The following is an 81,595-nucleotide window of genomic DNA, read 5'->3' on the forward strand; positions in this document are numbered from 1 at the left end:
GTCGAGTACGCAGATTTGATGTTTCTTATCACTGAGGTCGACGCCGACAATCGTTGCTTGCTTTGTTTTTTTTTCATAAGCCATGAGCTTACCAGCAACCATGGCGCGGCCTCACCTCTCTTCTCATTCTATCTTTTTTATGTGGGAAAATTGGTGGATAGGAGTGGTGGACTTGGCTGGGAGAAGTTGTTAGTGGTATGAGCATGATGAGATTGTTGGGGGTACTGTGGTGTGTATTTATTTATCTTTGTCCTATGAGCCATGCTGAGAAAAACTATGAAGTGAGTGTCCTGCTGGATGCGGAGGTTGAGAAATGTTGGGGAGCAATAGTGGGGAGGGAGCATGCCTGGATGGAACACATGCGGGTAGAGCTTGAGGCTGGAGGAGATTTTGTTGTGAGCAGCAAGTTACCTTACCTTTCTGGGCGTCATCGTGTGGTTTCGTTCAAGGAGAATGAGAGGCTGAAGCTGCAGTGGTATGTGGAGGGGTGGCCGAGTGAGGTTGAGGTCGTTTTAGAACCTGAAAAGGGAAAGACTCGTCTGACTTTGCAGATGGCAGTGGATGCTGAGGGGGCGCCCGAATCGGTGGAGGCCTTGAAGTACCCTGATCATTATTTTTATTTTATTGGCCAGAGTTGGCGGCATAGTTTGCAGGACCTCAAGTCGCAGTTATTAGGTGGAACGAAGGGCGTGCGTGTACTACGTGCTAACAATGATCATTTGGTACGTTTAGAAGTAGAGATTAAAGCTCCAGCGAAGAAGGTTTTTGAGGCATTGACGCAAGAGGCCTTGGTCAAGAAGTGGAATGCTGGATTGTGTATGAAAGAGGGTAAGATTGAGGGAAAGGTGGGGGGAGTTTACAGTTACGGTTGGTATCCCTTGGGGACTCCTGAGGGAGAGATAGAAGATGGGCCGATGAAGGTTTTGGAACTAGAGAAAGACAAGCTGTTAGTGATTGACTGGTATGGGGGCACTGAGAAATCGCGCGTGAGCTGGGAAATTGAGCCAATGGGGGATGGGCGTGTGAAAGTGAAGTTCAAGCATGCGACTTTACTAGGGCATTCGCATGGAAATGTTTGGAGTTACCGGAGTGGGTGGGCAGATAGTTTGTATGCACTCAAGTGGTATCTAGAGCGTGATGAGTGCATGGGGGATTGGTTAAAAGAGAAGCAATAAAATAATGAGCTTTGTAGATTTGTCTGTGTCTGGGGAACGCAGAGAGGAGATAAGAGTATTTTTGGAAGAGGTTGAGCGCGAGCATGGTGTTCAGGTATTGTACGCCTGTGAGTCGGGAAGTCGTGCGTGGGGATTTGCATCTCCCGACAGTGATTACGACATTCGCTTCATCTACCAAGAGAAGGAGGCTTCCGACTTTGGTGGTGAGGGGGATACGATTGAGTTACCGATTGAGAATGATCTGGATGCTGGCGGGTGGAATGTGGATAAGGCATTAGGTTTGTTACAGAAGAGTAATGGGGCTCTGATAGAGTGGTTGCACTCGCCGATTGTGTATTCAGAGGTGGATGGATTTCTTGATGAATGGCGAGGCTTAGCTCACAAGGTGTTAGCCGAGTGGAATTTGGTCTCTCACTATCGTGGGCACGCGCGCCAGATTTTAGAGAAAAAATTGAAGGAGGCATCGGTGACAGCTAAGAGTTATCTGTATGCATTACGCACGACGCTTTGTGCGGAATGGGTGATTCGCTACCGGACTCATCCGCCTGTGCCATTTGAAGAATTACTTTGTTTATTGAGTGGAGAAGTTCGAGTGGCGGTTGACGACTTACTGAGTCGTAAATCTGGCCTAGGGGAAAAGGATTTGATTGATCCCATACCGGTGATTGATCGTTTTTTGAGGAAGCACATTCTATCAGAGCGACCAGACGATCTGAGTAGGATGAAGGAGGGTGGCTATCCCGAGGTGTCGTCTATTCGACGTAGGTGGACGGGGCGGGCGGCTAGGATATCGGATGTGGCGAGCCTCAATCTGAGGAGGGTCAAGCGTGATGATTTATTGTTGTTCCGTAGCATTGCGGGGTCACAGGCCTATGGGACATCTCACAGTGGGTCCGACGTGGACTACCGCGGAGTTTTTGCTCTGCCACAGCAATTGTTAGGGGGCTTAGAGTCATTGGACCAAGTGCAGGATGAACGCGGTGACGATGTGTGTTATGAATTAGGTAAGGTGTTAGCGATGCTGCAGAAGAATAATCCGAACATGATGGAATTGATGTACATGCCAGAGGACTGCGTGGTACACCGCTATGCTGTATGGGATATTTTGAAGCCTGAGGATTTTCTATCAAAGAAGTGTGAGTTGAGTTTTGCAAATTATGCATTGGGGCAAGTGAAGAAGGCACGAGGTTTGAATAAGAAAATTGTGAACCCTGAGCCGGAAGAGAGGATGGGCTTGATTGATTTTTGTTATGTCTTGGAAGGTCAGGGGGCAAAGCCGTTGAGAGAATGGGCAGACGAGAGAGGGATTGATTTGGAGAGTGCTGGATTAGTGAAGGCGAGCCACGCCCCGAACACCTATGGTGTTTATGCTGGTCAAGCGTATCGCGGTGTGTTCTCGAGTAAGGCCGCTGATGAATTGATTTGCAGTTCAGTGGGGAAGGAGGCAAGGCCTGAGGCCTGGATGGTTGCCAATATGGATGCGTACAAGAAGCATTGTAAGGCGCACAAGGAATACTGGAGCTGGGTTAAGCACCGCAATGTGGATCGATATCAAACGAGTCAGGTGGCTGGTTATGATGCCAAGAACATGATGCACACACTACGTTTGTTAGATGTGGCTGAGGAGATTGCCCGGGAGGGATTGATTCGGGTCAGGCGGCCGAATGTGGAATTTTTGATGCGCGTGCGCTCAGGGGAGATGGACTACAACGATTTGTTAGATATAGCAGAACAAAAGATGGCATCGGTCCGCGAGGCGTATGCTCAGTGTAGTTTGCCTGAGGAGCCTGATTTTGCGAAGACCAATGAGACGCTGATGGAGATGCGGGCGTTCATTGGTTGAGGGGTGATGGAGGCAAAAAAAGACCTCAGCCTGAGTGGGCTGAGGTGTGGTGGGGGTTAGGAATGGAGGACATCAGCGGCATCGATTCGGACTTCGCCTAGGTAGATTTCGTCAAATTCGCTCGTTCCGTAGGGGGTTTTGGTGACGGTATATTCAGCTGATCGGACATGCTCGGCGAGTTGTTGGGTGATGGACTCGGTACGCGTATTGGGTACGACGAAGCGTGCATTGGCGAAGGCGATTTCGCTGATGAAGAGTTTTGTGAGGATTCCGTCAGCGATGACTTCACGCAGGAGGTCATAGAAGCGTGCTTCTGTGGCATCAGGTTTCCCAATTTTTGTATAGATCGCTTCGAGTGAGAGGTCGAGAGCGGGGAGGGAACGCAAGCCAGTGGTTTCTATGAGGTGGAAGGCGCCACGTTTACCAGCTTGGCCATTAGCCTCGACATTGGGCACAATGGTGAGGTGCTGTGACTGTTCTATGAATTGAGCAAATTGGTGTTTATGGGCATCTGGGTAGGTTGAGAAGAAGAGTTCAGTCATAGTGGTTTTCATGGGTTTCAATGGGGCTATCTGTGGCTGTAAATCAGCCACCGTGCATACTAACAGCAGGTGTTATAAAAATCAAGGTAAGATGGAATGCGCGTGGCTGGGGGGACAAAAAAGCCTGACGCGCATGTGCGGTCAGGCTGAAATTGATTGGATTACCCGTTAGGGAGCAGCTTTATTCAGCTTCTTCTAGGGACTCGATGATCGGTGTTCCGTAGAGGGTGAAGCCGGTGCATTCGTGGATCTTCGCTTTGAAGACTTTTCCGACGAGGCGGTCAGGGTTCCCTTCTAGGATGACGATCTTGTTTTGTGGGGTACGTGAGTTGAGGGTATTGGGGTTGTTCTTCGATGGGCCAGTACAGAGGACTTCTTGGACAGTGCCCACAAGAGCGTTGTTCTTGCGTTGTGCGATTTCGTTAACCACAGCGAGGAGGCGTTGGTTGCGGTCCTCTTTGACCTTTTCGGATAATTGGTCGAGCATGTCAGCTGCTGGAGTATTGCGGCGCTGAGAGTAGCGGAAAACAAAGCAGTTATCGAATTCGAGTTCTTTGACACATTTGACGGTCTCTTCGAAATCTTCTTCTGTTTCCCCTGGGAAGCCGACGATGATGTCAGTGGTGATGGCCATATCTGGGCGGGCGGCCTTCATTTTCTTACAGATTTCGATGAATTTCTCGTTCTTGTATGGGCGGCGCATCAATTTGAGGATACGGTCGCTCCCACTTTGCATTGGGAAGTGGATGTGTGAGCAAAGTTTGGGTAGGTAGGTGAATGCCTCAACGAGGTCGTCACGGTAACCGATAGGGTGGGGGGAGGTGAAGCGGATGCGTTCGAGGCCCTCGATGGCGTGCACAGCCTCGAGTAATTGGACGAATGGGGATTTACCATCCACTTTGGGGAATTCGGTGCGGCCGTAGAGGTTGACAATCTGGCCGAGGAGGGTGACTTCTTTGACTCCGCGTGCAACGAGTGATTCGCATTCCTCAACGATGTCTTGGATAGGGCGTCCACGTTCGCGGCCACGTGTGTCAGGAACGATGCAGTAGGAGCATTTCATGTTGCAGCCCTGCATGATGGAAACGAAAGCCGTGGGGTCCGTCGTTTCCTTGACGTGGTCCTTAATGGTGTTTTGAGAATCTTTCTCTTCGTCAATGTCACAGATGTGGTCCCCCTTATAGGTGAGCTTGAGGTCGTCCATGCGGCGCTCCAAGCGGTTCTGGAGGATACCATCGACGTATTCGAAAACTTTATGGTATTTCTGGGTGCCGACTACGACGTCGAGGTGTGGCACGTTTTGGAAGAGCTCTTGGCCGCGCGACTGGGCCATGCAGCCCATGAAGCCGTAGACGACATGGGGGCGCTTTTTGCGGTGCTGGACCATGCTGCCCATTTTGCCGAGAGCCTTTTGTTCTGCTTGGTCGCGGACCGAGCAGGTATTCACAAGGATCGCATCAGCTTTGAACTCGTCTTTGGTGACCGTGTAACCACCTTCAGTAAACATCCGAGCAACCTGCTCAGAATCACGCTCGTTCATTTGTCATCCGTAGGTTTTGATGAATACGTTGGGCATGGTCTTGTTATCCTTTTAGAGTGAATGAGATAGGGCGCAGGCGAGTTGCAGGCGCGGATCGGGTCGCTTGATATAGCGTGGATTTTGCAGATTGCAAGCCGATTGCAGGCTTGTCATGGCTAACATCTTTTCATAGCCTCCAAGCACCTTATGAAGGCAGCTATGCCCCGGTAGTTCAATGGATAGAACGAGGCTCTCCTAAAGCTTAGATCTGGGTTCGACTCCCGGTCGGGGTATTTGCTTGAAAGCTTATGTTTTGTGGCATGGGGGGATAGAAGTCGGAAAATGGGATTTCGTGCTGGTTTTGCCGGTTGCGGTTATTTGGGTTCACCAAGCTGGGCGAAATCTAGGTCATTTGATTGGTCGAGGTGTGGCTTGGGGATACGGGACTAGCACATTGAATGTGTCTATATATGGCGACCGTCTCCGTTTCTTAGATTCTAATGGAGAAGATTGGGGGTGGAATTCAAACAAAGATATAGCGTGTTGGGTAAGAAAGGATGATGAGGACCTAAAAAAACTGAGCATTAGGCGAACTTAAAGCATACCAGCCACGAACTAGGTCAATACGCTTTGATCATTTTTCATGAATGAACTAATTGAAAGGATTGCGAGACTCAACTTGGGTTAGAGGTTGGGTGCAGCGTCTTGTTCGGTGACATCAAAGATCCTTATATGGATACTGTGTATTATGGAGCAAAAGTGTGGTCAAAGCATGTTGGTTGGGAACTTGGTGACGACTTTCTGTAGGCTGAGGGGGTACCTTCGTTAGTTGTTTAGGGCTGTGTTTGTGTGGCAAGTGATAGGGTCATTACAATGGGCAGGTGGTCGGAAGCGACTCTCTCCTCTAACACCTGTACTTCATGAACCATCCAAGATTTTTTGGGTCTGAGTAGCAAGTAATCGATTTGTTTAGATTTATGTTTGGCACCAATGGTAGGTAAGGTTTTACCGAGGTTTTCATAGTACCAACCTTTTTGGGCGAGCTTTGCAAGGGGGGGGCTGGACGGGGTCGCATTTAGGTCGCCGGCTAGGATGCTTGGAAGTGAGTGCTCCTGCATGAAGGCTCTTTCGATGACATTGACGGTGGCTAATCTCGCTTCTTGGGAGCCTATGGATTTGAGCCAATCGAAATGCGTGTTGATAAAGCGGACGGTGGTACCTTCGTCATAGAGGTTTGAGAGGTCAACATCGACGGCCATTGCCTGATACCGGCTGCTGCTGGCACTGGGGATAGATAGGTTACCGACCCACTTGAATGGATGTTTGGAGAGTATGGCATCACCATAGCCAGTATCTTTTCCTAGTGATGGGCCAAAGACGTATGCCATGCCTGTCAATTTTCCGAGTTCTTTGGCCATCTCTCTGTTGCCGATTTCTTGGAGACCCACGATGTCAGGGTTTTGGTCGGAAATAATTTTGCTGATACGGGCTAGATCTTTTTTCTTATCCATCCCGATACCGTAATGGATGTTGTAGCTCATTACTTTGATCCGCGGTGGCTTTGCCTCATTGGCTTGTGTTAGATCGGTGAGCAAGATGAGAGCAAGGCAGCAAAGTGTTGTTGGAAGTAGAGAATGTGAGAAGCGAAGCATAGCTAATGGCATATGAGTGGTGAGTAATTATGCGAAATTAGGGGATCTCATGTGTATGTGAGGTATAATGCCTTGGCATTAATGAGATAGAGTTAGCATTTTTATAGAAGGGTGTTTTTTGATGTTGAGAAAGAAAAGCGCAATGCAATGTCACAATTGTGCAGGTTCAAGTCAATGGGGGGTGAGAGATGGGATTTTGTTCGGCAAGGGTTTGCTGAGTGAGATTTCACAGAAAAGAAGAAAAATGATATGAAAAGCATTTCGATACTATTAGTGATGATGTTTAGCGGGGTAGCATTCGCTCATGAGGCTAAGGAGCAGCCTCGTTGTGAGTTATTATCCATTACCGCCAAAGATGTTGAGAAGGCCGAGAAGCAGTATGTGGGGTTGAAGGTTCAAGCCGCGCTTAAATTGGCGAAGCAACAGAAGCAAATGTTCCGCGTGGTTGAGCGAGATGGCGAGCCACTGATGGCCACACGCGATTTTAGGCCTGGACGAATCAACGCGAAGGTGGCTGACGACAAGGTGGTGTCGATCCGAGTGGAGGGGTATCGGCCAGTTGAGAAAAAAGGTAAGACGGCGCAAAGGTAAGTACGTTTTTGAGTATCAGTGCATGAGATTGTGCTGATACTCATTGTTTAGAGGGGGCTCCATGCCTAGCAGTTTTGTTATTGAGGGGACAGTGTGTCACTGAAGTGACGGGCGATGGCATCAGAGGCGAGACGGACAGGTTCAGTCTGATCGTAGAATTCGAATTGGGTGATGTTATCGAGCCATAGCCCCGTGGCCCAAGGGGTGGCAGCTTCAGCGAACTGTTTGATTCCATGAGGGATGACAGCGGCTTTTGAATGGACGAAGAAGAGAGGTTTTGAAAGTTGATCGGCCAGGGTTATGGCGTCGAATGTGAGCCAGGGTCTCCAAGAGGCGAGGTTGAATTGATTATCATAGGCGGCGATGAGCCCTCGGTCTGGCTCTGTATAGTAGGGGGCCTGGTACATGAGGGCTGTTTGGTCAGTGGTACTTGCTGCTGTGATGGTGGTGATTTGGCCGGTCTCTTGAAATTTTTGGGAAGCTTTGTCGCTAGTGGCGATGAGTGCGCTGTAGGCGTCTGGGCCACCATAGACCTCTTTGGCGATCGCAGGATTATGAAGCCAGGGGGCCACGAGAGCGATGGTTTTCAGGGCTGGGGTTTCCGTAAAAGCCTTTACCATGTAGCCGGAGCTCGCACAGAGGCCAAGACCTGCGATTTGGGAGGTGTCGACATCGGGGCAGCGGGTGAGAAAATGGACGGCGGCTTTGATATCTTCGGTTTTTGCGATGGGATCCTCGAGGAAGCGGTTTTCTCCTTCTGATTGGCCCCAACCAGAAAAGTCAAAAGTGAATGCGGCGAAGCCACGTTGAGCAAGTTCTGCGGCGTAGACATGGGGCATTTGTTCTTTGACGGTGGTCCAAGCTCCTGTGACGACAATGACTGGTGGTGGGCTGGATGGAAGTGGGGTAGGGAGGTAGAGCTTTGCTATGAGTTTGTTCCCATTTGAGAGGAAGCTGTGTGTGGTGTAGTTAGGTGTCATGGCACGTGTTTTTTGGGAGGTGGGTTGAGGGGAATGAGTGGATTTAGGTTGCAGAGAATTTGTGATTGAGGGGAGAGGTTCGCGCCATTTTAGAGGGGCGATCTGAGAAGTTCTCGAAAAATTGGATCTTTACATATGTGGGGAGATTCTTCTAGGTTTTTTGAGCCACCTTGAGGCAATATAAGCAAAACGACACACACAATAAAGAGGGAGCTTTGAAAAAGGCTCCCTCTTTTTGGTTTGGTAACAGGAGGTGGGGAGTTGGGAAGAAATTTTCATTTTTCATCAAGTGTGTGTGATGGGTGCGAGAGGGGAAGGGTGAGCTGGTGGTTGAGTTTAAAAGGAATGGGCAGGTTATAGGTGAGTTGTCGAGCTGCTGGATTCATTTGTTAGATGTTAGGAAAATGTATGAACGTGTGAAGGTGACACCTGATCATCCAGATTTGATTGCGCAACCTAGTGATTTTGTTGGGAGCGATGTTGATGAGAAGCCACCTGAACCGATCATGAGTTGGGTAGGGGATTCTGCTGGGCATGAGTTTGTGAAGGACCCGGATGAGGAAGAGAAGTATTTGATTTTTGTACACGGCTGGCGGATGACCTATGCGGGGTCGCAGAAGTATGCAGAGACGATGTTTAAGCGTTTATGGCACGGTGGGTACAAGGGGAGGTATTCATTTGTGAGGTGGCCAACTTATTCTGAGGACACGCATGCGGTGACGGATGCGCTATTTACATACAACAACTCGGATTATCGAGCGTGGAAGTCTGGCCGAAGTTTAGCTGAGTATGTAGCGAGTTTACCGCCGAGTTACACAGTGAATGTGACGGCCCATAGCATGGGGAATATTGTGGTAGGGGCAGCGATTCGGGAGGGGATGCGGGTGGTCAATTATGGGTTATTGAATGCAGCAGTTCCGGCGATGTGTTATGAAGATAATTCGGCTTTGTATATCAATGTACGTGAAACACCTGATGGTGATGATGACCCTGTCACATCCGAGTTAGGGTTTGGGGATAAATTAAGGTTCACGCATGGGGCCAATCTGGTGAACTTTTTTTTAAGGAATGATGAGGCGTTAGAAGCATGGGAGACTAACAATAGCATCTTCAAGCCGCAGCGATATGGGGCGACTCGACTCACTGGGTATTACTATGACAGAAGTCAGGCGCAAGGGATGAGACTGGGGATCAACTTTTGGTCGTCACGTGATAGATTTTTGAGAGCTTTTCATGAGGCTGCAGCTTTAGCGACGGCATCGAGAACAAGGACGGTAGGTGCGGAGGGGCGTACAGGGGGGGCTGTGAATGAGAGTGTTGATATGGGCACGCTGTATGGTTTTGGTTCTACGCACAGTGCTCAATGGAAGTGGCGTTGTCAGTATACTGATGACTTTTACGAGGGATTGATTGAGAAGCTGAAGCTTTAAAAGAGAATTGTATATGGAGACGAAATGGCAGTGGAGAATCGTGTTTGGGTTATTGTTGATAGGGGCTTGCTTCATAGGCTTAGAGGTCATGGGCGGCAGTGAGGGAACTCGAGTGAAGGAGGGAGTGGCTGAGAGGGAGAGAGTGATGAGAAAGGAAAGGGGGCAGGCAGAAGTGGTTGAGGTAGAAAGGAAAAAGCAACTTTGGCATGAAGCCTATTCTAGCTCTATTGATTATTGGGCCAAAGTGGTCGATGAGGATGGGAAGCCGCTAATGGGTGCTGAGGTGCATTTTATTTTGCGAGATGATCGTTCTTGGTCTTTCGATGGAGGAAAGAATTCACGGCATATTCTTGTGAGTGATGAGGGGGGGATTGTGCATTTGGGTGGCAAGAGAGGCGCTGGAGTTGTTGCTGAGGCGCGTATGCCAGGGTATGCGCCCCTGTATGGCGCGGAGGGGAGGAACTTAGCGCGAGATTCAGTGGATTATAGTTCTCAGGAGAAGTGGGCCATGGAGGGAAGGCCTAACAGGCTAGAGCCCAAGGTTTTAAAAATGAGAAAGAAGCAAGTGCGGGAAGAGATAGTTTACGCGAAGGTGCGTCGGAGGTCTGTGAGGAAAGATGGAAGTCCAGTGATGATGGACTTTTTTGAGGAAGGGATACCTGTGCAGTTAAAGTTATTTTGCAGGTCTGCGAGTCCAGAGCCATTCACTCATGCTCGCTATGAGTGGGATGCTGGATTTGAAGTGCTGCAAGGTGGCTGGCAGGTGGTAGGTAAGAGCCGGGCAGTGATGGCGCCTGTGGATGGGTATGCTAGGGGGGCATTCCGCATCGAGATGACTGAAGGAATGGAGGGGAACTGGATTCGCTCTAGCCCTAATGGGGCGAGGGAATTTTGGCTGAGTCTGCAGGGGGGAGGGTTTGCAAGGCTACGCGTAGAGTTTGTGACCGGGAGGGATCACTGGGTGGACATCGACCTCTGGTATAATGGTGAGGGGGGGAGAAGCTTTGAAGGATATGAGGCGGTGAAGCAAAAAGTTAGAAAAGGCCGATGAGTCGTTCTAACATCCAATAGGTACCAACTGAGGCGATGGCGAGGGAAGCGGTTTTTGTAATTTTGTGGAAGTAGGGTTTATTTTTTGCCCAAGTGAGGGTGATGAGGATGATGGCGATGACGGTGATTTGGCCGAGTTCGACACCGAGGTTGGCAGCGATGAGAGGCAGGGCGAGATCGGCACTTGCGCGGATTTTATCACCGAGTACGGAGGCAAAGCCGAGTCCATGGATGAGTCCGAACAGGAAGATGGTCAGGAGTCGGTGTTTTTTCAGGGTATGGCTGAAGAGGTTTTCTACGGCGACGTAGACGATAGTGGCGGCAATGAAGATCTCGGTCCAGGCCATGAGTGTGGGGGGAAAAGCGGGGATGAAGTTGGTGACCGCGAGTCCGAGGGTGATGGTATGGCCGAGGGTAAAGATAAGGGATTGGGACAGGAGTGGGCGCCAAGCAAAGCTGAGAAAGCAAAGTGCGGCGATGAAGAGGACGTGGTCCCAACCTTCAGGGATGACATGACGGAATCCGTAATCGAGGAGGCTGATGAATGAGGCCTGAGCGGTGGGTGGGGTAGCATTGAGCGAGAGCAATGTTTGTGATTTGCCGGGGTAGGCGGTGACAATGCGGTCAAGCCCCATGCGTTCGTATCCGAATGCGTAGTCTGGGTGGTCACCTTCAGAGAGTGTGACTTGGAGGGTACCTGAAGTGTCCGGGATGTTTCCGAGGCATTGGATAGAGAAGTATGCGAAGCCGAGGTCAGTGTAGGGGTTGGCAAAGCTGGGAGGGGAGGTTTCCCACTCAGGAAAACTCACAGTGAAGTCGAGAGGGGTGGTTGCCTTAGGGGTGACCCACTGGAAGGTGAGGCATTCTCGTACGTATTTCTCCGCTTCTTTCCTTAGTAGGGCATGTTGGTCGGGTGTTTGGTCGATGAGCCACTGACGTTTTGGTTGGAGGGCTTCCTTGTCGGCGCGCATTTCAGGCAGGGCAATGCCTGCGTCGAAGCGGATTTCAGCAAGCCACTCGGCATCATCTGCTGAGAAATCTACAAATAGCTGTTGGACGATGTGTCCATTGGCTGAGGTTGCGAGGAGGAGGCCGAACAAGAATGAGTAGAATCTGACTAATACAAATCGCATTTCAAAGGAGACAAATGTTTTTTTGTGAGCTTGTATTGCGCTAGGCGAAAGAGTTGATGCCTGTGACTCAGGGAAGAGGTGGAAAGAATGTGTGTGGGTGCTAGGAGCTGAAGTGTTCCCAACCTCCATTGAGGGGAGTGGAAGGAGAATCGGCAGTGGTCATATGTCCGATTTGGGTGAGTGGGGGGAAGTGTGAGGGCCAGGAATTTTGAAGATCAGAGGCTAGAGATGGGGGGAGCGTAAAGAGGAGTTCGTAGTCTTCGCCATCAGCTAGTGCTTGCTGCGTGGTGCAGCTAGGAGTCAGAGGAAGGGAATTGAGGTCGAGTTGGTAATGGGTCTGGCTGAGTTGTGCCAGGCGTGGGAGGTCTTTAGCGAGGCCATCTGAGAGGTCCATCATGGCGGATGGCTTGTGGTGCTTTACCAGCCACTGGGCGGGTTCAAGGCGCGGGGTGAAATCAAGATGTTTTCCGTGAATAGAACCTCCGAGTGAGCCCGTGACGAAGATGGCATCGCCAGGTTGGCTGGTTGAGCGTTTGACAAGGTGTTGTGGGGGGAGTGAGCCGGTTCCGGCAACGGAGATGATATTGGGGGCGAGTGGGGGGGCGGAAGATGTTTCTCCGCCGACGATGGAGAGTTCAAAGTCCGTGGCACAGCGTTGGATACCGGAATAGAGGGCGTCGAGCCACTCGACGGAGGTGTCTGGGCGCAGGATGAGAGTGATGACACAGGCTGTGGGGGTACCTCCCATTGCGGCGATATCACTCACGACGCGTGCTAGGGCTTTCCAGCCAACGCGCTCGGCGTCAGCTTCTGGTAGGAAGTGGACAGACTCGACAACACAGTCCGTTTTGAGAAGGAGCAGTGAGCCGTCGGCTTGTGTGATCACGGCACAGTCGTCACCGGGGCCTACAAGCACATCATCGCGTTGGTGGAGATGTTGGGTGACTCGTTGGATGAGTGCATCTTCGTGGCTATCGGAGAGCTTCATAGTTGGTCTCCCATGGTCAGCATGAAGAAGATATTGATACTATTGAACATGGCGTGACAGAGGATGGGAGCCCAGATGCTGCCACTTTTCTCGTAGAGTATGGCGAGCAGGATGCCGAAGATTGAGAGTGGGATCAGTGCCCAGATTTGGCCATGGATAGCGCCGAAAAGGATGCCGGAAGTGATGGCAGCGATGGTGGGTTCGGAGAAGCGCTTGATGACGGGGTAGAGGTAGCCACGGAAGATGATTTCTTCGGCGACGGGAGCGATGACACAGGCGCCGAGAATGATGATGAGGAGTTTTTCACCGGATTGGGTGTTGAGCATTTCATTGACGATATGCTGGTTTTGTTTTTCTCCGAGGCGCTCGCTGAGCCATTGTTCGAGTCCAGCCTGACCTAGGATAATGGAGATGATATAGATGAGGATGTAGGCAGCAGCTGCCCAGGCGATGACTTGTGCTGGGTGTTTAGGCTGGAGTCCGAGGCCGTCTGGGTAGCGGTCTCGCGCGGTGAAGAGGCCGAGTACGATGGCGGCCATCATGATGAGGATACCAAAATTGATAAGCATGCTGAGGGGGCTGAGTTCCGTCATGCTTGGATCCACGTGTGGCATGGCAAGAGTCACGGTGAACGGGAGAGTGACGAGGATGCAACCGAGGATATCGAGTGGACCGAAAAGGGAGGTGTCAACCTTGCCGATTTGATTCCACTGAAGGCTGGGGATAGCACTGCGCAGCCATGAATGAATGATCCCCGCCATGACGGCAGCGAGTACGCAGATGAGGGCAACATCCTGGAGAATACTGTGGCCGTATGCACCAGGGGTGAGCGTCACGAGAGGAGTCATAATGTTAGATTTCAGCAACAACAGCAGGAGGTTCAATCCACTTATCGTGTTCTTTGATAAGGTCGATGAGGCGGTCAACGGCTTCATCTTCAGGGATGTTGAACTTCACAGGGGTCTTGTTGACGTAGAGGTTTATTTTGTTGGGTGCGCCACCTACGTAGCCGAAGTCGGCATCGGCCATTTCACCTGGGCCGTTGACGATACAACCCATGACGGCGATGCGGACCCCTTTGAGGTGGCCGGTGGCGGCGCGAATTTTTTGGGTGGTTTCTTGGAGGTTGAAGAGGGTGCGACCGCATGACGGGCAGGCGACGTAGTCTGTTTTAAAGATGCGGGTGCCGGCGGCTTGGAGGATATTATAGGAGAGGCGCAGGGACTGACCTGGGGCTTGTTCGCCCTGAACGAGGACGGCGTCTCCGATTCCATCGCAGAGGAGTGAGCCGATGTTTCGAGCGGCAGTGAGGAGGGTCTCTTGGAAGTCTTTATTGGGGTCGTTAGACGGGTGGAAGGTGTCCTTGAGGAGAATTGGGTGATGGGCATCTAGCTTGCAGGCGAGGAGTCTGAAGGCGTGGATGACTGCCATTGGGTGGCCATCGGGGATGGTGACGAGCTTGGGCTCGGTTTCGGCATTGATGGTGGCGATTTCTTTTTCATTTTCTGGGTCCACTTCGGTGACCCCCGATTGTTCGACGATGATTTCTGGTGTGAAGTCGCCGAGTTTATCAATTTTGTGAGCGAGGGCGTCGTATTTGTGTTGGGAGGTAAAGACGCGGACGGTATTGGCACCGCCGAGTTTCAAGTCATTGATGGTAATTTCTTTTGATTTCCTTCTGGTATAGGAAAAGGGGTCATAGCTGAGGGTGCCACGTTGTTGGTCTTCGGGGTCGTGTGGGAGGTGGGAGTCGGCGATATTATCGACGAGTGCGAGGGCGACTGGGATCTCTTTCACTGGGTCTTCAGTGAGGGAGACGCGGATGGTATCTCCGACGCCATCGGCGAGGAGAGAACCGATACCGATGGCTGACTTGATGCGGCCGTCTTCACCGTCACCAGCTTCGGTGACACCGAGGTGAATCGGGTAGTTCCAGTCGGGGCCTTCTTGCATGAGACGCGCCACGAGGAGTCGGTAGGCTTCGATCATGACCTTGGGGTTAGAAGCCTTCATGGAGAAGATGAAGTTATGGTAGTCGTTGTCGCGGGCGATACGGGCGAATTCGAGTGCGGACTCGACCATGCCGAGTGGGGTATCGCCGTAGCGGTTCATGATACGGTCGGAGAGTGAGCCATGGTTGGTACCGATGCGCATGGCGCGCATTTTGTCCTTACAGAGGAGGACGAGAGGGGTGAATTCTTCACGGATGCGTTCGAGTTCTTCCTCGTACTGGGCATCGGTGTATTCGCGGATTTCAAATTTCTTTTTATCGGCGTAGTTGCCTGGGTTGACGCGAATTTTTTCGACCCATTTAGCGGCTTCGAGGGCGGCATCTGGTTTAAAGTGGATATCGGCGACGATGGGGACTTGGCATTCGGCGGCTCGGACTTCGCGCACGATATTTTCGAGGTTTTCGGCGTATTTACGGGTTTGTGCGGTGACGCGCACGAGTTCGCAGCCGGCGTGTGCGAGGTCGAGGATTTCTTTGACACAGCCATCGGTATCGCGGGTATCCGAGGTAATCATGGACTGGATACGAACTGGGTTATCACCGCCGAACTTGAGATTACCGACGGAGATTTCACGAGAGACTCGGCGTTGGTAGGCGAAGAGGTCTGGGCAGTAGTGGAGAGCTGAGTGAGCGTCTGCGGTCATGATAAGTATGGGTATAGACTAGTTTTGGGCGTGCGTCCAAATGTTGCGTTAGAAAAATTGAGTATGTGGGGGGCTTATTTGAGAGTGGCCATGGAATCGCCCATGCGGGCGTAGAGTTCTTGGCACTGGGAGCTATGCTCGAGGAGGTCGTTAGCGAGCTGGACTTTATTAGGTTCGAAGATGGTGATGGTGGAGGAACCGCCGAAGGCGAAGTAGCCTTTTTCATCACCTTTTTGAATGGCATGTCCGGCCTGATAGGTTTGGAGGATAGAGCCGACGCAGGTGGCGCCAATTTCTAGAAGAAGGACTTTGCCGAGTTGTTCGGTTTCGAGGACTGTGCAGGTACGTTTATTTTCCCACATGTAGGCGAGGTTTTGGCGCAGGGCGATGGGAGACACAGAGAAGAGAGGTCCATTGATCAGTCTCGTTTCGCTTGGAGTTCCGGCGCAGGGGAAATGGAAGCGGTGGTAGTCAACGGGGCAGAGACGTGAGAGCACGAGGCTACCACCTTTGAATGAATTGTAGAGGGCGTCGTCGTTGATGAGGGCTCTAAGGTTCCACTTTTGACCTTTGAGGAAGACCCCTTGGACGTCTTCTGCATTTTCGAACCCGAGGTGGCGACCATCGGCTGGGAAAACGACAGGAGTGTCGGCGATTGGGCGGGCGGAGGGCTTCAGTTTACGGTAAAAGAAGGCGTTAAAGTGGGGGTAAGTGTCCGGGGAATCTTGGAATTCCTCGGCATCCATCTTATATTGCTGGATGAATGGAGCCACTTTATCGGCGGTTTGCGGGTGGTCCATTCGGCGGCCGTACCAGGCGGAGAAGAAAGGGCGTTTTACGAAGGAGTGGAGTGCAATTCTTCCGAGTGGGTTGCCGTAGGCCCATTTTAGGAAAGATTCTCCATAGACCTGTTCGGTTTCGATGCTATCTGTATAGCGATTATAGAAAGTAATGGGATCCACGCGGCGTAGTGTGGGGCAGCAAACTGGAAAAGCAATCCATGAATGCAGCAGAAATCACGCGCCGCAGGGAGCCGATTACCCTTGCATCTTCCAGCACGCACAGCTATCGCCACAACAGCCATGAACTTACAGAAGTTAGCTCTGGGGCTTGCCCCATTGATTGCTCTCAGCAGTTGCAATGAGAGCACTGAGACCATTTCGGTCACTGAGACACGTAGACTTACCAGCTACGATGAAGAGGGAAACTTGCACGTGGCGATGCCAGCGGACTGGCGTCGGGTTCCGAGCACAGAGTTTCGTGACTACAACTGTAAGTTCAACGAGAATGGGGAGGTGTATATATCGATTGCCTCTGGTGACGTGAAGAGCAATGCGGAGCGTTGGTTAAAGCAATTTGAGGATACGCGCGAGCTAAGGTTGGAAGATTTGGAGAGGCTGGAGGTTTTAGGGAATCAGGGATACCTATTGGAGGCGAAGGGAACGTTTCAAGGGATGCGAGGTGTGAAGACTGAAGATGCAGCCTTGTTGGGATTACTGGTGGAAACGAAGGGTAACTTAATCACGGTAAAGATGGTGGCTAAGGCTGATGAAGTGGCGGAGCAACGCGCTAACTTTATCGAGTTCTGCAAGAGCATAGAATGGAAGTAAGTGATGAGTAAGAAACCAGAGAGTGTACTTGGGAGAGTGTTTGCCTTTATTGGGGGCTTTCATGTGGCGATTGTCAGCATGGTGTTATTGCTGCTATTGACGTGGCTTTCGACACTGGAGCAGACGGGGCCTGGCGGATTGTATTGGACATTAAAGAAGTACTTCAGCTTTGATGCTTATGTGGTGAGACCGACTTTGAATGGTCATGATTTACCGATCATATTACCCGGTGGCTACTGGGTGTGTGCGGTGTTCACACTCAATTTGTTAGTGGGTGGTGTGATGCGTATACGCAAGGGTTGGAAGCATGCGGCGGTATTGGTATCTCACTTTAGTATGCTTGCATTGATGGTGGGAGGGGCGGTTACTTACCACCAATCTAAAGAAGCATATATGCTACTGAGTGTGGGAGAGAAAGGTGACTCAGCATTCAGTTTGACTGAGTTGTCTATCGAGATTGCTGAGATTAAGGATGGTCACAAGCAGGAGCCGGTGGTGCTTAATTCTGAGGTGCTTGATAGCGTGAGGGGGAAACCTCAGCGCCAGCGTACCTTTTTGCTACCGGACGCTTATCCATTTGATGTGATTGTGAGTGAGTATCATATCAACGCGAAACTCTACCCGGTTCAAGGGAAGGTGCCTGAGGATGCGATGATCGTGGATGGCTATTATGCAATGGTTGCGGAGCCGACCGGCTTTGAAGAGAAGAATTTATCGTCCTGTATCTTAACCATTCAGGAAAAAGAGGGTGGGGAGAAACATGACTTGTTACTTTATGAGGGAGTGAGTCACGACATCACGGCAACGGTGGGAGGAAAGATTTATGGGTTTAGGTTACATGGAGAAATTTGGCCGACACCCTTTCAGGTTCGCTTGGATGATTCTCGAGGTGAGAAGCATCCTGGGACGGGATTGGCGATGACCTATGAGAGTGACGTGACGGTGTTGGATGAGGCTGGTAATGACGAGCGCAAGTTCAAGATCGAGATGAACGAGCCACTGCGCTACAAGAAGCTAACATTTTATCAGACCAGCTGGGATGACTCAGGTGAGAAGGTGCAATCAGGATTCACGGTGAAGACGAACCCATCAGACCAATGGCCGAAGTATGCCATTTATACCTGTGGGGTGGCGTTGTTCATCCATTTCATCATTAAACTTTTTGGATTCGTATCCGCAAGCATAGCAAGGAGCAAGAATGAGCAAGAATAAGTTAGGTCGTTGGATTGGTTTTACCTTTGTCCTTATGGTCATTGCTTCATTGCTGTTGTACACAGCAAAGGACTCGATCATCAAAGGAGAACCGAATGTGGTAGATGGCTACACGAAGTGGAGCCCGGAGTTGGTGGAGGAGTTTGGCACATTACCGATTCAGGATGGTGGGCGTGTGAAGCCGATGTCGACATGGGCTGGTTTTGAGTTGTTAGCGCTCAATGGGAAGCGCAAGGTGCGCTTTGAGAGTGATGGTGAGAAGGTGTCGATAGGGCCGACTGAGTGGGCCTTGGACATGCTATTCCGTGACGAGTTCACTCAGAAGATGGAGATTTTTCAGGTGGAGGATGATGCGGTTCTCGACATGATCGAGATGCCTCACGAGAACAAGAAGCGTCGTGACAGGTACAGCATGGAAGAGCTGCAGCAATACTTACACAAGGTTGATGCTTTACGTGCTGAGGTGGGAAAGAAGCCAGCTGATGACCGCGACCCCATTGAAAAGCAATTTATGGGATTGGTTTCCAACATCCAGAGTTATGTTTCCTTAAGTTCTCACCTGACTCCTGTGAAGGAAGCAATGGCTGAGGAAGGGCAACTGAATAACGAGCTGAGAAAGTTTAGTAGTTGGGTGGAGCAATGGCCGAAGTTGAGTCAATATTTGGCGATGCTCTCCCAGCAATCTGGCGCTGAGTCTGAGGGGATCCGCAAAGTGGCGGGGATTATTGCGAAGCGAGTGGGTGACTCGGTATACTCGCAGGTTGCAATGTATCCACCGATTGATCCGAAGCAGAAGAGTTGGACTAAGCGTGGTGACTGGCTTTCGAAATACATGCAGCGAGAGGTGCCGGCAGACGCTGACCAGATTGAGTATTTGAAGGAAATGGAGGCCTTGGCCTTGGCTTACAATGAGGGTGGTGAGTCCGCATTGCTCACAGCGGTGAAGGAGTTTAAGACGAAAGCTGAAAAGCGGATGGAAGCGCGAGGTGAAGGTAAGACCATGAAGGGGGAGCTCGCGTATGAGAAGATGGATTATTTTTACCGCTCTCTCACCCCATTTGTACTGGGCTTTTTGGTCGTGGCATTTGGATGGGTGGCACCAGCTTCGAAATGGGGTCGAGTCTGTAACCGCATTGCCTGGGTTTTGTTAATTGTTGGGACGCTACTCGTGGTAGCGGGGATCACTCACAGAAGTATTCTGATGGGGAGGCCGCCGGTGGGCAACCTCTACGATACGATTCCATTTATTACAGCTGTTGCCATCATTGTTTTGGCATTCATCGAATGGGTGACGAAGCGTGGTGTGTGCTTGGGCTTAGCATTTTTCTTGGCGGCCACTGGGATGTTCTTAGCGATGTGGTATGAGCAGTCTAAAGGGGTTGATCCGATGAATCCGCTGATTGCTGTGTTGCGTTCTAACTTTTGGTTAGCGACACACGTGATTACTATTACTATCGGTTATGCGGGTGGATTGCTAACGGCTGGGTTATCTCACATCTATATTTTCTCAAGGGTCTTTGACATCGATGAGGGAGACAAGAAGTTCAGACGTTTCATGACTCGAATTGTTTATGGTGGGGTATGTTTCACCTTATTCTTCAGCTTGGTTGGAACGATCCTTGGTGGGGTATGGGCGAATGATTCATGGGGGCGTTTCTGGGGATGGGATCCTAAGGAGAATGGTGCCTTGATCATTGTATTATGGACCTTGGTGATCTTGCACGCGCGGATGGCTGGGTACATTAAGGAATGGGGGATGCACATTTGTGCGGTTGTGTTATCGATCTTGGTGACCTTTTCCTGGTGGCATGTGAATTTCTTGAGCATTGGTTTGCACAATTATGGATTCACTGGGGGATCTGGGCTGAAAGCGATTTGGACATTCTATGTTTTAGAGACATTAGTGCTCTGTGTGGCGATCAGTTACGCGATTAACGAGCAACTTTCTCAGAAGAAAAAGAAGCTGAAATCTGCGGAGTCCTCAGCTGGCTAGCAGCTTAGGCTGATTGGTGTGGCTGCGTGAGTTGCTCAGGAAAGGGGCAATCGGCGCAGTCACTGGTGTCTTCTAGGCAGAAGTCATGATAGATTTGGAGGAGGGCTTGGTGTTGCCATGCTTTCTGGAGGAAGTTAGTTTTATCGGCACGATTGCCAAAGAGTCTGGTGCTGGCTCGTTTGACTGCTTCACTGGTAGCTGGAGCGGGGAGTGAAAAGTAGCTTTTTGATGCTGACTGGTCACCTTCGGAGATGCGCCACGGGAGGATATGGTTGACTAACAAGTCTCTAATTCTGTCCTTACCGATGAGGCTAAGTTTTCTGGAACTGAGTTTTGATTGGAGGGTGTAGTGGTGATTCCAGAATGGGTCATCACATTGTTGGAGCCATGATACGAGCTCGTGTGGGTGGGTGCTGAGTTTGCGAAATTTTGGCCAATGTTGGGCGATGTGAGCGAGTGCGGCGAGCCGTCTTTGTGGGTGGTTGACGGGGCGGATACCTGAGAGTTGCCAATGGATGGCACGTTCTGGGGTAAGTTCGAATGTGTCTCTAAGTTTCCACCATTGGTGCCAGAGTTTTTCGAGCCAGATTTTTGATTCCGCTGGTGCTTGTTCGTGGATTTGTGGGTGGAGCCATCCTGCTGTACCGAAGATGAGGGCGAGGGTTTGTTCCGTGTGTTGTTTGAGGTAGTGGATGGGGAGGCGCTGGGCGAGTTGTGCCATGGAGTTTTTGTTAGGTTGGTAGCCCAGTGTTTCGGCGAGGGCTATCCAGAGAGCTTGGTCTTTACCGTGCGCTTCTTTGATGAGCCGAAGGCGTTTCGCTTTGAGATGGCATCGGTGTTGTGCAGCAGTTTTGAGAAGGGTGGATACGGCTTGTGTGGAGAGTGACTCGAGTGGGCGGAAGCAACGGCCTAGGTGGGCTGTTGCGGTTGCGTAGCGGGGGAGCTGGAGCGCATCATGTACGTGGGAGGTGGGGATGACGACCTTAGGGATACTGCGATGGTCTTCGGCACGGGTAAAGGAGGTGTGTGCGGTATCGGCAAAGACGACATGGAGGATGACCTCGTTGAATGATGGGTTGGTGGCGTGGCCGTGGGTTTCCCAATCGCAGGCGTGGGTATCGATTTCGAGCGGGCCTGAGTGGAGGTGGCCATCGATTTCGACTGAGGCATGAAGGAAGTCGGGGCCGGCGCTACGGTTCCAGAATCCGAATTGGCGGATATGGACTGATTGGTTGTCGGTGGTGGTAAATTCACGGCCGAACTGGCCATTGAACCAGAGCGACTGGAGGGTGATTTCGTCAGGGAATGTGAGGGGGGGCGTTTCGCAAAGTCGGTTGCCAAAGGATTGGCGTAGGAGGTGGGAGTAGCTTTGCATGGTGAGGGGTTATTTCTTGGGGTTTTGTGGTTGCTTTCTGGGTTGTGCTGGTGGCGGCGGAGGAGGGTTGATAACGTTTAGCATTGCTTTGATAGGTGTTGAGGATGGGTGGTTCTCACGGCCTATCAGGGTGTCTTCGAGGATTTCGGTAGCGAGTTTTTTATTTTTTTCGCCGCGATAGAGGTTGGCGAGGTGGAGGGCGATGCGGATTTTGTCGCTATTGGTTTTGAATTTTTTTGAAGCGGCAAAGAAGAAGCTAGCGGCCTGTTTTTGGTTGCCGAGGTGGAGTTGCCAGAGGCCGAGGATTTCGTAGTAGCGAGCATCATTTTTAGAGATGGCAGCGGCTGTGAGTTTTTTTTCGATTTGCTCTGGGTTATTTTTCCAGGCACGGAATGCGAGGTTTACTGAGCGGTAGAGTTTATCTTCATCGGCGATGCTGCCGGAGCCATCGAGGTGTTTGAATGGGCGATAGAGGGGGTCCCCAACTGTGAGGTTTTGCCATGAGAGGACTGGGAGGGCCATGGTGGCGGCTTCGATAAAGGTGTGGCCTTCGAGAAGGCGCTGGTGCAGGAGGTCGAAGTGATGGGTCATTTGAAGGTATGGTTCATAGACGTTTCCGACGGTGGCTGCAGCGCCTTTTGCTAGAATTGGCCCGACCCAATGCTTATTTTTATCTCTTAGACGCGCTGCCGAGAATGAGTGCAGGTGGATGGCGACGGCACCACGCTTGAAGCGAAAGTTAGGATCAAGTAGGGGGCCATTTTTACTACCTGTGTACCAGCCGTAGTAGAGGCTGGCATCACGCATAGGGTAATGGGAGAGATAGGTTTGTTTGTTTTTGTCGATGGTCGTGGGTAGGCCTTTGGTCCAGTTGACTTGATCAATTTTGTTAATCCAATCGTCGCCGATTTGATAGCCACCGCCTTTGAGGGCGAGGTCGAGGTAACACATGCCCCACAGTCCCTGTCTTTCGGTGGCAATGGCGTCGTCGATGAGGCGTTTGGAGGTGGCAAAGTCGGGTCCATCGATGCGGCCGACTAAGAAATACGGAGTGAGTTCACGGAGAGAAGTGAAGTTGGTATTTTTTTTAAAGTATTTGTTAGGGAGTGGGCCTTGGAGTGGGGCATTGTGGATACCGAAAATGGTGAGTTCGGAGTCAACTGCAGCTGAGTTTGGTCGTTGGGTGAGGTGCATTTTGTCGCTTTCAGCCTTTGGGATGGCTTTATTGCGGATGCCGAAAGGGATTCCGTACATGCATACGAGGAGGCGTTTTTGGTTGGCTACTGGGAGTTGGTAGCCGTCGCTGCTTTTGGCGATTTGCCACCATTTATTTTGAGTAAAGTGTCGGCGTAATGGTTCTTGGATAGAACTGGAGAATTGTTCACGAGTGATATGGCCTGAATTGGGGGTGTCGAGGCCGACTAAGTTTTCTTGGGGGATGCCTCTTTGTTTGGCGTAGTAGAATGCGAGCTTTGAGGAATCAGGCAGGTTGGTGTTGTATAGGACAACGACTTGGTTAGGGGGGATGCTCGCTGAAGCGTGAAGTACGGATAGAGCAAGGAGGAAGAGGGAGAAGAGAAGCTTAGGCATTTGATTAGGAGAGTGTCAGTGAGTCGTAGGCAAAGTGAATATTATCAGGAAGTTTGGATTCTTCTAACAAATAATGAGTTTCGTGGGAAATATGGGTGAGCCAAGTTTGTTTGGGTTGAATGTTTTGAGCGATTGCGATGGCTTCGGGGATGGAGAGGTGTGTGTTATGAGGAGTGGGGCGGAGGGCGTCTATGATGAAGTGGTCTAGGTTTTGGAGGAGGGCGATAGTGGAGTCGGGGATTGATTTTGCATCTGGGATGTAGGCGATACTGGTATGGTCTGGCAGATCGAATCGGAAGCCGATGGTTTCTACAGAACCGTGTAGGACGGGGAGAGGGATGATACGGGTGTCACCGATGAGGAAGGGGGAGTCTACTGGTTGGGCGGCGGGTTTGATGTAGCCTTTGTAGGTATTTTCTGGAGCGAAGGCCCAGGCATACATTCGGGCTAGTTCATCGAGGCAGGATTGAGATGAGTACATGGGGAGGGGGGCGTCTCTTCTCCAACAGAATGCGCGTAGTTCGTCGAAGCCGGCGATGTGATCGAGGTGGCAGTGGGTGTAGAGGACAGCGTCGACCTTTCTGAGGTTGTAGCGCAATGCTTGCTGGCGCAGGTCTGGGCCTGAGTCTACCAGAATGGAATGGGTCGGGGTTTGGAGGTGGATGGACGAGCGCATCCTTTGATCTTTGGGGTCATCTGAGAGGCAGGTTGGGCAGTCGCAACCGATGACTGGGATGCCCACAGAGGTGGAGGTGCCGAGGAATGTCAGAGTGGTTTTCAAGATGGCATGAGCATAGAGAGTGTGGGGGTAAAATGAAAAGAGTGATTTCTAGAAGTTGAGCAGTTGCCATGGAGGCCTGTGGCTGCATAATCCCGTGCAGCAAAGATATCACCTATATGCTCACACATTTATCTATAAAGAATTTGGCGCTCGTAGATCAACTGACTTGGGAACTGGGCAAAGGCTTGATTGGGGTGACGGGTGAGACCGGAGCTGGTAAGTCAGTGATCGTGGGGGCCTTAAAGTTGGTGCTGGGTGAGCGTGCTACGAAAGGGATGATACGAACTGGAGAGAGTGCCTGTACAGTGGAGGCAGTCTTTGAGTTAGAGAATGTTGAGCTGGTTAACCGTTTGTTAGGTGAAGCTGGTATTGAGGGCTGTGATGGCGATCAATTATTGGTAAGGCGTGTGATGGGACAGAGTTCGAACAAGCAATGGGTGAATAACACGCCAGCAACTCTGACTGTTCTGAAGCAGCTAGGTGAGCATTTGGTAGATTTACATGGCCCACACGATCACCAATCGTTGCTATCGGTTGAGCGTCAGCTTTCGATGCTGGATGCGTATGCTGGAGCACAGAAGGAATATTTTAAGTACCGTGAGGTGTATCAAGAATGGAGAGGTAAGCTTGATGAGTTGGAGAGTCTTCAAAAAAGTGAGCAAGCAAACGAGCAAGAGATTGATTTATTGAGGTTTCAGGTCAATGAGATAGCGTCTGCGGATCTTCGACCAGAGGAGGAAGGTGAGATTGAGGAACGCTATAAGCGTGCGTCGAATAGCACGCGACTGGTGGAGAGCTCGAGCCAGATTGCTGGTATTTTAAGCCACGAGGTGAATGAGCGCTTGGGCGAAGTTCAAAGGCTTGCACGTGAGCTTGAGCGGATTGATCCTGCGGCTGTGGAGCTGTTAGGTGGTTTAGATTCGGCGCTTGTAGAGCTTCAGGAGTTGGAGCGAGGCATGGCTGACTACAGTGCTGGTATGGATATCGATCCCGCAGAAGCGAGTGCCTTAGAGGAGCGCATAAATACCTTTGAGACTTTGAAGCGGAAGTACGGTCCGAGTTTAGAGGATGTGGTAGCGCACCATGAGCGGGCTAGCGAAAGGTTAGATTCGATTGAGAACCGAGGGGGAAAGATCGAAGCGTTGAGAGAAGAAGTGGGGGCATTGGCTGAGAGGCTTGAGGAAGTTGGAGGAAAGCTCGGGGCGAAGCGCAAGAAATGTGCTCCGCAATTGGCTAAGGTGATTGGTCATCACATCAAAGAGCTGGGGTTCAAGCAGGCATCGTTTGAAGTGGCGGTTGTGTCGCATGGTGAGTCACGTGCAAGTGGTTTAGAAGGGGTAGATTTTCAATTTGGGCCGAATCCTGGTGAGCCATTGAAGCCACTCCGTCAGGTAGCGTCCAGTGGTGAGATCTCGCGAGTGATGTTGGCGGTGAAGAGCGCTTTAGCGAATCAGGATGCGACACCATTGATGGTATTTGATGAGATTGACGCGAATGTGGGAGGTGAGATTGCTCGGGCGGTGGGTGAAAAGATGGCGGCTTTGGGGCAAAAGCATCAGGTGATCTCAATCACGCATTTCCCTCAGGTGGCAGCAGTTGCAGCGGAACACTTTGTGGTAGAAAAGGATGTGATCGATGGGAGAACGCGATCGATGTTAAGAAAGGTGGAGGGTGAGGAGAGGATAGGCGAGTTAGTTCGCATGTTAGGAGGTGGGGATGGTGAGCAGGCTCGGGCGATGGCGGTGAGCTTGCTCTGAGCTTCAGGGGCAGAGGAGACTCAGGAATTGGCAAAAACACAGAAAATCTTGTAAGGATGTGTGATTTGTTTGCATATAGCAGATGAATTATTCCTAATATGAGATACTTATCCTTGATTACCTTGGCGGCGTTACAGGCGACGGCAATGGCTCAGAACACATTCCCCAGTCTTCAGGTTCATCACTCACAAAAGCTTGAAGTGAAAGATGGCAGTGAGTTAGCGAAGCTTATCAGCGAAGATGCACTGAGTGATGCACAGCTGGATGCGCAGCGTACTGATGGTCGTTGGCTAGGCCCTAACTGGTGGGCAAATCGATTGCACGACTGGAGCGTGAATGAAGGGGCAGTTACCTGTGAGCCTAACAGACCATTTTTAGGATGGAGGGTGGCCCATGACATGACTCGGGTATTGGGGGATGATTTCGAGGTGGTTGTGGATCTTGGGATGAAGGCTTCTGGTACTGGTGAGTTATCTGATGAATGTGTGGCTGGTTTTTTAGTGGGGGCGGGGCATTCACAAGAGAACCGTCTTTCGAAGATGATGGTGTTTGATTTTAAGGCACCCAAGAAGGGTGGGTGGCCTGCGACTGAAGGTGCAGGAATTGCGATTGGGGTGAACGGTTCGGGGGTGTTGCGTATTATTGATTTGGATTCGGGTAAGGAACTTGGGTCTGGCAAAATTTCTGGGGGAGGGAAGCAGGTGAAGTTGAAGTTGCGAGGGAAGCGCAAGGGGGATGATGTGACACTGAGTGCGACTGCGGAGTCTGGGAATGGTCAGTCTGAGGTGAGTGCGACTGTACCAGCCAGCAGGCTAGTGGGCGGAGTGGGTTTACTTTCCCACCCTGGAAAGAAGGAAGGTAAGACAGCATCACTGGTGACTCGCTTTAGTGGCTATAGAGTCACTGGCGATGTGAAGCGAGATCGCAGCCTAGCTCTGCCACCGGTGGCTTGTACGCATTACACCGTGGACAAGGGAGTATTGAAGCTTTCGGCTCAATGCATGCCACAGCATGAGGATACAGAAGCGGTGCTTTCCTTTTATAAAGGGGGCAAGTGGGTGGAAGAGGCACGTGTGAAAGTGCACCCGATCGACCAGTTAGCATTTTTTAGGGTAGAGAAATGGGACCAGACGCAAGAGGTTCCGTTCCGTGTTCGCATTGCATTAGATGGTGTGGATGAGCCAGCGAGTTCCACGGGGTTGATCACAGCAGAGCCCGCTGAAGGTAAGGTGCGTTTGGCTGCTTTAGGGTGTGTGAAACATGCCAATGGACGCAGTAATAACTTCAAGGAGAATGTGTACTTCCCGCACCATGAGCTGCAGGAAAAGGTGATCGAGAGTAAGCCAGATATGGTTTTCTTTTACGGTGATCAGATGTACGAGCACGAGCCAAGTTTTGTCGACAGAAAGAACTATTTTGAGGACTACTTGTATAAGTGGCTATACCACTGTGTGGCATTCAGAGAGGTGATTCGCAATGTGCCGAGTGTGACTGTGCCGGATGACCACGACGTTTACCAAGGAAACTTTTGGGCACAGGGGGGACGTGCAGCACCCAAAGGCAATTGGAACCTCGGTGGCTTCATGCATCCGGGTGAGTTTGTGGCACAGGTACACCGTACGCAGACTTCGCATTTGCCTGACCCGGTGCAGCCGGATGCTTTGGAGCAGGATATCCCAGCGTATTTCTGTGATTGGAACTGGGGGGGGATGAGCTTTGCGATTGTTGGTGACCGACTATTCAAGAGTGGACCTGCAGGTAAAGGGCTCCCAGAAAGTAAGACTAGACGGCCGGATCACTACAATAATCCTGACTTCGACACTAAGTTGCTAGATTTGCCAGGTCTAGACCTGTTAGGCGAACCTCAGGAGGCATTTTTAGCGAAGTGGGCGACTGATTGGGGTGAAGGAGCGCAGATGAAAGCAGTATTGAGTCAATCACCGTTTGGGAATTTGGCGACGCATCATGCTGGGCAATATTTGATTGCAGATTTGGATTCGAACGGGTGGCCGCAGAGTGGTCGGAATCGTGCGTTGGAGACAATGCGGAGTGCGCGGGCAGTGCATGTAGCGGGTGACCAACATTTAGCAACGATGGTTCAGCATGGGATTCAGGAGCACAATGATGCTGTCTTTGGGTTTACAGCACCGTCGGTTGCTAACGCTTATGCACGGGCCTATCACCCGACACATAAGAGTAATTATTACAAGACGACTCCACCGACTAAGGATCAATATCTTGGCGAGAGGCTGGATGGTTTCCAAAACAAGGTGACGTTCCATGCGGTGGCCAATCCGGATACACGTGAGGATGGACTATTACATACGGAAAGTCAGGCTGGCTTACATTATCAGGTTCCGGGGTTTGGGTTGGTTGATTTTGACACAGTGGCGCGGACAACGACCTTCCATTGTATTCCACGCAGCTATGAGGTGGCCTCACGTTTTGAAGGGGGGCAGTATCCAGGGTGGCCAGTGACCGTGAAGCAAGAGCAGAATGACGGTCGAAAGCCGACTGGAGCATTGCTGAAGATCGAGGTTGCTGAGGGGGCAGACTTGCCAGTGGTAACGGTCCATGGGGCAGACAAGAAGCTCCAATGGTCGCAGAGAATAGGGAAGCGTAGCTATACCGTATCGGCATACGGAGAAGGTGAGCATCAGGTATTGGTGAATGGCAAGAGCTACACTGCGGTACCACAGGAGGCATCAGCAGAGTTGAAGGTAATCAAGGTTCAATAGAGGTTTTAGGCTAAACGGCTCATGAAAGTAGAAGCACTGGGGTGTCGAGAGTGGCGCCTCAGTGCTTTTTTGTGTCGTGAACTCACAAGAAAGCTGTCGTAAATTCGCGCAATAACAAGTGTGAGGTGGGGGTAAAGTGAGTGAGCAATCAAACAGACTATTGACTAAAGTACTTCCATATTTTCGCATGATTTCGGTAGCCGCTGTGGGAGCTGCCTTGGTTTACGTTTCGGCACGCGCAGAGGAAAAGCTGAGTTTTGCCAATGACATCCGGCCGATATTGAACCGCAACTGTACTGGTTGTCATGGTGGGGTGAAGATGGCTGGTGATGTTTCTTTTATTTACCGAGATTTGGCGCTCGGGAAGGGCAAGTCAGGGAAGTCGATCATTGTGCCGGGCAAGCCTGAGGCATCGGAGTTGATTCGCCGGGTTGAGACGCGAGATCCAGATGATGTGATGCCACCGGCTGAGCATGGTAAACCGCTGAGTGAAGAAGAGGTGGCTTTGTTGAAGCGTTGGATTCGCGAGGGGGCTGAATGGGAGCAGCATTGGGCTTTTGTGGCACCCCAGAAGCCTAGTCCACCAGCTTTGTCTGGGGATTGGGGAAAGACTGAGATTGATGCCTATGTTTATAAAGCGATGCGAGAGAAGGGTTTGGAGCCGAATGGTGAGGCTAATGCGAGCGTTTTGTTGCGTCGTTTGAAATTTGATTTATTGGGGCTTCCACCGAGTGTGGCCGAGCTAGATGCCTTCGAGAAGGCGTATGAGAGGGATGCTGAGTCAGCATGGAAGAAGGTTGTGGAGGAATATTTAGCGGATCCTGGGTATGGTGAGCGTTGGGCATCGGTTTGGATGGATTTGGCACGTTACGCTGACAGCGAAGGGCTGGGGGTGGACCGGAAGCGGGACGTGTGGCCGTACCGTGATTGGTTGATCAAGGCGTACAATGAGGACATGCGATTTGACACGTTCACGGTGAAGCAATTGGCTGGCGATTTGGTTGAGAATCCCAGCTTTGATGACCGCGTGGCGACGGTCTTCCACCGTCTGACGCAAGCGAACGAGGAAGGTGGCACTGACGATGAAGAATTTCGTGTGGCCGCGGTGATGGATAGGGTGAATACGACGTGGGAGGTATGGCAGGGCCAGACATTTGGTTGTACCCAGTGTCATTCCCATCCCTATGACCCTTTTGAACATGAGGAATACTTCAAGTTCTCAGCATTCTTCAACAACAGTCAGGATGCTGATCTGAGCAACCACGCCCCTGTGTTGCGTGTGCCTCAGGATCAGAAGCACTATGCCGCAGCTGAAAAGAGTCATGCGGCATTGCTAGAGAAGGAAGCGCGTTATTATGGAAGAGGGAGAGAGCTCGCGGCGCAGACTTCTTGGGAACCAGTCAAAGTCCAGGGGGTGAAGGTCAATAAGGGGAAGGCTGAAGTGCAGCGAGTCGAGAAAGTGAGTGAAGTACGAACCGTAGGGACTGTGGCATCTCGGACACACTTCACCATTGAGTTGGATGGTATTGATTCATTAACAGCATTGAAACTAGAGATCTTACCTGAAGATGGAGAGGCTGCGGCATCTACTCCAAACTGGGGAGCAGTATTGAGCTACATTGAGCTTCGAGTCAAAGGGGGGAAGCGCGATGAGGAAGTTGAGTTCGTGCGCCCGGTGGGAGACCATCAGGAGATTGGCTATAGGGTGGAGGAAAGTTTGAATAAGAAGTCGAGTGGTGGATGGGGGCCCTACACGAAGATTTTTCACCCACGTTGGGCAGTCTTTCCATTGGCAAGAGAGCTCTCAGATTTGAAGGGGGAGACGTTGGAGTTACGTTTGGAATTTAACCAACGCTATCTGGCTTCCTTTCCGCTCGTGGCGAAGCGCATCAGGGTCTACGCGGCCAAGGATGATCAATGGAGTGGCTGGGCGAAAAGTGAGGAGGTGCGAGCTAACAAGGATCAGCTAGAGGCTGCATCTAAGGCGTATCTAAAGTTTCGAGGCCCTTCGATACCCGTGATGCTTGAGCGGGATCCGAGTATTGCGAGGAAGAACCATGTGTTTGACCGCGGCAATTGGCTAGAGAAGGGGAAAGTGATAGAAAAGGCGGGCACGCCTCATGCATTTCCCAAGTTACAGACGAGTGCTACTGAGCCCAACAGGTTAGATATGGCTCGATGGTTAGTTTCAGATGAGAATCCTTTGTCCTCGCGGGTGGTAGTGAACCGTTTTTGGCATCAGCTCTTTGGGCGTGGGATTGTCGAGACATTGGAAGATCTAGGATCCTCTGGTGAGAAGCCAAGTCATCCGGAGTTGTTAGACTACTTGGCATGGCGTTTCCAACACGATCACGAGTGGTCGCAGAAGGCGATGTTACGAGAGATTGTCATGAGCAAGGTGTATCGGCAGTCTGCGGTGACGAGCGCGGAGAAGCGAGAGAAAGACCCCCGTAATGTTTACATGAGTTATGGGTCGCGCAGACGCCTGAGGGCTGAGGCTGTGCGGGATTCGAGTTTGCATGTAGCTGGGTTGCTCCACGAGCAACTATATGGTGCTCCGGTGTATCCGCCGCTTCCAGCTGGGGTGTGGAAGCCGTTTCACGCTGCAGACAAGTGGCGCACAGCGCCGGTGGGAGATTCTCAGCGTTACCGGCGTGCTCTTTACACCTACTGGAAGCGTTCGATTCCCTACCCGGCCTTGATGTCCTTTGACACCCCGTCGCGGGAGGTTTGCTCGAAGCGTCGTCTTGTGAGTAATACTCCGATAGCGGCACTGACGAGCATGAATGACGAAGCATTTGCTGAGTGTGCGAAGGGTTTAGCGCGCAGGATGAAGTATGAGACGGATGGGGATGTGCGTGAAAAGATTTCCTTTGGGTATCGGGTGGCGACCTCGCGTGAGCCCAGTGATGGGGACCTTGCTGATTTAGTGGCAGCGTATAGGGACATGGAGGCCCATTACCGCAGTAAGCCGGCCTTGATGAAGGGGATGGCGGGAACGCCGGATGGGGCAGCATTCACGGTGATGGCATCTCTCCTACTTAATTTAGACGCAGCCCTAACGAAGTAAGAACAATGAATTTATTCCAAAAACTACAACATGATCAATTAGAGCTCACGACACGCAGGCATTTTATGCGTGATTGTGCTACAGGATTAGGTTCGATGTGGTTAGCGCTTCAGGGGCACAAAGCGATGGGGGCACCATTGGCGATTGAGCACGATCCTAAGGCCCCCTTGGCACCGATAGCTCCGAGTTTTGACGCGAAGGTCAAGAATGTGATCTACATTCACATGATTGGTGCACCAAGCCAATTTGAGCTATTCGTCAACAAGCCTGAGTTGGTTAAATTTAATGGGAAGGATTGTCCGAGTTCTTATTTAGAGGGTCAGAGGTTTGCCTTTATTCAGGGGACTCCCAAGATTTTGGGTCCGGTGTACGATTTTAAGCAATACGGCCAATCGGGAACGTTTATCTCTGATAGGATGCCGCATTTGGCTCAGCATGTGGATGATCTGTGTTTTATTCACTCGATGCAAACTGACCAGTTCAATCATGGGCCTGCGCAGTTGAAGATACTCACCGGCAATCAGAATTTAGGGCACCCATCGATTGGTTCTTGGGTGACCTACGGGTTGGGATCGAGCAACGACAACTTACCAGGATATATGGTGTTGCTATCTGGTGGGCGATTACCGCGGGTGGGTAAATCCTTATGGGGTTCCGGGTACTTGCCATCGGTCTATCAGGGGGTTCAATGTCGATCGACTGGTGATCCGATTCTTAATGTGAAAAATCCGGCAGGTGTTGATAGGGTGATACGCAGAAGAGCGTTAGATGCTCTGAATAAAGTTAATCAGGCGAATTTCCATGAAGTGGGAGACCCTGAGACCCTCGCTAGAATTGCCCAGTACGAGATGGCGTATCGGATGCAGTCGTCTGTGCCAGAAGTGATGGATATCAATGATGAGCCGAAGGAAATTCATGAGCTTTATGGAACGGAGCCAGGCAAGGAGTCTTTTGCGAACAATTGCCTGTTAGCGCGCAAATTAGTGGAGAATGGTGTACGCTTTGTACAGTTATTTGACTGGGGCTGGGACTCGCATGGTGCGAGCAAGTCGGAAGCTCTCAACCACGGGTTTAAGAACAAGTGTCAACAGACAGATAAGCCCGTAGCGGCATTGTTAAGTGACCTGAAGCAGCGTGGCATGTTAGAAGATACGCTCGTGGTCTGGGGTGGTGAGTTTGGAAGAACACCGATGCAAGAGAACCGCGGGGGGGATGCTGGAGCATTTGCGGGGCGTGACCACAACCCGAATGCTTTTACGATGTGGTTGGCAGGTGCTGGGGTAAAAAAAGGGATTAGCTATGGGGAGACTGATGAGCTCGGTTACCGTGTGGTGAAAGATCCAGTTCACACCTACGATTTACACGCCACTATTTTACACCTGTTAGGTTATGATCATCACAAGTTGTCGGTTCCATTCCAGGGGTTAGACCAGAAACTCACAGGAGTTCACAAAGCGCATGTGATCAAGGGGATATTGGCATGAGGTGAGCTATTATTGGGCGTGTAGGCACATTGCTATCGCAACTGAATTTTATTTTGAGTCATTTCATTTGGCCTTTAGAGATGTATTTTTTGAGTCTGAGCGAATTTGAAATGACTGAGACTGAGCTGAAGCTCATGGCTGCGGCGGCGATCATGGGGGAGAGGAGGATGCCGAAGTGTGGGTAGAGGATGCCTGCAGCGATTGGGACACCGAGGGCGTTGTAGATAAAAGCGAAGAAGAGGTTTTGTTTAATATTTTTGATGACGGCTTTACTGAGGGTGAGTGCTTTAGTGAGGCCATTGAGTTGTCCGTCAACGAGAGTGATTTCTGAGCTTTCCATTGCGATATCGGATCCGGTACCCATTGCGATACCGATATCTGCTTGTGAGAGGGCGGGGGAGTCATTGATGCCGTCACCGATCATGGCGACGCAATGGCCTTGTGATTGGAGTTCTTTGACCTTTTGGATTTTATCTTCTGGGAGGCACTCTGCTTCAAACTGAGCGATGCCGAGTTCTTTGGCGACGGAGGCTGCAGTGCGAGGGTTATCTCCGGTAAGCATGATGACATTGACTCCATCGTTATGGAGGGAGTTGATGGCGTTTTTTGCAGAATTTTTGATGGCGTCAGCGATGGCAATGATGGCTAGGACTACTCCTGATTTACAGATGAAGGACACGGTCATTCCTTTTTGTTGGAGGGTGTGGCATTCGTCTTGGTAGGCGAGGGGGATATCTAACTGCTCGAGCAGTTTTTGATTCCCCATGGCGAGGGTGTCGGTGGTGGTTTCACCGACGACGCCTTTACCGGAGACATTTGAGAACTGGGTGAGTTCTATGAGTGGAGTATGGGAGGTGAGTGCGTATTGGGTGATCGCTTTTGAGAGTGGATGCTCAGAGTGTTGGGCTAGTGAGGCGGCGACACTGAGAGCTTCGGGGGATTCAGGGCTGATGGAATGGACGGATGGTTTACCTTCTGTGAGTGTTCCTGTTTTATCGGTGATGAGAGTATCGATGTGATGGAGTCGCTCGAGTGACTCGGCATCTTTGATAAGGACGCCAGATTGGGCTCCTTTACCGATCCCGACCATGACGGCCATAGGGGTAGCGAGGCCCAGAGCACAGGGGCAGGAGATGATGAGGACAGAGACGGCATTGATGAGGGCGTATGCGAGAGCTGGGGTGGGGCCCCAGAGAGCCCAGATGATGAAGGTGAGGAGTGAGATCAGGAGGACAGTGGGCACAAAGTATTGGGCGAGGCTATCAGCGAGTTTTTGAATGGGTGCACGGGAGCGGCTTGCAGCATTGACCATCTGAATGATGTGCGAAAGGCGGGTTTCAGAACCGACTTTTTCAGCGATCATGACGAATGAGTGGTTGCCATTGATAGAGCCTGAGTGGACTTGGTCGTCTGGATGTTTGGCAACGGGGAGGGATTCACCGGTGAGCATGGATTCATCGATGTGGGTGGAGCCTGAGATGATATGGCCATCTACGGGGATTTTTTCTCCTGGTTTGACACGCAGGTGGTCGCCTTTGGTGACTTGGCTGAGGGCGATGGTGATGTCCTCACCGTCTTCGATACGGGTGGTAGTACTGGGAGCTAATCCCAAGAGGGCCTTCATGGCACCTGAAGTTTTACTGTGAGCTCGGGCTTCTAGCAGTTGGCCTAAGAGAACGAGTGTGAGAATGACACCTGTGGCTTCAAAGTAGAGGTGCACACTGCCATTATGGGTGCGGAACTCGGCAGGAAGGGAGTCGGCGAAGAGCAAGGCGAAGATGCTAAATAGGAAGGCGATACCGGTTCCTAGCCCGACGAGTGTGAACATGTTGAGTTTGAGGGTGACGATGGATGTCCAAGCGCGTTGGAAAAAGACTCTACAAATCCAGACAATTGGTAGGCAGAGTGCGCATTGGATCCAATTCCATGTTTGTTGTGGTAGGAGGTGGACAATTGGGTTGTGAGGGATCATTTCCCCCATAGAGACAATAAAGAGAGGGATGGCAAAGACACTGGCGATGCGCATTTTTTTGCGCAGTTCTAGGTAGTTTTTTTCTTCGGCTGATAGGTCTGCTTCTTTTGGTACGAGGTCCATACCACAGATCGGGCAAGCACCTGGGGTGTCTTGCTCGATTTCTGGGTGTGAGGGACAGGTGAAGTGGGTTTTGGGCATGTCCGTGGCGAGAGGAACGAGGTCCATACCGCAGACTGGGCAGTCACCGGGTGCGGGGTAGATTTTCTCACCTTCGCAGTGCATCGGGCAATAGTAGCCATCAGTTGGTGTCGAGCTGGGTTTCGCTTGCCGGGGTGGTGGTGAGGGAGAGCTCTGAGGGGCGAGATGGTGTTGAGGAAGTTGGATCTGGTAGTCGAGTCCAGCCGTTAAGAGTGCTTGTTTAAGCTCATCTAGCGGGATGTGCTTGTGCATTTTGATGGTGACCTGTTTGGCGGCGAGGTCGACATCGGCAGAGCTTAAGGAATCTAACTGTTCGAGAGCTGCTTCCGCTTTAGCTTTACAGTTTTTGCAGCTAAGGCCAGTGATTGAGTAGGTATGTTCCATCATCGTGCTGATGGAGATACTATGCTTTTAGCAGGAGTGCGACAAGCGCGGGGAGTAAGTCAGCCGTTACTTTTCAGCAGGGCTAAGAATGAGGGGGCTGATGGGGGCTTGTGCGAGTGAGTTGAAATCACTCGCACTTCGGGAGCCTTCTTTAGCTTCGCGCAGTTCGATAACCCAGCGGTAGTCATCTTGATTACGGTAGGCTAGGAAGTCTGCTTCAGATTCGAGGCCTTTGGTGCAGACGACCTCGATTGTATGGGAGTCATTACTAAATTTACCATCTTTGACACGCAATGTGTTAGAGTCACCAACGACTTTGGATGGCTTAGGAGTATCACCAACGTTAGATCTAAAAAAGGTTCGGAGAGCTCCGGTGGACGACTGAGGAGAAATGGTAATTTTAGCGGCGGGGTAGACTTTACCGTTGCGCTTGATCCAATAGGATTCGATGGAATCGACATGGATGTGTTTCCCTTCGGCCGGAACGGAGCTGAGGTAGGCGGCGCTAGTTACGAAGCCAGTGTGTTTTTGGGCATACTGGGTGAACCAAAGGGCTAGCCCTAGTAGAAACAACATGGCAAGGATGATGCCAACTATATCTAGTTTAGAGTATGAGGATTTTGCCATGTTGTTGTTAGGTAGATCTAGAGGGGTTAGATCTCAAGCTTTGCTTTGACGTAGTCTGAGACCATTTTGGGGTTTGCTTTCCCTTTTGAGGCTTTCATCACTTGGCCTGTGAACCAGTTTGCGGCTTTGGCGTTACCACCTTTGATTTCGGCGACTTTTTCAGGGTTGGCATCGATGAGTCCATCGATGATAGATTCGACCTCTGAATTATCTGCTGGTTCGAAACCGAGTGCTTTAGCAACTTCAGCGGGTTGTTTCTCAGGAGCATCCCAGAGGACTGCGAAGACCTCCTTGGCTTGGTTGTTAGAGATTGTTCCAGCTTCGATCAATTCGACGAGGGCGTTGAGTGACTCTGGTTTGAGAGGGTTTTGGTCGATGGTGAGGAAGGTTTCGTTGAGTTTACCGAGGACGGTATTGATGATCCAGTTGGCAATTTTTTTACCGAATTTGGACCCTTGAGCAGCAGCTTCAAAATAGTCGGCGAGTGTGAGGTCGCTGGTGAGCACACCAGCATCGTATGGGGAGACGCCGTAGTCAGCGACGAAGCGGTCACGTTTATCATGTGGAAGCTCAGGGACGTGAGCTTTCATTTTCTCGACGAGATCGGAGGTGTTTACGGGCAGGAGGTCTGGCTCTGGGAAGTAGCGATAGTCATGGGAGTCTTCTTTGATACGCATGACTGAGGTTTGGCCTGTGTTGGGGTCCCAGCGCAGGGTGGCTTGTTGTTGATCGATACCCATATCGAGTTCTTCGATTTGGCGGTCGATTTCGTAGTAGATTGCTGAGCGAACTGCGGAGATGGAGTTAAGGTTTTTGATTTCGAGTTTGGTCCCGAGTTTATCGGTGCCTTTTTTGCGCACGGAGATGTTTACATCGCAGCGCATTTGACCTTTTTCCATATCGGCGTCTGAGATTTTGCCGTATTGGAGGATTTGTTGGAGGGACTTGAGGTAGGCGTATGCTTCTTCAGCGCAATCGATATCTGGTTCGGTAACGATCTCCATGAGGGGGGTGCCGGCGCGGTTATAGTCGATGGTGGAGGAGTTGGAGAGGTGGGTGGACTTAGCGACATCCTCTTCGAGGTGGATGCGGTTCATTTGCACGACTTTGCCAGGGTTGGGGATATTTTTCTGAACATCCTTGTGGTAGGCGAGGTCGTAGAGGGGGACACCACCACCACCGCAGAGAGGGAGGTCGAACTGGGTAAGTTGGTAGTTTTTAGGCATGTCCGGGTAGAAATAGTTTTTACGGTCCCACTTGGAAACTTCCGGGGTGGTGCAGTTCAGCAACATGCCTGCGAGAATCGTTTGTTCGATTGCGTGTTTATTGAGGACAGGGAGGGCGCCGGGGAGGCCGAGGCAGACTGGGCAAACATTGGTGTTAGGTTCGTGGCCATATCCAGCGCGGCAGGAACAGAACATTTTACTCTCGGAGTTGATTTGACAATGAACTTCGAGGCCGATGGTTGCGATGTAGTCTTCTCTTGGCATGAGATTGAATGGTAAAAATTGGGCGGAGGTGAATATGACCTGTGCTTTGTTGGTGATGGTCTAGCGGAGCTTGAGCGCTTGTTCAATATCGATCTGAGCGATTGCGTGATTCATTTGTGGGTCCGCGAGCAGGGCGATGAAATCTGGATGGTTGAGGATGCTGGCGGTATCGCCATTTTTGATACGTTCGATGATTTCGGGAGATTCGAGGAAGTTTTTGAGTTGTGGGTTTTCGAGGGTGGGAGCGATATCTGGGTGCTGGGTGAGGGCTGCAATTTTTTCAGGGGCGGCGGCTTGCATGATAGCGAGCTTGGCAAGGTTGTCAGAGCCTGAGTCACGCGCGTTGAAGAACTGTGCGAATTGTTTGGTTAGGGGAGCGTTGAGGAGGTCATGTTTGAGTTTTGCCAGTTCAGGAAAATCCTGTGGGGTGGATTGGCTGGCCATGGAGACCCAGTAGTCGATTTCAGCGCGTGTGCCTTTATCGACGAGTTTGTACATGGCGAGGAGGCAGATGGCAAAGCCCATGGCGAAGCCAGTGGTGATGCCGAGTAGGTTTGAGCGCTTTTTAGAATCATCTTCTTTAGCGAAGGGGTCACAGAAGAAGTCTGTAATGGCCTTAAGGGTAAGGAAGGTGATGATGGCGCATGCTAGGGCGCAGACCCATTGGCTATAGTCTGGTAGGTCGGGCCATTTTTTGATGACGACAGGGAAGAGGAATTGGCTGCCGATCCAGCCGGCGGTGAGGGTTCCGACGAAACAGAGAAAGCCGTAGAAGAGTCTGAGTGCCCCTTTGGCGAAACCCAGGGTGGCACATGCAATGATCACAATGATTGCCATGCCAGAGACTCCTATTTCCCCAAAATTCATTAAGAAACATGAAATAGCATGCTCACTACTGCGTCGATGTAAAAGAATGGCGTGACGGGAGAAAAGTGGGGGAGAGGATTCACCAGATCCAGGAGAAGCCGAGGGCGAGGGTGTCGCTATCGAAGCTTTTATCCGTTTGGGTCCGAGTCCCAATGTAGGCGATTTTGGCACCGAAATTACGGGTGAACGCATAGCCGCCGGCGAGGGAGAAGGCGAGGTTTTCGGCGGAGTCATTTTTATTGATGCCGTTGACTTCGTTTTCGGCACCGATGCCGTAGCCTATGCTAGCGCTGGACCAAAATCCGGGTTGGAAGGTGTAGATGAGGTGGGACTGGAAGGCCCAGAGGGGGTCTTGTTGGCGGTGGGTGCCTTGCCAGAATTCGTTGTTATCTGAGAAGGCCCACATGGAAGCAGAGGTTTCGAAGGTCCATTTATCGCGTTGGTGGACGATGCCGATTTGTGGGCGGATGGTGAAGCGGTTACTGCCGATATTGATGAGTTGGTTTTCTGAATAATCTCCAGTGGGGAGTTGGAGAATGAGGGCTGCACCTATGAGGGTTTCGGAGTTCTGGACGGACTTTCTGTATTGCGCAAACTCTTTGCCTTTGAGCGGTGGGGCTCCGTAGAGGATAGATGAGATTCGCAGTAGAGTGTCTGTAGGGCCACTGCGGTAGGCGCTGGCTTGTTCACCGCGTAGTAGGCCACGGTAGATGCCGTCTTGGTATCCTTGGCCGAGTTCGAAGCGTGAAGAGGTGCCGAGGAATTCGAAGGTTCTGATGTAGCGGAGTGCGAGAGTTTGGAGTTCGAGCTCGAGGTTTTCGACTTGGAGTACTGGGTCGAGAAAGATGTCAGCTTGGGTGTAGGCGTAGCCAAGGCCCATAAGGTTTTTATCCGTTGGGAGATGGCTCCAACGGCGAGGAGTGAGTTCTTGGGCGCAAAGGGGGAGGGTGAAGAGTAGGATGGCAATCAGAATGCGCATGGATGAGCTTGGTTGATTGTTTTCGCTCAGAACTCTAATACCCCTTTGTCTAGCTGGGCCGATATAAGGTAGGGGAAGGGACCCGCTAGGAGTAGTTATGTTGTCTGCCTAGCGGGCGGATAAGCTGGTGTTAGACCTTACCTGTTTGAGCGCGTTGGCGCAGGATGTGGTCAACGAGCGTGAGGTATGCCATAGCTTCGACCATGGGGACAGCGCGAGGGAGAACGCAGGCATCGTGGCGGCCGCGTCCTTTGAGTTCGGTGTCTTGGAGGTCATTGCTGACAGTAGGTTGTTCTGTCATAATGGTGGCAGTAGGTTTGAAGGCGACTCTGAAGATGATGTTTTCACCGTTAGAGATTCCACCTTGGACGCCACCTGAGTTGTTAGTTTTTGTACGAACTTTTCCCTCTTCCATGTAGAAGTGGTCGTTATGTTCTGCGCCGGTGAGTTGGGTGCCGGCAAAGCCTGAACCAATTTCAAATCCTTTGGTTGCAGGGATAGAGAGCATGGCTTTGGCAAGTTCTGCTTCGAGCTTGTCGAACACCGGGGCACCGAGGCCTGCTGGGCAGTTACGGATGACACATTCTACGACACCACCGACGGAATTTCCTTGGCCGCGGACTTCTTTGATGAGATCAATCATGGGGTCAACCATTTTGGGGTCGCCAGTACGGACAATGTTAGATTCTACATCATCGAACTGAATGGTATTCGGGTCGACGGAAGCTTCGAGGTGTTTGATAGATTTGACGTAAGCGACAACTTCGATACCTGGGCAGATGGAGTCGATGACTTTTTTGGCGACTGCGGCTGCTGCAACGCGGCCGATGGTTTCGCGAGCGGATGCGCGGCCACCACCATGCCAGGCGCGGATACCATATTTGGCATCGTAGGTATAGTCAGCGTGTGAGGGGCGGTATTTGTCCTTCATTTCGGTGTAAGAAGACGGGCGTTGGTCTTTATTACGCACGAGGATACCAATGGGTGAGCCGAGAGTTTTGCCTTCGAAGACACCTGAGAGAATTTCACAGACATCGCCTTCTTGACGTGGAGTGACGATGTCAGACTGGCCCGGACGGCGACGGTCGAGTTCCTTCTGGATCTCTTCTTGAGTGATTTCCAAGAGCGGTGGGCAGCCGTCGATGTTGACGCCAACGCCAACGCCGTGAGATTCACCCCATGTCGAAATTTTAAAGATTTGGCCAAGTGTGCTGGACATGGTGTTCTAGTAGATGCTCATGGGGCATAGGTCAATAGCCATTGGGTATGATGCATACCTATTCACGCAGTTAATACAAACTTGTCGATTGCCAGCTTAAGAAAAACGTGCGCTCAATACTTATAGGAATCAGCTAAACTATCTGTAATTTTCAAAAATGAGTTTTGAATATTCTAGGTGTGCACAAGTCTGTTTTGGGCGTACTGTAGCGCGCCTTTGATGAAGGGTTTCACGGGCGGGCAGCACTTGGTATTGTTCTCTAGTCTCGATAATGTAAGGCTTCATTCGAGTTCGATGGTGGTGACGTCCATCTCATCGTACCTGTGTGTGTCCCCCCCGAATTCGAAACCCTAGGATCGATGGCTGACAAGTGGTCGGGATCGCCTTTACGATTGAGGTGTTACGTTTTACGAAATACCAAGGGAGCTAGTACTTGAAGAATCCTGGTTCGATTACTAGGAATCAATAATTTGGGGTGGCTGATCGAAGAGCTTTCGATATTCTTGTTTCCATGCTTTGTAGGGAGTGTCATTGTCATACTGCCATTGTTCAGTGACTTGGATGACTTTTTCCATTTCAATATGATCTTCATCCAGCATGAGCTTAAGTAGCGCGAGGCTGGAGAGGAAATCGACCTCGAACTCTTGAGCTACTTCAATCATATCTTGGTCATCAGTGACCACTTTGATTCCGAGAGCAAGAGCCGTAGCTAAGATCAGGACATCAACTGGACTAGCACCTTTACCGTACTTCGCATACTGCTCTTCCATAACATAGTCCCACATGTGGGCTCTGAAGTCTTCGATGTCTTGTTTATTTTGTCTGCTCAGTTGGACTGAGCGGATACGAGCTTCTTTGAATTTTTCCTCGGAGAACCATGTAAACTTTCCCTTGATTCTGCGGTTGCCTTTCAGTTCATCATTTAGGTCGGCGTGCGCGTAAATAGTGTACGCACAGCTTCCGAATGACTGACAAAGGAGTGGGTGAAGGTTCTGGGCAAGACGTAGATAGCTATTCGTATCGATCAGGATCTTTGTTTGCGCCATGACGAATTGGGGAGGGAATTAGTGGCTGAGGGCTTCGTGGTATGCTTTTGCGTCTACTGGAGAAACGTTGAGTATATTACAAAGTGAGGTCAGGCTGGCTCCCGTATCATTTAGGTATTTTTGTAGGCCATCGAAGAAGTCTGAGCCAAAAGCGTTTTTCACGAGCTCGAAGTACGCTTCGGCTGTGGGTTGCTCGGTTTCTAGTAAGGCATGACTGAGGTTCTTGAAGCCCTGATTAAATCTTGAGATACTAGCGTGTAGCTTCCCTTGCTCAATGGTTTTGAATGGTTGCCCATTGGCCTCAGCGTACTTCTCTAGCTCCTTGTAGACGGAAAGTGGGGAGATCACGAACTCCCTAGCTTCTGCGACTAGTACCTTTAACCTAGCAGACTCTGTCTTAGCATCTCGATATCGAATGTAAGATCCTGCAGCTACGGTGGCAGGATAGAGCAATGCGCCAGCAAAGGTGTCGGCAAAGTCTTCTGCAAAATCCACGTCACCAGATTCGAGGAGTGAAATACTCATCACATGCCCGAGCTCGTGCGCCATCCAGAATTTAAAATCGTGAATATTCGTATCTAGATTTAAGTAAACCCAGGTGGTTTGTGAGTCAGGAAGGTAGATGTGAAGCGCGTTCTCATGCTTTGACTTTTCTCCCCAGAGTGTGGGAATGAGCTTTGCTTGGTATTTTGCAAATAAACCAATGAGTTGCTGGAAATCGACTGGAGCATCAGCCTTGATTTCTAGATCGGTTCTGATCTGTGAGACCAAGCCTTGAATGTATTTGTAGTCAAGACTCGGAGATTTGAGTGCTGGGGCAGCTAGGTACGGATCAAAGTCGAAATATTGGACCAGTGGTTGCAGAAACAGGCCCATGAGCTTGGCTCTCTCAATGTGTTTGTCAGTGGTTTTTGTGCTCGCACGCTTACGAAATGCAACCAAGGGCGCGTTTGGGTTTGGCGCTTGTAGATAAAGATCTTTGTGGCGTAGCCCCAGTAGCTTGCCTAGCTTCAACAACTCCGCAGGCCTCGGCGTGGTTTGTGCTTTAAACCACTTAGATACTGCAGCACGAGAAATATCGAGCTTCTCCGCAATCTGAGATTGGTTGAAGCCTGCATTTTTTGCAGCTTCTTTGATCGCTTCGATGTTGAGTTGCTTATTCATAGACGTGGGGCTTGTGGAAAGTGTGTCAACTTTTGTCAACTAAAAGTAGCATGGGTGTCAACTTTTGCAAATACCTGAATCTGCTGCAGAATCCACTCGTCTCTACTCCGCAAGATCTCTGAGTGAGGTGGGGAAATTTTTGTAGGTAGGTTTGGCTGGTTTGAGGTATTGGCTGCCTCTGTTTGGGAGGTGGTCTTTTTGCTTCAGTCCAGCTTGTTTCATTCTGAACTTGATCGCTGCGACCGGGCTAGGGAGATCTACTGGGTACACGATGTCCTCGTATTGCTCGATCAGCGTGGCTAGGAGATTAAGTTCCATGCCGTCATCGCTGTCTGCAGCAGGGTCACCCTCCATGAGGGTGCCAATACGGTCAAGGGCTTGCTCGTATTGTTCTTCTGTTTTGATGATGCAAGGTTTCATTAGAGTTCAATGGGTGCGGCGTCTATCTTGTCGTATTCTTTGTGTGTGTCCTTGCAAATTGGGAGCCTTAGGGTTGCACAATTAAAAATACAGCGTGGCAAGACTTTGCCCAGATATAATTTGACGACTTAGGTATCACGTTTTACGAAAAACCTAGGGATGTAAGCATGGCGATTGCCAGCCTAAGTAAAAAGTGTGCTCAATGCTTATAGGTATAGGCTAAGCAGCCTGTGACTTTCACTCAACTAGGTTTTAGGCTTGGGCGAGCCTGCTTTGAGCGTATTGCAGTGCGCCTTTGATGAATGACTTCACGAGTGGGCTGCAATTAATAAAGCGCAATTTAGCGCGAAAATCCTCTGGGTGACGTTCGACTATATTTCCAATGAATGCATTAGCAAAGGAATCAGTCATAGAACTCACACCTTCGAAATTGAGGATGATTTTCTCAGATTCTTTCCATAAGGGCTCGATTTTATCGATACGCAGTTGGTCGCCCATCGTGCCATTTGCAGCAAATGAACCCACTAATTCTCTGAGAGTAAGTTCGTGATTCATAGATATTTATTCGAATAGTTCATCCCAATTGTCAAGCTCAGATGGGGTGACGACATTTCTGACTTCGGTGATAATCTGTTCAAAATTATCAATTTCATCGGTGTTCAAATGAAGGTCAACAAGAACTCCAGGGTGGTAGAGATCGTCGTTTTCTTCGAAATGGGCACTTGTATCTCCAATGCGCAGGAAATAAGCATTGCCAGTAGAAACGTACATCCTGCCGTAAGTTTGTCGTCCGATTTCATTGACCATCGAGAGGCCAATCCCTCTGTTGACGTATTGACCATAAGGGCCTGTAGGTGGACGAAGCAGAGCGCTGGAAACTTCTGGTTCTAGAGCCTTCTCTAGCGCTTTGAGGTCCGTATCCAGAGAGGCTTCTAATTCCGTTCCTTCGAAACTAGCTTTCAATCCTATTCCCGTATCGGCTACTGCGAAGTGAACCATGCTAGATTCCTGATAGCGTTGGGCATAGAGGTAGCCTTCACCGCAGGAGTGTTGTGCCACATTCGTGATGATTTCACCAATGGCGTATTTGAGACATTCTTGAAGCTCCCAGTTTTCCGAAGCCAGGCATTCAGCGACTTCACGAGCAATGGAGTCGACATTATTATCGCGAAGTTGGATGTGCTTGAGACAAACGAATCGGCCATTTGCATCGTGGCGGTGAAAGCCATCTTCAACAGGAATTCCCAGCATGCTAAAGAAATCAATGCGCCTCAGGTACGTGCTTGCTGGACATTCTGTGTAGTTGCTCAGATTGACTCGTTTCCCATGATTGATCCAATAGCGGCAGCGCGCCAAAAGAATCACGATCGCATGGGGGTAGTAAAACCTGACATTCTTGAAATCCAGAGTGATCTCGCAGGCTTCCTCCGCAGCATTCAATAAAGGGAGCAGCTGAGGCAGAGCTCTCTCCGTAGCAGTCGCTGGCAGGGTGATCGTGTGCATGGGTAAGGTGGGCATCAGTTCACGGTCACTAGGTCGTTCATCAGCTAATTATTGCCGTGTGCTGTATTCTTTTTTGAATTTTTACTTTAGGCGGCTGATCATATCAAACATAGCCGGAGGTACACCGTCGTCTTTGATGATTCCAGAAGGTGACGGGCGGAACAGGGCTTCCAGAATTAGACGCCTATCGTTATCTCCTAAACCTTTTTCATCTTGGAGCAGAGAGAGATAAGTTTGCACCATTGTGACTCTTTCTTGTGCGTCAGACCATGCGTGTAGCTGGCTTAGGAAGATCTTTGAGATTATACGCAGGAACCAAAATGCAAGGCCTCCCAGTAGGAGCATGGCAGCAACTCTCCAATACTCGATTTTATCCCCTAGCTTAAGCCCTTCGTAGATCGAGTTGCTTTGAGCTACAAGGATGGCTCCCGTGGCGCATAGACTAGCTACAAACACCAGTCCCAGTACGATCCAAGAAATGAGGCTGGTTTTTTTGCGCTTTTCCCAAAATGTAACGGGTTCCTTGAGGTTGATTTCTTCACGGTGTGCCTTCTTCCACGCTTCTATTTTTTCCTCAGATTCGGCAATGAAGTTGTCGAGTTTCTCTAGCCGGGTGTCGTGGAGATTTTGCAGATTATCGGAATGTTCTTTAAGCGTGGCCTGGATTGCCGTGAGCTGTGTGGTCCAGTCAGCATCGTGTTTATCTCTCTGTGTGCGTAGCTTCGAGAGGTCTGCCTCATAGCCTGTGATAGCTTTTGTAATTGTAGCTTTGGTGCTCGGTGTGATTTCGGCCAGCTTACGATCAAAGATCATCGCATCCATGAGAGCGTCAAACAGCTCAGGAGTGAGCAGGTTCAGTTGGTAGGGGCTACCCTGGAAGTATGCGATCCGCATAAGAGCTGTGAGATCACTCTGAGCTCGAGACTGAAGAGCGAATTTGATCTTAGGGTTATTGCTAAGTATCCACCCTTTATTAATCTGGCTCTTGAAGAGATTGAGTATTTGGGATCTAAGCTGTTCTGTATTGGCGTTAGGGTTCGTTAATTGTTGAAGCCTGTTTGTCAGCTCGTTAATGAAATGCTGTATCGGCTGGGCAGTGGCTTGAACGGGTTGTGTTTTAGTATATTGAAAGACCCATTCCCATTCTTCTTTATATGAGGCAAGCCAGCTCGCAGCTTCATCATGAGTTGTGAGAATAAATGTGTCCTCATCTGAGATTGGAACTTCTAGAAAATTCTCTAATTTTTGTGAATCAGGCATAGGTCTAGCTGGGTTGATGGTAGAATTACTCCCCTTCTGATATCAACGCTCCATATTCGCTTGCGGTTTGACTGAAGTGTGGGTAAGGCAGCTTAGATTTGGCCGAGGGCGGTGAGGGTGGCTAGGATTTGTTCGATTTCGGCTTGGCGTTTTTTGGAGGCGCGGCCGAAGAGTGCGGAGAGGGTCTCGGGGTTTGTGCCGTGTTCGCTGGTGAGGTCCTTGATGATGGTGACTTGCTCTGGGAGTGGTTTTGGCCACTTGTGCTTGGCTTTGTTAGCTTTCTTCTCAGCTGGTTTCTTGTCGGTGCTGAGGGTGGCTTCAGTTTGACTACTAGTTTCGCCATCTGGGTTTTGGAAGTCTGGGCGGAGGTAGCGGATGTGGCCCTTGGCTTCCTCGGCGGCGCGTTCGTGGTTGAGGTCGACGAGGCGCTGGAGGATCACTTGTTCTAGCTCTTCGGCGGCGCTGCCACCTTGGGCGAGGGTGTCCGCGATGGGAGTAACGGTGATGAGATCGTCCCAGTCGTAGGCTTGGAGCACGGCGCGGTCGATGTCGTCGTGGACTTGTTTGAGCAGGGTGACTAAGCCTTTGTTGTGTGTAACTTTTTCTTTGTCAGTGAGCGGCTCGCCTTTGCGGAGTTTTTCGAGCACGTTGTAAATGCCCGTGAGGGTGAGGTCGGGGTGCTTGGTCTGGCGCGCCTTGCGGTGGGCATCGAGCTGTTCGCCGAGTGTGCGTAAAGTTTCTTTGAGGGCTGGTTTGTCGTCGAGATCGGGGAAGGGGAATTTGTTGAAGCAATCGGCATGGTTATAATTGAGGTCATTACCCATACCCATACGAACTCCAATATGCTCGGCCCATGAAGTATGAACTGAGCTCGATAATACACTAAAGTGAGCTACTTGCTCTATAGAGATTGCGACGACCTTGGCATCGGGTATCGTTAGGGCATCTAAAAAACTAAAGAGTCGATGTTTGGCTGTGCGGCATGTAGCTATGTATCTTTTGAGACCTACGGATGTTCGTCGGAACATTGGTGCGTTTTCTCCGAACAACCACCATTTCTCACGTCTACTTTCACGCCTGTTCAAAGACCGTTCTGGTTTAACGTTTGTGAGTATGTGGTTGTAGAGCAATGGGTTTGATTTGGCTGCTTCGTCTTCACTTAGACCTGAAAAATCGATTACCCACTTAGGCATATTTTTTTGGACAAGATCTCGACCTATTACGTAAGGTTTTAGGTTTTCGGTCAACTTGGAGCTACAAATGTTCAGTTCAGATAACTGATCTTGTGATAGTCTGAAGCCTAAACCTAGTGGGTTTGCCCCTTGACTTGCTAGAGACTCATTAGAAAGAAGATCTTCAGAGGATGAGAGATTTGCACCAGTTTTAAGATTCGCAAAAATATGGCCAAAGTTAGATTCGATCTGAATCAAATGTTCATCACCGATTAGCTTTTCTTCTTTTACAACTTTGGAGAGATTTCCTTCACATTTGCTAGTTCTAGCAACGGTCATTGCAATTCTAACAGATGCGCCATCCGTAGAGTCCACCCACGGATGATCGGGAATGGCGAAGGTGATAGAGACAGGTTTCTTGTCGTTATTGAGGAAGGCTTCGAGGCAGCGGCGGTTGAAGGTTTGGTGGATGGAGTTGGTGGTGATGAAGCCGAATTGCTTGGCCTTGCCGTCGCGGACGAGCTCGGCGGCCTGGTGCCACCAATACATCACAAAGTCCCAGGAATCAGGCTTGTGCTTTTTCCAGGCGAGGCGGAGGGCGTCGACGTAGCCGTCGCCCAGTCCGTCGCGCATGCGCTTGTTTCCAAGGAACGGGGGATTGCCGATGATGTAGTCGGCCTCTGGCCACTCGGTGCGGCGTGGGTTGATGTAGTCGTAGAGTGGCTTGCGGGCGGACTCGTCTGGTACTTCCTTGCCCGTGACTGGGTGGGGTTTGGTGCTGTGGCCATCCCAGATGGTGAGGAATTCTCCAGTCTCAGGATCTTTCCTAGGAACCCGTTCGTCGTATTCTAGGACGGCATCTTGGTGGATGATAGTTTGTTGCTTGGGGAGGAGTGGGCGGTCATTGGTGTCGGCCTTGCCGGTGGTCTTGTGGTGCCACTGGAAGTAGCCAATCCAGAGGACGAGTTGGGCGATGGCGCAGGCGCGTTCGTTGATCTCGAGGCCGAGGAATTGGTCGGGGCGGACTTTGAAGGAATCCATTTCGAGGGTGCGGTGGCCACCGAGGGAGTCGAGGAGCTCGAGCACCTCAGCCTCGAGTTCCTTCATGCGGGCGAGGGCGACATAGAGGAAGTTTCCAGAGCCACAGGCGGGGTCGAGCACGCGGGTGTGGCAGAGCGACTGGTGGAAGGATTCGATCTCTGCAATGGCCTTGTCATCGTGGTCTGCCTCGTGGTAGAGGGCGGCGGCGGTTTTCACGGCTTCCCATTGCTGGCGCAGCGGCTGCATGAGGGCGGGCTCGATGAGTCGGTCTACGTAGGAACGCGGGGTGTAGTGGGCGCCTAGCTTGTGGCGCTCGCGTGGGTCGAGGGCGCGTTCGAGGAGGGTGCCGAAGATGGCGGGTTCCACTTCTTTCCAGTCTTGCTTGGCAGCGTGGAGAATGAGTTCGATCTGCTCGGTGGTGAGTGGTAGTGCGGTGGGGGAATCGAAGAGGCCGCCATTGAAGTAGGCGATTTCCTTGTGGAGGATGGTAGAGAACTCGGTGCCCGTGGCCATTTCTTTCCACAATGCCTGCGCCATGACTGGGAAACCCTGCGGCTTGTCCTTGATGCTGATGAGGAGGTCTTCGAAGGCTTTTTCTGGGAGTAGGCCTACGTCTTCTGCGAAGAGGGTGAAGAGGATGCGCTGCAGGAAGGTGGCGATGGTCTGCGGTGGGTGACCTTCTTTCTCCAAGGAGGTGGCGAGCTGGGCGAGGGTGTCTGCTACCTTGCGGGTGACCTTGGCGGCGTGCTTGGAGGGATCGAGCGCGTGTGGATCACTCCAGATGCTGCGCAGGAGGGCGCGGGTCTCTGGGGCTTTCAGATCTTCTAGGAAAATACGGCGCTTTGCAGGTGTGGGGAAGGCGAGGTAGTTGCCACCGGTGCCGGTGAATTCTGCATAGATGTCAAAGCAATGGCCGACATCTGCCACGATGAGGAAGGGTGGGCGGCCGTGCTCTGAGGGGAGGTCTTGGATGTAGTCGCGGGCTTGGTGGTAGGCTTTATCGAGGGCTTTGTCCCAGCCTTTGGTGCCGCGTTTGCCGTGGCCAACTTTTCCGCCAGATTCATTCGAGCCTTGCTTGGTTTCGAGGACGAAGTGGCCGCGCTTGTAAAGGTCTAGGTAGACGGTGGTGCTTTTGCCGTCTTTGTCCGTGCGGGTGAAGGAACGGTCGAAGATGTAGTTGTTTTCCTCATTGTCCTCCGTGGCCGGTGCGGGGCGCTCGACTTCGAGGATATCGCAGAGTTCGGCGAGGAAGTTCTGGTAGTTGGAGCGCTCAGAGCCTCCAGATTGGGACCAACGGGTGATGAATGATTCGACAGAAAGTGACATGATAGGTAACGGGAACCTGAATGTTAGGAATTGTTAATGACCATACGCAAATCGTAGCGCTCTCATAGCATTTTTTGTGGGGATGTATCGGATTGGGTCGTTTTACGATTTAGGTGTTACGTTTTACGGAAACCTAGGGTGCTAGGAGTTGTGGGAACCCTCGGTTTCTTCGTATCACAGCTAAGTCGAGGTGTTTTCCCTCCTTGAGGATTTGTGGGGCAGATAGGAGTGATGCGGATGTGTGAAGTGGGGGAGGGTTTTTAGAAATGCGTGCACCATCGGACGACTGGGGACAAGCGTCCCTGCCCATGAGTATGGTCAAGGGAGTTGTATACCTGTAATAAAAAAGAGCGCGGAGTGACGGGCACTCTGCGCTCTTTGAAAAGTGTGACTATGCTAATTAGAAATTAGACAATGGCCTTCATGTTAGCCATGGACTCACGGAGGATTTCACCGATTTCTTCGACTTCGTGATTACGGATATTGTAGTTCACGTCTACGAGGAGGCGGTTGTCGACAGCGGTGTCAGTGGAGCTAAGGCCTTTACCGATAACATCTGTGTCGATGTCTGCGATGAAGTCTTTAAGAAGTGGCACAGCAGCGTGTGAGAAGAGGTAGCAACCGTACTCAGCTGTGTCGGAGATAATGCGGTTCATTTCGAAGAGCTTCTTACGTGCGATGGTGTTCGCGATGAGTGGAGTTTCGTGGAGAGACTCGTAGTAAGCGGACTCAGGCTGGATGCCGGAATCAACCATGGCTTCGAATGCGAGCTCTACGCCAGCTTTGACCATTGCTACCATGACGATGCCATTGTCGAAGTATTCTTGCTCAGAAATTTCACCAGCAGCGGTGGACTTCTCGAATGCTGTCTCACCAGTTTCCTTACGCCAAGTGAGGAGGTTGATGTCGTCGTTTGCCCAGTCAGCCATCATGGTGGAGGAGAACTCACCAGAGATGATGTCGTCCATGTGCTTGTAGAAGAGTGGGCGCATGATGTCCTTGAGCTCTTCAGAGAGGCTGTACGCAACGATCTTCGCTGGGTTAGAAAGGCGGTCCATCATGTTAGTGATACCACCGTGCTTAAGCGCTTCAGTGATGGTTTCCCAACCGAACTGGATAAGCTTAGATGCGTAGCCTTCTTCGATGCCTTCTTTCACCATCTTGTCGAAGCAAAGGATGGAACCAGCCTGGAGGAGACCACAGAGGATGGTCTGCTCACCCATGAGGTCAGACTTCACTTCAGCAACGAATGAGGAGTTAAGTACGCCAGCGTGGTGACCACCTTGAGCCACACAGAGAGCCTTAGCGATCTCGATGCCTTCGCCAGTTGGGTCGTTTTCAACGTGGCAAGAAATGAGTGTTGGTACACCGAAGCCGCGCTTGTATTCCTCGCGCACTTCAGAACCTGGGGACTTAGGAGCCACCATGATGACGGTGAGGTCCTTACGGATCTGTGTGCCTTCTTCAACGATGTTGAAGCCGTGTGCGTAGGAGAAAGTAGCGCCTTCCTTCATGTGAGGAATTACAGTTTCCACTACGGAAGTGTGCTGCTTATCAGGCGCGAGGTTCATTACGATGTCAGCTGTAGGAAGCATTTCTTCGTATGTGCCAACTGCGAAACCGTTCTCGGAAGCGTTGAGGAAAGATTGACGCTTTTCTGCGATAGCGGCGTCGCGGAGAGCGTATGAGACGTCGAGACCGGAGTCACGCATGTTGAGACCTTGGTTGAGGCCCTGAGCGCCACAGCCTACGATGACGATCTTTTTGCCTTGAGCAGCTTCAGTGCCACGCGCGAATTCGGATGCTTCCATGAAGTGGCAGTCGCCAAGTTCTGCGATCTTGCGGCGCAGCGGGAGTGTGTTGAAATAGTTTTCAGCCATAATCTTAATTTCTCTATATTGTGGGGGGTGAGTGAATCTCGCGCGCATTCAATCGTAAAATCGTGATTGCGTAAATTGAATTTATTAGGAGATTGTGTTGCGTTAAGTGAAATGTGAGGTCTCGTGCTCCGTCCTTGGATGATGGGTCACGGTTCAGCATTTTGTGTTTTTTATGCAACGGATTGTGCGCTTGGGGGTTTGATTATGTATGAGACAAGGATTCATCACGGTGGCAGCAGTTTTTCTGGGAATGGGTAGCATTTTGCATGCACAGGGGCGCGAGGGGCGAAGTCGGACGTTGGAGCCTATTGGGGTCTCTCAGCTGCGGATTGGTGAGGAAGGGGTGGTGTGGCATGCGACATGGGAGGAGGCACTCAAGGAGTCAAAGCGGAGCAACCGCCCACTTTTTTTTATGGCTGCCGCCTGTCAGGTACGGGATGTTTCAGGGGTGTTTTGACCAGGCTACACGAGACAGCAGAACAGTTTGTTCGCAAAGAAAGCATTTATTGAGCTCTCAAGGAAATTTGTCTGTGTGCGATTAGAGACTTATGAGAGTGAGGCGAACCAAGAGATGGTACGAAAGCATCTGAATGGTAAGCTTGCGAATACCGCTTTTGTCATTTTGTCGCCAGATGGCGAGCGGGCTTTATGCCGGGGGAGTCGCTCTCCGAGTATGAGTTTCGGGGCACGTGGTGAGGAGAGTTTAGAAAAGGTTCTCGCTGAGATGGGCAAAATTGTATCAGCCTATCCAGCGAGAGGGGGAAGTGCTGAGTTACCGGATTTTTATAGTTTTAAGCAAGCATTGAATGTGAGTGCTGCGGACCAGAGGTTACTCGTTTTCACAGTCGCTCCAGAGCAACAGCGCAAGGGCTTACGAGAAAAGTTAGAAGGTGTGGCGGCAAGTACTTCGGTAATGGGGAAGTTTCATTACGACACCGCTGGAAATTCTGATGCTGGCTGGGAGAAAGCGGTGGAGAAGGTTCAGCATAAGACGGGACACTTTGTGATTGATCCAGATGTATTTGGTTTGAAGGGGGAAGTGGTGGCTTATTTACCACTCGATGCGAATGCGGCGCAGATTCGGGCAGTATTGCTGAGAGCGAACACGCGTTTTGCTGAGACTGAAAAGCCGAAGCATTACAGTCAGCACATGGTTGAGGCGCGACGTTTGGGAGTTCGTTATACGAGCAATGTCCCGAAAGGTGTGGACAAGGACCGCGATGGTGAGGTTGACAGTACGCGTCGTAGTAGAAGGTAGCTCGGTTAGAGTCATTGAGATAGTAGCAATGAGCATTGACTGGAGGGACACTCTTTGGTGCTTTCAGTGACGTGAGTGCTATGTATCCACCTTTATCTATCATTTATCAGGACGAGTGGTTAGTGGTTATTGATAAGCCAGCTGGTTATCTCGTTCATCCTGCGAGGGAGCCTCAGGAAGGGGATTTGGTAGCGATGAAGATATTGAGGGATCAGATTGGCCAACGGGTGCATACCATCCATCGGCTGGATCGGCCAACATCAGGTGTGCTTTTGATGGGCTTGGAGAAAAAAGTAGCTCATCAATTACACAAGGCTTTGGAGCATCATGAATTTGAGAAAAGGTATTGGGCAGTGGTCCATGCCGACCCTGAGTGTGAGAAGTGGGAAAATAGAGAGGCTCTCAGCAAGGGGGATGGAAGCGAAGCTAAAGTAGCGCATACGAGTTTTCAGGTACTTCAAAGGTATGAACATCCTCAGTTAGAAGGAAGGGGGAGTCGTAAGGTTTCTTTGCTTGAGGCTATTCCTCACACGGGACGATTTCATCAAATCCGCCGTCATTTGCTAGGGGATGGCATGCCCATTATAGGAGATTATCGCTACGCAGGGGTGGAGGTGTCTGATACGCTAGGAAGCCTTTTAGGTACGGGCTCGAGGATGCTTTTACAGGCGAAGAGTCTTGAGATTGATCATCCAGTGAGTGGTGAGAGAATGAAGTTTGAAGCGCCTGTGGACTCTGCAATACAGCGTTGTTTCCCTAGTTTAGTGTGAGAGGGGTTGGCTGATTTCAGAGATGTGAATGACTTCTTGAGCGAGCTCTTGAGCCTCGCGCAATGAATGGGTGATATGGAGGGTGGTGATTTGTTCTGAGGAGATTGTATGTTGGAGTAGCTCGAGAATTTCGCTATGGGTGGAGTCATCGAGACCAGTGAGAGCTTCATCTAGGCAGAGGAGCTTGGGGCGAGTGGCGAGAGCTCTACCAAGGGCGACACGTTTCGATTCTCCTCCTGACAGCATTGTGGGTTTTCTATCTAACAGGTGTGAAATTCCCAACTCATTGGCTAGAGTTTCGACGCGTTTGGCGATGTCAGTGGTGGACCAGCGTTGGATTTCTGGGCCGAATGAGAGATGTTGGCGGACGGTGAGATGGGGGAAGAGGACGTTGTCCTGAGGGACGAGAGCGACTTGTCGTTCACCGGGCCGGAGGTAGGTAATATTTATTTGGTCAAGGGTGATGGAGCCTTGAGTCACTTGGCGCAGGCCACAAATAGCTTCCATGAGGGTGGTTTTACCAGAACCAGAGGTTCCCATGAGTGCGACACAGGCGCCATTAGCGACTTCGAAATTGACATCATTCAATTGGAAGGAGCCTGATTGGATAGTGAGGTTTGAAACTGTTAGCACGGGATGATGAGTTATTTTCTATCACCGGCGATACGGATGATAAGGATGGTAGTAATGGCGAGGGTAATGAGGATGAGAGATACGGCCGCTGCGCCACCGAGGTTGCCGATATTTATTTCTAAGAAGACGGAAGTGGCAAGGACCTCAGTTCGGCCCCGGGTGGCTCCTGCAAATACAAGGATGGGGCCAAACTCACCAAGGGCGCGGGCCCAAGCGAGGACACCTGCTGAGAGGATTCCTCTACCAGCCTGAGGGAGGGTCACACGCCAGAAGGCTTGAGATTTATTGCAGCCGAGCGTGAGTGCAACCATTTCAGCGCGAGGTGAGATTTGGTCGAAGGTGTTTTTCATACTACGCACAGCAAAGGCGGCAGCTACTGTAAATTGGGCTAGTATGATAGCAGGGATATGGAAGGTGACATGGATGCCATGTGCATTGAGCCAATTTTCGAGTGAGCTATCGCGAGCCGGAAATGAATTGAAGAGGATCAAGAGGCTGAGGCCAACAACGAGTGGAGGGAGGATGATGGGGATATCCAGGATAGTATCCAACAATGTGCGGCCACGAAATTTAAAACGTGAGAGAGAGTAGCCGATGGGAACGGCAAAGAAGACTGAGAGGATCGCTGTGACGGTACAGGTTAGGAAGGTTAGAGATAGGGATTGTTGGATGGCATTGCTACGGACGGCATCGGAGATGTTCTCCCAAGTGATGTAGCTGGCATTGGCAACAACGAGCAATGCGATCAGCAGTACATAGAGTAGAGTAAAGCCGAAGAGTCCGGTGAGGAAGGGGACATCGGATTTGAGAGGCTTGTTATGCGTGGATTGAGTGCCCATGGGTGCGGTATCGCTTACTCTTTTTCCCATGAGAAGCCATGCTTAAGGAAGTTCTTTTTGCCATCGGCGTTGGTGAGGAATTCCCCGAGCCGTTCTAACTGGCGAGGGTATGGGGTGTCTATAGCTGTGGCATAGGGTTGTGTGGCGACGGCGTCTGGGCGGTCTAGGGCAATGATTTCGCAGTTTTCCATAATGGAGGGAGTTGCCATGGCATTGCTGCGGTAGAGCAGGGCGGCATCCAAGGCATTGGCTTGCATCTGGGTGACAAGTTCATCGCCTTTGCTTGCGAGTAGGACGATATTGCTAGATTCCTGAAGAGCTTTAAGGAGGTTGGCATTGTCTAGCATTTGATGCGTGAGAGCACCGAGTGCAGATTTTGTTGGATGGGCGATACCTACTTTAGCTTTTTGCGAGACAAGTTTTTCGAGTGAGCTAAGTTGTTTTGGATTTCCTTTTGGAACGAGGAGGACGATTTCATTTTTTGTGACGGTAGTGCCGCTGGAGAAGCGATCTTGGACGCGGTCGAGGAAGGTTTGATCGCAGGAGAAGTAAAATGAGGGTTTTGCTCCGGCTTCCATTTGGCTTACGAGGGTACCACAGCCTTCGTAGACTGTGGAGATGCGGCAGCCTTCACGTTTTTCAAATTCTAGGATTCGGTCACCGATAGCGGGCTTGAGCATGGATCCAGAAAAGATGAGGAGCTCTGGGACATCAGCCCAAGCGTCAGAGGTGGAGACGGTTTCGAATCCGCTTTGTTTAAAGATTTCGAGACCTTTATCTTTGGCGGCGATGTAACGGGCGAGGTGGAGTGCCTTGCTGGTATTTTTAGAAGTATTCAGCAGGGTGATGCAGGCTTCACGTTTTTTTGCGTTGAAGGCAGGTACATCGATAGTGCGGAGTTCAGGGAAGTTTTTAGCGACGGCATCCCAGGCGATGGTAGCGTCAGCGCTACCGAGTGAGACATCTTCGATAATGTTATTCACAGTGGGTTTGGTGACCGTGATGTTAGGTTCGATTTTTTCGAAGAGTCCGTTGGCTTTGAGAACTTTACGGGTGAATTTTCCGATTGCAGCGGATTCATCAGCAAAGGAGATACGCACTCCGGGTTTTGTGAGGTCTTCGAAGGACTGGATGGAGGTATTTTCTTTATGGACGATGATTTTGGCGGTGAGGTATGCGAGGGGAATGAATTCGCTGGCGAGGTTTTTATTTTGAGCTTCTCTCACGTAGGAGATGTTAGCGGGGAGATAGAGGTCACCTTTTCCTAGTTGGATTTGAGAGAGCAGGGCTCCGGAGCCATTGTAGATGACATTGACTTTGCGACCAGTTTCAGCGGAGTACTGGTCTATGATTTTGCTGATAGGTTTACGTATTCCAGCAGCGCAATAGAGGGTGAGCTCCTCGTTGGGGTTGAAGTCGGCAAATTCGTTAGATCCTCGTTTTTGGAGTGCGAGGTAACAGAGTGCGAGGATAGCGATAAGAGCTACGACGATGGCAATTGGTTTTTTCATGCAGGTGGTGAGCCACAGTGTGGGCAGGTCGGGTTTCGACTGATTGAGATTTTACGGAGTTGTGCCTCGAGTGAGGAGTAGTGCATGAGGGTATTGGTTTGGGGGGGAAGGACATTGGTGAGTAATTTGATTCCTTCGAGAACGCCCATTTGAGCGATCATTGCAGAGAGGGCACCAATGACAGGGAAGCGGCGTTTCCACCCAGCAGGAGGTTCGGGGACAATGCAAGCGAGGCATGCTGATTGGTTAGGGACGACAGGGAGGACTTGTCCTTCGAGGTTGAACATAGCGCTGTCGACGAAGAACTTATTTTGTCGGACGGCCTCTTGGTTCATCAGGAGGCGTTCTTCAAAGAGTGGGGCGCATGAGAAAACGATATCAGCTTGGGAGACGAGTTCGGCGGCGTTGTCGGGCGTGATGTTAGAATCTACGGCGAGAGTTTCGATCCGTGGGTTAAAGCGTTGGATGGTAGCAGCGGCTTGGCGAGCGCGGTTTTTGCCAAGGCCATCGTGATGCATGAGGATTTGGCGATTGAGGTCGTCATGTCTGAGGTTTCCACCGTGGGCGAGGATAATTTTACCGAAGCCTGCTGCGGCGAGTGACTGAGCGAGGGGGCCGCCGAGACCGCCGACTCTTGAGACAAGAGCAGTGGAGTTTCGGAGAGTCTCTTGGCTGGCTTCCCCGAAGTTAGGGACATTGAGTTGCCAAGCGTAGATGTCTTTGTCGATTTGTTCTAACACGAAAAAGAAGGATAGTAGGGTTGGTCATTTTATCCACCGGCCATTGGTGGCATGAGCATGATTTCTGAGGTGTTTGGGCTCAGCTGAGTGGAGTAATCGCGTTGGTGGGTACCGTCGACTGCCACAAAGAGGCTGGAGCGGATTTGTTTTTGAGGGGTGATCAGGAGGTCACGTGCTGCTTCTGGGAGTTGTTGGGCTGTGAGCAGAATCAAGGATTCGAGAGTGGTGGGGGAATCAATCTGATGCTCGATGGCGTGAGTTCCTGAGGTTACGGCGAGTTGGCCTTGGAGAAGGATGCGCATAGTTAGATGAGTTTACCGTTATCTAGATGGAGTGTTCGATCGGCATGATCGATTGCGATTGGGTCGTGAGTGGCAAGGATAACGTAGTTTCCTGCATTCGCATAGTTTTTGAGTGTTTCGATGATGTGATTACTATTGGTTTCATCGAGGTTACCGGTGGGTTCATCGGCGACGATGAGTTTAGGGTGAGCGAAGAGGGCTCTTGCGAGGGCAGTTCTTTGTTGTTCACCTGAGCTCAGGGCAGCTGGCAGATGGTCGTGACGTGAGGTGATATCGAAGTCCTGCATGAGTTCAGCACATCGGTGTTTGATTTCGGTGTTTGGCAGCTGGAGTTCTAGAGATGGCGTGATGATATTTTCCGCGACATTGAGGTAGGGGAGGAGGCGGAAGTCTGGGTAGAGAATGCCTAAGTGTGAGGCACGCCAAGCATTGCGGGCTGATTTGCTCAAGGAGAATGGTGCGGTACCGTCGAGTGAGTAATCGCCTGAGCTAGGTGTTAGTAGGCCAGCGAGGATATTGAGCAAGGTGGATTTGCCACTACCGCTGCGGCCGGTGATGACAAGCATCTCACCGGGCTCAGCACTGAAGCTGACATCATTTAGAGCTAGCACTGGGTTGGAAGTGCTAGGGTATTGTTTTGTTATAGATTGGATTGAGAGCATCAGTCTTGTTTTAGGATGGTGACTGGGTCTTGGCTGAGAGCTGTTAGGGTTGGGAGCCAAGAAGCGGTTAGAGTAAGTGCTGGGGCAATGAGTAGATAGAGCCAATACTGGGAGAGTGGATAGGACAGGCAAGCAATGAGAATAGCTGTGATCAAGGAACCTGCGATTCCGATGATGCAAGCACGTCCGAGAAAGAGGGCAAAGAGTTTTGAGCTGTGAACTCCCATGGATAGCAAGGTGCCGATTTCACTTTTTCGTTCTCTGACATTGAAGAGGCTGAGGGTGAAGAGGCCAATGAGAGAGGCTAGCAAGATGAGCGGGCTCAGTAGGGTGAGGAAGTTCTCTCTGCTTTGGCGAGCGGCGTCGCGAGTTTCGAGCAATTGTTTTTTAGCGAGTTGGGAATCGGCTTTGACTTTATTACGAGCTTCCGCTCTAGCGAGAGCTTTGCTTTCGACTTCGATAATTTTGGTATTTGGGATGACTTTGCTAAGTTCTGCGCGGATTTCACCGAGGCGATCGACTGAAGCGCAATTGCAGCCGAGAGCGAGGATGGAGTTGATTTGGTCTGGAAGGTTGAGCATGGCTTGTACATCTGCGAGTGGGACCCAGACAGTGATGTCGTCGATATTGCCGCGTTGTGGGTGGACCTTACTAACAGTGTAGGGATAATCATTGAGCGTGATGGTTTGTCCTTTTTTTAGATTTAGCTGGGTGGCGAGTTCGGAGCCTATGACTGCTTGTCCTGGTTTTACTGGAGACATGATGGGCTTCTTAGGGTCACGGTGGGAAATGGGGACCTGGCCGTCGACTCCGATGAGCATGATTTCACGGTTTTGTTCTTTCCAGAGCGTGCGGCGCGATAATTGAGGGAGGAGGTGGTTGATGGTTACAATGGGAGATTCAGCGAGACGTTCTACATAGTTATAAGGCATGGTGTTAGACGCATAGCCATTCGCGTAGACTTCACTGAGGTCTTGTTGGGATGGATAGATGTGGACATTGAACCCGAGACCTTTCATGGTTTTTCGGATTTGGTCGTTCATTTTTTTGACCCGGGCATCGGTTTGTTGGGTAAGAGCGCCGAGTTGTGTTTGGGTTTCAATATCGAACTGACGCATGGCGTGGAGCGCGGCAATGATGGATGTCAGAGCGATGACAATGGTGAGGATAGAGAGCGAAGCTCCGAGCTTACGTAGTTTGAGCTCTTTGAGGATGAGTTGGTGTATTTTCACTGTGATGATTTGCGAAGAATGAAGATGCTGCCGCCGATGAGACCGAGGAGGACGAGAGCTGCTAGAGTGATGAGCATGGTATGAGTGGTCTCAGGTTTGGATTCGGGCTGGTTGGCGAGTTGTTCTGGGCTTGCAGGGGTGGCGCTTGGTGCATTTTGGTCGGTAATTTCGGCGACTCCACTCAGTGGGGGGAGTTCTTTGTCTACGACGGCGAGGCCGGCAGTGAGGTATTTGGCCCAGTCTTCTTGGATAAGGAGGTCAGCGCCGGGGTTTTGTTCTTTCACTTGGCAGGAGCAGGCTCCGCAAAGGTATTGGCAACCATTGAGAAGGGTATCATAGCTGACTTTGTCGGCTGGTAGGGGAGCGAGGAAGCGACCGCGTCCGAAGATGGGGACAAGCACGGATGTGTCTTTGACTGCATCGACTCCAGAGGGAAAGAGTGTGGCTAGGAAAGCGGCTTCGGCAGGGTCATTTGCGTCGAGGATAAGGGAGCCAAATTCTATTTTCAGTGGGATGGATGAGCGCAGCACGTCATCGAGGTCGGTGCTGTCGTCGATGGTGTGACGTTCATCGGTTTCGACGACGGCGTCTGCAATTTCGATTTTGGTTTCAATTTTTGCGAGGTGTTTGTCGAGGTCTTGTTGGATGGCGAGAGCCTCTTGGGGTTTGTTATTATGAATAACGATCCAGATGCATGAGGTACCTGCGATGAGTTTTTTGACAAGTTGCTTACGGACTGGGGATGTGACGAGCTGTTGGAAGCCAGATCCGGTAAAGCTGGTGGTATAAAGTGGTTTAGTTTGTTGTGTTTTTGCGGGGGCAAAAAGCATGAGTGTGGGTTCAGTGATAGAGGTGTCTATCTCTGGTAGTTGCCAAAGTTCGCGTTCGCTGAGACCTTCTAAGACGATGCTGTTAAGCTCAAAATTTGTGGTGTCTTGGGCGGCGATAATTTTTTCAGCGAGTTGGGTTTGTTCGGCGCTGAGTGGTTTCGGGGTGACGAGGTAGAGGGCGTACTTGTCAGTTTCCCAGCGTTCTAGAGCGTAGCGAAAGACGGGGACTTGGCAGGCATATGCTATCCCAGCTAGGGTGAGCAGGGTGGTGAAAAACTTGAGCGCTTTGCGAGTCATGGTGGCTAGTTAGATTTGAATGCGTGAATGGCACCACGGTCTGTTGAAACATAGAGAATGCCATTGGAAATTGTGAGTCCGTGCACCTTCCCTTTGATAGGAGCTTGCCAGATCTCGGAGCCGTCGCTGCGGGATAGGATCGCGACTTTAGATGGGTAGCCGGCCACGATAGTTTCGGGAGTGGTGATCAGGTCGAGTGGGACTGGGCCATTTTGTTCCCAAAGCCAGCAGGTCTCGATTTGTTTACGCAATTTATCGAGTTCGGTTTGGATCGCTTTTTTACGTTCTTTGAGGGCTGCGTCGTTAGGTTTTTTCTTAATTTCTTTATTGAGTGAGTTGAGTTCGGAATCGAGCGGTTGGATTTGTGCCATGAGCTCGTTATTTTTTTTCATGTCGAATGCTTTGAGAGCATTACCTGAGTGGAGGAAGGCAGTGGAGCCGCTCACGACGAGTCGGTTGGTATTATTAAAGGTGGCAACGCGTGAGTTGTCCGGAGTGAAGGCGCGCATTTGTTCATTGCGCTCGCGTTGGTTTTGCGGGCCGGCGAAGAAGTTACCTTCTGCATCTAATATGGCGAAAGTTCCACCAGCTTGTGAGACTTGGCCGAGTCGTTTTCCATCGCTTGCTGAGAAGACGAGTGGCACGGTTCGGCCCTGAGGTACGTAGAGGCGTTCACCATTGGTGAGCATGGCACCTTGGAAGGTGAGATCGTGGAATTCTTTTTTAAAGCCTTTGGCATTTGGTTTGCCGGATTCGGCATCGATGCTGTGGAGGTAGGACTTCTCCCAAGGGACGAGTGAGGCACCAAAGAAGGCTTGGTTTTGGTGTACGAGCACGGCGGTACGGACGGGGTGGAGGGAGATGAGTTTGCCGTTACTGGGGATTTTTTGATCCTTAGGGGCGGCTAGAAATTTCCATTTGAGGGAGCCAGAGGCAGCATGGAGCGCGTAGACAAAACCGTCATCGGAACCAAAAATCGCAAGGCCATTATGGAGTGTGGGGGGGAAGCGCACGGCGGCATCGGCAAAGAAGCTCCAGTGGTTCTTACCATTGTTAGGGTCAATACAATGGACGCCATTGTCAGCGGAGGAAGCGAAGTAGGCTTTCCCCTTAGATGTGGTGACAAAGTAACAGGGGTCAAAGTTTCGCATTGATTGGAGGCCGTCATTGCCGGCGTAGGCGTCCCATTTTGCTGGGCCAGTCCAGGCTTGTTGTGGGGCTTGGTTTTGGATCGTCCAAGCTTGGGTGAGTGGAATGTTGAGGGATTCTTTGGTGTCTCCGGATCGTGCGTTATCGCGACGGTATGTGGGCCAGTCGTCGGCGTGTGCGAGGATACTACACGCTGTGATAGTGGCGAAAAATGCGTTAGAAAGTTTCATAGTCGAGGTGTGTTAGAGTGTAAAAATGGTAGCTTATCGGGTGTGCTCGAGTGGGATGAAGGAGACGGAGGTTTCGATCCACCCACCGCAGGAACACCCACCGCCGCCCTCTGACATGATGATCATGCCTTGGGAGGGGAGGAAATTAAGCCAGCAGGAGGGGCGGAGTCTGCTCCAGCCTGTGTTCTTTTTTGTTTCTTTCGACCAGATAGCGAGTACGCGCGGGTTGGCGCGTTGGAGGATGCCATTTTTAAAGCCTACGATAGTTGGGCAACCTGAGCGCCCGCTCATTTTGGTGCTGAGAGTTTTGCCTGAATTGACTGAGACGACATTGGGGTAGACGTAGATTTCGTCATCGAAGACGAGTGGGTGCACCATGTGTGCGCCGTGGTGGTCGTGGGCCCATGGGTTTTGTTCACGCCAGGCGAGTTTACCTCGGTCATCGAATTGGAAGTAGACGAACTGGCCGCGGCGGGCGTATTTTTTTTCTGCATTGAGGAGACCTTCTGAGCCGACGAGGAGGTAGCCATTTTGTGTCATTTGGCCATAAAGTGACTGGAGGAATCCGTGCTCAGCAGTGACGTTGTCAAACTTCGGGAGGTCTGCATGCCAGAGGCGTTTTCCGGTAGTGGCATTTAGGCAGACGACTTTGGCATCGATCCAGAGTCGGTTATCGGAGACGCGGCCGTTAGAGTCCGCTTTGATATCAGGGTTTGTACATTCGACGAAGTAGAGTCGGTTTTGGTCGAGTGTGATGGTGGAATTGACGATGAGGCCTTTTCCGTATGCCCAGAGTCCTTTGTAGCCGGATTTTGCGTATGCGAAGAGTTTGTCACTGACAATTTGTGTGGTTGCTTGTTTACTACCAGCTTTATCGTACCACTTGTCACCGCCCCAGAAGTCATTGAAGTGGGCACCTTTTGGCACAGTGGAGCCGATGATGACTTTCTGATCATTGGCGATGAATCCCCAGTCGTGGGTATCGCGTTCTGAGGCTGTGAGCTTAAGATTGGCGACGCGTTCACCGGTTGTGGAGTCAATGACCCAGGCGCGGTCTGCGACAGCCATGTAGATATGTTTTTTATCGGCGCACCAATTTGCTGAATCGTGGGGGACATTCATGCGTCTGAGGTCAGGGATTTCCTTCGACCAGAGGATTTGTCCATTGTAGGCGTCTAGTCCGACGACGCGATTGAGTCCTTGGAGGAAGGTGTGGCCGTTGATGGCGAGTGGTGAGGAGATGCGGTTTTGGCGGTCGATACCGAAGTCGGCACCTGGGCGTCCGATCCACTGGAGGGTGGTTTCTTGTTGTTGATCGATGCCGGCGAGTTCTTCATCAACAAATGAGGTATTAGCTGCATTGCCGTATTGGTGGGTCCAGTCTCCGGCGCCTTTGAGAGCGGGGCGCGTGTAGCTGAATCCGCGGGTGACGACCATGCCACCAGCTGGGCGAGTGACACGCTTTATTTCTTCTTTGTTGTAGGGGAGTTTTTTTCCCGCGAGGGTGTATTCGGAGAGCACGAGGTTGGCAAAGCATGAGCCGAGAGGGAGTTTGGGGCCGGGTACGTGCATGACCGTGACACGGGTTCCGTAAACTCCAGTTTTTGCGAGTGCTTGTTTGAGTGATTCGGCGCGCTGGGCATCAGGTTCGAGAATGGTGACGATGAGTCTGGTTTGGCGCGCGAGTTCGTAGGCGAGTTTGCCATCGACTCCTCCCATGATCAATGCATGGCCAGATGCGTGTGCGCCGAGTTTACTGACGACGAAGTTGACGGCTTTGGTTTCTTTATCACTTGGAGTGAAGTCTGAGTGGGGATTAGCCAGGGGTGGCATGTAATTCATGGTGGTGTCGAAGCTCATCGGGGGGCTGAGTCGACGGTTTCCCTTGTCGTTGACCGCGATGCGGTAGTGGTAGACTGAGGCAGGCTCGAGGTCTTTAAGGATGACGGAGTGGGAATTTCCATCAGCGTTACTTTTGATGACGGTGCCGAGGTCACGGGTGAGGCCGAGATTGATCATGCTCTTGCCTGGGTGGCTAGATTCCCATTCTACGAGGGCTTGGCCGGGGGCGATGAAACTGACGGAGGGACGGACTGCGAACTGGAATTGTGTCTTTGCGACTTCCTTGGCAATTTGCTTAGGGTCGAGGAGGGTGTTTTCGAGCTTGATTGACTCGACTCTTCCATTGAGTGGGAAAAACTCATCTTTATCTTTATAGGCACCGATTGCAAAGGGAGTCGGAATGTCGGGTAGAGCTATTTCACCAGGAGCAGACGCGCTGGCTACTTTTTTACCATCGACATAGAGGGTGGCTATTTTTCCATCATAGGTGGCATTGAGTAGGTAGGTTTGACCGAGCACGAATGCTTGAGGAGCCACCGCTCCAATTAAGGAGCCGCCGGTGGAAAGTTTAAAGCTGAAGCGGCTACCATTGTACCCGAGAATAAATCCACGTTCGTAGCTGCCATTATCTTGGGAGTATGAGAGGATTCCACCATATTGTTCAGGAGAATCGATACGAACTTTGGCGCTGATGCTGAAGACCTTGCCTTTTAGTGATTGTGCAATTTTGGGGTCGAGTTCTACCCATTGCTCATTTTCAAAGATCAGATGGTTGTCTTTGTCAAAGTCCATCGTCTGCTGGGCTTTGAGTTGAGAGGATTGAGACTTTGAGAGCTTGAGATCAAGAAGTGGAGCAGCCCAGGCTGGGGTGTGGCAGCTGAGGGTAGCCATGAGCAAAAGTGTTTTGAAGCGTTGCCATGGCTGGGTAGTGGTAGATAGAAATTCCATTGCTTAGTTGTGTTGGGATTGAGGAGAGTATCCTCATTGTGGTGTCGCTTATTCTAAGCATAGCTGGAGAATTCTGTTTCAAGAATGGTGAAATAAAGGCAAATTCGCCAATAGGGCTGTTAAAATAGCCAGATTTAGCTGTGGCGACCTGCTTTTATGCTGATTTTGGCAGTATCAGGGTGGCGATGGCTCCGCCTTCAGGGTGGTTATGGAGGGAGGCTTCACCCGAGTGGAGGTTGGCGACTTCTTTGACAAAGACGAGTCCGAGACCACTCCCTTTTCCATTTTCTCTGAGTGAGAAGAAATGCTCGAAGGCTCTTTCTTGGGCGAAGTCAGCGAGTCCGGGGCCGTGGTCGCGGACGCTGATGGAGTGGTCTTTTTCTGACTCTGTGATGGTGAGGTGTATGGTGCTTGCGTGGGGGGAGAATTCGATGGCGTTTTCGAGCAAATTGATGATAGCGGTTTCTAGCATCATGGTTTCACCCATGAGTGGGGAATGGGCATGGGATTCGATTTGGAGAGTGAGATTTTTTGGGGTAAGTCTCACTTGTACGCACTTGGCTGACTCATTGAGTAGGGTGAGTGGGTCAATGGGGTGGAGTTGGAGGAGGGCGTCTTTCGCCTCTAACCGGGAGAGTTTGAGGAGCCCGTCGATAATATCGGTAGAGCGTTGTGTTTCTTGACGAATATTGGCGAGGAATTTTGCGCGTTGTTCTGGGGGCATTTCTTCTTGAAGAAGTTCAGAGGCTCCCTGGATGGCGGCGATGGGGCTTTTGAGTTCGTGGGTGAGCATTTGTGTGTATTGCTCCATATAGCGACGGCCGTCGAGCGAGGCGCGCATGTCTCTGAGGGCTCTACCGAGGGTGTTGGCCTCACGTCCTTTACCGAGTTTGGGGTAGCGCGGCCGTTCGCCACGTGTGATGGCGCGGGCATATTCGGTGAGTTTCCCCAGTGGTCGGAAGAGCCAGACGAAGACAGCGATGGTGAATGCGGCAATACCTGTGCCAATGAGGGCTAGAGCGAGGAGGATAGAGCGGTGGCGTCTTTCGATAAACGGGCGGACATCATTCTGGGGTTTATAAAGTGAGAGGACACCAAGGATGTTGCCTTGGGAGTTTTTTATTGGAGATGCGACGTAGAGAATTGAGCTTGTTGAGTTACTTTCGTCGTCACGAGAAGAACGGACTGCGTATTCATCCTTGAGAGCGAGGTGGACGTCGTTGAAGTCGGAGAAGTCTTTGCCAATTCGGTTTGGGCGGTCTGAATCGTAGAGGATAATGCCCTTATCGTCGGTTAGGTAATAGCCGAGTCCGATAGTTGTTTTTTCATGGCCGAAGATGTCGGCAATGAATTCATGTCTTTTAGCTTTATTGAAGGAGGGGGCGAGGGCCTCTGGGTCTATAGAGTTAGAGTCATCGACTAATGTTTCAATATGGGCTGCGAAGATATGAGCAGTTTCCACCATGACTTCCTCAGTCGCTTGGAAAGTTTGGGCTTCTAGGCTGTCGGTTAGATTGCGATAGAGTGAATAGAATCCGAGGGCTGTGATGTAGACGACGAGAAAGACGACGATGCGTGTGATACGCATGGGTGCGGTGATATCAAATTTCATCTGGGGTGTGGTAGCAATAGCCTAGGCCTCGACGGGTTTGGATGACGTCGGCACAACGTTCGGAGGCATCGCGGAGTTTGGCGCGGAGGGATTTGATATGTGCATCTACAGTACGGTCCATCGCGGATCCCGGGTCTTCCCATGCGTGTTCGAGCAATTGGTCTCGGGTGAAAGTGCGTCCGGGGTGTGAGATGAAAGTAGCGAGGAGTTTGTATTCGTGGGCGGTGAGGTCGAGTTGGTTGCCGAGGCAAGTAATGGTCATGGCCTCAGGGTCATGTTGCAAGAGAGAGGATTGGTTTGTGGTGGTTTTTTGGGGGGTGGCGCTGCGTCGGAGAATGGCGCGAATGCGTGCAGCAAGTTCTCTGGGGCTGAAGGGTTTGGTGACGTAGTCATCGGCACCGAGTTCTAGGCCGAGGACGTGATCGATTTCTGAGTCTCTTGCGGTGAGAAAGAGGATGGGGACATTGCTGAAGGTGCGGATTTGTTTACAGACTTCGAAGCCGAGAATGTCTGGGAGACCGACATCGAGCACGACGAAGTCGACCGCATTGGTTTTGAGGGTGTCGACGACTTGAGCCCCTACCGAGAGGTGGGTGGTGGTAAAGTTTTCAGTTTCGAGTGCGTAGATGAGGTTTTCAGCGATCGACTGTTCGTCTTCTACGATAAGGATGTGGGCATTAGGCATCTGACTAGCGAGTGGTAAGTTTGACTAGACGGGTGATTTCCTTGGTTAGTTCAGTGGCTTTTGCGTTGGCTTGATCGAGTGGGAGGCCAGGTTTGATTCCTGGGCGTTGGTGTTTGGTGTGGGAGAGCCAGGCATTACGTTTTACTTGCATACGTTGTTTGACGAGTGGGTGGATGCTGGCGGGCAGGTGGTGGAAGCTCAAGAGGTCACTGGGGGAGCTGCACTGAGAAGCTGGGATGTCACCGAACCAACGAATGATGGGTTGAGTCATGACCCAGTGGCCTGCGCTATTGGGGTGGATGGCATCTTTTTGGTAGGTGAAGGTGGGATTTTGTTTTTGTTCTTCATCGAGAGCATTCCGCATGTGGGAATGGATATCGATGACGAGCCATCCATTCTGTCTCTGAGAGACGAGCCAGTCAGCGTAGGTATTGAGAACTTCGGCATAGTGGGCTTGCTTGGGCTTACGCTTGGAGTCGAAGGTTGCGGGGGTGAGAAATATGATGGTAGCACCGCTTTCTTCGGCTTTCTTTTTGAGTTTGCTGATACCGTCTTTGTACTTTTGGAAGCGTTGTTCATCTAACGGCTGGTAGATCCCACAGTTCATCCCATAGCAAGCGAAGATGAGGTCGGGTTTGGTTTTTTCGAGGACGGAGTCGAGACGTGTGAAGAGGTCTGGGCGAGGGAATTTTCCGCCGGCGTGGCCATTTTCTGAGAGTCCAGACACGGTTTCGGATGGGAGACCGAGGTTGACAACATCGAAGTTGCGCTTGGAGTAGAGGGCTTTGAGCCAGGTTTCAAAATTGCTGACGTAGTCGCCTTTATAGGTAATCGAGTCGCCAAGGAAAACGATGCGGTCAGACTCGAGGAGTAACTTGCGATGCGAAGGGGAATCTTGGCTTGCCGCCGCCAGAAGGAGGGACGGCAAGCTAAAGATTGCTAGAAAGACCAGTGTGATAGTTTTCAAATGTCGCGGATGTTACGCAGCACTTAAAAAAATGCAAGAGGTCTAAGTGATTAGTGGTCAGTTAGGCTTCTATGATAAGAAGCTTTGGTGACTAGCTGACGATTGGGAGTGGCTTGGTTTTCTTCCAATTGCCACGTGTGAAGTCAGGGAATGCAACGGATGTTCCGTCTTGGGCGACTGATGCCTCGGAGAGTGGGCCAACAGCTGACCAGTAGGCGCCTTCGTAGACATTTTGGTCGAGTGGTTCACCTTTGCGGAGGCATTCGATCACACGGAAGTTCATAATGAAGTCCATGCCGCCGTGACCGCCCATTCTTTTGGCATCGGCAGCCATGCGTTTGTAGAGTGGGTGATCCCAAGCTTCGTAGAGTGCCTGGAGTTGGTCACCTTGGGTCCAGCGGTGGTAGTTAGTGTGCTTCTTGTTACCCGCCATGACCTTGAAGACATCCTCTGGGAGATCGCCTTTTTCGTAGTCGAGAGCAACGCGTGTTGGGAAGCCAGCACCGCAGCCTTTAGTACCTTGGATAAGGTTGTGGCGTGAGTATGGGCGTGGGGATGTTTCATCCCACTGTACCATGAGGGTACGTCCGAGGACTGTCTTGATGATTGAGGTGCTGAGGTCGCCACCTTTCCAGTCGAGTTTGTTCCACTTGTGGTCCGCTGGGAAGTTCTTCTGGGCGGCAAGTTTACGGCCGAGAGCTGGTGAGGAGAACGAGGAGATGCGACCGAAGTTGTCATCGCCACGAGAGAGGTTCATGTACTGGGCAACTGGGCCGAGTCCGTGGGTTGGGTAGAGGTTACCATTACGGTTTGCGTAATGTGGTGTACGCCAGCTTCCTGTGCCACGTTCTACCTGGTTCATTTGGCCACGAAGTTCGTGGATGTATGCGGCTTCACCGTGGAGGAGTTCACCGAAAATGCCTTGGCGGCACATGTTGAGGTAGAGAAGTTCGTCACGGCCATAGTTCACGTTTTCGAGCATCATGCAGTGCTTGCCGGTTTTTTCAGAGACATCGATGATATCCCAAGCTTCTTTGACAGTGACACAGAGTGGTACTTCGACACAGACGTGGGCACCTGCATTCATGGAATCGATGGCCATAGGAGCGTGCCATTCCCAAGGGGTGACGACGTAAACGAGGTCAGGTTTGGTTTCGGCAAGCATCTTCTTGTATGCGTGCTTGTCACCAGTGTAGAGTTTCACATTTTTGTGGCGCTCAGCGTCAGCAGCGAGAACTTTTTTCTTAGCGCGTTCAGCGAGGTCTTGGTAGAGGTCACAGAGAGCAACGATTTCTGTGCCTTCGATAGCTGGAAGGTGAGCGTAGTGTGTGCCCCCACGTGCACCACAACCGATGATAGCCACCTTTACTTTGTCGAGCTTTGGTGCGACAAAATCACCCATGTACTTGGAGCCGGAAGGGCGGTTACCTTGAGCACTAGCGATTGATGTGGATGAGAGAGCTGCGCCGGCAACCCCCATCATCTTGAGGAAGTTTCTTCTGTTTTTCGTTTCCATAATATTATTTTGCAATCTGAGCTGCTGATACCGAATGACAGGGAGTGAGGTGCTATTACAAACGGTTAGAGTTTAACTCGGCAAACTCTTCATAAAACTCAGCAGCATTGAGTAGGCTTTATACAAGGGCTTAGTACTTGAACTTTCAACTAAAATGGTGCCAGCTGACTGTGCTCATTATGCAGACAGTATTACCAGTGAAGTACCCAGAATTATCCGTTAGTAGAGAACGCGATGCGATCTTAAAATCGCTGAGGGATCATCAACTCACTGTGGTGGTTGGAGATACAGGTTCTGGTAAGACTACGCAGTTGCCTAAGATGGCATTGGAGTACATTCAAGAAAACCAGCTGAGTGGGTGTGTTGGCTGTACACAGCCGAGGCGTTTGGCCGCGGCGAGCGTGGCGAAACGTGTGGCTGATGAACTGGAAGTAGGTTTGGGTGCTGAGGTTGGATACCAGGTGCGATTCCAGGACAATACCAGTAGGGCGACGCGGGTGAAGTTCATGACTGACGGGATTCTGTTAGCTGAAACTCAGGGGGATAGTACGCTCTCTCGGTATTCTGTGTTGATTATTGATGAAGCACACGAGCGGAGTCTTAATATTGATTTTTTATTGGGGTATTTAAAGTTGTTGATGCAGCGTCGGCCAAATTTGAAGGTGCTCATATCTTCAGCGACATTGGATGCTGGTGGGTTTGCTGAGTTTTTTGACAAGGCGCCAGTGATTCATGTGGAGGGGAGAACGTTTCCGGTGGAGACAGCGTACTTAGGTCGCGAGGAAGGGGAAGACATGCCACGGCATGTCGCGCGTGCCATTGAACAGATTTCTCGGAGTGATCGCAGTGGTGACATATTGGTGTTTTTACCTGGCGAGCGTGAGATTAGGGAGTGTGTGGATGTGTTAGAGGGACGCTCATGGGGGCAGACGGATATATTGCCATTATTTGCTAGGTTAGGTTTGAAGGACCAGCAGCGGGTGTTTAATCCAGAGGGGGGGAGAAGAAGGGTGGTATTGGCGACGAATGTGGCTGAGACATCGTTGACGATACCGCGTATTGTGTATGTGGTGGATACGGGAGTAGCGAGAGTGAGTCGTTGGAGTCCAGCTCGGCAGGTGCAGAGGTTACAGGTTGAGAAGACATCTCAAGCGAGTGCGAATCAGAGAAAGGGGAGGTGTGGGCGTATATCTGAGGGTGTTTGTGTGCGATTATACGAGGAAGAGGATTTTGAATCGCGGCAGGAATTTACAGACCCGGAGATTCGTCGTTCATCTTTGGCTGGTGTGATACTAAAGATGAAAGCTTTGGGCTTGGCGGCGATAGAAGAGTTTCCGTTTTTGGATCCCCCGTCTAGCAAGCACATCGCTGAGGGGTACAGGACGCTTAGGGAGGTAGGTGCGCTAGGCGAGGACGAGGAACTCACCAAGACCGGGAGGATGCTGGCACGTATTCCGGTAGAGCCGAGGCTGGGCAAGATGCTTATTGAAGCTCGATACCGCGGTTGTTTAGATGCAATGTTAGTGATTGTTAGTGGTTTAAGCATCATGGATCCGAGGGAGCGGCCAGCCGAGAAAGCCAAAGAGGCTGACACGGCCCATGCCCAGTGGAATGATGAGGATTCAGACTTTATCTCTTTATTGCATTTATGGTGTTCGGTTCAGAAATTTAAGGAAGGGAGGAAGTGGAAGCAAAACCAGCTGAGGAAGTTTTGTCGGCAGAACTTCGTCAATTTCCGAAGAGTGTTAGAGTGGGCAAATTTGCACCATGAATTAGCGGTATTAGGGCGTGAAGCATTCAAGTGGCACAGCCATGTTTATCAATCTAGGGATTTAGAAGGTTTGGATAGTGCAGGGTTGCACAAGGCGTTATTGGCTGGGATGCCGCGTCAGATTGGTTTGTACGACAAGGAGAAGAGGGCGTATAAGGGAGCGGGTGGTCGTGAGTTTGCGATTTTTCCGGGATCGGGGCTTTTTGGAAAGAAGAAGCTCGAGTGGGTGATAGCCTATGAAATGGTGGACACGAGTCGACTTTGGGCTCGGAGGGTCGCGCGGTTGGATCCTAGGTGGGTGGAAGAGGTCGCGCCTCAATTATGTCGGAGCCGTTATCACAGTGCAAGGTGGGACAAGAAGCAAGGAGCTGTGTATGCCAAAGAAGTTGTGGTGAGTAGTGGTTTGGCCATTGTGGATGGGAGGAATGTGCACTATGGAAAAATTGATCCAGCGGGGGCTAGGGCAGTATTTATCAGAGAGGGTCTGTTAGGTGGAGGGCTGAAGAAGAAGCCGGATGTTCTGAATCTGATTGAGCGGTACCGTGAGGAGGTGATGGAAATGGAGGTAAAGTTAAGGAGGCGCGACGGGGTATGGAGTGAGGAATCGGTGGTAGAGTATTTTGAGAGCAGCTTACCTGAGGGGATGTCGACGGCTCGTGAGTTCTGGCGATGGATGAGCAAGTCAGCAGAGAAGTTACAACCGAAGTTAAATGATTTTGTTTACGGGGAACTGCCGGATGCAAAGGCATTCCCGGACGAGTTGCATTATGCAGAGGAATGTTATCCGCTCTATTATAAGGTAGCGCCGGGAGAAGTGGATGACGGTGTGACGCTAGGAGTGCATATCGACCAATTGTCACTCTTTCCTTCCTGGTTGTTAGATTGGGGGGTTGAGGGGCAGTTAGAGGAACGCACATTATTAATGATTAAGTCGCTACCGAAGAGCCAGAGGATAGCGTGTAATCCGGCGGCGCAGACAGCGAAGGTCTTTTTTGAGGAATGTATGGGGAGGGTTCCTAGAGGTGACTATTATGATAGTTTGGCGCAATTTTTGAGCGAGCACTCTGGTGTCAGGATTGATGCAGGGATGTTTCAACGAGAGAAGTTACCAGCGGAGTTGGTAATGAAGCTGTGGGTGAGTGATGACGAGGGCAATGAATTAGCCTTTGGCACGGATGGAGATGCGGTGAAGGAGGAATTACGCGATCTCATGTCTGAGCGTTTTGAAGAAGAGACGGGAGCTGAGTATGACTATTCAGGCATGAAGGAATGGGAGTGTGGGGAATTACCTGAAGTGGTGGAAACAGCTAAGGGGGTAGGGTATCCAGCGTTAGTGGATGATGGTGAGAGTGTGAGTGTTAGAGTATTCAGTGATGCCTATGAAGCGAAGGCGAGCCATCTATCTGGGTGCATTCGGTTATTCTTACTAAAGCATGCTGATCATGTGAAATATGTCTCGAAGAATTTACCTATGGACGTGGATGTGAAGATGTATTTGCCATTGATAGGTGGTGGTGGGCTGAACCAAGTGGTATTGATGCATTTGATTGTGGGTGGGTGCTTTAGCAAAGAGGTACCGCGTGATGGTGTGAGTTTTGAGAGCTTATCGGAGGCAGGGAGAGGGGATTTATATGTTTATGCAGAGCGGATGTGTGAAGCCATGGGGGAGATGATACGCGATTCGCGCGAGGTTGAAGCTTGGTTGAGTGCACACAAAGGAAATGCGAATTATGAGGAGATTGTGGAAGATGTGCAGGAGCAGGTGGATTGGCTCTTTAGAGAGAAATTTGCGACCCAAGCTGGCTGGCATCATATGCTGGAGTACCCTCAATTTTTTGGAGGCATTCTGGAGCGACTGAAGCGCCTCAAGTCTCAGCCAGTGGTAAAAGACTTGGAGAAAATGGATAGAGTACTGAAGTTATACTTACCGTGGTACGACCATTGGAAGAATCGGCCTGATGATCTAGCGATCGTGGAAGCTGGGTATGCTTTAGAGAGGTTGAGGGTACAGTTATTTGCGCCGAATATTTCGATTGGGGCAGCAGTGAGTGAGAAAAAGATTCGAATGTTACTAGAAGGGCAAGGGGTTCTACTTGAGTCGTAGCGCCCTTTTCGCACACCTATACACACTGGCGCTCACGGAGTAAAAGCTCTCAACGGTCTAAGGAAACCGATTTATAGATACCGCAGCTAACGTCTACTCCATTGAGCGCGAAAACGGGATCGTCCGAAATCATAGGATATACTAGCAAAAAAAACAAATTGTGCAGAAAATGGGTTTCGTGTTTATGAAATAGCATAAACTGGCACGCAGCTATATTGCAGCAAGATCAAGGGAGCATGATGGGATGCGCCCATAGGAATGTGGCAAGTCGGTAATTTGGGGGCAAGTGATCTTAGTGTAGACATTGTGGGCAGCCGAGGAACACAGTTGATCAGAAAATACTCTGAGTCTCATGAAAGGAGCGCCTAAGAGGAGCCATTTCCTCAAGCTCATATGAAACCATTATGTTTAGGACCTAGGTGACACAAAACTAGCACAGGCGTGCTTGTAACAGGCTTGGTTAGGGGCTATGGGCACTATGCATTGTTGCCAGCAAATATCGTACTGGCTGAGTCATTCAAATGGCGTGGGGGAAGTGGGGGATTAGGAACGGATGCCGATGATTTTTTCAAAATCGAGGTCTGGAGCGAGGCCTGCGCGCAAGGCGTTGTTGTAGGCTTCTTTGGCCTTTTTGCTATCACCGAGGAAGTTATAGGTTTGGGCAATGTTGTAGTGAGCGGCGGCGTATTCGGGATCGAGTTCTACAGCGCTTTCGAAGAGGTCGAGGGCCTTATTGTGGCGCCCTTGATTTCCCTCAATGATCCCTCTGTAGAGGAAGGCTTCTTTGTAGTCAGGTTTGAGGTCGATTGCTTTATCGATAGACTTTGCAGCGAGGTCGCTATTCTCTTGATAGAAGCGGGAGAGGCCGAGCATGAAGTGTGTGTAGGGGTTGCGCGGGCGTTGCGAGACACCGAGTTCGAAAATGGCTTCAGCGTCTTCGACTTCACCGAGGCGCATACGGATGACGCCGCGGTTGATCAAGAAGCTATAATCGGGGATGGAGTCGTAGGCATCATCGTAGATGTCTTTAGCGAAGTTGAGATTTTTCTTTTCTACGAGGCGACGGGCGATGGCGTGGTAGGTGTCAATTTTTTCATCGGCTTTGGCTTGAGCGATGGCTTGAGCTTGTTTGCTAGCGCGTCCGGTGGGGCTAAAGAAGGTATCTTCCGATTGGTGTTGGAGAAGCATTTCTTGTTCGCGCTTGGTGAGTTGGATATCCTCGCCAGCCATTTCGAGGTATTTTTCTTCGAACTCTTGGTTTCGTGGGGCAGTGCGTTGGTATTCTTGCCAGAGGAGGCGCTCAGCTTGCCGACGGCGTGAGGATTGTGCGATGAGTCGGGTGACGGTTTTTTTGAGGATTTCAGCTTCTTCTCGTGAGGCGTCATCGAGTTGGGGGGTGGATGATTTTGTGGCGAGTAGTTCACGCGTTTCGTTGAGTGAGGACTCGAGGTTGCTGATACGTTTTCTGAATGCTGTGTTTTCCTGACGTTTGAGGAGGAGTTGGTGTTTAGCGATAGCGAGGTCTGTCTCGGCTTTAGTGACTTGATCGAGAGCGCTATTTTTATCTCGGTTCAGTATTTCGAGGTTGCGCTTTGCATCACTGAGTTCACGGCCGAGTCGGAGGTTCTCTTTCATGAGTTGTTTGCCGCGTTCGGCATCGCTGAGTTTCAGCATTTCACTGAGCTGGTCGCGTTCTGCGGTCATGTCAGCGAGGTCTTGACGGAGTTCGGTGGTGAGTGTTTCGGAGTCTGCGAGGCGGTTGACGAGGTCGGCGATTTCAGTTTTTTGGGAAGCGATGATGGTTTCGGCTTCGGCGAGTTTACTTTTGAGCGTATTGATTTCTTTACGCATATTTGCGACGACGCTAGCAGTATTTGTTTTTGCGGCCTCGAGGTCTTTGCTGCGTTTAGCGAGCATGGCTTTGGTGAGCTCGGCTTCTTGCGCTAGTTTTTGATTTTCGAGGGTTTTGATTTCGAGAGCTTTTTTGGTGCTGGAATATTTACCGATGACGAATTTGAGTTCTTTTTCTTGTCGGTCCTTAGCGAGTTGGAGTTTTTCGACGTCAGCGCGGAGAGGTGCGGTGGCGAGTGCGGTGCGCGTTCTTTGGAGTTCTTCGATGGCGTTGAGGTACTTTTGCTGATCGTTTTGTGAGAGTTGTTTGCTTTGGCGCAGTTCTTGTTGGAGGCGTGCAATTTGGCCGTTGAGCATACGTGTTTGAGTGGATTCTTGGCCGAGCCCCTGTTGGCTTTTACGCAATTCTTTTTGGAGTGCGTTGATTCGCTCGGAGTATTTGAGTTTTTCGGCGGTGTGTTTATTTTTGAGCGACTCGAGTTGGCGTTGTTGTTGGTTGATCTTGTTATTGAGTTTCGTGAGCTGCTGGAGGTCAGCTTTGTTGACTGGGTTGGCAGTGAGTGCGGCTGGTGAGGGGATTTCTGCGGGAGTGCCTGAGCCAGCGACAAGGTGTTGGAGTTTGGCTTGTTCCGCCATAAATTCTTTTTGCGCCATGGGTTGGACGCGTTCGATGGCCTGGCTGGTTTTTTCGATACGTCCTTGGACGATGTGGGGTTTCCAAGCTGGGTGTGCCGCGGAGAGTGATTGGTAGTAGCGCAGGGCTTGTTGGTATTTATTCCAAGCTTCCTTGTAGCTTTCCTTTTCTTCGAGCTTCTCTGCTTCAGAAACTGTTTGGAATGCAGAGAGGAGGATGGTGCCAGGGCGCACTGGTTCTTTCACTGCTTCCTGGGCGGGAAGTAGGGAGGATAAGGCGATGGCAATGAGGGAGATAAGGATGCGTAGGTGTCTGCTCATTGGGATGCAGGGTCTTGTAGTTGAACTTGTTACCGAGGGGAAGAGAAAAGTTTATGGGGTATCTGAATCGAGAGCGTCGCTGTAGAAACGGTCTGTCCAGGGAAGGAAGGAGTCGGGGATGGGGGCTCTGAAGGTGAGGCGCTCGTGCGTGCGGGGGTGAGAGATGGTTAGCCTGCGAGCATGCAGCATGAGGCGGCCGGTTTGGGCTTTTTGGCGATTGGGTTTGGCGTAGATTGGGTCGCCAATGATGGGGCAGCCGATATGGAGCATGTGGACACGGATTTGGTGGGTGCGGCCGGTATGAATATCGCAGAAAATTAATGAGCTATCTGAGGTGGAGTCATGGCCGAGCCATTGGTAGTCGGTGATGGCTGGTTTCCCAGAACCTGGATTCACTACAGCCATTTTGAGTCGATTGACTGGGTGTCTCCCGATTTGGGTAAAAATGGTATCTTGATGTTTGATGGGAGAGCCTTGGACGACGGCGATGTATTGTTTTTTTGTTTCGCGGGCTTTGAACTGAGCGACGAGATGGCGGTGCGCTTCATCTGTTTTTGCGACAACGATGCAGCCGGAAGTATCTTTATCGAGGCGGTGTACGATACCGGGGCGTCCCTCACCCCCCTCTGCAGCGAGCTTGCCATGGCAGTGGTGGAGCAGGGCATTTACGAGGGTGCCGGATTGATTGCCAGCGGCGGGATGGACGACGAGCCCGGATTCTTTATTGACGACAATGATGTCGTCATCTTCATAAAGGACCTCAATATCGATGGGTTCGGCGATCGCTTCTTCGGAGACGGCTTCCGGAATGTTGACTGTGATCGTGTCTCCGGCTTGGACGGGGTTTTTGGGTTTTGTCTTCGACCCGTTGACGAGAATGTCTCCGGATTTGAGCAAGGCTTGGATGCGAGCACGTGACAATTCTGGCAGTTGGCTGCTCAGGTAGGCATCGATCCTTTTCCCGGTCGTGTCGTCGACATGAATTTTCATCGGGGCCATGGTTTTGTCTGATTTCTGAGGATGCGAGCAAAAAAACTTTCGATTTCCAAAGTTTTTCAGTGCCAGCGGGAAAAAATCTATCTAGTGTGCGTCGAAATGGAGGAAAGCTCACTAGAGATTGAGATAGAAAACTGCAGTGCGTGTGGCGAAGCCATGGACGTCACGACCCTCCCCCCCTACACGAATGTTCAGTGTCCGAACTGCGGTGAGCACTCACATGTAAAATGTGAGATAGGCAATTACGAGGTGTATAAGCGCCAAGGTATTGGTGGTATGAGTCTGGTATTTGCGGCTAGGGATAAGACTTTGGGGCGCAAGGTGGCAATCAAGTTACTCAACGAAGATTATTCGCGCGACGAGAAGCGGATTGCAGAATTTGAGAAGGAAGCCAAGATTACTGCGGCGATCAGCCACCCGAATGTGGTGCGCGTGTATACGGTGGGTCAGGCATTCAAGCGCTATTATATCGCGATGGAGTTGGTTGAGGGTAAGAGCTTGGAGCAACTGATGCAGCGTGAAGGAAAGCTGAGCGAGGAGATGATTACGCGCTTGGCGATTGAGATTGTGGACGGGTTGAAGGCGGCGCATCAAGAGGGTTTGATTCACCGGGACATGAAGCCAGGCAATGTACTGATTGACGCGAAGGGGCATGCAAAGATTGTTGATTTTGGATTGGCTCTGATGACATCTGGGGGCAAGGCGATAGCGGATGAGATCTGGGCGACACCGTATTATGTTCCCCCTGAAACCTTGGAACTCAAGGAAGAGGATTTGCGTAGTGACATCTATGCTTTGGGGGCGAGTCTCTATCATGCTTTAAGTGGTGAGCCACCATTTACGACGGAAACACGTTCGACCACTGAGTTACTTAAAATCAAGACTGACGTCCCTAGGCTGGGGAAAGTGACGAGCGATGTGAGTCCCTTTCTTTGTGAGGTGATTGACAAGGCGATGGCTTTTGAGCCTGAAGACCGCTTCCAGAGCTATGAGGAGTTTTTAGCAGCATTGCGGCAGGTGGAGCTTTTTTTCCGGACAGGCAATGAGCCAGAAGCTCTCTCTGAACCGACTAAGACCAGGCGGATGCAGAGGAAACGTAGCCATGTTGGGCTGATAGCTGGCATCGGTGGAATCGCTGCAGTGGGGGTAATCGGAGCGATCATAGCAAGCCAGAAGGAGGAAGCAGTCACTCCAGATACGGTAGTGGAAGATAGCACTGGAACGGATGTGGAGGCTCCTGTGAATGACGATGAGGCGCGTCGTGTCTTGATCGCAGCGGAGCTACGCAATGCTCAGCACCTGCTGGACCAGAAAAAGTATTTAGAGGCGCACCGGAAGTATTTGAGGTTAGCTCAGGGAGAGGGGATGGAGAGTGAGACGGTCTACTGGGCGGGAACCCGATCGGCGATCGCCGCGTGGCTAGCTGGAGATGCCGAGGGTGCTCGTGTTGCATTGCGTCAAATTTTGCGCAAGCAGGAGAAATCCGGTGGGGCCAAGTCGTCAGTTGACAAGAAGTTACAGGTCGCGATGTCCCGTTTGTTAGATCTAAAGCCTATAACGATTGAGAGTACGACATCGAGTCAGGATGACTTGGACATCATGATTTTATTTGCGTCTGCGTTGAAGGAATGGGAGCAGGGGCACTGGCAGAATGCAGAGATTTTGTTTGATACACTGAAGTTAGCAAAGACTGAAGGTGATCAGCGTAGTTTGGAGAGGTTCAAGGGCTTGGCTGATGATTATTTGAGTGATTATCGATTGTTAGCGAGTTACCGCAAAGGGCTGGAACCAGGGGATGTGGCGGAAGCCAAAAAGCTGCAATTAGAGATTCTAGCAGCGCGGGATAAGTTAAAGACACGTGGGCGTGCTCGATTTAATACGATTGAGTGGCAGCGTCAGCTCAACTCTAGCATTGCTACGATGCAAAAGAGCAGTGAGCTGAGTAAGCAAAGGGAGAGGGAGCAGCGTGACAGTGCGGTTAGAAAGTGGAGGGAGGCGAAAAAATCAGCATTAGGCTCACTAGAACGTCATGAGTTTGGCCGGGCTAGAAAGGCCTTAGAGTCAGTTGAAGCGCTGAGTGAAAGTGATAAAGCCTGGAGAGAAAGCACCCTTTATTTGACTCAATCTGTAGTGAATCTATACCGTGCAACTTTCGAAGCGCTTGATGGTAAATCTGCTGAGTTTGAAGTACGCAGGCTCGATGGGATGGAGGAATATTCGAAGATATTAGGGGTCGAAGAAAAGGGGTTGAAGGTGGAAGGCAAGCGTGGACGGGAGGTTTTGCTGCCATGGCGAGAACTTTCTCCGTACACGATGTTAGAGTTACACAAGAAAATTCCAACTAGTCATCTTGATGAGAAGCAGAAGGCTGAGAGGAGGGAACAGCTTGTAGCGTATTGTTGGTTGTCTGGACTCGATGTGAAAGCGAAGAGTGGTGCGGCGAGTTTGGCTGAGGACAGTCCAGAATTTGCGGCGCGTTGGAAGAAGTGTATGGAGGCTGTGGATTAATGATTCGGCTTCCCACTGAGGGCAAAGTCTTGGAGTTGTGGGTAGAGCTTTAGGAAGTTTTGTTCGATGGCGTGGTAGTGTTGAATGAAATCAGCATAGCAGTCTGCGAGTGGGGTGAGGAACCGGCTACGTTGTGAGACGCGCTCGAGTGTCACTTGAATACCATGGCGTGTGGCGTAGGTGCGAAGCCAATCGTATTGTTTCATGTCTTGGAATGCGGCTGGGAAGTCACCGATCCACCACTCTGGGTGAGCTTCGATAGTGGAGTAGGCATTGGTGATGAAATGTTCGAGTGGTTGTTGGTAGAATTGGTTCCAGTGGCGTGAGAGGAAGTGGTCGTAGATAATATCAATGGCGATGCCTGCGTAGCGATGAAGATGTGGGGAGAAACGTTGTTTATCGCGGTGGAGGAGTGGGTGTTGGTCAGTAAATTGATCGATGGCACGGTGCATGAGTAAGCCGGGGACGATGGCTGAGGGGAAGCGGTCCCAGAGTGATTCAGCGGTACCCTTTGCGAAGTCGCCAAGGAGGTTGCCCATGAGGTGAGCGGGAGCAGGTGGAGCTAATGCGAGATGGGCAAGAAAGTTCATCCACTCTCAATTTGGCAGTTGTGGAGTTTTTTGCAAGGGGCGCTGTTGACAATGGCGTTGACTTGCCGATGCTGCGGCCATGAAGAGCATTTTGACGCATCCCGGAGGGGCGCATAAGGACGATTTTTTGGCATGTAGTTTAATGATTGCGCGATACGGGTGTGAGGTGATTCGACGAGAGCCAAGTGAGAGTGATCTCGAGGATTGTGAAGTCGCAGTCTTGGATGTGGGCGGGGAGCATGACCCAGAGAAGATGAATTTCGATCACCACCAATTTGACAGAGATCACCCACCAACTTGTGCGTTAAGTTTAGTGCTGCAATTCATGGGTTTGTATGAAGATGCTCGGCAGTATTGTGATTGGTTAGAGACCTCTGAATGGTTAGATACACGTGGAGCAGTAAAGACAGCTCAATGGTTAGAAGTTGATCGCTCGGCCATGGCTAAGCTCAATTCGCCAATTGATATCACCTTGCTACGTAGGTTTGCGGCTCAAGAGCGTCATTGTACTGGGGAGCCTGTTTATGAGGTGATGCGGATGATTGGGGAGGATATGATTGCATTTATTGAGGGAATGCGGGAGCGCATGTTAGAGATCGAGGCTCAATCTGAAGTGTGGGAGCTAGAGCCTGGGTTTAGTGCGTTGTTTTTGCGACGGACTGAGCCATTGCCGGCTGAGCCATCGGCTGGTTTGGGGAGGTATATAGAGATGAAGCAACTGGGGTGTGTGGCGATGGTGTATCCGGATCGCCGAGGGGAGGGGTATGGTCTTACGCGATTTAACGATGATTTACGTTTAGATTTTACGAAGATCAGTGAGTGGGAAGACGTGCATTTTGCGCACAAGGCGGGCTTTGTGGCAAAAACCACGGCCACTGATGCTGAGCGTTTACAAGAAATGCTCGTTGCTGCGTGGTGTTCAGATGTTAGCAAGAGCTGACATTGAGTGGAGGGTCCAGAGGTGGGGCATTTAGCGCTTGTTGAGTGTCTTAAGTTCACTTGGATGCATTAAAGAAAAAAGATAGAATGAGAAGAGAGGTGAGGCCGCGCCATGGTTGCTGGTAAGCTCATGGCTTATG

Annotated in this window: 60 protein-coding genes and 1 tRNA gene; 18 read left to right on the plus strand and 43 right to left on the minus strand. The window is 50.9% G+C overall.

The features are described from left to right. The first annotated feature begins 254 nt into the window (after positions 1–254). Both ACFSW8_RS12990 and ACFSW8_RS12995 read left to right on the plus strand, forming a co-directional pair. The gene (locus ACFSW8_RS12990; protein WP_377178446.1) at positions 255–1,175 is read left to right on the plus strand and encodes an SRPBCC family protein; all 921 of its coding nucleotides are present in this window, start codon (positions 255–257) and stop codon (positions 1,173–1,175) included. Between the two features lie 4 nt (positions 1,176–1,179). Next, positions 1,180–3,018, plus strand: a complete 1,839-nt coding sequence (locus tag ACFSW8_RS12995) for a DNA polymerase beta superfamily protein (RefSeq protein WP_377091050.1) — start codon at positions 1,180–1,182, stop codon at positions 3,016–3,018. 56 nt (positions 3,019–3,074) lie between these two features. Here ACFSW8_RS12995 and ACFSW8_RS13000 read toward each other — a convergent pair whose 3' ends face one another. Together ACFSW8_RS13000 and miaB are read right to left on the minus strand one after the other, a co-directional pair. Continuing rightward, on the minus strand, positions 3,075–3,572 hold the full coding sequence (locus ACFSW8_RS13000) for a hypothetical protein (protein WP_377091049.1): 498 nt from the start codon (positions 3,570–3,572) through the stop codon (positions 3,075–3,077). 169 nt (positions 3,573–3,741) lie between these two features. Further along, positions 3,742–5,100, minus strand: a complete 1,359-nt coding sequence (gene miaB / locus ACFSW8_RS13005; protein WP_377178448.1) for a tRNA (N6-isopentenyl adenosine(37)-C2)-methylthiotransferase MiaB — start codon at positions 5,098–5,100, stop codon at positions 3,742–3,744. 200 nt (positions 5,101–5,300) lie between these two features. Between miaB and ACFSW8_RS13010 the strand changes: the two genes are divergently transcribed. Continuing rightward, a tRNA-Arg gene (locus ACFSW8_RS13010) sits at positions 5,301–5,372 on the plus strand. 540 nt (positions 5,373–5,912) lie between these two features. On the opposite strand, the gene ACFSW8_RS13015 is transcribed toward ACFSW8_RS13010, so the two are convergent. Next, on the minus strand, positions 5,913–6,731 hold the full coding sequence (locus ACFSW8_RS13015) for an endonuclease/exonuclease/phosphatase family protein (protein ID WP_377178450.1): 819 nt from the start codon (positions 6,729–6,731) through the stop codon (positions 5,913–5,915). A 249-nt stretch (positions 6,732–6,980) separates the two neighbouring features. Here ACFSW8_RS13015 and ACFSW8_RS13020 point away from each other — a divergent pair, with 249 nt between their 5' ends. Then, a complete protein-coding gene (locus ACFSW8_RS13020; protein ID WP_377091045.1) occupies positions 6,981–7,322 on the plus strand; it encodes a hypothetical protein in 342 nt (113 codons plus the stop codon). Between the two features lie 77 nt (positions 7,323–7,399). Here the strand turns inward: ACFSW8_RS13020 and ACFSW8_RS13025 are convergent, their stop codons facing one another. Beyond that, positions 7,400–8,302, minus strand: coding sequence for an alpha/beta hydrolase (locus ACFSW8_RS13025; protein WP_377091044.1), 903 nt, complete (start codon positions 8,300–8,302; stop codon positions 7,400–7,402). A 404-nt stretch (positions 8,303–8,706) separates the two neighbouring features. Between ACFSW8_RS13025 and ACFSW8_RS13030 the strand changes: the two genes are divergently transcribed. Further along, positions 8,707–9,732, plus strand: coding sequence for an alpha/beta hydrolase (locus ACFSW8_RS13030; protein ID WP_377178452.1), 1,026 nt, complete (start codon positions 8,707–8,709; stop codon positions 9,730–9,732). A gap of 13 nt (positions 9,733–9,745) precedes the next feature. Then, positions 9,746–10,783, plus strand: coding sequence for a hypothetical protein (locus tag ACFSW8_RS13035; RefSeq protein WP_377091041.1), 1,038 nt, complete (start codon positions 9,746–9,748; stop codon positions 10,781–10,783). On the opposite strand, the gene ACFSW8_RS13040 is transcribed toward ACFSW8_RS13035, so the two are convergent. The 5 genes from ACFSW8_RS13040 to ACFSW8_RS13060 form a co-directional block, all read right to left on the minus strand. Next, a complete protein-coding gene (locus tag ACFSW8_RS13040) occupies positions 10,767–11,915 on the minus strand; it encodes a HupE/UreJ family protein (RefSeq protein ID WP_377178454.1) in 1,149 nt (382 codons plus the stop codon). The two genes, ACFSW8_RS13035 and ACFSW8_RS13040, sit on opposite strands and share 17 nt — an antisense overlap. A 100-nt stretch (positions 11,916–12,015) precedes the next feature. Further along, positions 12,016–12,903 carry a thiamine-phosphate kinase gene (gene thiL / locus ACFSW8_RS13045; RefSeq protein WP_377091039.1) on the minus strand — a complete coding sequence of 296 codons (888 nt, stop codon included), beginning with the start codon at positions 12,901–12,903 and terminating at the stop codon, positions 12,016–12,018. Beyond that, a complete protein-coding gene (locus tag ACFSW8_RS13050; RefSeq protein ID WP_377178456.1) occupies positions 12,900–13,751 on the minus strand; it encodes a CPBP family intramembrane glutamic endopeptidase in 852 nt (283 codons plus the stop codon). The genes thiL and ACFSW8_RS13050 overlap by 4 nt, the downstream gene beginning before the upstream one ends. Before the next feature lie 4 nt (positions 13,752–13,755). Continuing rightward, positions 13,756–15,558, minus strand: coding sequence for a (E)-4-hydroxy-3-methylbut-2-enyl-diphosphate synthase (ispG, locus tag ACFSW8_RS13055; RefSeq protein WP_377091037.1), 1,803 nt, complete (start codon positions 15,556–15,558; stop codon positions 13,756–13,758). Positions 15,559–15,632: 74 nt separating this feature from the next. Beyond that, positions 15,633–16,520 (minus strand): phosphatidylserine decarboxylase, encoded by an 888-nt coding sequence (locus ACFSW8_RS13060; RefSeq protein WP_377091036.1) that lies wholly within the window; start codon positions 16,518–16,520, stop codon positions 15,633–15,635. Between the two features lie 42 nt (positions 16,521–16,562). Between ACFSW8_RS13060 and ACFSW8_RS13065 the strand changes: the two genes are divergently transcribed. From ACFSW8_RS13065 to ACFSW8_RS13075, 3 genes are read left to right on the plus strand one after another with little or no spacing between them, the layout of a single operon-like run. Further along, a complete protein-coding gene (locus tag ACFSW8_RS13065; protein ID WP_377091035.1) occupies positions 16,563–17,168 on the plus strand; it encodes a hypothetical protein in 606 nt (201 codons plus the stop codon). Positions 17,169–17,171: 3 nt separating this feature from the next. Further along, positions 17,172–18,380 (plus strand): cytochrome c biogenesis ResB family protein, encoded by a 1,209-nt coding sequence (locus ACFSW8_RS13070; protein ID WP_377091034.1) that lies wholly within the window; start codon positions 17,172–17,174, stop codon positions 18,378–18,380. Then, entirely contained in the window at positions 18,367–20,373 is a 2,007-nt protein-coding gene (locus ACFSW8_RS13075) for a cytochrome c biogenesis protein (protein ID WP_377091033.1), read from the plus strand. The genes ACFSW8_RS13070 and ACFSW8_RS13075 overlap by 14 nt, the downstream gene beginning before the upstream one ends. A gap of 4 nt (positions 20,374–20,377) precedes the next feature. Here ACFSW8_RS13075 and ACFSW8_RS13080 read toward each other — a convergent pair whose 3' ends face one another. The 3 genes from ACFSW8_RS13080 to ACFSW8_RS13090 are packed head-to-tail and all read right to left on the minus strand — an operon-like array spanning position 20,378 to position 24,119. Beyond that, positions 20,378–21,748, minus strand: a complete 1,371-nt coding sequence (locus ACFSW8_RS13080) for a DUF2851 family protein (RefSeq protein WP_377091032.1) — start codon at positions 21,746–21,748, stop codon at positions 20,378–20,380. Positions 21,749–21,757: 9 nt separating this feature from the next. Continuing rightward, a complete protein-coding gene (locus tag ACFSW8_RS13085) occupies positions 21,758–23,338 on the minus strand; it encodes a TIGR03790 family protein (RefSeq protein ID WP_377091031.1) in 1,581 nt (526 codons plus the stop codon). A gap of 4 nt (positions 23,339–23,342) precedes the next feature. Continuing rightward, positions 23,343–24,119 carry an MBL fold metallo-hydrolase gene (locus ACFSW8_RS13090; protein ID WP_377091030.1) on the minus strand — a complete coding sequence of 259 codons (777 nt, stop codon included), beginning with the start codon at positions 24,117–24,119 and terminating at the stop codon, positions 23,343–23,345. A 116-nt stretch (positions 24,120–24,235) separates the two neighbouring features. Between ACFSW8_RS13090 and recN the strand changes: the two genes are divergently transcribed. The 4 genes from recN to ACFSW8_RS13110 all read left to right on the plus strand — a co-directional run bounded on the left by recN (position 24,236) and on the right by ACFSW8_RS13110 (position 33,168). Then, positions 24,236–25,876 carry a DNA repair protein RecN gene (recN, locus tag ACFSW8_RS13095; protein WP_377092205.1) on the plus strand — a complete coding sequence of 547 codons (1,641 nt, stop codon included), beginning with the start codon at positions 24,236–24,238 and terminating at the stop codon, positions 25,874–25,876. A 98-nt stretch (positions 25,877–25,974) separates the two neighbouring features. Further along, positions 25,975–28,614 (plus strand): alkaline phosphatase D family protein, encoded by a 2,640-nt coding sequence (locus ACFSW8_RS13100; protein WP_377091028.1) that lies wholly within the window; start codon positions 25,975–25,977, stop codon positions 28,612–28,614. A 187-nt stretch (positions 28,615–28,801) separates the two neighbouring features. Next, positions 28,802–31,684: a DUF1553 domain-containing protein gene (locus ACFSW8_RS13105; RefSeq protein ID WP_377091026.1), complete on the plus strand. Its 2,883-nt coding sequence runs from the start codon at positions 28,802–28,804 to the stop codon at positions 31,682–31,684. Between the two features lie 5 nt (positions 31,685–31,689). Then, entirely contained in the window at positions 31,690–33,168 is a 1,479-nt protein-coding gene (locus tag ACFSW8_RS13110) for a DUF1501 domain-containing protein (protein WP_377091025.1), read from the plus strand. 58 nt (positions 33,169–33,226) lie between these two features. On the opposite strand, the gene ACFSW8_RS13115 is transcribed toward ACFSW8_RS13110, so the two are convergent. From ACFSW8_RS13115 to ilvC, 14 genes are all read right to left on the minus strand, one after another. Then, the gene (locus ACFSW8_RS13115) at positions 33,227–35,728 is read right to left on the minus strand and encodes a heavy metal translocating P-type ATPase (protein ID WP_377091024.1); all 2,502 of its coding nucleotides are present in this window, start codon (positions 35,726–35,728) and stop codon (positions 33,227–33,229) included. 63 nt (positions 35,729–35,791) lie between these two features. Further along, the gene (locus ACFSW8_RS13120) at positions 35,792–36,352 is read right to left on the minus strand and encodes a hypothetical protein (RefSeq protein ID WP_377091023.1); all 561 of its coding nucleotides are present in this window, start codon (positions 36,350–36,352) and stop codon (positions 35,792–35,794) included. Positions 36,353–36,378: 26 nt separating this feature from the next. Further along, the gene (gene gatB, locus ACFSW8_RS13125; RefSeq protein WP_377091022.1) at positions 36,379–37,842 is read right to left on the minus strand and encodes an Asp-tRNA(Asn)/Glu-tRNA(Gln) amidotransferase subunit GatB; all 1,464 of its coding nucleotides are present in this window, start codon (positions 37,840–37,842) and stop codon (positions 36,379–36,381) included. Positions 37,843–37,902: 60 nt separating this feature from the next. Then, the gene (locus ACFSW8_RS13130; protein ID WP_377178458.1) at positions 37,903–38,679 is read right to left on the minus strand and encodes a hypothetical protein; all 777 of its coding nucleotides are present in this window, start codon (positions 38,677–38,679) and stop codon (positions 37,903–37,905) included. Between the two features lie 109 nt (positions 38,680–38,788). After that, positions 38,789–39,688, minus strand: coding sequence for a transporter (locus ACFSW8_RS13135; protein ID WP_377091021.1), 900 nt, complete (start codon positions 39,686–39,688; stop codon positions 38,789–38,791). A 130-nt stretch (positions 39,689–39,818) separates the two neighbouring features. Continuing rightward, complete coding sequence (gene aroC / locus ACFSW8_RS13140) at positions 39,819–40,907, minus strand: chorismate synthase (protein ID WP_377091020.1); 1,089 nt, start codon at positions 40,905–40,907, stop codon at positions 39,819–39,821. A gap of 455 nt (positions 40,908–41,362) precedes the next feature. Beyond that, complete coding sequence (locus tag ACFSW8_RS13145; RefSeq protein ID WP_377091018.1) at positions 41,363–41,953, minus strand: PIN domain-containing protein; 591 nt, start codon at positions 41,951–41,953, stop codon at positions 41,363–41,365. Between the two features lie 18 nt (positions 41,954–41,971). After that, positions 41,972–43,117: an XRE family transcriptional regulator gene (locus tag ACFSW8_RS13150; protein WP_377091017.1), complete on the minus strand. Its 1,146-nt coding sequence runs from the start codon at positions 43,115–43,117 to the stop codon at positions 41,972–41,974. A gap of 102 nt (positions 43,118–43,219) precedes the next feature. Continuing rightward, positions 43,220–43,537, minus strand: coding sequence for a helix-turn-helix domain-containing protein (locus tag ACFSW8_RS13155; protein ID WP_377091015.1), 318 nt, complete (start codon positions 43,535–43,537; stop codon positions 43,220–43,222). A 252-nt stretch (positions 43,538–43,789) separates the two neighbouring features. Further along, positions 43,790–44,092: an STAS-like domain-containing protein gene (locus ACFSW8_RS13160; RefSeq protein ID WP_377091014.1), complete on the minus strand. Its 303-nt coding sequence runs from the start codon at positions 44,090–44,092 to the stop codon at positions 43,790–43,792. Positions 44,093–44,098: 6 nt separating this feature from the next. Continuing rightward, a complete protein-coding gene (locus ACFSW8_RS13165; RefSeq protein ID WP_377178460.1) occupies positions 44,099–45,040 on the minus strand; it encodes an ATP-binding protein in 942 nt (313 codons plus the stop codon). Between the two features lie 81 nt (positions 45,041–45,121). Beyond that, positions 45,122–46,300: a DUF6161 domain-containing protein gene (locus ACFSW8_RS13170; protein ID WP_377091011.1), complete on the minus strand. Its 1,179-nt coding sequence runs from the start codon at positions 46,298–46,300 to the stop codon at positions 45,122–45,124. Positions 46,301–46,392: 92 nt separating this feature from the next. Then, positions 46,393–49,839, minus strand: a complete 3,447-nt coding sequence (locus ACFSW8_RS13175) for a class I SAM-dependent DNA methyltransferase (RefSeq protein WP_377091010.1) — start codon at positions 49,837–49,839, stop codon at positions 46,393–46,395. Between the two features lie 407 nt (positions 49,840–50,246). Further along, positions 50,247–51,719, minus strand: a complete 1,473-nt coding sequence (gene ilvC / locus ACFSW8_RS13180; RefSeq protein ID WP_377091008.1) for a ketol-acid reductoisomerase — start codon at positions 51,717–51,719, stop codon at positions 50,247–50,249. A 484-nt stretch (positions 51,720–52,203) separates the two neighbouring features. Between ilvC and ACFSW8_RS13185 the strand changes: the two genes are divergently transcribed. Together ACFSW8_RS13185 and ACFSW8_RS13190 are read left to right on the plus strand one after the other, a co-directional pair. Beyond that, positions 52,204–52,977 (plus strand): hypothetical protein, encoded by a 774-nt coding sequence (locus tag ACFSW8_RS13185; protein WP_377091006.1) that lies wholly within the window; start codon positions 52,204–52,206, stop codon positions 52,975–52,977. Positions 52,978–53,057: 80 nt separating this feature from the next. Then, positions 53,058–53,747 carry an RluA family pseudouridine synthase gene (locus tag ACFSW8_RS13190; protein ID WP_377091005.1) on the plus strand — a complete coding sequence of 230 codons (690 nt, stop codon included), beginning with the start codon at positions 53,058–53,060 and terminating at the stop codon, positions 53,745–53,747. On the opposite strand, the gene ACFSW8_RS13195 is transcribed toward ACFSW8_RS13190, so the two are convergent. From ACFSW8_RS13195 to ACFSW8_RS13260, 14 genes are all read right to left on the minus strand, one after another. Beyond that, positions 53,739–54,380 (minus strand): ABC transporter ATP-binding protein, encoded by a 642-nt coding sequence (locus tag ACFSW8_RS13195; RefSeq protein WP_377091004.1) that lies wholly within the window; start codon positions 54,378–54,380, stop codon positions 53,739–53,741. The two genes, ACFSW8_RS13190 and ACFSW8_RS13195, sit on opposite strands and share 9 nt — an antisense overlap. Before the next feature lie 11 nt (positions 54,381–54,391). Then, positions 54,392–55,249, minus strand: a complete 858-nt coding sequence (locus ACFSW8_RS13200; protein ID WP_377091003.1) for an ABC transporter permease — start codon at positions 55,247–55,249, stop codon at positions 54,392–54,394. After that, positions 55,234–56,730 carry a molybdate ABC transporter substrate-binding protein gene (gene modA / locus ACFSW8_RS13205; protein ID WP_377091002.1) on the minus strand — a complete coding sequence of 499 codons (1,497 nt, stop codon included), beginning with the start codon at positions 56,728–56,730 and terminating at the stop codon, positions 55,234–55,236. Before modA ends, ACFSW8_RS13200 begins: the two co-directional genes overlap by 16 nt. Further along, entirely contained in the window at positions 56,727–57,470 is a 744-nt protein-coding gene (locus tag ACFSW8_RS13210) for a HesA/MoeB/ThiF family protein (RefSeq protein ID WP_377085742.1), read from the minus strand. Before ACFSW8_RS13210 ends, modA begins: the two co-directional genes overlap by 4 nt. A 29-nt stretch (positions 57,471–57,499) precedes the next feature. After that, positions 57,500–57,772 (minus strand): MoaD/ThiS family protein, encoded by a 273-nt coding sequence (locus ACFSW8_RS13215; RefSeq protein ID WP_377085744.1) that lies wholly within the window; start codon positions 57,770–57,772, stop codon positions 57,500–57,502. Positions 57,773–57,774: 2 nt separating this feature from the next. Next, positions 57,775–58,383: an ABC transporter ATP-binding protein gene (locus tag ACFSW8_RS13220; RefSeq protein ID WP_377178462.1), complete on the minus strand. Its 609-nt coding sequence runs from the start codon at positions 58,381–58,383 to the stop codon at positions 57,775–57,777. 50 nt (positions 58,384–58,433) lie between these two features. Beyond that, positions 58,434–59,666, minus strand: a complete 1,233-nt coding sequence (locus ACFSW8_RS13225; protein WP_377091000.1) for an ABC transporter permease — start codon at positions 59,664–59,666, stop codon at positions 58,434–58,436. Then, entirely contained in the window at positions 59,663–60,793 is a 1,131-nt protein-coding gene (locus ACFSW8_RS13230; RefSeq protein ID WP_377090999.1) for a hypothetical protein, read from the minus strand. Before ACFSW8_RS13230 ends, ACFSW8_RS13225 begins: the two co-directional genes overlap by 4 nt. A gap of 5 nt (positions 60,794–60,798) precedes the next feature. After that, on the minus strand, positions 60,799–62,172 hold the full coding sequence (locus ACFSW8_RS13235) for an outer membrane protein assembly factor BamB family protein (RefSeq protein WP_377090998.1): 1,374 nt from the start codon (positions 62,170–62,172) through the stop codon (positions 60,799–60,801). A 33-nt stretch (positions 62,173–62,205) separates the two neighbouring features. Then, on the minus strand, positions 62,206–64,962 hold the full coding sequence (locus ACFSW8_RS13240) for a LamG-like jellyroll fold domain-containing protein (protein WP_377090997.1): 2,757 nt from the start codon (positions 64,960–64,962) through the stop codon (positions 62,206–62,208). Between the two features lie 154 nt (positions 64,963–65,116). Continuing rightward, positions 65,117–66,574, minus strand: a complete 1,458-nt coding sequence (creC, locus tag ACFSW8_RS13245; RefSeq protein WP_377090996.1) for a two-component system sensor histidine kinase CreC — start codon at positions 66,572–66,574, stop codon at positions 65,117–65,119. Next, on the minus strand, positions 66,564–67,259 hold the full coding sequence (gene creB, locus ACFSW8_RS13250) for a two-component system response regulator CreB (protein ID WP_377090995.1): 696 nt from the start codon (positions 67,257–67,259) through the stop codon (positions 66,564–66,566). The genes creC and creB overlap by 11 nt, the downstream gene beginning before the upstream one ends. 4 nt (positions 67,260–67,263) lie before the next feature. Further along, positions 67,264–68,226, minus strand: coding sequence for an SGNH/GDSL hydrolase family protein (locus ACFSW8_RS13255; protein WP_377090994.1), 963 nt, complete (start codon positions 68,224–68,226; stop codon positions 67,264–67,266). Positions 68,227–68,317: 91 nt separating this feature from the next. After that, on the minus strand, positions 68,318–69,742 hold the full coding sequence (locus ACFSW8_RS13260; RefSeq protein WP_377090993.1) for a Gfo/Idh/MocA family protein: 1,425 nt from the start codon (positions 69,740–69,742) through the stop codon (positions 68,318–68,320). Between the two features lie 179 nt (positions 69,743–69,921). On the opposite strand from ACFSW8_RS13260, the gene hrpA reads away from it, so the two are divergent. Then, complete coding sequence (hrpA, locus tag ACFSW8_RS13265; RefSeq protein WP_377178464.1) at positions 69,922–73,617, plus strand: ATP-dependent RNA helicase HrpA; 3,696 nt, start codon at positions 69,922–69,924, stop codon at positions 73,615–73,617. Positions 73,618–74,160: 543 nt separating this feature from the next. Here hrpA and ACFSW8_RS13270 read toward each other — a convergent pair. Together ACFSW8_RS13270 and ACFSW8_RS13275 are read right to left on the minus strand one after the other, a co-directional pair. Next, on the minus strand, positions 74,161–76,422 hold the full coding sequence (locus tag ACFSW8_RS13270) for a tetratricopeptide repeat protein (protein ID WP_377090990.1): 2,262 nt from the start codon (positions 76,420–76,422) through the stop codon (positions 74,161–74,163). Positions 76,423–76,473: 51 nt separating this feature from the next. Continuing rightward, entirely contained in the window at positions 76,474–77,421 is a 948-nt protein-coding gene (locus tag ACFSW8_RS13275) for an RluA family pseudouridine synthase (protein WP_377090989.1), read from the minus strand. Positions 77,422–77,574: 153 nt separating this feature from the next. On the opposite strand from ACFSW8_RS13275, the gene ACFSW8_RS13280 reads away from it, so the two are divergent. After that, positions 77,575–79,926: a serine/threonine-protein kinase gene (locus ACFSW8_RS13280; RefSeq protein WP_377178466.1), complete on the plus strand. Its 2,352-nt coding sequence runs from the start codon at positions 77,575–77,577 to the stop codon at positions 79,924–79,926. Here the strand turns inward: ACFSW8_RS13280 and ACFSW8_RS13285 are convergent. Beyond that, positions 79,923–80,516 carry an acyl carrier protein phosphodiesterase gene (locus tag ACFSW8_RS13285; RefSeq protein ID WP_377090987.1) on the minus strand — a complete coding sequence of 198 codons (594 nt, stop codon included), beginning with the start codon at positions 80,514–80,516 and terminating at the stop codon, positions 79,923–79,925. The genes ACFSW8_RS13280 and ACFSW8_RS13285 overlap by 4 nt on opposite strands. 79 nt (positions 80,517–80,595) lie before the next feature. Here ACFSW8_RS13285 and ACFSW8_RS13290 point away from each other — a divergent pair, with 79 nt between their 5' ends. After that, positions 80,596–81,456: an MYG1 family protein gene (locus ACFSW8_RS13290; protein ID WP_377090985.1), complete on the plus strand. Its 861-nt coding sequence runs from the start codon at positions 80,596–80,598 to the stop codon at positions 81,454–81,456. Positions 81,457–81,595 lie beyond the last annotated feature (139 nt).

The sequence above is a fragment of the Rubritalea tangerina genome (genome assembly GCF_042683245.1).
Classification (GTDB): Bacteria; Verrucomicrobiota; Verrucomicrobiia; order Verrucomicrobiales; family Akkermansiaceae; genus Rubritalea; species Rubritalea tangerina.

Bases quoted from the DNA above. Each gene is read 5' to 3' on its own strand.
- ACFSW8_RS12990 (WP_377178446.1), top strand. From the start codon at position 255: ATGAGCCATGCTGAGAAAAACTATGAAGTGAGTGTCCTGCTGGATGCG.
- ACFSW8_RS12995 (WP_377091050.1), top strand. From the start codon at position 1,180: ATGAGCTTTGTAGATTTGTCTGTGTCTGGGGAACGCAGAGAGGAGATA.
- ACFSW8_RS13000 (WP_377091049.1), bottom strand. From the start codon at position 3,572: ATGAAAACCACTATGACTGAACTCTTCTTCTCAACCTACCCAGATGCC.
- miaB (WP_377178448.1), bottom strand. From the start codon at position 5,100: ATGAACGAGCGTGATTCTGAGCAGGTTGCTCGGATGTTTACTGAAGGT.
- ACFSW8_RS13015 (WP_377178450.1), bottom strand. From the start codon at position 6,731: ATGCTTCGCTTCTCACATTCTCTACTTCCAACAACACTTTGCTGCCTT.
- ACFSW8_RS13020 (WP_377091045.1), top strand. From the start codon at position 6,981: ATGAAAAGCATTTCGATACTATTAGTGATGATGTTTAGCGGGGTAGCA.
- ACFSW8_RS13025 (WP_377091044.1), bottom strand. From the start codon at position 8,302: ATGACACCTAACTACACCACACACAGCTTCCTCTCAAATGGGAACAAA.
- ACFSW8_RS13030 (WP_377178452.1), top strand. From the start codon at position 8,707: ATGTATGAACGTGTGAAGGTGACACCTGATCATCCAGATTTGATTGCG.
- ACFSW8_RS13035 (WP_377091041.1), top strand. From the start codon at position 9,746: ATGGAGACGAAATGGCAGTGGAGAATCGTGTTTGGGTTATTGTTGATA.
- ACFSW8_RS13040 (WP_377178454.1), bottom strand. From the start codon at position 11,915: ATGCGATTTGTATTAGTCAGATTCTACTCATTCTTGTTCGGCCTCCTC.
- thiL (WP_377091039.1), bottom strand. From the start codon at position 12,903: ATGAAGCTCTCCGATAGCCACGAAGATGCACTCATCCAACGAGTCACC.
- ACFSW8_RS13050 (WP_377178456.1), bottom strand. From the start codon at position 13,751: ATGACTCCTCTCGTGACGCTCACCCCTGGTGCATACGGCCACAGTATT.
- ispG (WP_377091037.1), bottom strand. From the start codon at position 15,558: ATGACCGCAGACGCTCACTCAGCTCTCCACTACTGCCCAGACCTCTTC.
- ACFSW8_RS13065 (WP_377091035.1), top strand. From the start codon at position 16,563: ATGCAGCAGAAATCACGCGCCGCAGGGAGCCGATTACCCTTGCATCTT.
- ACFSW8_RS13070 (WP_377091034.1), top strand. From the start codon at position 17,172: ATGAGTAAGAAACCAGAGAGTGTACTTGGGAGAGTGTTTGCCTTTATT.
- ACFSW8_RS13075 (WP_377091033.1), top strand. From the start codon at position 18,367: ATGAGCAAGAATAAGTTAGGTCGTTGGATTGGTTTTACCTTTGTCCTT.
- ACFSW8_RS13080 (WP_377091032.1), bottom strand. From the start codon at position 21,748: ATGCAAAGCTACTCCCACCTCCTACGCCAATCCTTTGGCAACCGACTT.
- ACFSW8_RS13085 (WP_377091031.1), bottom strand. From the start codon at position 23,338: ATGCCTAAGCTTCTCTTCTCCCTCTTCCTCCTTGCTCTATCCGTACTT.
- recN (WP_377092205.1), top strand. From the start codon at position 24,236: ATGCTCACACATTTATCTATAAAGAATTTGGCGCTCGTAGATCAACTG.
- ACFSW8_RS13100 (WP_377091028.1), top strand. From the start codon at position 25,975: ATGAGATACTTATCCTTGATTACCTTGGCGGCGTTACAGGCGACGGCA.
- ACFSW8_RS13105 (WP_377091026.1), top strand. From the start codon at position 28,802: ATGATTTCGGTAGCCGCTGTGGGAGCTGCCTTGGTTTACGTTTCGGCA.
- ACFSW8_RS13110 (WP_377091025.1), top strand. From the start codon at position 31,690: ATGAATTTATTCCAAAAACTACAACATGATCAATTAGAGCTCACGACA.
- ACFSW8_RS13115 (WP_377091024.1), bottom strand. From the start codon at position 35,728: ATGATGGAACATACCTACTCAATCACTGGCCTTAGCTGCAAAAACTGT.
- ACFSW8_RS13120 (WP_377091023.1), bottom strand. From the start codon at position 36,352: ATGGCAAAATCCTCATACTCTAAACTAGATATAGTTGGCATCATCCTT.
- gatB (WP_377091022.1), bottom strand. From the start codon at position 37,842: ATGCCAAGAGAAGACTACATCGCAACCATCGGCCTCGAAGTTCATTGT.
- ACFSW8_RS13130 (WP_377178458.1), bottom strand. From the start codon at position 38,679: ATGGCAATCATTGTGATCATTGCATGTGCCACCCTGGGTTTCGCCAAA.
- ACFSW8_RS13135 (WP_377091021.1), bottom strand. From the start codon at position 39,688: ATGCGCATTCTGATTGCCATCCTACTCTTCACCCTCCCCCTTTGCGCC.
- aroC (WP_377091020.1), bottom strand. From the start codon at position 40,907: ATGTCCAGCACACTTGGCCAAATCTTTAAAATTTCGACATGGGGTGAA.
- ACFSW8_RS13145 (WP_377091018.1), bottom strand. From the start codon at position 41,953: ATGGCGCAAACAAAGATCCTGATCGATACGAATAGCTATCTACGTCTT.
- ACFSW8_RS13150 (WP_377091017.1), bottom strand. From the start codon at position 43,117: ATGAATAAGCAACTCAACATCGAAGCGATCAAAGAAGCTGCAAAAAAT.
- ACFSW8_RS13155 (WP_377091015.1), bottom strand. From the start codon at position 43,537: ATGAAACCTTGCATCATCAAAACAGAAGAACAATACGAGCAAGCCCTT.
- ACFSW8_RS13160 (WP_377091014.1), bottom strand. From the start codon at position 44,092: ATGAATCACGAACTTACTCTCAGAGAATTAGTGGGTTCATTTGCTGCA.
- ACFSW8_RS13165 (WP_377178460.1), bottom strand. From the start codon at position 45,040: ATGCACACGATCACCCTGCCAGCGACTGCTACGGAGAGAGCTCTGCCT.
- ACFSW8_RS13170 (WP_377091011.1), bottom strand. From the start codon at position 46,300: ATGCCTGATTCACAAAAATTAGAGAATTTTCTAGAAGTTCCAATCTCA.
- ACFSW8_RS13175 (WP_377091010.1), bottom strand. From the start codon at position 49,839: ATGTCACTTTCTGTCGAATCATTCATCACCCGTTGGTCCCAATCTGGA.
- ilvC (WP_377091008.1), bottom strand. From the start codon at position 51,719: ATGGCTGAAAACTATTTCAACACACTCCCGCTGCGCCGCAAGATCGCA.
- ACFSW8_RS13190 (WP_377091005.1), top strand. From the start codon at position 53,058: ATGTATCCACCTTTATCTATCATTTATCAGGACGAGTGGTTAGTGGTT.
- ACFSW8_RS13200 (WP_377091003.1), bottom strand. From the start codon at position 55,249: ATGGGAAAAAGAGTAAGCGATACCGCACCCATGGGCACTCAATCCACG.
- modA (WP_377091002.1), bottom strand. From the start codon at position 56,730: ATGAAAAAACCAATTGCCATCGTCGTAGCTCTTATCGCTATCCTCGCA.
- ACFSW8_RS13215 (WP_377085744.1), bottom strand. From the start codon at position 57,772: ATGCGCATCCTTCTCCAAGGCCAACTCGCCGTAACCTCAGGAACTCAC.
- ACFSW8_RS13230 (WP_377090999.1), bottom strand. From the start codon at position 60,793: ATGACTCGCAAAGCGCTCAAGTTTTTCACCACCCTGCTCACCCTAGCT.
- ACFSW8_RS13235 (WP_377090998.1), bottom strand. From the start codon at position 62,172: ATGAAACTTTCTAACGCATTTTTCGCCACTATCACAGCGTGTAGTATC.
- ACFSW8_RS13240 (WP_377090997.1), bottom strand. From the start codon at position 64,962: ATGGAATTTCTATCTACCACTACCCAGCCATGGCAACGCTTCAAAACA.
- creC (WP_377090996.1), bottom strand. From the start codon at position 66,574: ATGAAATTTGATATCACCGCACCCATGCGTATCACACGCATCGTCGTC.
- creB (WP_377090995.1), bottom strand. From the start codon at position 67,259: ATGCCTAATGCCCACATCCTTATCGTAGAAGACGAACAGTCGATCGCT.
- ACFSW8_RS13260 (WP_377090993.1), bottom strand. From the start codon at position 69,742: ATGGAAACGAAAAACAGAAGAAACTTCCTCAAGATGATGGGGGTTGCC.
- hrpA (WP_377178464.1), top strand. From the start codon at position 69,922: ATGCAGACAGTATTACCAGTGAAGTACCCAGAATTATCCGTTAGTAGA.
- ACFSW8_RS13270 (WP_377090990.1), bottom strand. From the start codon at position 76,422: ATGAGCAGACACCTACGCATCCTTATCTCCCTCATTGCCATCGCCTTA.
- ACFSW8_RS13275 (WP_377090989.1), bottom strand. From the start codon at position 77,421: ATGGCCCCGATGAAAATTCATGTCGACGACACGACCGGGAAAAGGATC.
- ACFSW8_RS13280 (WP_377178466.1), top strand. From the start codon at position 77,575: ATGGACGTCACGACCCTCCCCCCCTACACGAATGTTCAGTGTCCGAAC.
- ACFSW8_RS13285 (WP_377090987.1), bottom strand. From the start codon at position 80,516: ATGAACTTTCTTGCCCATCTCGCATTAGCTCCACCTGCTCCCGCTCAC.
- ACFSW8_RS13290 (WP_377090985.1), top strand. From the start codon at position 80,596: ATGAAGAGCATTTTGACGCATCCCGGAGGGGCGCATAAGGACGATTTT.